Source organism: Neobacillus drentensis, from assembly GCF_021560175.1.
GTDB classification, from domain to species: Bacteria; Bacillota; Bacilli; order Bacillales; family Cytobacillaceae; genus Neobacillus; species Neobacillus drentensis_A.
In genome coordinates, this window is the sequence record NZ_CP091110.1 from 2,973,470 (window position 1) to 3,088,812 (window position 115,343).

A 115,343-nucleotide genomic window follows, 5' to 3' on the forward strand; every position below is an offset into this window, starting at 1 on the left:
CGATTGAGAACTTTGGCCTGTCATCCGTTTATAAAGAAAGGCTATTTTCTTCGTGAAATTACCGGTATCCCAATATTCAGCTGCTTCCGCGTTTACTTTTATCAAGACAACGTTAGGATCATCGTAAGAAGTTTGCATAATTTTCTCATATGCTTTGCTCCACAATTCCTTCTTCTTGTCTAAATCCTCAACGATTTCAGCTCGTCCACGGACGGAAACATAGGATTTACCTGCATAAGCCACATTAACCTCTTGATCATCTAAAATTTCTTCATATTTATCAGTCTCTTTTTTTGTAAAAAACCATAAGTCACCATCAAACTCTACTTCTTGTGTTTTCATAGGACGAGAAACAAGCCCTTCCTCCGATATGGTGGTCAGCATGGCCGTGTCTATGTCTTTGATTAATTCTCTTAACGTTTCCTTTTCTTCTTGTTTGATCATGTTCCATCACCTCATACATGTTTTAGAAGTATATTACCCTTTACATCAACTTTTATTCAGGTATGGAGAATGGTTAGACTAACTTCACGGAACAAAGTGTCCGCCCTAATCGGGTAGAAATAGGTCGCCATAGCAGGAATGTTAGAACACTTAGAAAGATTAACCTAAGGTTAAAATTAAAGTTTATTATGTTTACAAGGTTTGGACTTATTTGGTTACCAATCATGTTTTATTTATAGGACTAACTATTGACTCTCTTATAAAAAATAAGGTAAATGGAATAATATAATTGGGAAATTATTTAAAACAGCTGGAGGATTAACATTTTGAATAATAAAAAGGCAATTAGTTCAGCAGAGATTGGAACACTTTGGCTTACTTATCGTCAGAAAACCCTTATTTTGAGAATACTGGAATATTTTAAAAAAAATGCGGATGATGAGGAAGCTAAGAATATTTTGGGAGGCTTGTGGCAACAGTTAAATTATTATGTTTTACAAATTGAAGATCTATTTCAACAACAAGGAATTGCTTTTCCTGTAGGGTTTAAAAAAGAAGACGTTAATTTGGATGCCCCCAAATTATTCGACAATGGATTTGATATTATGTTTGTCCGCGTTTTAAAACAATTAAGCATGGGCTTGTACACGATAAGTATGAATATGTCCTACAATGATGATGTTACGAAGATTTACAAGGGACTTACTAGTGTTACTCAAGATATTTATACTTTATCTACTCAATATTTGCTTCAAAAAGGCATTCTTGCTCTTCCTCCAAAAGTTACGATGCCGAAATCAACTGAGTTTATAGAAAGCATAAACTACAGGAGTGGGTTTAACCCATTTAGTGATAAAAGGGTTTTAAATGATATTGAAATAGGATTTCTCCATCATGGAATTGAGACAAATAATATTGGATTGCAACTAATAATGGGTTTTGCCCAATGTGCACAGAACAAAGAGGTTAAAGAATATTTTTTAAAAGGTAAAGAACTTGCGAAAAAACAAATAAAAGAAATGACAGATACTCTATTAGAAAGCGATGTTCAATTCTCTGCTACTTCTGGAAGCACTGTAACTACTTCAACAATCCCACCATTTTCTGATAAACTCATGATGTCTTGTATATACTATCTCGATGGTTTTGGCATGGTGGGAACTAGCATTGGATTATTTTTCACATTAAGAAATGATATTGCCATGAAATCAGCATTAATAGGAAAAGATATTTATTTATATGGAAGAGAAGGAGTTGAGATTATGATTAAAAACGGATGGCTTGAGGAACCGCCTCAAATGGAGAATCGAAATAAATTAATGTAGAAGGAAAATTGAGTCAAATAACCTTAGTGTTATTCATTTAATACTAAACTGCAATGTGGAGGGATTTACTTTGAATACTTCACGTAATAGCTTAATATCATCCTTAATTACTTGATGAGGTTTTATTTTATTAAGATAAGAGATCTCAATAAAGATGATTTTTTTGGGGTGTTAAAATTCAACAAAATGGACCAATCAAATCACTGATTAGTCCATTTTGTTTTTTTATTTTGTTAAGTTGTAAACCATGCAAGTTTTATAGCGGTTTTGATATATCGGCTTAAGGACTACTAATTTTGAAGACCTTTATTTTCTAGACAAACTAACATCCCTATTTTTGCGGTTTTTGACCTCATCCATTTTTTTGTAAAAGCTTTCTTCCAAATCAATTTCAAAGTAATTGGCAAATTTAATCATATAGGCTAAGCAATCAGCAAATTCCTTCCCTAAGTCTTCCTTTGCATTTTCTTTCGCTAAATCAAAAGCTTCACTATCCTTCATTCCATTTAAAATATGGCTATGGGTGAAATTAAAAGCTTTTCTAAGTTCTTCAGCGACTTCAGCTACCTCAGTGGTTAAGAGCATATAGTTGTTCAAGAGGGAAGCCCGTGTTTTCTCATAACTTTCATTAGAAATTTCCCAGTTCATTTCTTCATGATATTTTTTTAAAAATGTCTGCATTTCCTTCATTGTGACACCTCTATGTAATGATAATTTAAAAGTATATAGTAAGAAACAAGGTAACAAAGAGTTCTAGCTTATTATAAAGGAAAGCTGCATAAATCCCTAAACAAATACATTTTGTTCAGTGAATAGCACCTGATAATCACGAATTCTTGTGGTGGGGATTCAGTCTTTAGCGCATTATATCGGAATTTCTATGATTTTGTAAAACGATTATTATTTACTATAATTCCTAAATTTGGAATAATGGAAAAGTATCACTTTATCAAAGGGGGAATTTCATGTTTCGTAGGAAAACGATGATCACGGTCCTAGCAACAGGTATGCTTTTATCATCAGGGGTGGTGTATGCTCAGACAAATAGTGCCCCACATGCACAAGCATCCACAGCTTTTGACAACAAGGTTATCAAAAAAATCAGTGCAGAGAATATGTACAATACGATTAAGTATCTATCATCAGTGCCTAGGGAAGCGGGTACCGAGGGAGAGGTTCGCGGGGTTGAGTACATAGAGGGCCAGTTTAAGAGCTTGGGACTAGAAACGAGAAGAATACCGTTTCCGATCTATGATTATAAGACAAAAAAACAACAGGCTATTGTTGACGGAGTAGATTTAAATGGGCGTGCCTTTAGCGGCAGTGGGAGCGGGAATGTAACGGCAGAGCTCGTTAATGTTGGAAAAGCATTAGCTGGCACGGTTCCGGATGAAGTGAAAGGGAAAATTGCCTTGGTTGTGCGGGGAGATATAACATTCGCTGAAAAAGTGCAGAATGTAGCTGCTAAAGGGGCAGTTGGGATACTGACGTATAACAACAGTCCTAATGGTAATAACTTTGGCCAAGCTAATGGGGAAATTCCCGCCGTGGCTATTACCCAAGCACAAGGGCAAGAATTGGTAGAAAAATTAAAGAACGGTCCTGTTACAGCCACCTTAGATGTCGATATCCAAACGATAGAGAAAACATCCTATGTGGTTGAGGCTAAATTAAAGCCTAACAAGAACAAGGATACAGGCGAGATTGTCACAATCGGTGCGCACCATGACTCCGTTCCTAATGGACCAGGAGCAAATGACGATGCTTCCGGAGTTTCCGCCGTATTGGAGTTGGCACGAATTTTTGTCAATACTCCAATCGATACAGAAGTCCGCTTCCTGACATTCGGTTCTGAAGAAAGAGGGATGAAGGGATCATCCTATTATGTATCACAGCTTCCACAGAGTGATACCGACCGCATGGTTGCCCACTTCCAAATGGATATGATTGGCGGGGCAGAGGCAGGAGAAGATCATCCATTAGGTGGACTAATTATGTACACCATTGACGGTCATAAAAATCTTGTTACAGACTTAGGAGCGTCGGCCTCATCGAGAATGTATGATGTGGCAGTGCCGTATGGACAGTTAGGAAGAAGTGACCATCAGCCATTCCACGACGTGGGCATACCTTCTGCTTTATTTATTCATTCACCTGTTGAACCTCAGTATCACAAGCCAACAGATACGCTAGAACATATCAGTAAAGAAAAACTGCAGCAAGTTGCTTCAATTGTTGGAGCATCAGCCTATCAAATTGTACGTCCCGATACACCGGCTCTTAATCGTGCACATGTAAGTCCAGCTTCAGTGGACTACGATTTCGAAAACCGTCCAGTAGATTAATAAGAAAATCAGATAATCAGTAAAAACGCTAGAATCTTTACTTTGAATCTAGCGTTTTTACTATAGGCGTAGCCCAACCACTAACGAAAGATTTTATGAATAAGGTGAGGGATTAGTAAAAGGGTGCTACACCTATTGAAGGTGTACACCTTTTTTAATTTTAGACTTATGGAAGTGACCTCATAGTGGGGGGATATCCGAACACTTGTGATAATTTCATTTATTAAATTTATCTATGTATAAATATTACCATTATAAATAGTCTCAAAATATTTGACACGGAGGAATAAAAATATGTATAATAAATAAGTTACCTTTTGGGATTTTTCAACAAAGCCAACCTCACCAAACGTGTATGTTTTTGCTCACTTAATCTATTATCCTGTATTAATCCTCTATGGATAGTTATCAATGGGCTCCTTTTCCATCCATTAATCTTATTTAAAACCATTTTCGGTACATACTGAAAATCCATATCCCCGGTTATATATATATCCTTACAAATTAGGTATTGGAAAACCTTAAAAAATCTTGGATATCCTCAGCTTTTAGGTTGAGGTGTATTTTTCTTTGTTTATATTGTGTAAACAATCTTCTTTACCCTCCTATATGATAGTACTGCCTGATCATGCACAGGGAAATCAAAATCAGGAACTAATAGTGAAGCAACATTTGGAGCCTACTATTGTTTGACTTAAAAAAGTCTTTATTCTGTGCAGACAAATTTAAAAAATACATTTCCAGCCGGCAAAGGAAGGGAACAGTTCGGCCATTCTGTATTTTCGAGTGGGGCGAACAAATGCAACATGCATATCCCTTTTCCGATCCTCACAATATAAGGAACCAAAAATATCTAAGGTTAGATATATTGTGAGATTGATAATTTAATAGTAAGTGGAATCTTTCGTCAGAAAAAAAGCTGACGATTAATTTGGCCGGTTTCCAGGAAATGATTTTGGAAAAGAGGTTAAGTTAATGAATGTAAAAAAGATTAAAAAAGCTAGAATGGGTACACTCCTCGGTGGAACTTCAGCGATTACTTGGGGAATCGACACGGTGATCATTGGCATCATAATTGCTAGTACACCGTTTAAACAGAATGTGTTACTTGCACCAATTATAGCCGCTTTCATGCATGACTTTTTCTCAGCACTTTGGATATCAATTTTAATGATTGTAAAGGGCGAATTTAAGAATGTATTAAAATTACTGAAAACAAAGAGTGGAGCGATTTTAGTTTTAGGAGGATTGGCTGGCGGTCCTTTGGCCATGACCTCTTATTTTCTTAGTATTCAATATGTAGGAGTAACTTATGCGGCAAGTATTTCTTCTATATTCCCTGGAATAGGTGCTTTGCTTGCTTTCCTTTTTTTGAAGGAAAAAGCGAGAAAGAAAACTTGGGTCGGCGTATTTTTGAGTATAGTCGGCGTGACTATATTAGCATATTCTCCATCGGATGTTACCGTCGATCGTCACTTTTACATTGGAATTTTATTTGCATTAGGTGCAGCCATATTTTGGGGATTAGAGGGAGTGATTAGTGACTGGGGAATGAAAGGAAAAGAGGTCGTTCCACTATATGCGGTTAATATAAGACAGATGACCTCTGCACTCTGCTATGGATTATTAATTGTTCCATTCCTGCATGGACATCATTTCGCATTACAAGTAGCGTCATCCAACATCGTATGGATCATTGTTATTGCAGGTTTATTAGGCACTGCCAACTATTCTTTATACTACACATCCATTCATTTAATCGGTACGGCTAAAGGTCAATCCCTTAATAATACCTATGTTTTTTGGGCGATCGTAACTGAAATGATCTTTATTGGCACCCCAATTAGCTTACAATTTGCTATCGGTGCGCTAATCGTCATTCTTGGTTCCATCCTCGTTACAGGAAACCTAAAAAAAGGACCAGAATGGCCGCTTGCAACCAACGGTGTTGTGAATCATTAATGAGCGGAACAACCGTATCATAAAAAAGTAAATTTTATTTTTCTAGCTGTCACTAATAATTATCCGCAAAAACGGGCATTATACTATTCGAAGGGGAACAAAAAGTGATGATGAAAATCATCAACTATTGAAATGAGGTGTCTGTCGCAGACAAGTTCCGTTTCAATTGATCAGCTTCCTAACATTCTACCGTCATCCGATCATTATACGTTGAAAAACATATAAAGAAACAAGGGGATGGTTAGCTTGAACAAAGATCATTCTTTATCAAAACACTAACATTTTAAAAAATGAGGTGTTTATCAAAGAAAGAGACCTAAGCGAACGAAAATAAGGAGCATTCCCCTTCAAGAAGGCAGGATTCCATGCGGGTCCTGTCTTTCTTCGTATAACAATTGTTGGATAATAGTTGGATTTTATATATAAAAACTAATTTTGAAGAGGAATGCTGCCATCATTCGAGAGCGGCTTTTCTTTTTGTACAAAATGGGCAGGGCAGTCTAGTTGAAAAGCTTCAGAGGAATTTGCATACGAAAAGAGCATAGGAAAAATATATGTCACTTATTTACCGTTTTATGGTAATGTTGTAATAGTTTATATATTTCGGGGTGACAAAGTTATGGGGATTATTTTAACTATATTTTATGGTTTTATTGGTTTAGTTGTTCTATTTCTTATCATTGCATATGCAGTTAGTGTTGGCATTGATAATTCTAAGCAAGTAAAGGCTCTAAGGTCCGAACTTAAGGAAATAAAAAAACAACTTAGTAATTAATGTGATAAACTTTGTACCGAGTGGCTTTGGTAAGGGAAAATTGCTCGGTGAACCTTTAGAAATGGAGGCTTTTCTTCATTTCTCCCATCATATAGGTGATAAGAAAAAGGGTGAAACACCAGCAGAAGGTGTTCGCCCTTTTTCATTTTGTTTGGACTTTTGGAGTGACATTTATAGGTGAAAATTTTTTAGTTTATAGTAGTGCTATTTTGATTGTTTGAAAACTTACTTCCAATTATAGGGAATCAATTAAATTTATAGTTATTACTGTTATAATAGTACTATGAAATCAAATGATAAATGATTTGTTTGTAAGTTTTTACGAATCAACAACACAAATTTTTTAGATACCACTACTAAATGTTCATTTCTAATTTCCTAATGATATCTCTAAAAAATGGAATTTCATGGAAATAATATTGATCTAGAGGGTCAAAATAGTATTGTCGCGTTAAATATCAATTGGAGGAAGTAGTGGTTTCTGCACTAGGTTTTACAAAAGAAATCACAATATTTTAGGAGGAGAATTTACATCATGAGTACGATCAACTTAAAGAAAGAACCTAAAAACAAGTGGCTCAAGTGGAGCAAGCCTGGCATTTTGGTACTTGCCGGATTATTAATAGGAACAACGTTATCTCAACCAATCGCTAAGAATCAAGAGATTGCTAGTTTAAAAGACAAATTAAGTACTTACCAAAGTAAGGTGAGCAGTACTGAAAAGGACCTCACTGAACTTAAAAAGTCGACAAGCGATTGGACATCTTGGTCTAGCGATGAACAACAACTAGCTAAGGACACCGTTCAGATGAAACGCGCTGATGATGCAGCCAAGAAAAAAGCGGAAGTAGAAAAGAAGAAAGCGGAAGTAGAAAAGGAAGCACAAAAGAAAGCACAAGAAGAAACTGCAGCGAATGCGGAAGAAGAAAGAATGGCTCCATATATAGAGAAAATCCAACAAGTTCCTTTTATGGGATGTACGTTAGAAGTTGATTATAAGAATAAAGAGTTGGATTTTACACTACATGACAGAGATATCCTATATATAGAACCTGAACAATTTGGCGGCAAAAAGGATATGGAGGCATGGAAGAAATTTATTGAGGTTTTCGTAGGATATTCATCAAACATCCCAAGTGATTATACAGTTGTGCTCAGTGATTCAAATGGAGGCGGGTTACTAATAGCAAAGGATGGTAAAGTAAAACTTGACCTTTTTTCAGAGTAAGGGGGTGTAAATACCTCTATTTTTTGTTGGTTTACGAACTTGAAAAATAGAAAGAACCAAGGATTTAATTAACGGGTTCACTTTTAGGTGTGTTCTATTCGTTGACTTGATAATTTAGGTAAGAAAAATTAAGGGAATTTGTTGGGAAATCAAGCATTTCAATCACAAATTCAGGAAATTTAAAAAGGCTGCTGCAAAACAAAAGATAACAATATGTAGGAGGATAAGAAAAAGGGTGAACCACCAGTTAAAGGTGTTCACCCTTTTTCTTTATAAGGAGATATCCAACTACTTCTGATAAATTACTTATTAAATTTATATGTATAGATATTTCCATTATAAAAAGTCTCAAAATAACCAAGTATGCTTTCCTTACCATCAAACGAAACGGTAGTGATCGCTTTTGATTTCAGAATGGCCCCTTGGTCAATTTGCAATAGTTTTTTCTGTTCAGTGGTAGGCAAAACGGCCTCCATCTCTAATTCACTGCCAAGTACAGTATAGTCTAAAGATTTCAAGTAATCATAAAAGGAATGATTTAAAGATTCTACATTGATGGCAGGCAGGACTTCCGTAGATACATAGTTATAGCTTATAGCGATGGGAGTACCATTTCCGGTCCGTAATCGAACAAAATGATGAACAAAAATATTTTCTTTTAAATTTAACTTTTTTGAGATGACAGGGATCTCGTTCGATTTTATTAGTTCATAGGTAAGGAGCTTAGATCCTGGTAAAAGCCCAATACTCTTCATATCTTCTGTGAAACTAGATTGACTTTCCAGTGACTTGGTAACATGCGAGGAAGATACAAAGCTGCCTTTTCCAGAAATCCGCGTGATTTGTTTTTTTTCAACAAGCCTATTTAGCGCTTTATTTATGGTCATTCTACTGTAACCAAAGAGTTCAGCTAGCTGTTCTTCCGTTTCAATCTGATCACCAACTTTTAGTTCCCCCGTATTAATCCTATTAATTAAATAATCTTCCACTATTGTATATTTTGGGGTTGTTTTCATCTATTTATGACCCCTTTCTTTGAAAATTTTCTATTACGCAATAATAGTTTATTCCGTCTTGACAGTATTATGAGACTTTAATGGATGGAGAGAGAATAAAATTATATACATATTCACATTTGTATATACATATTGAAGTAATATCCATATAAAGTAAGGAATATTTTCCGATAGCTGAGTCATTAGATGAGGTTTTGAATGAATAATAAGGAGGAGAAATTAATTTTAAAAATATATACATATTCATATTTGTATATACATAATATCTAACAAATCCACTTCCAGTAAGGAAGTTACAACTACCTTTTTCTAACTATTTTGTCATTCATTAAATGAGTCATGAATGATAGGAGGTGTGAATCTTTAAATAAGTATACCAGAAATGGATTTGCTAAGTTAATAGGAGTGATTGGTAATGAAGATGATTGATTATATCTACGATCAGCCCAATAGGCTAAAAAAAATCTTAGACGCCAGAGATGAGACATGTATACCGTTACTAAACTTTATAGAAAAGAATCAAATTAAAAGAGTGTATTTGACGGGATCTGGAACAAGCTATCATGCGGCCTTATTAATGAAAATGTATTTTGATCAATATACAGACTTCGAAACATCGGTTTCGATCCCTACCTTTTTTTCGAGATATGAAATTCTCAGCAAAAATTTTAAGAAGGAAGAGACCATGCTTATCGCTATCTCTCAGTCCGGAACGTCGGTATCCTCCATAAATGCGGTGAAAAAAGGGAATCTAGTGGGGATTCAGACGGTTGCACTAACAGAAGATTTAAACAGTTTCATCACGAATGAAGCAAAATTATCGATTCATTTAAATTGTGGGAAAGAGAAGATTCCGATTGAAACAAGAGGATATACCTCTACTGTACTTACATCCATCCTCATGGCTGTTGAAATCGGCAAACGGATTGGGAATCTATCAGAGCTTGATTATAAAACCATAATGGAATCGTTGGAAAAGGATATTAGTCAACTGCCATCTGCCATTCAACAAATGGAAGAATGGTACAAGCGGAACAAATATGAATTAATGACCATGGAAAAAGGGTCGATCGCAGGCTACGGCCATAATTACGTGACAGCGATGGAAGGTTATTTAAAGATGTACGAAACCTTTCATAAACCGCTTTCTGCACATGAACTTGAAGAGCTGCTTCATGGATACGAAATGGCCTTTGACTCTAAGCAGTATATTTTTTTGATTGCGTCTGAAGGAGAAGAGATCCAATCAATCGAGAATTTCAGGTCTTTCTTAGATCAGCTAACCGAACATCAATTTATCATCACGAATCAAACCATCACTCTTAGAAGTAAAGACTTATATTTAGCTGCCCCTATAAGTAAGGTGTTTAGTCCGATATTATTCATTTTGCCGTTTCAACTAATGGCTGCTAGGAATTGTGAATCAATCGGCTATGATACGTCCATCTATCCACATAAAACAAGAAGCTTTTCCCATGTAAGATAATTTTTATCATCACCTTATGTCAAATCAGATAGACATTCATATTTCTGGAAGGGGGTTTAAAGTGACTAATTTTATCATCGCTACCCATGGTCGTCTAGCAGAAGGATTCTATGAGTCTGTAAAGTTTTTTAACAGTCAGATAGAAAATGTTTACTATATGAATGCCTATGTGGAACATAACGATTTTGAGAAGGACTTTATCGAGAAAGTGAAAGAATTATCAGGGCCTCCACTTATTGTATTGACAGATATTCCAGGTGGCAGCGTGAATAGAATTGCTTCAAAACACATGACTGCATATGGTTATCAAGTGATTAGCGGGATTAATTTATCGATTCTATTAGAATTGGTGTTTAGTCCTGAAACGATAAATGAGGAAATCATTGAGAGGGTTGTTACATCGTCTAGAGAACAATTAGTGTTCATGAACAAATTGATCGAAGAAATGGAAGGGAAGGAGTTTACGAATGATTAGTTTAGTAAGAGTGGATGATCGATTGGTTCATGGAATGGTAGCCGTTTCCTGGACGAGTGCGCTGAAGCCGGATTGTATTTTAGTGGCGAATGATGCAGCTTCAAAGGATGCTTTTATGAGTATGACGATGAAAATGGCGAAACCAGCAGGGGTTAGTTTGATTATTAAAACTATCGAAGAATCCATAGGAATATTGAACAGTGAGAAATACAAGAGTAAGAAGTTTTTTGTTGTGACGGAAAGTGTAGAAGATGCCTATAAAGTCAGTGAACAGGTTAATGGTATTAAAACCGTTAATATTGGGACAGCAGGAATAAAAAAGAAAGAAAAATTAATTTCAACCTTGCCGCAAATCAAAATGTCAATCGAAGATTTCGAGTATGCTAGAAAGCTGCATGAAAAAGGAATTGACGTTTTTGCTCAAGTTACTCCTTCTTTAGAAAGAATGAATTATGAGGGAATCCTTAAAGCATTTCATACTATTTAGCTAATAGGAGGCAAAAGTAATGGTTATTCAAGGAATTTTGATTGCCTTAATTGCTGCAGTTGTTTACATGGAGAGCCGGATAGGCGGGCAGCACATGTTAGATCGGCCCATTATCATTGGTCCGCTGGTTGGTTTGGTGATGGGGGACTTTCAAATGGGTTTAATCATTGGCGGGGAGCTTGAACTTGTTTGGATGGGTTTAGTGGGGATTGGAACATCAACTCCTCCCGATGTGGTGGTGGGCTCTGCCTTAGCGACTGCATTAGCCATTCAAACGGGTGCCGATTATCAAACCACCTTAGCATTAGCAATTCCGATCGCTTTACTCGCTCAATTTGTAGCCATTGGGGTGGCAATTTTGAATACTACCTTTGCCCATTATGCAGATAATCAGATTACAAAGGGCAACTGGAAAGGAATTGCACTCGGAAATTGGTCCGGTTCACTCATGTACTTTTTGTCTAAGTTTTTGATGGTGTTCATTGGATTTATGGTCGGTGGAGATGTGATAAAAGGGATCGTCAATCATATTCCTCAAGTGATTCAAGCGGGTTTAGCACAATCAGGGAATCTGCTCCCTGCTCTTGGGATTGCGATGTTAATGCAGTTAAGTCTTGATAAAAAATACGCTGCCTTTCTATTCCTCGGATTTGCGCTTGTTGCTTTTTTCAATATCTCAACGATTGGAGCGGCCATATTTGGAGCGGTCTGCGCTTATCTTTATTATCAATTTAAGCCAACGGAAGGGGAATTATTTTAATGGAAGAGAACGCTAAGAAGTTAACCAAAAAAGACTTAATGAGTGTTTATCTAAGACATTACCAGCTGCTTGGCTGTTTCAATTATGAGAGGCAAATGTCGACTGGATATGGATGGGCGATGACACCAGTTATTAAAAAATTGTACGGTGATGATGATGAACAGCTAAAAGAAGGGTATCAACGACACTTAGAGTTTTTCAATTGTGCGACATCCACTTCGCCATTTATTCTCGGAATCAGTTGTGCGATGGAGGAACAGTATGCCAATGCCGAAGAAGACGAGTTCGAGGTATCGTCCATTAATTCCGTAAAAGCAGCACTAATGGGGCCGCTTGCCGGAATTGGAGACTCCTTTTTCTGGGGAACATTTCGAGTCATTGGTGTGGGAATCGGTGCACCATTGGCGATTAAAGGAAGTATTTTGGGACCGCTATTGTATTTTTTGATGAATGTCATCCCGAGTGAATTGGTAAGATGGTTTGGATTTAAAATTGGTTACAAGGGCGGCAGCGAATTTTTAGCGAAGATTAGTGCAAATGGAACGCTGCAAAAACTAACAGAAGCCGCCAAGGTTCTAGGCCTGGTTGTGATTGGGGCATTGATTGCTTCCATGGTCGTCATCAAATTACCGACTGCCATAACCATTAATCACGCTAAGATTAATGTTCAAGATACATTAGATTCCATCATGCCTAAATTATTGCCTTTACTCGTTACGTTTGGCTGCTATAGTCTCCTGCAGAAGAGAGTCAGTGGAACCTGGATCATGTTTGGACTGATTATTCTCGGTATTCTTGGTGTTCTTTTAGGCGTTTTAAAGTAAGGGGAGGTTAGGATGAGAAGAGAAGAAATGATTGAGAGATTAAAAGACGGTTTAATTGTTTCTTGCCAAGCGGTTCCGGGTGAGCCTCACTATATGGAGGGAATGACGGTAAAAATGGCCGAATGTGCAGCATGGGGAGGAGCGGTCGGCATACGAGCGAATTCACCGGACGACATCAAAAGAATAAAGGAAACGGTCGATTTACCCATCATCGGTCTTTGGAAAATAGACAGGAATATAAAGGATGTTTATTTAACGCCTGATCTACATGCGGCTAGGGAAATTTGGCACGCTGGTGCTGAGATTATTGCGGTACAGGCAACGAAACATAAGAGAGAGGATGGAAAGTACTCCTATGAAACCATAAAGGAAATCAAAAAAGAAATTCCCGAAGCTCTCATTTTCGCAGATATTTCCACTCCTGAAGATGCTAGGATTGCTGCTGAGTATGGAGCTGATTTTGTCGCTCCTACTTTACAAGGATATACAAAAGCGGGTTACTTCGATCATGTAACGCTCAAGGATACACCTGACTTTATTTTATTGCGAGATATTGTGGATGCAGTAAAAGGTACAGAAACAAAAGTGATTATGGAAGGTAAGGTTTCAACTCCTGAAATCGCCATCCAATGTTTATACATGGGGGCTTATGCGGTTGTTGTTGGGAATGCCATCACTCGTCCTCATATTACAGCAAAGCGATTTGCTAGAATGCTGAAGCGATACCATGACTAATTATTTAGTCCCCTCATTATTCTTTATTTGTATCTTCGCTAGTTTTATCTATAAGAAGGTTATCACTAAAAAATATTTGTCGTTATTGATGGAATATAAACGTTATAAAAAAGAAGAAGAATATATGGAATTGTTGTCTTCTTTACCTATAAAACTATATTTTTCTTCAAAAACGATCATGGTATTAAAATTTAACTATTATTTAGATACAAACCAATACGATCAAATAAAAGAGACCATCGCAATAGTAAGGAAATCGAAAATCAAAATGATCGATTTGGTTAGTATCTGCCTGTCCGTATATGCTTATTATTTAGACCACGGGCACAAAAAGGATGCATTAGAAACCTACCATTTCTTAATTAGTCATATCGATGAAGAATCGAATCAAGAATTATACGGTGAATTGAATGAACTAAAAACAATTTATATTGATCATGACAGGAACTATATAAGTGTACTGGAGAAAAAGATTGAAAAAACAAAGGTCTTACCCGATGTTGTCATCCTTTACTTTAGATTAGCAAAGCTTTATGAGTTTATTGGAGATTTGGATCAGTCGAAACTATTACTCCAAAAAGCAAAAGGTTTTTCTCAATCACAAGGACAAATGAAACAATTGGATAGATTAATAGGAATTTAAATAGCGATTGACAGACCAACAGGTATTTGACCTAATAGGCGAGGAGAATAATATGAATAAACAAACATGGGATATGTATGATTATATTGTAGAATCAAAGGATGCAGTAAGAAGAATGGTAGACCATAAAGATGAGATTCTGAAAGAAGCAACTGAATACTTTTTCTCAAAGCAAATAAATAGAATCTATTTAGTAGGATCAGGAACTAGTTATCATGCTGGGTTAGCGTCCAGAAGTATAATGGAGAAAGTGTTAGGTATTTCAGTCATCGCTCAATATCCGATGGATTTTAAAGATCAAAAATTTTTACCAGATTCGAATACGTTGGTCATTGGTATTTCTCATGCAGGAAGATCTACATCTACCATCCTAGCTTTGGATAAGGCCAAGGAAAAAGGATATGCAACTATTGCTGCATCTGCTGAGAAACATACACCCATTATCGATCATGCAGAACGTTTCTTAGAAATTTCAGTCGGACCTGAATATGCAGCGCCAAAAACAAAAGGATATATTGGAACTGTAGCTACATTGGTATTATTGGCTCTAAACATTGGCTTAAAATCAAAGAAAATCACTGCGTTAGAGTATGAGAGCCATGTGTCCGATTTGCTTGACACAACAGATCATATCCCTGATATTGCTAGAAAAAGTGTTGATTGGTATAACGATAATAAAGAGGAATTACTTACATCTAGAAGAATCATCATGGTGGGTTATGAGCAGTGCAAGTCTGCTTTAATGGAAGGAACATTAAAAGTACTGGAAGCCGTTAGATACAGTGTAACGGGATATGAATTAGAGGAATTCATGCATGGTGTTTATCATTCGATTGATCAAGATACTTTCATGTTCTATCTTGGTTCAGAAGGTCAGTATTACAATCGAATGATGAATATGAGAAACTATTTTGAAAAGGAACGAGGAAATAAAAACTTTGTTATCACCTCTGATAAAGGTCTTGAAAAAGATCCTCATAATTTAATCTTTGATTTTAAAAATCATCCGTATTTTGCTTCTTTAGAATATGTTGTACCATTACAAGTCCTTGCCAGAAAGCTTTCTTCCGATTTAGGGATTGATTGCAATCTCTCTTCTGATCCTGGTTTCCATAAAAAAATGGGGAGTTATACGTATTAAATCATAAAACACGCAGCGCCTCCTGAATGTATCAATGAAGGAGGTGCTTTTTCATATGACTTTCTCTAAATGACTATCCCATTCCTTCATCACAAAATCATTTGGCCAGGATCATTAGTTTAATTTGAGCCTCATGTTATAATAGATGGGAATTTTATAAGATCTAAAGTCTTCAAAGGGAGTGTTGATGTTGACAATAAAAACGATTTCGCCAAAAGAGCTGGAAGAGCGACTGAAAGAAAATGCCCAAACTTACATACTGGATGTCCGCGCAGAGGAAAAATACAATGACTTTCACATTGAAGCGGCTAAGATCAAAAATTTTAATATTCCAAAAACAACGATCTTTGAGCTTGAGGAAAAAAGTAATGAAGAAGTCGCATCATTACCTAAAAACCATGAAATCATCGTAACCTGTACAACAGGAAACTCTGCCAAAAAATGTGCCACCATCTTGTCCAGAAAAAACTATAATGTTGCATTGCTAGAAGGCGGAATTACTGCCTGGAAAGAGTATCTGCAATCACAAAAAAGAAATTAATATGGGTTTTGGTGTGTAACTAGAAAAGTCTTTAATTTAATTAAAAAAACGCTTGAATCAAAATAATGATTCAAGCGTTTTTACGATAGGCATAAATGCAACTGCCCATCAGCAGCCTTTTCTTTATGGCTTCAAAATGACTTTGATACATTCGTCTTCATGATCATTGAAGATTTTATATGCTTCGCTTGCTTGATCAAGCGGTACACGGTGGGTGATAATTTCTGTAGGATCGATTTGACCGGATGTAATCATATCGAACAAGGTCTGCATGTAATGTATGACAGGGGCTTGTCCCATTTTTATCTGGATGTTTCTTTCAAATAAATTTCCCAGAGGAAATTGATTATACTTAGAGCCATATACTCCTGTCAACTGTATGGTGCCAAATTTGCGGACAGCCTCCATGCCAATTCTGATCGCACTTATCGTACCGCCGGAAAGCTTTATTTTTTGTTCGACTGTTTCTCTTGGTGTTTTTTCTCCATCCATTCCAACACAGTCAATGACCACGTCAGCTCCGCCTCTTGTCAGTTCAGCGATATAGGCTCCTGTTTCATCGTAGTCATCAAAATTAATGATTTCAACATTGTTCATCTTTTTTGCATGGTTTAGACGGTATGGAACATTATCGACTGCAATGACTCGTGAAGCGCCTTTCATCCAGGCAAACTTTTGTGCCATTAACCCCACTGGACCGCAGCCAAGCACGACCACTGTATCACCGGATTTAACACCTGCATTCTCGACACTCCAATAGGCAGTCGGGAGAACATCAGATAAGAACAGCACGGCTTCATCTGGCACTTCGGCAGATTCCGGGATCACAAAAGGCATGAAATTGCCATAAGGCACGCGCAGCAATTCGGCTTGCCCGCCTGGATGCCCCCCGTATCTTTCTGTAAACCCGAAATAACCGCCTGTATCAATATGGGGATTTCCATTGGAATGATCACATTGACTTTCCATATGATTTTGGCAGTAATGGCAGTGTCCGCAAGAAATATTGAATGGCAGTACCACGCGGTCACCTTTCTTCACTCTTGTTACTTCCGGTCCGACTTCTTCCACAATCCCCATTGGCTCGTGTCCAATGACATAATCTTTTGATGCCGGAAGAGCACCACTGTAAATATGAAGGTCGGAACCGCAGATAGCCGTTGAGGTAATTCTGACAATTATATCCTCATTCTTTTGAAGGGCAGGATCTGCTACTTCTTTTACTTGAATATCTTTTGCACCTTGAAACGTTACAGCTTTCATACTTTCCCTCCTCGTGAATAAATGCATCCCATTGGTATATACCCATTACGGGTTCTCACTATTACAGGTGCAAAAGGTAAATTCTTTGTAAAGAAAGAGGAAAGATGACCTGTAGTTGTTAAAAGAGAGATTGTCTGCAGTGGTGTAGAATAAAAAGAGCTTTAAGGAGGCGGTCTATAAAGATTAGTAGTGACCATATCAAGTTCGACCAATTACAATGAAAAACCCCAGGCTTGGCCTAGGGAACGAAGAGTATATGTTTATAACTATTTGTTAACTTGGAAGTTAATGGTCCACTGTCCTTTTTGATTTGAAATGGCATCTGTACTAAGTGCCGCACTTGAAGTGGCAGGTATATATTTCGGCATATTCACCTTGACCGCTCCTTGATATTTCTGGCTGCTTATTTTTTGATGTTCGGCATCAATCCCTTGAAGACGATTATCCGCAATGGAAATTTCCAGGTTTTTTAACAGCTCTTTCCCGCCTTCATCCATTAAATTTCCTGTTTTAGATTCTACGGTATAATACAGAATCATCTCTTGACCATAGTTTGTGATCGCATAGTTCGTAATCGTAAGTTTGATTCCTCCATTTTCCGCGGAACCGACTGTTTTGTCCGGTGCAGCCAACGCACTTATGGAAGAAGTCCATGCTCCCCCAACGAGAAAACAAAGTAATAAGACAAACCTGCCCAAACGATTCGTCATTTTCGAGAAAGTCTTCATTCAATCACCATCCTGAGATTAGTTAAATTTATTTCAACTATAGAATGTCTCTACATTTGGTAAATATTCCTCATCCACCATTGAAAAAAATCTTAATTCAATTTAAATGATTTTTTGCATAATTAAGGAATCCTTTACTCAATATAGAAAAAAGAGTGAGGACCAATAAAGCAGGGTTCTCCCCGGATGGGAAAATTAAGAGCATCCAAAAATTGAGGCAATCACTCTGAACTTATACACATAAGGAGGGTCTTTTTTTGATTCGTTATTTAAAAGCAATATTCGCAGCTTTATTGGCGGTAGTATTAATTGTTGGCTGTCAGCAGAAACCTGCAAAAAAACAGGACACTGCCAAAAAACAAACGACCAGTTCCAAAAAGGATACCGGTTTCCCACTTTGGGGGTATGACTTACAACAATCTCGGCATGTCCCTTATAACAAGATTACAAAAGACAATGTGAAGGATTTGGGGATTGTCTGGCAGGCAGATTTGGCAAATTGGGATAAGAAGATTCCGAATGCTTCGGAGGATTTTCCAGTAGTGAAAGATGGTGTCATGTATGTCACGACCTCCATGAACCGAGTGTTTGCCATGGATGCCTCAAATGGGAAGAAAATTTGGCAATGGACGCCGCCAAAGGATGTACTTGACCATCTTGACCATGCGGATCTAAGCCTTTTAGAAGTTGTTGCCAGCCGGGGTGTGGCTGTTGCGGAAGGCAATGTGTTTGTCCTTATTGCGGATAATCGCTTAGCCAAACTTAACGCGAAAGACGGAAAATTGATTAAAATGATCAACCTTTGGGATACAGTCCCAGGAGTCAAGCTTGAAAACCGATATTATGAAACAATGGCGCCAATGTACTATAAAGGAAATGTCTATGTGGGAAGCAGCGGCGGTGATAATGGTGTTCGCGGCTTCGTGATGGCTTATAAAGCAAGTGACTTAACGCCAGCCTGGGATGGACCATTCTGGACAGTCCCTGAGAAGGGGGAAGGTTGGGTGAAGGGGAAATATACAGGAGGCGGAGCCGTCTGGGGACAGATTGCTTTTGACCCGGATTCTGATGTGATGTATTTTGGCACGGGTAACCCTGCTCCTGACTTTTTCAAGAAAGCTCGCCCAGGTAAAAACCCTTATACAGACTCGGTCGTTGCTCTTGAAAGTAAAACAGGCAAATTGATTTGGGCAAATTCGGAAATGGATGAGGAGGACGAATGGGATTATGATGCGACCTCAACTCCGATGATCCTGAATGCTACGGTCAAAAACAAAAAGCAAAAAATCGTTGTACACGGCGGAAAGAACGGAAAATGGTTTGCGTGGGATGCCAAAACAGGCGATACCATCTATAATGGCGTTCCATTTGTTAAAATCCAGCACACCACACAGCCGACGGATCCAAATAAACCAGCGATGCAATGGCCGGGAGCGGAAGGCGGACAAAACTATGCTCCGGAAACCTATGATCCTACTACCAATTATGTATTGATTCCTGGTATTAATAAGCCGTCTTTAGAGGTTGCAGCGAAAGATGAAAAACAAGTCGAGGCAAAAAATGGTTTATTTCCAGGAACGGCGATAACCTTGGGGCCAAAAGGTGAAGACATATCCGGTACTATCACCGCCATTGATGTGAATACTGGCAAGCACGCCTATCAGCTTAAGACGAAACAACCAATGCGCGGAGGTTTTACAAGTACAACTACAGGACTTGCTTTTTACGGCGAATTGGATGGAACGGTAAATGCCCTTGATATTAAAACTGGAAAGGTCTTATGGAACATGAAAACTGGCGGAGCTCAGATTATGATGGCTCCGGCGATTTATATGGATGGCGGCAAACAATACGTTACGTTTGTTACTGGAACAAAGGTTGTAACCTACGGACTGGGCGGGGATAAGTCTGTAACTCCTGCAAAAGATCCAGGGGGCGCAGATCCAGCAGGTCAAGGGAAATCTGATAACGCCAATCATGGCAGCCACGGGAATAAAGAAAAAGATAAGAAGCAGCCGGCTGCTATGAATGCTGAAGTACTTTACAAAAAGAGCTGTATGTCCTGTCATGGTGGAAATCTTGAGGGAGGTGCAGGTCCTGACCTTAGACATGTTGGAGTATCCATGACTGAAGAGGAGATATTAAATCAAATCATTAACGGAGGAGGACGTATGCCTGGAGGTCTTGTTGATAAGGATCAGGCTGAAGTATTAGCAAAGTGGCTGTCTCAGAAGAAGTAATGAATAGAACCAAGACAACCTGAGTTTACGGATAACGGGTTTACTTTAGAGATACAAACATTGTAAAACGCACTTGAATTCATGATATAATTCACAGTGCGTTTTTTTATTGAATGAAATTTAAATGCTTAACGTTTCCAAATTCACCTAGTAAATCACAGGGTATGAAATAATTTTTGGAGGGTGTGTGAATTTTTTGTGATTTAGTACGTGGATTATAATCGAATAACCAGTGATTTTTAAAATAAGCGGAAATTTTCCGTTTAATTCCAGAACTGAGCATGTTTCGGGGAAAATAAGCGGAGGTTTTCCGGTTATGCAAAGAAAAATCCTCTATTTTTACGTTTTTTGCATAAATAGGCGGAATTCCTCCGTCTATTTAAGCAATTTTTAGTGCTATTTCCTAAATAAGCGAAATATCTCCGCTTATTTAGCAACTAGTTTTAGCATCTAATGAACTGGTACAACTTACAGGGCAGTTTCGCGAAAAAAGAAAATTTTTAAAATGGCTTAGAGATATTTGCATCTCTAAGCTTTTATAATTTGGAGATAAATATCAGGCAATATAAAGGGAAGGTCTAAATAAACATAATAGTAATGAAAAAAATAGGCGCCCAGGATCAGAGCTGCAGTTCTTGTCACCATTTTAGTTTTAGAAAAGGTGGGATTGTTAGATGGTTTGGACTATTTTTATCTTCCTATTGATTGTGTTTATTGTAGGACCTGTTGCCTTGCTTGTGTGGTTACATATTTTAGCAAAGAAACCACAGCATTCGATTATCAGAGCACATCCTTATTTGGGATGGATGCGCTATTTGTTAGAAAAGATTGGACCGGAATTCAGACAATATTGGTTTGATGATGACAACAACGGCAAACCATTTTCACGGACAGATTTTTTAGGGGTTGTTTTTTCTGCCAAATATCGAAGTGACCTTGTAAGCTTTGGTTCGAAACGTGATTTTGAAAAGCCTGGGTATTATCTTGCAAATGGGTTGTTTCCCTTATTAAATGAAGAGTTAAGAGTTGATAACCAAGAAAAAGTCCACTCCATGAAATATAAAATTGATCATGAAGGATTGTTTACGCGTCACGAACAGCTGGAAAAGGACCAAACAACACGTTGGCTTTACCATGAGGAAGACACGATAGTCGTTGGCAGTGATCGGAAAAGTCCATGGAAACTTCGAGGGCCATTTGGTGCCTCTGCTACATCTTATGGAGCAGTCGGCGAAAACTATATCCTTTCAACAGGTCAAGGGAGCCGTATGGCAGGCGGATCATGGCTGAATACAGGGGAGGGCGGGGTGGCACCTGAGCATTTAGAAAGCGGTGTCGATGTGGTCGCGCAAATTGGCCCTGGTTTATTTGGTTTTCGCGATGATGAGGGGAATTTTTCGCTTAATGAATTTAAGTGTAAAGCCCAGGAACCGAATATAAAAGCATTTGAGCTTAAATTCGGGCAAGGAGCAAAAATCCGCGGCGGACATCTGGAGGGGTCGAAGGTTACAACGAAGGTAGCTACTATTCGTAAGGTTTCAGTGGGGCAGACCATCAATTCACCCAATCGCTTTCCATTTTTGCATGATGCACTTGAAACGCTGCAGTTTATCAAATTGCTGCAAGAGGAAGGGGGAAAACCTGTCGGAATCAAAATCGTCGTTGGATATCCTTCCGGTTTAGATGAATTTTTCGAGGCTATGAATCATCTTCAGATTTATCCGGACTTTATTACGGTTGATGGCGGGGAAGGTGGAACAGGCGCCACATACAAATCAATGGCAGATACCATGGGGCTTCCTTTATATCCTGCTTTAATTGCCGTTGTTGATAAAGCCTATCAGTTTGGTGTACGAAAAAAGCTGAAAATTTTTGCTTCAGGAAAGTTAATTTCAGCCGATAAAATCGCCATTGCCCTTGCGATTGGTGCAGATGCCGTGAACTCGGCGCGAGGATTTATGATCGCGAACGGCTGTATTATGGCTCTTCAATGCCATACGGGTAAATGTCCTACGGGCGTAACGACCACTGATCCAAATTATCAAGAAGCACTTGTGCCAGAGGAGAAGAAATGGCGAGTCATGAACTATATCATGAATGTACGTTCTGGTTTGTTTGCCTTAGCAGCGGCTTGTGGCATCGAAAGCCCCCGTAAATTCACACGTGAACACATTGTATTTAAAGATGATGATGGAAAAATAATCAGGTTATCAGAACTGTTTCCAATTCCTGATTCTTCGGCAGAATGACTCAAAAGAACTTTATAGTTTAATAGAAAATGAACGGGAACACATTGAGGATTTGTCAAAAAATGTGTCTATTTTCAGTTATATCAAGGATTCAAACGAATTCTTTTTTTGCGTAGACCAGAGTGCACTGGTCTTTTTTTCTTGTGCCTTAAAAGTACTATATCAAATTTGTGCCTTAAATTGTTTCTGGTAATCAATTGATGCATGTTTTGGCAGTATGTTTATTTACACCTTTGAATCATTACTCAAAGAGAAAGTGCATAGATGCTAATATTTATACAAATTTATGAAACCTTGCTTATTGTTCTAACGGGGCAGCATTCCTGTAATGAAAGAAATTGGAGTTTGAACAAAAAAATAACCTCTTGGTAGAATGAGAGAGTCCTGACGCTGGCCAGCACAAAGGACAAATCTCTCAAAAACCAGGAGGCTTTAAAATGAATTATAACCAGAATAAGAAGATATCTCAAATAACTTCTCAAACTCTTATTATAGGAGTTGATATTGCGAAGTTCAAGCATGTGGCACGTGCCCAGGACTATCGGGGATTAGAGTTTGGCTCACCTTGTTATTTTGAAAATGAACATGAAGGATTTGAGCATTTTCTTCAGTGGATTTTCGACATTAAAAAAGAACAAAATATGGATAATGTGATAGTTGGCATGGAGCCAACAGGCCACTATTGGCTCAACTTGGCACATATTTTAAAAGAAAAAGGGATTAAGTTTGTCGCAGTAAACCCCTTGCACGTCAAGAAAAGCAAGGAGTTGGATGATAACTCACCTACCAAGAATGATGTGAAAGATGCCAAAGTCATAGCTCAGTTGGTCAAGGACGGAAGATACGCCGAACCTACGATACCGCAAGGTGTTTATGCGGAACTCCGTGTGGCAAAGAAAATACGCGATCTTTTAACCGAAGACCTTCAAACAGTCCAAGGACAAGTACACAACTGGATTGACCGGTACTTTCCTGAATTCCTAAAAGTGTTTAAGAAGTGGGAAGGCAAGGCAGCGTTACAATTCTTAAAGCTTTATGCCTTTCCCCACGAGATAGCTGAATTCACCGAAGAAGAACTGCTCGTCCATTTAAGACTCTCGGTAACTCGGAGCGTAGGACTAAACAAGATCCGGGAGTTAAAACAGGCAGCAAGTAAGTCCATCGGACTTCGACAAGGTGCTGAAATGGCCAGACTGGAGTTAAAAACCATTCTAGCTAAGTATGAATTAATCCAGTTACAATTCGAAGAATTAGATGCAAAAATAGACGGTCTACTTGATGAAATACCAGGTGTTCAACAAATGTTAGCGATAAAAGGTGTGGGCAGGGATACAATTGCCGGCTTCTTCGCGGAAGTGGGGATTTAGACGAATACAATCATCCCCGGCAAATTATCAAGCTGGCCGGCTTAAGCTTAAAAGAAAATACATCTGGTAAGCACAAAGGAAAAACAACCATCACAAAAAGAGGGCGGAAGAAACTGAGGGCCCTGTTATTCAGGGTTTGTATGATTCTCGTTGCCAAGAATTCCGCATTTAAGGCATTGCATGCGTACTATACTCAACGTCAGGATAATCCATTAAAGAAGATGCAGTCCTTGATCGCTTTGTGTAATAAACTGATTCGTATCTTCTTTAGCATTGGTAAAAAGCAATTTGAATTTAGTGAAGAAAAGATGTTAAAAGACATCCCTCATATGGCAGTAACAGAGAAGACGGAAATGGCGGCCTAATTTTGGTTTAGTTTAGAAAAATAGTCGTTCTATTTTTATAGATTTGGAGACATATGAAGCACGGATTAGTCGGCAAAGCAACTAAATTACGGGCTTGGACCCTGTGGGGCAGCATGGCTGACATCCACCTCATGGAAAGGTTGGACGAAGGAATTTGAGAGCGAAGACTCTGTGAGGCATGGGAGGGTTGACCTCCATGAGTAAATGTGGACATCTACCAGTGCGGTTATATTTTTACTCATCCACCATTTTCTGTAAGGAACTGGTTAGTGGGTTATAGCTCTTTTTTCTTACTCTGTCCAAAAATATCCTTTCGAGTGAAGATCCTCCAGCTATAAAAGCATTTACCGATAGGTAAACAACCATGAAATTCTAAGAAAACATGAGTAAATCGGTGTTTTCGCTTCTTTTATTGAGGGAGTTTAATTGAAGAGAGAGGGGAAAATTCACTCCCTTTTAATTCATATTTGACACAAAAAGCGAATTAATTATTTATTGTTCAAGTTACGGTCTATTTCTTTTAACGTGATATCGGTTTTTAAGGCAATTTCTTTGGCAGAGACTATTTCAGTCTCTGTCTTTTTTGTGGTCTGAAACCAGCTAAATCTGAAGTCTGATATAAAAATCAAGCTCTAGCACGATTATTAAGGCTTTAGAAAAAAGGTAATATGAAATCAAGATAACAACAAATACCCTGCTGGGGTATCACGAAATTTTGTGGTAATACGCAAAAAGAGTGCGGTTTTATCATGTTCAAACTAAGTAAAATGTAGCACAAGTGTAGTCAATAATAAATAACCACATTTTGGAGGTAGAAAATGACTTTTGTTCAGGATGTATCAAAAGTTTATTCATTGGAGTCGGGAGATTTGGTCGTATTAAAGAATAACAACATTCGTATCCAGAGGAGGAATATAAAATGAAAAGGATAGTAGTACGTATCGTTGTTTATGTATTGATTTTCGCCGTGTCTGTGGGAGGGATCGGGTTATATGGCTTTAATCGGCATCAAAAAGATTTTTACTTAAACGTCCGCCATGAGCCGGTTCCTTCGCTACAAGGAGTGAAAGTCCCTCAGTATGACCCCCATAAACCTACTGTGGCAGTTGTGATGGCGGATTCATCAATACCAACTGAAGATTTCGATTTTCTCATTCCATACACACTGTTTTCTATGACGGATGCCTACAATGTATATGCTGTTGCACCGGACAAAAACATCAAGTCTTTATCAGGAGGTTTGGATGTGGTCCCACATTACTCTTATAAAGAATTAGATCAATTATTAGGTAAAAGTCCTGATATTGTCGTGGTCCCTTACATGCCAATCGTTGATGAAATAAAATATCAACCAACTCGTGAATGGATTCAGAAGCACTCTAATGAAAAAACCACTTTTTTAAGTATTTGTGGTGGTTCAGAGAATCTTGCTGATGCAAGCTTATTAAAAGGAAAATCAGCCGCCTCACACTGGCAAGCGATCCCAGGGTTGAAAAAACAGTATCCTGACACACATTGGGTAGAAGACGTAAGGTATGTTCAAGAGGGTAATACTTTAACCACTGCTGGTCAAAGCGCAGGTATCGATGGTGTGCTGCATTTGATAGCTCAACAGTTAGGAGAACCTATGGCAGCAAAAATTTCGAAAGAAATCAATTATCCTTCTTACCACTTCGTTCAAAATCCAAAGGTGGACCACCCTTTTTACGTGGATATAAAATTTGCAACATATTGGTTAAATCTTGGATTCCATTGGAATAAGAAACAGATGGGTGTACTTCTGTATAAAGGTATGGACGAATTAGCTTTATCTTCTATATTTGATTCTTATGGAGACACCGGAACGACACAGGTATCAACCATTTCAAATTCAGATGCTCCTATTGCCACTAAACATCAACTTAATATCGTGGCTCGACATCAAATTTCGAATGCACCAAAATTAGATAAAATGATTATCCCTGGTGGCAATGCTAAATCACTAGCCGAAGCAGATATAAAACTTTGGAGTGAAAAGGGTAATGCTAAAGAAACACTTTTGATTCATAGTGCTTCACCAAACAGATTTGTATTTGAAGCACCATTAGAAGACCTAGCTAAACAAGAAGACCTTGTGACTGCCAAGCATGCGGTGAAACGATTTGAATATCGTGCGAATGGTATCCATCTTGAGGGAAAACCATTTCCTCTTGAAACTTACGGCAATGTACTTCTAACCGGTTTACTAGCTTTGTTGGTAGCTTTCTGTATTGACAGACGATTCATTATGAAGAAAACAATTTTCAAATAGTATAAACAAGCCAGTTAATCACTACCGCCTTCGGGCGGTTTTTTCCATTCTACCATTAACGTCCGTTAGCTATCATTATGGTGAATTAACGAACCAGGGAGACCTGAAATTCAGTCAACTCCGCTATCCTGCCCGTTAGCCACCCACGAATGAGTGCGTTTCATCAAGTTATAAGTGGCTTTTCATAATTTCACAAGAAAGATTGTGAAATATTGTACTTAAAGTAACGGGGTGCTTTTGTTCAGGATAATGTAATCGCTACGGCGGTCATTTTTTCTTGTTGAACTAAACCAGCTAATAGTTTGTCAATATTTTTCAATAAAAACTTAAAATATCTCATGCTATACTAAAAATGTGCATGCCAAATAACCTTCCGTTAGACTAATTTTGGAAGGTTTTGTTTTATTTAGTTAGATATAGGTACTAAGCTATATCTTGGAAAGTCGTTTTATTTTTTAGTAGGGCAAATATCCAATGTAAGAGCTTATTTACACAAGCAATAACAGCTACCTTAAAAGGTTTTCCTTCTTCACGTTTCTTATCATAGAACTCTCGTAATTTCTTATTGCGAGGAATGATCTCATCGCTTGTTTTGCTTTTACGACAGTCACGAATCGCACAACGAACCGCCATATAAAGGGCGTGACGAAGCCTGCTAGACCCTCTTTTTGTGATTCGATTCTTGGTGGCTGAAAACTTACCAGATTCAAATACACTAGGGTCAACTCCAGCGAAAGCTACCAGCTTTTTAGGATCAGTAAATCGATCTATCTCTCCAATTTCTGAAATGATCGTTGCCGCGATCTTTTCTCCGATACCAGGGATAGATTTGATAATATTATATTCTTCAACTTCTTTAGCGAGGGCATCTATCTTGGACTCTAACTTAGATAGGTGCTCTTTGTATTGAAGAATGATATTGATATACATACCTAGACTTAAAATATGGCTCTGATAAACGGTCTTTTCAAACGGATTTCGATTTGCGGCTGCCTTGAGCTGAGTAGCTTTTTCTTTAGCCCATCGATAGGAACGACTTTTACATAACTCAGCGATTTTGTCGGCTATTGTTTCTTCACTCGCCTCTAAAATATCTTCAGATGAGGGAAACTCTGAAAGAGTTAGTAGTGATACTATCGAATATAAGTCACCAAAAACACCTCTGTATTCAGGGAAGACCTGTTCTAGAATCGCTTGAAATTGTAGCTTTGTTTGAATCAATACTCCAGTAATATTTTCGTGTTGTCTTGTAAGATTCCGAAGGTTTAAAAGCTGCACACCACGCTTCTTGTACGGTTCTAAATCCTCCTTATAAAACAGCTCGCAGAGATGGTAAGCATCTATCGCATCTGTCTTTACTTTCCGAAGACTTGAACTTTTAGCCTTATAAGAAATCAATGGATTAATGATTATCAATAAATACCCTCGGTCCTCCAAGTATTGAACAACAGAGGAATGATAGTGTCCTGTCGCTTCTAGAATAATAGGTGGTTTCTTACCAGTTTCTCTCTTAACCACCTCCAGAAACTCAACAAGTAAATCAAGACCTTCTATAGTATGAGAAATCTTAAAACTCTTACGGTATGGTTTGCCTTTATCTAAAAATGCCTGAACTTGACTTTCCCCTTTTGAAACATCCAGACCAATGACTGGATTCATTTCTAAATCCTCCTCCTAAACTAGTAATTTGCCAGTAACCCCTAATCCTCCATGCAGTATCACAGCTTCGCTTGTTATACGAGATCTAAGTCCCAACCAGCCTCAATCATGTTTCTACAAGTAGGGGGCGAACCGTTTAGCTGACGGGGTCAAAGCCCCACGGGCAGTTACGTTCTACCCTGGCTACTGATATAATAAGACCAAAATAAATAAGGTCAACCAGAAATATTTAGCATTCTGGTTAACCTTATAATACGAACTGGGCAGTTTAGTTGAATAAGGATTTTCTAAAAAATAAAATGCCCGACCGATTTGGAAGGGCATTTCTTGTTATTTTTGTTTTGCAATTTCTGTTCTATTAGGTGCAAGTGGAGGCTGTTCTAACCATTGATTTTTTACCATAATATTGAACCAATTTTTTATAACCATAAGATTTTGTAAAATAGTAGCCTCAAAAGTGGTAACAAGGTCTGTTCGCATGGCTGATGCAAGACCTGCCCCATGATAGGTTTGTGCATTTTGAAACAAAAATCCCATGTGATACATTAATAACTTATCAGAAAATGGAGAGTCAGTTGAAATTGTCACTTCAGTTTCCAATGATTTTGGAACTGGTAAGTTATCAGCTTGAAGTATTTTTGCTAATGCTTTTATTTGTGCATCAGCAGTTTTCTCGGATTCAGTTAAAAATCTTCTTACTTCTTTGGATTCCGCCACCTGGCTGAATGCAATAGAAAGAGTTTTAGCAATAACACTTTTTTTCAGGTTAAAAGAAATAGAAATGATTTCTGTAGCAGCAAGAGTTCTACCCTTTCCCAAAAAACCGTCTTTGAAATCCTTGCTTGAAATATATTGAGGGTGTTCATATGCATAAAATAATGGGTCTCTCTGAAAAAGTCCTTTATCAAGCAATAATTCTATCGTTTGGTGGTAAAACTTTTTCGCATCGTTATCACATGAGTCGTAAAAATCTCTTAGGTCTTTTCTAACAGAAGTGCTAAATGCAGTGATATGCCCAAATAATCCATGTAAAGTCATTACATGTAAATAATTTAGGCAGAATGCATCTGAAAACAATCTCTGTTTGCCTAAATACAAGTCGGATTCATTAAATCCAATTGGAACAGGAAACCCCTCATTCTCAAAAAAAGCGATAATTTGTCTCTTTTGTTTCTCGAATGTCTTGAGAGCATCATTAAAAACCGCTTTTATTGCTTCATCTTCAATAATTGAGTACATATATTTATTTACTGCATCTATCGCTGTTCCGCTTACATACTCACCCCATAAAGAACCAACTTCAGAAGATGTTAATTTTAATTTTTCCGTTTCCATATTTTCACCTCTCTTGTATTATTTCCAGATATATATGATTTTATGGTTTTTAAAGTAAGAAGATAATTTTCTTATGAATTAACGAAGAATACGATACTCTGAAAAAGTTATTGCTGATATTAGTTGTATGGAGAAATTAGATTGTGAAGAAGTGTACTTAAAGTAAAGGGTGCTTTAGCAAATAAGCAATAAAAATGTAGAGCCTTAAAATATGCAAGTTTTTATGCACTACTTGCGAATTTTGGCTCATTTTACATTCATAATACATACTGCCGTTTATGGCATTTTTTAATGGCCCAATACATTAAATCCTATTTGTGATTCTAAACCTGAAAATAGTTAATTTTTCCAAAAATATCCCTTGAAACTTACTTGTAAAAAATAGACAATATAGTAGTAATTTGTTTTACCGTTTATTGTAAAATTCGCTAGTAATCTATGTTGAAAGGGTAGGGTTATGGAAACAGCAAAAAGAATTGGTACAGAAAATGAACAAACACGTCCCCCGCGTCAGAAGAAATTAATTTTTCTGGGGATCCTTGTTCTTATACTCATTTTGGTTATGGTAAGTTTAGCAATAATAGAATTTAATAAAAGGGATGTAAAGAAGTTAGTCTTTATTCATCCAACAGAAAAAACATTTATAAAAACAAAAACAGTGTCGGCACGTGTGGTACAAAGTGATACGGAAACGATTTATGTAAATGCATCAAAAGGATCTATAAAGGAGATTTTTGTAAAAGAAGGGGAAAGGGTCGCTAAAGGACAACAGCTCTTTTCTTATGAAGGCTCAGCATTAAAGGCAGAACTTGGACAAGCTGAAGTAAATAAACAATTAGCAGAAACGAGTGCTCAACAGCTGAAAGAGCAAATCGCATCGTTAGAAACGGATATACTGGAAGCTGAGTCTACTACTATACCTGTTACAAGTGACCCAACCAATCTAACTGATGTGGGGGATTCAGGTTCTATCGCTGATCAATCCATCCTGTCACTCAATGCGGAACTAAATACAGTAAAAGCTGACGCTCATGCCGCAGAATTAAAGGTAGAAAAATATACGTTGGAGGCTGAAAAGCTCAAAGCCGAGCTCGATTCATTAATTGTCTCTAGCAACACTGCAGGTGTGATCGTTAACTTGAACAAAAATGTAGGGCAAGGTTTCCAAGCAAAAGATAATCAGCAATTAGCGATCATGAAAATCGCATCGAATGCACCGGTTAAAATAGAAGGAAAGCTAACCGAAGCAGAAAAGGCTAAAATTACTCAGGGCCAACCGATAACAGTAACTTCTAATGTCGTTGCCAACAAGAAGTGGAGTGGGAAAATAACGGAGGTAAGTGATTATCCTACTTATAAAGGACCGGTTAAAAAGGAAAAAGATTTACAAAATGAACCGGTTCCGTCCTATTCTTTTGAAGCAAGTCTTGATTCACAAAAAGGACTATATCCTGGCTACTCTACCTCACTGGACGTAGTTGTGCAGTCAAAACCATTTCTAGCAGTTCCTGAAACGAGTATCATAGGGATTGGAAAATCGACGTATGTAATGGTACAAAAGAAAGGAATTCTACAGAAACAAAAGGTAGAAACTGGTCAAAAAAGAGGTCAATGGGTTGCGATCCTTAAGGGGTTAAAAGGAGAAGACAAAGTAGGAGTCAATCCTTCTTGGATTGTTCACCTTGGTACACTTATTCACTTAAATTAAGCAATCATTTGAACCATTACGAAATTAATCATACAGCACATGGGTAACTTACGATTCCCCATAATCTTTTCGATTGTAATTGAGTGGACACGAAAAGATAAAGGGCAAAAATTATCTATTGCCGCTTAAACTGTTTGAAATGCTGGCTTCTCTTTTACGAGAGGCCAAGCATTTTTTTTTGTTGGTTGAACGTATCTCCCGGATCACTCCACAGAAATATAGGACCAAATCCGTAATTTAAAAAATGACCTAGAACTTTTTCTAAAGAGCGAGGATGATTACAAAATACACGATTTGATGATTAAACGAAATGGCGAAGGATTCATTTCAACCAATTTTATCGACATTTCCCAACAAAAATCGGCTATAATAAATACTAATAAGAGAGGTGGTGAGGAATAATGGAAAAAACGCTTAATTTGATTTTGACTGAACAAAAAAGACAGGGAGATTTATTGCATCAATTAATTAATGCAGTTGCAGCATTAAATGTAAAAATTACTGAAATGGATGGAAAGGTTTCTGAATTGAGCGGGAAAATTACCGAATTGGACGGAAAAATCACTCAAACAAATGAAAAAATTACCTCAATTGAAAAAAAACTAGATTCCGTCTCAGAGGAAGTTAAAGAAATAAAGGTAACAATGGCAACAAAACATGACCTCGAATACTATGATCAAATGATTTCAGTGCATTCTAGGGAAATTTATAAACTAAAAAATCACTAAATCTCTCCAATAGATTCCTCAATATACTAAATTCAATCTAACCTTCTTAAATGCTCTTGTTGTCTAAATGAGATTCTGACTGCTGATGAAAATCTCTATGCTCCGAAAAGGCTTTAAAGTTTAATAGAAAATGAACGGGATCACATTGATCATTTGTTTAAAAATTAGGCCAGTTCAGTATATCAAGGATTCTAACGAATTCCTATTTTTCTGTAGACCAGAGTGCACTCGGTCTTTTTTTTGTGCATATCCTTTGTAAAGCTTTTAAAAGAGTAGAAAATGGCACTATTAAAATTTAAATTCTTTTGTCCAATCAAAATAAACCTCTACCACATGTTATAAAGTAAAAACTAAAAAAGAGGGAAGCCATGCTTGCAAATAAAATAATTTCAACAGGTTTACAATATTTAGGAACTCCTTATGTGTTTAACGCTCCATCCTATCAAACAGATTCATTTGATTGCAGTTCATTTATAAAGTGTATTTTTGAAATGAATGGAATTATTCTCCCTAGAAACTCTCGCCAGCAATTTGAAGTAGGGGTTCCGATTTCTTTTGATCAAATCAAGAAAGGAGATCTATTATTTTTTACGACCAGTGAGAGAAAAAATAGGAAAAGGCTATCAAGAATTGGACATGTAGCCATTTATATTGGACAAGATCAAATGCTTCATACCTATAGACAAGGTAAAAAAGTGATGATTTCAGTATTAAACTCGTATTGGAAGGAATCATTTATTGGAGCGAAAAGGGTAGTATAGGTAGTGCCAAAAATGTTTAATTTGGCAGATATGGTATTGAACCGGACTCATACCTGCCAATTTTTGTTTTAGCGCTTATTAGTATAATAATCGATATTTTCTTCAATTCTTCTTTTTAATTCCTCAAATGTGAATAGTCTTTCTCCATTTACAATTCTTGTTTTAGTAACCCTATAAATCTAACTTTTACGATAGAACGAACAAATAACTGTTTCATCTGATTGAAAAGGGGTAGATACAGTATTGGACTTTTGATGGTATGTAGGTAACGAACCAAATCCATGTGCAAAGGAGGTGTCGACCATGGAAAAATATGAATACCTAAATGCATGGGCGAATATTAGTGAATTAATATATTATGCTACACACGAAGAGTAACAGGTCGGAAAAAGTACCGAAATAATTCGGGCTAAAACATAAATAACATAACGTTTTATCAAGCATTTCCAACACCAAATCAAGATACTTAAAAAAACTGCTGCTAAACACAAGATTTTATTTTAAGAACCATAGGTAGAGGATAAGAAAAAGGGTGAACCACCAGTTGAAGGTGTTCGCCCTTTTTCTTTATCTTTGGACTTTAAGAGTGACCTCTTATAGGGAGCTATCCGAATACTTTTAATAAATTCACTTATTAAATTTATATGTATAGGTATTACCATTATAAAAAGTCTCAAAATATCCAAGAATGCTTTCCTTACCATCAAGAGAAACAGTAGTAATGGCTTTTGATTTCAGAAGGGCCCCTTGGTCGATTTGCAATAGTTTTTTCTGTTCAGGGGTAGGCAAAACGGCCTCCATCTCTAATTCACTGCCAAGAACGGAATATCCTAAAGATTTCAAGTAATCATAAAAGGAGTGATTTAAAGCGTCTACATTTATCGCAGGCAGGACTTCTGTAGATACATAGTTATAGCTTATAGCAATTGGATTACCATTACCTGTTCGTAATCGAACAAAATAATGAACAAAAACATTGTCTTTTAAATCTATTTTTTTGGAAATCACAGGTATTTCGTTAGATTTTATAAGTTTATAAGAAAGGAGCTTTGATCCAGGTAAAAGCCCAATACTCCTCATATCTTCTGAGAAACTTGATTGATTTTCCAGAGACTTTGTAACATGTGAAGACGATACAAAGCTGCCTTTTCCAGAAATACGAGTAATATATTTTTTTTCTACAAGTTTATTTAGAGCTTTATTTATGGTCATTCTACTGTAACCAAAGAGTTCAGCTAGCTGTTCTTCCGTTTCAATCTGGTCACCAACTTTAAGTTCCCCCGAATTAATCCTATTAATTAAATAATCTTCCACTATTGTATATTTTGGGGTATTTTTCATGTCTTTATGACCCCTTTCCATTTATTCTTGAAAATTTTCTATCATGCAATAATAGTTTATTCCGTATTGACAGTATTATGAGACTTTAATGGATGGAGAGAGAATAAAATTATATACATATCTATATTTGTATATACATCGTAGTACAAATTATAAAAGGTTAATTTCAGAATGCTGAGCCATCAGATGAGGGGTTGAATCAATAATAAGGAGGAGACATTAATTTTAAAAATCTATACATATTCATATTTGTATATACATAGTATTATAACAAATGCATTTCAAGGAAAGGAATAAGCAACATTTCCTTCTGAATATTTAGTTAGTGGTAGGAGGTGTGAATCTTTAACAAGTTTAGCAGAAATGGCTTTGTTAAGTCTAATAGGAGTGATTAGGAATGAAGATGATTGATTATATCTACGATCAGCCCAGCAGGCTAAAAAAAATCTTAGCGTCCAGAGATGATACTTGTATACCATTACTTAACTATATCGAAAAGAATCAAATTAAAAGAGTTTATTTGACGGGATCGGGAACAAGCTATCATGCGGCCTTATTAATGAAAATGTATTTTGATCAATATACAGACTTTGAAACATCCGTTTCGATCCCTACATTTTTTTCAAGATATGAAATTCTCAGTAAAAATTATAAAAAAGAAGAAACCATGCTGATTGCTATTTCCCAGTCGGGAACGTCGATATCCTCCATAAATGCAGTGAAAAAAGGGAATCAATTGGGAATTCAGACCGTTGCCCTAACCGAAGATTTAAACAGTCTCATCACGAATGAAGCGGGGCTAACAATTCATTTAAATTGCGGGAAAGAGAAGATTCCAATTGAAACAAGAGGATATACTGCTACTGTATTTACTGCCATCCTCTTGGCTGTTGAAATTGGCAAGCAAACTGGTAATCTATCAGAGCTTGATTATACAGCAATAATGGAAACATTGGAAAAGGATATAGGTCAACTGCCAACTGCCATAGAGCACATTGAAGAATGGTACCTGAAAAACAAATATGAACTAATCTCCATGGAAAAAGGGGCGATCGCAGGTTATGGCTATCATTATGTGACTGCGATGGAAGGTTATTTAAAGATGTACGAAACCTTTCATAAACCACTTTCTGCCCACGAACTTGAAGAATTGCTTCATGGATATGAGATGGCCTTTGACTCTAAGCAATATATTTTTATGATTGCATCTGAGGGAGAAGAGCTCCATTCAATCGATAAGTTCCGGTCTTTTTTAGATCAGTTAACAGAGCATCAATTTGTCATCACCAATCAAACGATCAATCTTAGAAGTAAAGACTTATCCTTAGCTGCCCCTGTAAGCAAGGTGTTTAGTCCTATTCTTTTCATTTTGCCGTTTCAACTAATGGCTGCCAGGAATTGCGAATCCATAGGGTATGACACGTCAATCTATCCACATAAAATCAGAAGCTTCTCTCACGTAAGATAATTTTTATTAACACGTTATGTCTATACAACAGCCATTCATACTTCTGGAAGGGGGTTTATCGTGTCTTATCAATTTTTAATCGCTACCCATGGTCGTCTAGCAGAAGGATTCTATGAGTCTGTAAAGTTTTTTAACAGTCAGATAGAAAATGTTCACTATATGAATGCCTATGTGGAGCATAACGATTTTGAGAAGGACTTTATCGAGAAAGTGAAAGAACTATCCGGATCTCCACTCATTGTCTTGACAGATATTCCAGGTGGAAGCGTCAATAGAATTGCTTCAAAACACTTGGCTGGATTCGGCTATAAAGTGATTAGCGGGATTAATTTATCGATTCTTTTGGAATTGGTGTTTAGTCCTGAAACGATGAATGAGGAAACCATTGAGAGGCTTGTAACATCGTCAAGAGAACAATTAGTATTCATGAACAAATTAATGGAAGAAATGGAAGGGAAGGAGTTTACGGATGATTAGTTTAGTTAGAGTGGATGATCGCTTGGTCCACGGAATGGTAGCAGTTTCCTGGACTAGTGCATTGAAGCCGGATTGTATTTTAGTGGCGAATGATGCGGCTTCAAAGGATGCATTTATGAGTATGACAATGAAAATGGCGAAACCAGCTGGGGTTAGTTTGATTATTAAAACTATCGAAGAATCCATAAGCATACTAAATAGTGAAAAATACAAAAGTAAAAAGTTTTTTGTTGTGACGGAAAGTGTAGAAGATGCTTATAAAGTCAGTGAACAGGTTGATGGTATTAAAACGGTTAATATTGGGACAGCAGGATTAAAAAAGAAAGAAAAATTAATTTCAACCTTGCCGCAAATCAAAATGACAATCGAAGATTTTGAGTATGCTAGAAAGCTGCATGAAAAAGGAATTGACGTTTTTGCTCAAGTTACTCCTTCTTTAGAAAGAATGAATTATGAGGGAATCCTTAAAGCATTTCAAACTATTTAGCTAAGAGGAGGCAAAAGTAATGGTGATTCAAGGAATTTTGATTGCCTTAATTGCTGCAGTTGTTTACATGGAAAGCCGAATAGGCGGGCAGCACATGTTAGATCGGCCTATAATCATTGGTCCGCTGGTTGGTTTGGTGATGGGGGACTTTCAAACGGGTTTAATCATTGGTGGTGAGCTGGAACTAGTTTGGATGGGACTGGTGGGTATTGGAACATCAACTCCTCCCGATGTGGTGGTTGGCTCTGCTTTAGCCACTGCATTAGCGATTCAAACGGGCGCCGATTATCAAACCACTTTAGCCTTAGCAATTCCGATCGCGTTACTTGCTCAATTTGTAGCCATTGGGGTGGCAATTTTGAATACTACCTTTGCCCATTATGCAGATAATCAGATTGCAAAGGGCAACTGGAAAGGAATCGCCATTGGAAATTGGTCAGGTTCACTCATGTACTTCTTGTCTAAGTTCTTGATGGTGTTTATTGGATTTATGGTCGGAGGAGATGTCATTAAAGGGATCGTCAATCATATTCCTCAAGTGATTCAAGCTGGTTTAGCACAATCAGGGAATCTGCTTCCTGCTCTCGGGATTGCGATGTTAATGCAGTTAAGTCTTGATAAAAAATACGCTGCCTTCCTATTCCTCGGGTTTGCGCTTGTAGCTTTTTTCAATATATCAACGATTGGAGCGGCCATATTCGGTGCGATCTGCGCTTATCTATATTATCAATTTAAGCCAAGGGAAGGGGAATTATTCTAATGGAAAATAACTCAAAGAAGTTAACCAAAAAAGACTTAATGAGTGTTTACGTAAGACATTACCAGCTTCTCGGTTGTTTTAATTATGAGAGACAGATGTCGACTGGATATGGATGGGCCATGACACCTGTGATTAAAAAATTGTACGGTGATGATGATGAACAGCTAAAAGAAGGGTATCAACGGCACTTAGAGTTTTTCAATTGTGCGACATCTACTTCGCCCTTTATTCTCGGAATCAGTTGTGCGATGGAGGAACAGTATGCGAATGCCGAAGAAGAAGAGTTCGAGGTATCTTCCATTAATTCCGTAAAAGCGGCGCTTATGGGGCCGCTTGCCGGGATTGGGGACTCCTTTTTCTGGGGCACGTTTCGAGTCATTGGTGTGGGAATCGGTGCGCCATTGGCGATTAAAGGAAGTATTTTGGGACCGCTCTTGTATTTTTTGATGAATGTCATACCGAGTGAATTGGTAAGATGGTTTGGATTTAGAATTGGCTACAAGGGAGGCAGCGAATTTTTAGCGAAGATTAGTGAAAATGGGACGTTGCAAAAATTAACAGAAGCCGCCAAGGTTCTTGGTCTGGTTGTGATTGGAGCATTGATTGCTTCCATGGTCGTCATCAAATTACCTACGGCCATTAGCATTAATCACGCAAAGATTAATGTTCAAGAAACCTTAGATTCCATCATGCCTAAATTATTGCCTTTACTCATTACGTTTGGCTGCTATAGTCTCCTGCAAAAGAGAGTCAGTGGAACCTGGATCATGTTTGGGCTGATTATACTCGGTATTCTTGGTGTTGTAATAGGCGTTTTAAAGTAAGGGGAGGTAAGGATGAGAAGAGAAGAAATTATAGACGGATTGAAAGACGGTTTAATTGTTTCTTGCCAAGCGGTTCCAGGTGAACCTCACTATATGGATGGAATGACGGTGAAAATGGCCGAATGTGCAGCATGGGGTGGAGCAGTCGGTATAAGAGCGAATTCACCGGACGACATAAAAAGAATAAAAGAAACGGTCGATTTACCGATCATCGGTCTTTGGAAAATAGATAGGAATATAAAGGATGTTTATTTAACGCCTGATCTTAATGCTGCTAGGGAAATTTGGAATGCTGGTGCGGAGATTATTGCGGTGCAGGCAACGAAACATAAGAGAGATGATGGAATGTACTCCTATGAAACGATAAAGGAAATAAAAAAAGAAATTCCTGAAGCGTTAATTTTCGCCGATATTTCAACTCCTGAAGATGCAAGGATTGCTGCTGGGTATGGAGCTGAATTTGTAGCCCCTACCTTACAAGGATATACAAAGGCTGGTTACTTTGATCAAGTAACAATTAAGGACGAACCTGACTTTATTTTATTGCGAGATGTTGTGGATGCCGTAAAAGGTACAGGAACAATGGTGATTATGGAAGGGAAGGTTTCCACTCCTGAAATCGCCGTACAATGTTTATACATGGGGGCCTATGCTGTTGTGGTTGGGAATGCCATCACTCGTCCTCATATTACAGCAAAGCGATTTGCTAGAATGCTGAAGCGATACCATGACTAATTATTTAGTACCTTCATTATTCTTTATTTGTATTTTCGCTAGTTTTATCTATAAGAAGGGTATAACCAAAAAATATTTGTCGTTATTGATGGAATATAAACGTTCTAAAAAAGAAGAAGCATATATGGAATTGTTGTCTTCTGTACCTATGAAACTATATTTTTCAACAAAAACAATCATGGTTTTAAAAATAAAATATTATTTAGATACAAACCAATACGATCAAATAAAAGAGATTACCGAACAATTAAGGAAATCAAATATCAAAATGAAGGATTTAGTTAGTATCCTGCTGTCCGTATATGCTTATTATTTAGACTTCGGGCACAAAAATGATGCATTAGAAATCTACCATTTCTTAATTCATCATATCGATGAAGAAACGAATCAAGAATTAGCCCGTGAATTGAATGAATTAAAAACGATTTATATTGATCATGACAAGAACTATATAAGTGTACTAGAGAAAAAGATTGAAAAAACAAAGGCCTTACCAGACGTGGTCATACTGTACTTTAGACTTGCCAAGCTATATGAATTTAGTGGAGATGTGGATCAGTCGAAAAAATTCCTTCAAAGAGCAAAGGATTTTTCTAATTCACAAGGACAAATGAAACAATTAGAAAGATTAATAGGAACTTGAAAATCGCTTGACAGAACAACAGGGATTTAAACTATTAGGCGAGGAGAATAATATGAATAAACAAACATGGGATATGTATGATTATATTGTAGAATCAAAAGATGCAGTAAGAAGAATGGTAGATCATAAAGATGAGATTCTGAAAGAAGCAACTGAATACTTTTTCTCAAAGCAAATAAATCGAATCTATTTAGTAGGATCAGGAACTAGTTATCATGCTGGGTTAGCGTCTAGAAGTGTGATGGAGAAGGTTTTAGGGATTCCAGTCATGGCTCACTATCCGATGGATTTTAAAGATCAAGAATTTTTACCAGATTCGAATACGTTGGTCATTGGTATTTCTCATGCAGGAAGATCTACATCTACCATCCTAGCTTTGGATAAGGCCAAGGAAAAAGGATATGCAACCATTGCTGCATCTGCGGAGAAAAATACACCCATTATGGATCATGCAGAACGTTTCTTAGAAATTTCAGTAGGACCTGAATATGCAGCGCCAAAAACAAAAGGATATATTGGAACTGTAGCAACACTGGTATTATTGGCTCTAAACATAGGCTTAAAATCAAAGAAAGTCACTGCGTTAGAGTATGAGAGCTATGTATCCGATTTGCTTGACACAACCGATAATATCCCGGCTATTGCTGGAAAAAGTGTTGATTGGTATAACCATAATAAAGAGGAATTACTTAAATCTAGAAGAATCATCATTGTGGGGTATGAGCAGTGCAAGTCTGCTTTAATGGAAGGAACATTAAAAGTACTGGAAGCCGTTAGATATAGTGTAACGGGATATGAATTAGAGGAATTCATGCATGGTGTTTATCATTCGATTGATCAAGATACCTTCATGTTCTATCTTGGTTCAGAAGGTCAGTACTATAATAGAATGATGAATATGAGAAACTATTTTGAAAGGGAAAGAGGAAATAAGAACTTTGTTATTACCTCTGAAAAAGGGCTTGAAAAGGATCCTCATAATTTAATCTTTGAATTTAAAAATCATCCGTATTTTGCTTCTTTAGAGTTTGTTGTACCATTGCAAGTCCTTGCCAGAAAGCTTTCTTTAGATTTAGGAATTGATTGTAATCTCTCTTCAGATCCTGGTTTCCATAGAAAAATGGGGAGTTATACTTATTAAATTATCATGTAATAACTACGTTTATTGATAACTAGATAAAACGCACCTTTCCGGTGATGTATATAGCAAAAGCCGTATTTTGATTTTTTTAATCAAAGCTACGGCTTTTTTTCAATATATTTGCTACATGAAAGGAAAGAATACTGAAAAAATGATGATGAGACATCCAATGAATCATGCGATTATATCGAATATTTAGTTTTTCCGAATCAATTTCTCATATAAAAGAGAACAATATTACTGTCACAGAGGTAGCTAGTGTACGCTACTTCTAATGATTGAATCACCTAAATTATGGGGATGTCCGATAACAAATTTTGTCTTGGCTGAGAAACATTTATGTTTCGAAGGTCAGTTAAATATTTAGTAGCCATTTTCCTCTTATTAGATTTAATATTATTATATAGTTGTCCTGCACTCACAGCAGCCGGGACAAACGCTAGGCCTTCATTGATAATTTCTAATGCTTTGCCTCCATCATTAAATGCAAGAAATATTGCCAATGAGGTATTTAGTAAACCAGAACTTAAGGTAATAATATCTGCTCTCAATTCTTTTAATGACCATTCGATATTTTCTGTTATATCCTTGAAACTCAAATCAGTTAATTTCTTGTCAGAAATTGAAGAAAGCTGCTGCAATGAAAAGTGGAAAGCTTTTAGGTTTTTTTGGAAATCCTCCTGGTTCCTTAAATCTATAATTTTCCCAATCGGGATATCCTCTAAATCAACTGGTAATACAAGAGAAAGGTATTTTTTCAAATGATGTAATTCTTCTAAGTCTTGATTATATGTCCATAAATCATCAAAAAAACTTATTATCTCATCTTCATGTCTAATGTCAGTTATTATTGACATATCATGCCTATCACCAATATTATGTGCTAAAACTCCCATGTATGTGGTTGCGAGTTGGGAAGGTATTAATATGCCGTTTTGAGAGGGTTGAGAAAATCCCCAATCTTTGCAAAATTGTGCAAATTCATGGCTGAACTTTGTTTCGAATAATTCATAATTTTGATTATGACTTTGCCTCCATAGATTAACAACATCTATTTCTCCTAAATTTTTTATGATTTTCTTAGGGTTTTTGAGATATTGTGAAAGAGATTCGATTACTTTTCTTGTGGTTCTTATTGCCTCAAAACTCTCTGGAGGATGTTTTTTTAATAAATTAGTTTCATCATGTACTAATTTATAGTCCTCACTTAAAATATATTCAGCCTCATATGGAACTATTGTACTGATTTCATCCATATACAACAATGCAAATTTTAACCAAGTTTCATCCTGAATTTCAAATCCAGGATAATATAGTGTTTTTTTCAACTATATTCCCCCCTCAAGGTTTCAACAATCACTTATCTACTATTATCTTAGTTTTTAGCAAAAAAGGAAACAATTTCATTGTTAGCCAAAATTAATCCTTTCTTATTACATATTAAGGGGTATTTTTTGAGGCTAAAAAACAATATATAAAACGTAAATCATATATTTTTTAAAACGAAATACTAAAAGCGGCATGTCCTTGAACTTCATCCACCTAAATGGTAAGAGGCATATTTTTTAAAAATCTTTATAAATTGGCCTTGGTTTTAAATCTTAATTCAACAAAATAATAAACGAATATTTTATAGAAGGATTTTAACTGGCTATTAGCAATTTTAATATCAATACATTAGTAAGTTTTACCTATAAAATATGTAAGAATAAGAGGACTAATGTGGTTTATGTGGAACATATAAACATAGATAAGAAGTAGAGTGGTTTTTACATATGTACTCGTCAACGAATGAAGACTGGACTACAGGCGTAATCAAAAAGGATGAAAAGAATTCAATCCAGAATTGGAGGAATCAAAAGGTGCAGGAAAAATCAATGACCGGAATTTTAAGAAATCTAGACTTTAGGGATTCATTGATCATTGACAAATACAATTCTGATCTTGAAACATGGAGAAGTAATAAGTTAGACCATTTAAAAAGTGAAAACAGTGAAGATGCGATGACATGGAATGTATTTCGGAGTCTTAAACAAATTAATCCGAATATATGGCTTCCCAGTTTATATAAAAACTCCTTCCATCAAGAATGTGGATACTCATCGGAATCAGTGGAAATCATCTTATGGAAAAGGATCCTACCGCTTGCTCGTCTTGTAAAAGAAGGTCCAACAGAAGTAGATATTATTATTGAAACCAATGAGTTTGTATGGTTGATTGAAGCTAAATATAAAAGCGATATTAGTAAAAATACTACTCATGATACATCTCGAAATCAGGTCATACGTAATATTGATGTCGGCTTAGACTATGCAAAAGGGAAAGACTTATATTTTTCGTTGTTGATATTGGATGAAAAACATTCACCTGCAGGTTATTCAATCACGAATAAATACCGCCAATCAATAGTTCATGTGGAGAAAGAGCTTCCCTATAGGTTAGACGGTTGTAAAAATTTAAAAGGGATCAGTATTATTACTTGGACGGATGTTCTAAATGTTTTAAATGAAACAAACAAATTAGCAGAAAACGAATTTGAAAGATTTATAGCAAAACAAGCTGAAGAATGGTTAAGGAGTAAGATTGAAAAGCCTGCTATTCTAAAAAACAGCGCTATTTTTGATGAAACAGAAACGTACAGATATTCTCTGACAAGAGTATGGGATTCTTCAAAAGAAAAAGTAGTGTTTATTTGTTTAAATCCAAGTACCGCAGACGCAGAATACAATGACCCGACATTAAATCGGTGCATTGACTTTGCTAAAAGATGGCACAACAGTAAATATGGTTTATTAGAAATGGTAAATCTATTTTCATTTCGTTCTACTGATTTTAGTAATTTAAAAAGTGTGGATGACCCTATCGGAAGAAAAACGAATAATTACATTCTTAATGCAGTAAAGAGTGCGAGTCTAGTGGTGGTTGCATGGGGTGAGAATGGTTCTTTCAAAAATCGGGATAAGGAAGTACTGAAGCTGCTTTCAAGTGAAAAAAAGTCAATCCATTGTTTGGAAGTATTGAAGTGCAAGCAACCAAAACATCCTTTATTTGCCAAAGGTGATTTAAATCCAATTATTTTCCTACAATAATTGATGGTGACGGAAAGAGACATTCCCAAACGTGGTTTTCTCCATGTTTGGGAGTGATTTTTTGTTGGAACGAAAGATCAACATACCAGTATTGATAATTCATATTAATGTAAATACATTTCTTGAAGGTATTGTTTTTTTTGTGTATAAAATTACTATGGGTTACATAAATAAAGTATTTTACTGTAATAAATCAGTAAAATGATTACAGCCAGAAGAATGTACCACTTCTGCCATCTTTTTTCCAGCGATTGCCACGAGATTCACCACTTGTAGCCAACGTGTTTACCAATGGAGTAAATTTCAGAAAACTGCATTTACAACATTAGGGTTCTAGAAAGATAAAAAAAGCCTAATTCCTCCTTATTTTTAACGAGAAATTAGACTTATGATCTTCCACAAAAGCACTCGTTACTTTAAGTAGACTATTTCACAATCTACTCTCGGCATATTAATTTCTTAAGAACTTGATAACGCAGGCTTAATATTCTTTGCTATAATAAAACATAGATAAATGTGGTAAAACTGAGGTGAATTAAAATGTATTGGACTCCACTTTTTGAAAATGATGTGCCAGTAGCACGCTTCTGCTCTTAATGGAGTGAAGGTGACTACATCTCTCCGTTAGGGGCATTCTCGACCTAAACAAAAAACGGAGGGTAAAAAAAGTGAAAAACACCATATTAGGTTCTTTATATTTAATTTTAGCTTCAAGTATTTGGGGCGGTATGTACGTTGTTGTTAAAGTTGTAGTATCGGTCATACCTCCACTGGAACTTGTCTGGATGCGTTATTTAGTTGCGATTGTCGCACTTCTCGTAATCGGCTTTGTAACGCGACAAAAATGGCGGATTAATAAGCGGGATTTCTTACTTATTATCGCCATCGGAGTCATTGGCAACGCCATTTCAATTGTTACACAGGAAACTGGCACAATGCTATCCTCAGCACAAATGGGAGCCATCATAACTTCTTCAACACCAGCATTTATGGTTATTTTTGCTCGCTTAATCCTTAAAGAACTGTTGACTTTAAATAAGGGAATCTCCGTTAGTTTAGCGACAATTGGGGTTATTCTCATTGTTGGAGTCGGTCATGTAAATTTATCCAGTCAACTTGGTGGTATTTCACTACTTATTGCTGCTTTAACTTGGGCACTCATGTCTGTACTTGTAAAGCGTGTGCCGAGTGATTATTCACAAATTGTGGTAACGACCTATTCCATCTTGGTAGCATTAATCGTGTTGACCCCATTTGTTTTGCCACAGTTATATGAAATTAACATCTCGCAACTGACTCACCCCACCATTTGGGGAGGCATTTTGTATTTGGGTATTATTTCGACAGCATGTGGATTTCTACTTTGGAATCGTGGATTACAAATGCTTAATGCCTCAAGTGGAGGGCTATTTTTCTTCTTCCAACCTGTGGTTGGGGCATTACTGGGATGGCTTATTCTAGGGGAGAACATAGGCGTAACCTTTTGGATAGGTTCCACACTAATTCTTACTGGTGTTTTATTTGTTATCAAAGAGAAAAAGTAGCTTTTAAGAACCCCTTCAAAAATAGTTGAAGGGGTTCGGCTTGTGTAACAAACACTAGTTATTATGAAGTAATTAAACTGCACGTTAATTTAAGTGAATGTTTTCACAACCTCCAATCTATATTTCAATATAAATAACCTGTCTAGAGTGGTATACTGTCTGTCATTCAGTGGTACATTTTTATCATTAAGTGGTAAAAACTATGTCTAGGATGGTAAATTTCATTTGCTTTAATCAAGTAAAGGAATAAAGTGAGGTTGGGGAGGAATAATCCTGCTTTTTTCCGGAAGGAAACAGCAGGATTTTCTCTATACTGGACACTCAAATGAAGGGAGAATGTAATCCTATGGATGCAAATTTCATGGAAAGTTTAGATTTAACGATTGATGGTAACCGCCTTTGGAACCAATTAATGGCCCTTGGAAAGATAGGAGAAGGAGACAATGGCGGGGTCACTCGGACATCGTTTGACCAAAAGGATATCGAAGCACGGAAATGGTTTCTGAAACTACTGCAACAAGCGGATTTATCCCCTTATATGGACGCAGCCGGGAATATCTTCGGGCAAATAATCGGCAAAAATCCCGAATTACCTGCCATTTTGATTGGTTCTCACCTTGATACCGTAAATTCTGGCGGGCGTTTCGATGGCGCCATGGGTGTTCTAATGGGTGTAGAGGTACTATGTACGCTGAAAGAAAAAGGATTTCAACCTGAAAGAACGATAAAGGTTGTATCCTTAACAGATGAGGAAGGGGCTCGTTTTGACTATGCTTTTGTAGGCAGTACCGCTTTGGTCGGGACAGAAGGCGCAGACAAATTAAAGGAAAATTTAGCTGCCGCAACAGATAGAAATGGAGTCACCTATCTGGAGGCCATGAGGCAAGCCAGTCGAGAAGGAGAATATTTTAATAGGATTAATCCAGACCTTTTAGAACAAGCTCAGTTAAGTAATAAGGACGTAAAAGCTTATATTGAAATACATATTGAGCAGGGCAAAGTGTTAGAAAAGGAAGATTTAGCTGTTGGAATCGTGACGGGGATTTCTGGTGGAGAATGGGCGGAAGTAACCATCGCGGGTGAAGCAGGGCATGCAGGAACGACCTGGATGAACGAGAGAAAAGATGCTTTAACAGCTGCTGCCGAATGTATACTAGCGATAGAGAAAATCGCACAGGACAGCAGCGGAAGTGTCGCGACAGTTGGAAAATTGGAAGTAAAACCTGGAAGTAGCAATGTCATTCCAGGAAGAGTGGATTTTACACTTGATGTTCGCGATATAGCTAATGAACGGCGTGAAAAGACGGATACTCAAATCTATCAATCCATTCGGACCATTGCTGCAAACCGCGGTCTAGGGTGTGAAATTAGACCGGTTCAATCCCTATCTTCAGTGATGAGTTCACCAACCGTGATGAAGGCAGTAAAAGATTCACTTCAAGAATTACAGTATCCTGTTTATCAATTACCAAGCGGAGCTGCACATGATGCGATGGTGTTAGGAGAACTCACCGATATTGGAATGATTTTTGTAAGGAGCAAGAATGGCATCAGTCATCATCCAGACGAGTGGAGTTCTTTTGAAGATGTTGCCCTTGGGTGCGAGGTACTATACAGGTCAACGTTAAAACTTTTATAAGTGATACACTTACTTAGAGAGGTTCTGTAGTTCATTTTAGTTACGGTATTTCATAAAACACGCAGCGCCTCCTGAAACCATGAATGTATCAATTTAAGGAGGTGCTTTTTCATATGACTTACTCCAAATTGATATCCCATTCCTTACATGTCATCACAAAACCAATTAGGCAGGATCATTATTTTGATTTGAGCCACATGCTATAATAAATGGGAAACTTCTTAGAACTAAAACCTTCAAAAGGAGAGTTAATTTTGACAATAAAAACGATTACGCCAAAAGAACTTGAAGAGAGACTGAAAGGAAATGACCAAACTTACATACTTGATGTCCGCGCAGAGGAAAAATACCATGATTATCACATTGAAGCGCCTAGGAGCAAAAACGTTAATATTCCAAAAAAAACGATCTTTGAACTTGAGAAAAACAGAGAAGAAGAAGTCGCATCATTACCTAAAAACCATGAAATCGTCGTAACCTGTACAACAGGAAACTCTGCCAAAAAATGCGCCGCAATCTTGTCTGAAAAAAACTATAATGTCACATTGCTAGAAGGCGGGATTACTGCCTGGAAAGAGTATTTACAATCACAAAAAAGTAACTAATAAGAGAAATAACTAAATCCTGAAATGTCAGGCTTCCTTTAAGGTGTCTGACATTTTTTTGCCGCAAAACCAATCCAAATAAAGTAATTTGATTTTACGCCTATATGTTTCGACCTAAATAATTTCACACTTTTCGCTGCCAATCATCATATCCAAAATAGGATTCTATTTTTTCTAGAAGCCACTTGCAGTAAATCATTGATTCAACCAATCATACTCCAGTATATCGCCATTAAACTCAAAACAAATCGCTTTAGCTTGAATGAGTCCTCTTTTGTGCTGTTCATTCAGTCTCTCCTCATAATACTGAAAATATTTCTCTTTTAAGATTCCAGAGTAGTAAGCAATCGGGTTTTTTACAGCCTTTGTTAATTTAAGTTTTCGAATTAACTGCTTGAAGGATTGGATGGCAAGGTTAACCATTAGATCCGTTTCATGATGTAGTTCATAGCCATAGGCAGTGATCTGGGCCATACGCCAATATTCTTCGATCACCTTTGCCTCTGGAAAGAAGCATTTAACGATTTCAACGAAAGCTTGTGGAACACGATTGCTCACATAAGTGTGATCCAAATGAATCGGTACTTCTTTACGTTTATTTATCTTTTGTTCTTTTTCAGTTTTTAAAAGATTACTAGTTTCTTTAGGGCGGTTCATGGTTTCTTGCTTGGGTGGTTCATTAGAAGGATAACGATTAAATACATAAAGATTGCTGGACTGAGAGCCGTTCTTTCTTTCGGTTTCATAGACCGTGAAAATCCCCATGTTTTTGCCTTTCAGAATCATCCGTTTGAAAGTCGAACGGGAAAGGATGTTTTCTTTACATTCTTGGTTAATAGCTTTTAAAATTGTTCCAATTTTGGCATTACAAACACCAGGGATTTTGGCAGAGAACCGGACTAATTTTTTTAAGCCAATTAATTCACCCTTTGAAAAATCCTTCTTGTGATCAAGCAGCCACATTTCCATATGGCGGTTGAACTCCTTTAAACTTTCGAATTGCGAAAACGTATCAAATCCCTCAATAGTGCCAGATTTTAAATTCATCCGATTAGCCACCTCTTCACATAATCTAGGCCAGCTAACGTGTTAACCCCACATTTCCGGCATTTCTAAGATACCGGTTTTGGCTAAGCTATTCGAATCTCAAAAATTCTAATTTGGGGCCACTTTTTGCATGAAAAGCGTGTTTTTGCCACCAAATTTGCAAATTTGGAGCCGTTTTTTGCCATTTTGGCTTATTTTTGTATCAATTTTAGTTTTTAGGATATAATTCGATTCACCTTGTAAAGGCAGCCGAAATTCTTTTGTCAAAAAAAATTCACATAATCATGAAAAACCTACTGTCCTACTTATTTTTTTAACAATAAATAAACAATGGAAGTACTATCAATAGAAGGGCAGTGGTTGAAGATGGCAAAGTATCGAATCGTGCATATTGATTTTTGGAAGAATCCGATTGTTTTAGAAGAAATGACCCCGGAAGACAAGTATTTTCACCTGTATCTACTTACCAATCCGAAAACAACTCAGATTGGAATCTATAAAATTACGAAAAAAGAAATGGCATTTGATTTGGGCTATTCGATTGAAAGTGTGGAGGCCTTAATGGAACGTTTCATCGAACATCACAAATTGATTCGTTACAATCCTGAAACAAGAGAACTCGCCTTAAAAAACTGGGCGAAAGATAACCTGTATAAAGGTGGAAAACCCATAATGGATTGTATTTATTCTGAATTAAAAAAGGTCGAAGATCGCTCACTTATTGAATATGTGGCCGAATCTATTCTTAAAAAGGAATTTCGCAGCGTCTATGAATCATTTTGTGAACAAGAAGAAGAGTTATTCGACCATGAAGGTAACGACCAAAATGAAGTGATTTCCTATTTAAACAGTGAAGATGAAGAACTAGACGATACGTTCACGGAGCCTTTTACGATTCGAGAGGAAAAAGAAAAAGAAAAAGAAAAAGAAAAAGAAAAACAACAACAACAAGCTCTTTATCCATACATAGAGGATAATCCAGAAGAAGAGAATGATCAAAAACTTGAAGATGTGAAGGAAATCATTGAATTCTGGGACTACAACGGATTTGGATTTTCGAACATAAATGCGAAACAGCAGCTGTTAGCATGGTTAGAAGATTCTAGCTTCTTGCAACCAAAAGATGTGATTCTAAAAGCAATGAATATAGCATGTGCCAATAATAAGCGCAGACTGAGCTATGTCGTTGGGATTCTGAAAAACTGGGAAAATGAATCGTTACTGACCATAGAGGAAATTGATTCCTATCAGGAGAACCAAAAGCCTGTAACCAAGCGCAAACCGTTTCCAACCGGAAGACACATCCCACGAGAATTTGAACTCGATCTAACGGCGGGTGAAGACGAATGAGTATGGTGGAAAAGGTATTCTTAGGCAGCTTATTGAAAGCGGACTATTTACTTCAGGATACGGTGGTAGTACCTGAACAGCTGGAAAGTACACGTCATAAAGACTTAATGCGAAAAATGGTCGAGTTAAATCGGGCCGGTAAGAGTGTGGATCTGATCTCGTTAACCACCTTACCTGATCTTGATTCATACGGTGGAATATCTTATCTTTCAGAGCTGTTATCGTTTGCGGACCTTGGAAAATTTGAAGGAATGGAAAAGCTCATTCTGGAACAATGGAAGGAGCGGGAAAAGCGAAATATTTTGACAGTTGCAGCCATGAATGATTGGGAGATTGCAAGAATTGTTACAGAATTAGATAACATTAATCAACTGAAGATGGTGGATCACACGCCTATCCAACAGGCATTGTCCACGATCTATGAGGCACCATGGGAGGATCAAGTAATACAGAACAGTGTCACTACGGGCATCAAAAAGCTCGACAAAGTGACGGGCGGATTTCAGAATGGGGAAGTTACGATTCTAGCCGCAAGACCTTCAATGGGAAAAACCGATGTGATGCTGCATTTCGCCAAAATGACGGGCTGGGCAGGGTGTCTGCCCCTCGTATTTTCCTTAGAGATGCCTGAACGGCTGATCACAAGCCGATTAATGGCGTCAACAGGTGGCTTTAACCGTGCAAGAATGCGGGATCCGAAGAATTTGCTTGATCAAAGTCAAAAGGATAAATGGTCGGATGTGATCGGTGATCTCGATGCAACCCAAATACAAATTTTTGATGGAGCAGGACAATCGATTGCCGAAATAAGAGCGAAAACCCGAAAAATGATCAATCAATTTCCAAACAGGAAACCAATTTTGTTTATTGATTACTTAACATTAATCCAAACTTGTCAAATTTACGGAGGGAATTCTCATTTACAGGTCTCGGAAATATCGAAATCCCTAAAAACGATGGCCAAGGATTTTAATTGCCCCGTCATTTGTTTGTCACAGCTAAATCGATCAGTCGAATCAAGAGCGGATAAACGACCCATGATGTCTGACATTCGGGAATCGGGCAGTGTGGAACAAGATGCGGATGTCATTTTGTTCTTATTTCGTGAGTCGTATTATGACAAGGAAACGAACAATCATTCCCTTGAAATCATTATCTCCAAAAACCGAAATGGTCCGGTTGGAAGCATCAACGTGAATTATAACCAGAATACAGGCAAGATTGAGGATCAAAAGGAAACGAGTGTTACCGTTGCTTAGCATTTTATTGTCCCTTAAGTACGAAAAATACGGATGCCCCAAATATCGAAAATGAGGTGGCAGCAGATGTTGGTGAAAGATCTTTATCTAGATAGTTTACTTTATGAACAATCATCATTGGCCCATTACCTTCACCATTTACTAGCAGAAAAGAAGATTACCTTAGAGGATAACCTATCCCAATTTGACTTAGAACAAGCGGATCATCTGAAGGTTGCAGAAATGATTGAAAACAATGTCTTAGGTTTTCATAAAGTTTGCATTTACTCCCTGAAGATGAACCAGAAGGATTTTGTCTTTATTTTTGCGAAGAACCCTGAAGAGGCAATCCAGTTCTATAGGAAGACCTTTCAACAAAAGCCTATGAACTGTCACGAATCTTGCCTGGATTTTGAGTTTATTAGAGGGAATGATACGGTTTCGTTTCGTGAAATGAGGAAGGAAATCGAGAATTTTCCAGCTATTGCAGGGTATTTTAAGAGGTGAGCTAAATTTGAGTCATACTGTTGTGGTTCAAGTGTTTTAATTTTAACACTGTATATTATTTTATAACTGGTCGAAATGAAATAATTGAATTATAATTACAACTTTGAAGGACAAGAAGATGGAGGGAAAACGAATGAAATTTCCTAATGATGGTGATGGAGAGGCTTTACAAAGTCTTTATAAAGATGGAATAAATTTTAAAAAACAACAAACAGTCGAATTTTTTGTGGCTGTGCCTGATCAAACAACAGGTGAAAAATTATCGCAAGTATTAAAAGGAGAAGGGTTTAATTGTTTTTTAGATCAAGACGACGAAACGGACGAGTGGGCATGTTGTTGCTCTAAAAGAATGCTTTTGAATTATAATGAATTAATCAACATACAGAAGAAATTAGATAGCTTAAGTAAACCATATGGTGGTTATTCTGACGGTTGGGGCATTTTTGTCGACTAAAAGGGTTGAGTTAAATGCTATTGTAATATTTAAAAGAGAAAATCTAAGAAATAATAAACTAAAACCTACAATATAGTACCAAGCATTATCCTGAAAAAAGGATGGTGCTTGGTATTTTTTTTAGACGAGTTTAGATTATTAATTCCCATGAAAGAACAGATTTGCTAGTAAACGAAGGTGGATATTCAAATGATTAGATTTCAATTACCCTAGTAAAACCATCAAAGGAGACACAATGAACCTTCGAGTCCTGAACTTATAAGAACTGACCATGGAAAGCTTTTTTGAAGGCATTTCATATTTAATTTTAAGGGAAAACTAGGTTGTTAGTTAAGAAAAATAGCGAAAAAAGGTGAGAAATGTCAAATTATGATATATTTGTGAATTTAATAGAGGAATAAGAAAAATAATTTATTGAGTCATTAATCTATATTATTTTCTAAATAATGATCGATTTAATTTACTTATTAATGAAATTTGTTATTTGAAATAGGTTTATTTTGCACCTAATACTAAAATTTTAGAACAATTACTAGTAAAAAATTCAAAAAAACATAATATTATACTAGTAATATTATTCTTGTCAATGGTACAAAGGTAAAGAAAGTCTAAACAGAAAATTATAGAAAAATCTTTATAAAAGAATCTAAAAATTTTATTTTAAAAGAATAATATCTAACTGTTATAATGTTCACGAGGTGATTGGTTTGGCAATTATTACATATGACATGATAGCTGTTATTAATGGAAGCGGATACAATCAATTTGGTAAGGAGGTTCTGATAACACAAATGAACTTTTGCTTACTTGAAGCAATTTTCGAAGAGCAATAAAGCGGTATATGCTTGAAAATGTACTCGAAGAACAAATCTATTTTCCACACTTACTTGCACATCTATAAGAAGGCAGCTTAGAAAATGGAGTGAATGTGGTATTAACCATCAATGATGGTTCTCATCGATTAAAGGCATTGCTCTAATTACAAGAAATTCTGCTCAAGTTTATCAATAGTGAAAAGGAAATCGAAATAAAAAGGGGATATAGGCTCCTCTACCTATTTGAAAATACGAGTATTTTGCTTAAAATCTTTGAAGGATTTACTTTGGAGGAAACAGACCAATTATATATTAGGAAAAAAAGTGTCATTTTCGAAGCGGATTGCCTGTGACTCTAGAAATCAATTCAATCAGATTACCAATCATGTGCTCATCTGAATGAGATTTGAAGGCTGCAGGAGTGGAAATGGAGAAAAAAGCCATTGTCAGGTCATATAATAAGAACCTATTATCATTAACACAACTTCGTCAGATCGTTGACATCTTTATGTTTGGAAAAGTCATACACAGTACAGCAGAGATAATCTTAAAACTCCCTTGATAAACCAATGAATATATGGATATTATCAATATATGGTTTGACGAATTATTTTAAATTTGCCCTACAGGAAGAATTGGTAACTATCATGAATCCATGCTAGCAAGCTATCCATAATTGGTCAGTGACGCTTTACATCTAAATAATGGTGAACAAAATTGTTCCTATGAAAAGAGAGTTGCGGTACTTATTGGAAGAATGAAAAAGTTAAAGAGGGTTGAATTTGGTAGAAATAATGAGATATGGAATCAATTTCTGTAACGATTAAGGGAAAAGAGAAGTATTTTTATTTAACTAATAATAAGAAGACGATTTGACAGCTAGTGAAATGACTCCAAAAGAAAGGGAGGTGAGGAAAATGTGACCAGTAAATAAACAAACCCTCGGGATAGATAGTCCTGGCAGACGTATCCCAAGGGCAAGTGTAAGTTGGGTATACCAACTTTATTTGAGTATACCCTTTTTTGAGATAAAAACCAATAATAAAATCCGAGAGAAGGGTAAAGGACATGGAAATTAGAAAAAATTACTTGATAAATGAAAAAACAGGATTACTTATGGGGGAGTATTATACAAACGGAACTCTATATACTAGGGTAATAGAAGATATGGAGAACTTTTTAGTGGCAATGTCTCCTGTTCACCTGATAGATAAGTCATTACTACAGTACGGATCAAGTCTTATTGGTGCTCTAAGTAGCTCTAAAGAGGTACTAGGTGAAATGTATATGTACCCGATTAAAGTAAGTTCCTCATTAGATATCTGGTTATTTCCCAGCAAATCATATAAAAAGTCAAATTGTATATGGTTCGTTCTCAATCATATTGAAGATACATTACCACAAAGTGTCCAACAAACAGAGGTATTTTTACGCTTTGGACATCAAATTACAATTAAAATGAAGGAAAGTGCGTTTCGAACTAAACGTCGAAATGCTGAAAAGTTACGGGAACGTATTTCAAATAATATTAATAACTCTTCCTTTGTTAAAAAAAAGGAGATAAACGGGTATTTAATCAAAGAGGAAAAAGATCAATATAAATTTTCAATAAATGAAGATTAATATAAATAATTTTCATATATTTTTAGTTATTGATTTATATACCTCTTAAGGGATGTTGAGTAATTCTCGACATTCTTTTTTTATCAATATTTATATAATATTATCTGAAAATAGAATACGAGGGTCTTGCTGCCTGGCTGCTAATACAAATGCCTATCAAAGCATTCTCGAGGAAGTAGTTAAAATTGAACTTGAGAATTAACTGATAAATAATAATTTGAAGGTGCTTGATTCCGCAATTGCCTGTGGATGGGTTATGATAAAAAAGATATAAGTTTTGTCTTTTTATTGAATGTAGGTGTTATTAATATTCGAAAAAATGCCAGTGATATAAAAATGTTTTAAAGATAAAATCCACAGTATAAGGCATTTATTAATAATCAGGAAGGGAGAAAGGTGCGATTTAGAGGATGTGGGGTAAGAATTATTAGTTGGACAGAAGGGGGCGAACAATTCTAGCAACTAGCTGAAGTAAGAAGGCAACTAAATATTTGATGGTTTTGATAATTAAGAAATAAATTTTTATGAGTTAATCATTTTTTCTACAAATGAATGAATTTTTTTAGGAGTGGGTGCTTATGTATCATTTTCGGATGCGTGGAGTAATCAAAGATAGGAGTAGTCAACACATTTTTGAAGTCTTATATAATAACGGTAGACTTTCAGGGGATGTAACACTAATACAAGCTCTAAAATCACGAACCAGTGATATTACAGATGCGAGGAAGGTAATACTATCGATGAGTGAAATATGTAATTATGGTCAGATTTGGGGAAATTATCCTAATATTCATTATTCATAACAAAATAATTACAGTGAATCTTTGGTCTTTTTAATAATCAATATTAACATTGAATAAATTTGGGCATGGGTATGACTTTGTTACAGCATGATCCAATTGTAAAACTTGAATACAGACCTTTATTAAAACTTCGAACAATTTAAATGATATCTAAATATTAGCCTGTGGAACCTATAAGGGTCAATGTTTTTATCAAGTAAATTAATGTATTCAAAAAGCTGTAAAAAGTTTTAGTTTTTGTATTTCTTTTGGAGCAATATAAATAATTAGAAAAAAATGGAACAGAAATCGGATTTTATATTTTTTATCGAAAAGATATAACGAGAAAAAACATTTCAAAGGGGGGAAGTATTGTGGCACAAGCAATAGCCAAAAAAGGTGCAAAATGGGTTGAACAAGTCCCAAGTCATATCAAACACTGGTTTGAACAACTAGGGAATGATTACACTTTGGAAGATGTAATAAATGTTTGTGATGTAATTATTAAACTCTATGATAATGGTATTGAATCCAAAAACATGTGGAATGGAAAAGCTGTTCCAGAATTAATGATGAGTACAGTCACTTTTAGAAACAAATATAAAAGATATGTGTAATTCTGAAGCAAGTATAAAAGAAAAAACACCCACAAATAAAACTATAGGATGGAAAAATGAATATAGAAAAGATCATTAATGACATTAATCATATGAATGTTAATATACACAACGGTAGACCAGCATTAAAAAAACCTCTGTTATTATTACTTATAATATCTAAGTTCGAAGAAGGATCTTTTGCTGAAAACAGGATTAATTTTATCGATGTTGAAAAAGAATTAAGCGAATTAATAGACAACTATGGAGGTAGACCAAGTAAGGGTGGTACAAAAGCATATCAACCCTTTCAATATTTAAACAGTTCCCCTTTTTGGAATATTCATTTACCTAATGGGGTGACGATGACGCATTCTAAGGATCTTCCTATAAAAGTAATTAGAGATCAAGATACATTTGTAATCCTTGACGAGGAACTTTTTAATAATCTAAAACATTCAAGTAAGGCACGTGCAATATTAGCAAACTTTATTTTACAAAAGTGGTGGCCGGAGACCGTTCAAGAGGAATTGAGAAATATTTTAAGTCTCCCATTAGATAATTTAGTAAAATTGCAAAAGAATCGAAATAAGGAATTTTCAAGTTTAGTTTTAGCAAATTTTAGATATAAATGTGCATTTTGTGGTTTTTCATCAGGCTTTAATAATTATTCATTTGGCGTTGACGGCGCACATATAAAATGGTTTTCTCAAAATGGTCCAGATACAATTGAAAATGGCTTATCCCTTTGTAAATTCCACCATTGGGCATTTGATAGAGGTGTAATGGGAGTAAACCCCAAAACACTAGAACTTAAGGTATCTAAAAAATTTATTGGTAGAGATAATTTTAGTATAAAGTTTGTTGAAGAATTAAACGGGAAGTCTCTGGAACCATTTAAGGAAATTGAGCCCAATTCCATTTATTTAGAATGGCACAATGACTTTATTTTTATTGGATAAGACTAAAAATAAGAAACATTCAAACATGTTGATACTAAAGTACTAAAGACGTCTACCGAACTGGTGGACGTTTTTATATGTTCGCTTTATATAAATAATACATATATTTGCCACTATTAAAGGATTTATGGAATTATCTGTTTAATTATGGTATTTGAATACTATTTCGATTAAAATATTAATATAGGAAATAAGTATTGTATTCAAATTAAAATATATTGGTCAGAGTGCGACTTTATAATATTCGGTTTTTACAGTGTAATACCACAGTATTAAGGAGTGTTGAAATTTGGCAGTGATGTTCCCAAAGAGTCCAGTGATTAATTATGAATGTGAAAGGTTTGTTTATGAGTATTTAAAAAAGAATTTATCTAATAAATTTAATTGTTATTACAATTATTATGTTAAAGAAAGAGAAACAGATTTCTGTATTCTGGTACCAGACTTTGGATTCGTAATAATTGAGGTAAAAGGTTGGGACGGGACTGATATTTTATCAATACATGATAATACCGAGATTAAATATAGAAAAGCCAATAATGAAGTTGAAACAGACTATTCGCCTTTAAAACAATGCAGAAAATATTGCCAAAATCTCTCTGAGATGATTAAAGAAAAGAAAAATATGAATGTCTTCGTTTCTCCAGTTGTTTGTTATCCTTATATGGCAGAAGAGATGTTTTATCAGAAGTCTATGGATTTAATATCACCTAGAGAAATAACTCTATTAAAAGAAGATTTTGAAGAACCTTCGCGTTTCTTAGATATATTAATGAATAAGATTTCACATATAAAAAGAGAAAAAACAGTAAAAGTGAATGAGCAAGTATTTACAGTTCTGAGAAGTATTTTTGAATCAAAGGAAGAAATAAAAGCTGATTCTAATTTAACGATTCCTAAAAATGAAAAACCAAAAAACAATTATTATTCCAAACTAATCTTTATTCCGAAAAAACATGAAATATCTAAGGTCCATGAAACAATAAACCTTGCACTTAATTTATGGAAATCAGGAGTGAAGGTCATAGTCCTTTCTGAACAAACAGGGATAAATAACATTTTATTTAAACAGATGGAATTTGATCCTACATTTAAATACCTAGATAATTATCCATCTTTTGAATTATTTAATAAAGAGAAAGCTCAATTAATGAATAGAATATTTCATTTTGAAATATATGAAGCTGTAATTAATGAGCAAGTAGACTACTTTGAAGTCATTGATGGGAAAATAGAAGATGATAAAGGCCAGAAAACATTAAAATTTTTCCATGAGAAGTCTAATTTTAATCTTGATCAATATTTAGTGGAGCATGCGAATTTTAAACGTCATATCTTAGTCTCTGCTGGTGCAGGAACTGGTAAGACACATTCTATGATATCAAGAATAAGTTATTTAATTTATAAAAATCAATTAAGTCCAGAATCGCTTACGGATTCTATCTACATGATTACATTTACAAATGAAGCTGCAAATAATATGAAAAAGCGATTGAGTGAATACTTTAATAATTTATTTATCTTAACCGAAAATACCTATTATTTATCTATGATGGAAATGGTTACAAAGATGAACATTTCAACGATTCATTCTTTAGTTAAAAAAATTATTCAACATTACTCTGTTCATTTAGGGGTTGGGACAGCCATTTCGATTCAATCAGGGGTCTATGAGCGTAGGGAAGAGATTGTTAGAGAACTAAACCTATTAGTTGAATCGAATGATAAATACTTAAGTTGTGCATATCCATTTGAAAAATATGAATTAGTAAGATCGGTTGAAAATCTATTAGACAAATTTGAAAAGAAGAATGTAGATTTATCGCAAAAATATTATTTTGGATCTGTGACTGGTAATAAGGATTTATTTGAATTACTTTTGAAAACAGCTAAGAATGTTCAGTTAAAGACAATAGGAGAAGATATTGAAAAAAATATCGTGCAACTATCGAATTTGATGATCTATTTAAAAAAGATATTATCAACTTTAGAAAATGAAAATGATATTTCAAATCCAATTAAATATTTGTTTATAGATGAGTTTCAAGATACAGATGATTTACAAATAGATACCATTAAACGTTTTCAGAAACTGTTCGGATTTCAATTATTTGTGGTTGGAGATATTAAACAATGTATCTATCGATTTAGAGGAGCTGAAGATAATGCATTTAACCTCCTCTTAGATGGGATGCAAAACTGGGAAAAGGAATTTTCCTTAACAAAAAATTATAGAACCTATAATGAACTTCTATTAGACTTCGACAAACATTTTACAGCCCTCGGGAAAAATGATTATCTAAAATATGATAAAGCTCTAGAAGGAGTAAAAATTAGCGGAAGTTCTTTAAAACTAATGAATAAGGTATCATTTCATGACGAATATGAATTTGAAAAAAAATTAATAGAAAAATTGAAGATTCTAGAAAAAAGCCTGAGTGAAAAGGAATCCATTGCCATCTTAACAAGAACAAATTATGAAATTGAACAAATAAGACAAATTTGTAAGAAATATAACATTGAAGTAGATACAGACATGGCGGATAACCTATATGAGCTTGAATCCTCCATTGATCTTTACAAGCTTGTTTTAGCCCTTCAATTTAACAATAGTCCAAAACATTTATACAATCTTTCTTTATCAAATTTTTCTAGGAAAATTAGTAATCGAGTTATTTATGCCAACCGCAAAAGTCCAAATTATATAACACATTTATTTATGGATAACAAAATTATTCCAAAGTGGAATGATTATGTTACAGACTTGAAAAATGTTCCAGTCATACGATTGATTAAAAAAATGATATCTGATATTAAGCCATGGAACCAATATGTACACACTTTAGGGATAACGGATCCACATGAAGTTTTACAGAAGAAAAAGCATTATAAGAAAAACATGGATCTTTTATTAGAGACCATTATTAAACGTACAAATGATGAATATATGACGATCAATAAAATAAGAGATTTTTTATATATCATGATATTCGCTAAACAACATGAGGACGAACGGTCAATTGAAAAGGATAATAATAAAAAATTATTATGTACAACCGTTCATAAATCAAAGGGCCTAGAATACACACATGTTATTCTTCCTTTCTGTGAATTTGAATTAGAGTCAATCAATAAAAATGAAATGATTATAAATAAAAATGATATAGGGTTACAAATGAAAATTGGTGAAACATCGATTTATAATGACATCTTTAAAAATGAGAGAGATAAGGAAAAAACATCCAAGGTACAAGAAGAAACAAGAATACTATATGTTGCTATGACACGGGCAGAAAATACATTTACATGGTTTAAATCACTAGAAAACAACAATCGTAATGTAAAAGAATCATGGAGCAAATTGCTGGAAAGAGGAGAAAAAAATGAAGCAGTTAGCTTACAAGAATCCATTTGAATTACAGACTTTATCATTCTGGAATGAGCTAAAAAAATATCCTCATTTATGTGTCTCTCAAACACTTGTTGAAGGTTTAAAAGCTTATTATGGTAGAGAGTCTTTTTCACTTTTATGCACCATCGATCTTTTTTTAAAGCAATTTTATAGTGAGTGGCATGGAGACAATGAACTAAAGCTATTTCAAACGATTCACTTGTCAAATGCGATAAAAAAAATAAAGAATAACAAATTACAAAGCTCCTTTAAACATAATCAAAATGATATTTTAAAATCCATTCGATTTATTATTGAATGTGGAATTAAACCTGAAGATATCCAAAATAAAACTCATTTATCTGAAGAGCAATTGTGCTTAATTGATTTATATCAGGAACTATATGATATAGATTGTTTTAAATCGCTATTTCATCAATCAGAACGTGGAAGTGATGGATTATTAACTTGCGCAAAAGAAATCATGATAAAAGAATTGGAAAGAAATTTAGATCTTCACCCAAAACCTAGCGCTAGTGATGATGACCGGATTCATGAAATTAAGATGGCCATAGAATTAACCAAAAAATCCAACAAAAATGAAGAAAACAGTTCACTTCAACATGTTTTGAATCTACTTGAAAACCTTGGTAGTGAAGACGGGGCTTTCTCCTTTGATAAGGTCGTCATACATGGCGTACATCAATTCACACCTTTAATTTATAAATTTATACATAGACTCAATGAAATAGGAGTCGAAGTCATTTTTCTCTTTAACTATTGTGAGGAATTTAGTTCCATTTATAATACTTGGGATAAAGTCTATAGATGGACAAAAAGAGATACAGAGCAGCATGGTTCACTTTTTAGTATTATACCAAGACAACTCGGTGAAAATATGGGTTCAATTTTTGAAGGAAGAGTAAAAGATATTCAAAAAACGAATGAGTTCCTTTATAAGTTTGATAATCTAACTTCCTTTACTGATTATGTTTCTCCCATTTATGAAGATGCCAAAGAGAAATCAAATCAATCAGGCTCAACAAAGAAAATCGATATTATTAAAAATATGATAGAACAATTTTATGCAGTTGATGGGAGTGAGATTAATAGCTTACTAAAAGTATATTTTCCTGAACATTTTGGAGACCGTCATTTCTTATCATATCCTATTGGGCAATTTATTTTAGGAATTTACAATATGTGGGACAGTAAGAATAAACAAATTAAAATAGATGAACGGAATCTTAAAGAGTGTCTAGCATTAAACATTTGGAAATTTAGAGATGGATTAACACCTTTACAAATGTTCTATGACATGTCGTTATATTTTAAAGGCGCTCAGACTTTTACAGAATATATGAATCGGTTGGATAAAATTAGAAAAACGGTTTCCTTATCAAATAAAGACCAAATAAGAAGATTATCCTTCTTTAGCTATACAAAGGATGATGTGGAAAGCTTTATTCAGGTAATAGAATATATAAATAATTTTGCCACCCAATTGTTTAAGGATGGGCAAGATGATTTACGATCTCACTATAAAGAATTAATAGAATACATTTCAACCAACATCAATTCGGCTGAGATTAGTAAAAAAGAGCAATTGTTTATAGACGAAATTAAAAATAGATTAGAAACCATTGAGATAGAAGATATTGTTGCAGATATTGAAGATATTAGAAATACTCTACATTTTTATTTAACAGCTAGCGATAATAAGGATCAAGAAGCGGAATGGATTGTAAGGGACTTTGAACAAATTGATGGAGGAGTGCTTTTAGCAAAAGCAAAAGATGAAAAAAAACGAGGCAAACCTAATGCTGTGTACCACTTTGCAGGATTGTCAGATGAGAACCTTTTAAATAAAACGAAAAAATCTTTGCCGTTTCCTATCACAATAGAAATGATTGACGGAATGAATGAAATTTCTTCATTGATTGCCTTATGTAAAAAGGAATATATTCATTTTTTAAGATTTTCATTTTTCTATGGCACTTATTTTTTATCAGCATTAAACCCAATAAGTTTAAGTTATATTGAGGAACTGGAAGAAGAAAAAGCGGAGCCTTATTCTATTTTTAAAATATTAAATTTACCCGTACAGGATTGGCTGCAGGTAGACACGTTTGATGATACAGAACCTTTGTTACCATATAATGACCGGAGTACTGTTCCACTTGATATAAATTTAGATGATTCAATGAAACGCTCAGCCAATGCATGTTATTTAAGACTTTTATTTAATCATTGTCTTGACCCTTTTCCTTTTTTCAATGATGAATTTAATTTATTTTATGTTTCACAATTATTAGCAACATATACCATTATCGAGAAATACCGAGCTAATGATATTCCAATGCTAAAAACTTTGAATCAATTTAAAAATCTTTTTCCGTTTATGTCCTCCCTAGATTTTAAACAAATAGAGAAAATGGTTATTAGAGATCAAAATTCTCCACTTGAGCCTAAATATGTAGATACTAAACTAGAGTTTAAATATTTTTCGTGGAAAACAGATCAAGGAGAGAATCTTTTTCGAAATATTACGTTTGTACCAAGGGAAAATACAAAGCCTTATAAAAACTTCGTTAAAAATTTGGATAGGTTTATCAATGATGATAACATACCCTTCTTACCAGATGGACATAATTGGAAAATATGTGATGTTTGTAATCAAAAATATGTATGTGGTTACAGCCTCAAGGTTAAGGAGAACTAATAATGGGAAGAGACTTACTTACATTAGCAATCTCCCAATATAATAATCATGAATATATCCTGATATGTTACGATCAACTGAAAATTCGCCTATTATCAATTGAACTTCATAGAAATGAAATTGAATCAAATGGAGACATTTATTTTGATTTAGGTTCGGTTACAGAGGTAGAAGATTTAAGAGAAGTAGATATTTCCTATCCAGTTGGAGAAAAAAAATTAAAAAGTAGATTCACTCGAGAGCAGCTAAAGAAGTTTTTTGAAAGAGAAAAGGTAAATATTGAGGCATTTAAATTAAATAAAAATATCGAAAAATATGCCATTATTAAAATATCATTAGTAGAAGATTTTTATATAAAAGATCATAAATTACGTTTAAAGTTTTGGACAAGTGGGGTCCGCAATGATTATCTAGTCAAGGATGACCGTTGGGTAAATTATTATCAAAATAATTGTACAAATAGTGAATTCCTGAAGAAGCTGAATAACTATAAAAATCTATTTAATCATAAACAAAGATCGGCTTTTGCCATACTGTATAAATTCCAGGATTACGATGCAGTATGGATTGCTGGATTACATTTGCTATAGATGGTGACTTTAAATATGATAAATACACTCTACATTGAGATACGTAACATTAATGTCGTTTTTATGCTAGTCAATCAAAGTGATGAAGCACCACAAGACTTTAAATATACTGGAAAGTTATATGAACATATTGGAAAAGGATTTGGAGATCAAATCGTTGAAGCTGAGGTAGCTTTTGAAATTCTTCATAATAGTGGGGGGACAAATGAGTTAGAAAATACCCTTACTAAATACTATGAGTGTATTTTAGTCGGACGGGAATTTCCGAGCACGTATGAGGATCTTTCATTTCAAAAGCTTATGAATGAAGCGAAAAAGAGGGCACTTTCCAATGCAGAAGAATTGCTAGAAAGTAGTGGTTTAATTAAAAGATTTGAAGATTTATTAAAACGAGTTCGATTCGATACAACAAAATATCCAATTGATCAAATTTATATTCGTGAAACTAAGTATTTTCATTTGATGAAAAATTCAATTCAAAAAATTCTTCCCAATATATCTATAGTTGAGTTCAAAGAAGATACTTTAAGTTTGAATCAATTGGAAGAGGAACCTTATCCGAAAAAAAAACTTTATTTAAAGTATTTAAACTATTTAATACTCATTATGGAATTAGACTCAAATGAGTATAAGGAAAGTTGTTTAATATTTAAAACTAAATTTTCATTGGATGTAAGTATAAACATTGAGATTGTAGAGTCGTGGAGAGAAAAAGGAATGGTAAAGGAAAGATCTGTTAGGCATTTTTCCTTTAATTTACCCCTCTTCTATACCGATGAAGATATTCGACTAACAACCATCTATCAACCTAGGTATGGATATACTTTCGAAATGATTCACGTAGATTCGGGTGAAAAAGAAACTTTTATTGGAGGGGAGTCTTAAATGGGGTTTGAAGATATAGTAAATGGAATGTATGTAAGATGTCCTTTTGATGATGAAAGTGAAGACTTCCCTAGAACTTTTATTATGGGAAAAGTTATAGAAAAGCAAAATGATTTTAATGAAGTAATGGTTAGATTTTATGATCATTATGGACTTAGGGAATATCTTTCTAATATTCCCTCCAGGAAGCTGTTTAGATTAGAGGATGTAACTAGATGTCATTTAATGAAAAACGAAACTGTAAAATTTTACTCAAAAGGTAAGGAGCTAAAAAAAGGGGTTATTTTAGAATCCTTTAAGAAAAAAGAACAACCGTTTTATTACTACTATGTTTTATGTGGCTCACAAGTAGTAAAAGTGTGTGAAACAGAGATCGAGGCATCCTTACAATCTTCAAAATTTGATCCGGTTCAACAGCTTTTGCAATATGAATTTCAAAATCCAAAATGGTATTTAAATCGCAATGTGGTAAGTTCATTTACCAATATTTTAGATAATTCACCAATCGGTTTTGAAACATTAGTAGGAGCACGTGCTTATTTATTTCCACACCAAATTGATACGATTATGAGGGCTTCAAGACAATCACCATGTAGATTAATGTTAGCAGATGAGGTAGGTCTTGGTAAAACCATTGAAGCACTTATTATTGCCAATACATTAAATAGAACAAAAGAAGATTTTAATACATTAGTCATTGTACCCACTACTTTAATGAATCAATGGAAAAATGAATTTGATATTAAACTTTGGCTAAGAGCTGAAATAAATGATGGAAAAAGTGAAATTACTAGTAACCACGTGATTATTCCATTAGAGGAAATGACAAAACCACAATATAAGAATCTATTAAACCGGGATTGGGATTTGGCGATTATTGATGAGGTCCATAAAGTTATAAAGGATGAAGATATATACGATAAAATCTATTCTTTATCCCAGCGTATTGACAATTTATTAATTTTAACTGCGACACCTATTACTTCAAGAAGAACAGAATATTTAAATTTATTAAAGCTTTTGAAACCTCAAACGTATGGGGACATGAGTTCAGAACAATTTGATGTTCTAGTTGAAAAGAATAATAAGATTAAAGAGCATGTTTGTGAAATTAGAAATATGTTAGAAGAATATTATGAAAGCAATAGTGAAGATCAAGGATTACTAGAGGATATTGCCGATGAACTAGCAGAAATTAAGGACTATTTAGATGATGATTACTTCAATGAAGGGTTTGACTCCATTGATATAGAAAAAGAAGACCGGAGTTTAGTTGTGATTCATCTATTGTTAGGGTATATTGCAGAGTACTATCAAATTGACCGCGATATCATACGTCATCGTCGTGAAGAATTGAAGAATAAGTTCTCAAATAGAAGTCTTCATAAAATATCCTATATGATGCAGGATGCTGACCAAAACTATTATGAATACGAGAGCTACTCTTCATTATTAGATTATCTTAATGAATTGAAAAATGAGGGACTACTTAATATTGAAATAGCAAAGGAACTATTAAGTAGAATGTTCTCTTCACCATATGCGTTAAAGGCTTACTTAAAATCGAATTCAAAGTTAATACCCTCACAAAAGTATGATGAATTACTTTATGTTGTTGATAAATACATTCAAGGAATGGAGAGAGAGATTGAGGACCCACACCTTTATCTTGAAGATCCCGATTTTATTAGAAGTAGAGTAACTAAGCTTTTAGATTATTTGGATCAAGAGGCTTATGACCAAAAAGTGGTTATTTTTACTTCCTATACTGAAACAGCTAAAATGCTCAATCAATTACTTAGTAACTTTCTAGAATCTGATAGTTTAAGCAGATTTTATAAAGGATTACCAGAAGAAGATTTAACGAGGGAAATGAATAAGTTTCAAATGAACAAAGATGTCAAGGTCATGATTTGTGACTATACGGCAGGGGAAGGTAGAAATCTGCAAATGGCAGATCTCATTATTCATTATGATTTGCCAGTCTCACCAAGTGAAATTGAACAACGAATTGGGCGTTTAGATCGTATCGGTAGGGACCAAGATAAAGAAGTAAGTTCCATTGTTTTATATGCTCAAGACTCAATGGAAGAATACTTATTGAGAATATGGAATGAAGCTTTTAATATTTTTGGTGAATCATTAAGTGGGCTAGAAATAGCATTAGCAGATTTTGAAGAGTTAATTAAAGATTTCCTATTAAATTATGAAGAAATCGAATTTGATGTGGTATTGGATGATTTTAAGAATGAGACGAAAGAATTAAAAAAAGTTCTCCGAGAAGAACGCCTATACGATGCCAATCGTCAGCTCAGTCGACGCCTCCAACGTATGATAGAAAAACTAATAGATAATGTAGATGATAATCAAGGAAAAAGTTTATCAAATGCAATGGGTGCATGGGGAATGATGGTAGGATTTAGAAGTGAAAAAGTTATGATGGAACAAAATATACTAGCTAAGTTTTCTGCGCAAACCTTTAGTCATGGCTCTTTTAGAAAAGCATGGTATATTCCATTGGAGACAAGCGAAATTCTAAAGAGATCGAAAAAGCCAAATGAAATCGTTGGAACATTTTCGAGGGAATTAGCTATAAAAAATGAAGCACTTGCCTTTTTTGCACCGGGTGAACCCATTTTCGATTCGATCATGAATCATGCCATCACAAATTACAGAGGCACTTGTTGTGCAATGGAATTAGCAGGAAATTTTGAGTTTAGTGGATTTGTATTTAATTGGAAAACTAGTTTCCAAGATCGATATCTATTAGATTTTGGATTTCCAATAGAGAATATTAAACATTTAAAAGGATTTAATCTAGTTAAGAAAGAATCAGATTTAATTAAACTTTCTGGTGATGAAACGATTACCATTGATGATATTGAAAGCTTAATCCAATCAACTAGTCAATCTAGAATTACACATCTTGGTCAACGAAGTGGGAGATTTAGTAACATGGATCAATTTATTGAATTATATTCACCTAATCGTTGGAGAAAACTTGTTATTCAATCAAGAAATGCAAGCCTTGAAAATGTTAAACAAAAATCGGCTAAAAGAATATCCAATATCAAAAAACAGTTTTCGAAGAATTATAAATTGGAAAATAGAGGACATAACCAATCAAGATCCTTTTATGATAGTGAACAACTGGAGGTAACTGAAGATGAACGTTTATATAAAGCTTTAGTTAAAGGAATATCTAATTGTAGCTATGAACTAGATTCTGTTTTTTATGTTAGGGTGAGAAAGCATGTATGACAACCACAAGGGAATCATCGAGGAAATGTTGTTAGGCAAGATTTCTCCTAAGGAAGCAAGGTTACAAGAACAAGAAAATAAACAAAATACTCCACAAGAAAGTGTCACTTTTAGATTGATATCAATCTATGAAAAATACTTGAAGCAACAAGTCACCTTGAATGATTTCATGGTTATTTTTCGGCATTATTTATTAATTTTAAAATTAAAAATTAAAGTATCTGATAAATTGTTTAATGAGATGTTTAATTATTTACAACATTTTGGACTTAACTATTATAAGTATGACATTGATGTAGAAATTTCATGTAATCCTTCTTTTCCCGAGTGGTTAAATGCAGCTAATGAGATTTTAGATGTATATAAATATAATTCTAATCCACCTCAAACAGCAGTAGGAGATGGGTATTTATATAACATGACTGGATATAAGGAATATACATCAAAGGGGCAAAAATATTTAGTAAATGCTGCAATTAAACAAGAAGAAGGTACAACTATTATAGCCGCATTAAGAACAGGAGGAGGAAAATCCCTTGTTTTCCAAATGCCTGCTTTTTATGATGAAGCTGGTGTAACAATTGTTATTGTCCCAACCGTTTCTTTAACAATCGACCAGCAACAAAATATTAAGTCTAGTTATAATGAAGAAAAATTCGCTGCAAGAGTTATTCATGCAGGTGTTACACTAGAAGAAAGGAAGAAGATAGAAGCAGAATTAAAAGATGGAAAGGTATCTTTGGTCTATACATCTCCTGAAGTAGTAATGAGGCCATGGTTTAAACAGGTTTTATTTGAATTAGCCGTAACTGGGCAATTAAATAGATTTGTCATTGATGAGGCACATATCGTGGATGAATGGGGCGATCTCTTTAGAATTGACTTTCAATTGTTATCTGTTATTAGAAAAAAGTTACTTCAATTAACAAACGGAAGATTAAAAACCCTTCTAGTATCTGCTACTTTATCAGAAGAAACATCTACACTTCTAGGTGAATTATTTTCCGAAAAAGGTCGCTTAATTGAAATTAGGACAGATACACAAAGAGAAGAAATCATGTATTACTATAAATATTGTGATAGCATTCATCAGAGATCCCAAAACTTCGAAGAACTATTAACCAAACTTCCGCGACCCTTTATTGCTTATGTTGGTACAAAGGCGGATGCAGAATATTATACTACTTTAATTAGACAAAATGGTTTTACACGTGTAAGGGAATTTACGGGTGATACCTCATCAGAAAAAAGGGAAGAAATTTTGGGAAAGTGGAAAAATGATGAAATTGACATTGTTGTGGCAACTTCTGCTTTTGGGGTTGGGGTTGATAAAAAAGATATTAGGGCAGTTGTTCATTTATACATGCCACCAAGCATTGATAGGTTCTATCAGGAGGTAGGAAGAGGTGGAAGAGATGGCTATCCGGCCCTTTCTATATCACTTATTAATCACTTGGAGGACTATAAATTAGTAAACAATTTAACGAGTAATAAAGTATTGACTGTTGAGAAAATTATTGAAAAAATAACAGACTTATTTTCTCAGCCTAAATCGATTGAAAGTGGCGATCGAATAGTAGTTAATACGATGATTTCCCCTCGTAATCGTGACGAGCAATATACTGGTCGTACTTTTGCTAATTGGTATGGATATGTTTTATTGTTTTTATACCGTAATGGCTTTATTGATATTTTAGATGTGGAATGGCTTGGAAATGGCGATTATGATTGTGTCATTCAGATCAAAGACTTTTCTATTGTAAATATTAACGATGAATTTGTAGAAAAAATTAGGATTATTAGAGAATCTGAACGTAATAGAATTAATAAGCAAATAGATCTTATAAAAGAAATGTTGAAAGTGTCAAATAAAAGCTGTTATGGTTATCATTTAGAAGAAATATATCCTTATGCGACTAAGGCGTGTCTTTCATGTCCAGCATGTAGGTTAAAAAAAAGAAAATCAACTGTAAGTACTCATCATATTTCTGTTACTGAAGGTCGTTTAATGTTTTTGGAACAACAAAAATTATATCAGATACCATCTAATACACATGTTTTAAACGAGACACTTTTTCAATACGATAAACACTTTAATACAATCTATATCCGTGATCACAAATTTAATGTGATATTGGTTGAAAACCGTAACCAAATTGACTTTGAATATCTTCCGCACGAGAAATTTAATATTTATGAATACGATGAGCTTTTGTCGGGTGATGATATCATTTTAAATGGTACTATTTGTATTGTGTTAAGTGAAAATTCTATAAAAGCAAATAAAATCTACCAATATATACACAATCTAAAAAGTACATTTCCAAGGAATAAACTACTATATATCGCAAAAAAAAATACATTCATTACTAGTGAATCTCGTTATATAAATGAACTGATTCAAGGACCAGTTAATGAAATTATAGGAGATCTTCATGAACATAGAAACTAATTTTAATCTGGAGGCAACTCCAGAAAGAGTTTACTCGCTTTTAAAATTAATCGAAATGAAACCATACACTCAAGACGAACTAAAACAATTAGTGCACCCAATTAGTAAAGATGGTGAATTAAACAAAGTTTTAAAGTATTTACTTGATTGTAAATGGATTTCTAAAAATAAAACCAATCAATATGAACTCCATTTTGAAAAGGAATATCTAGAAACTTTTGATCTATTTCGCAGAAGATTAAATTCAATTTTATTTAACGGAGATAAAACCATTTTTTATATGTATACAGAATGGGTTGTTAGTAATGATGAAAAAATCTTGGGAATTAGAGTAAGTGACTATACAAGAGAAAATCCAAATTTTATTAGAGAAGGGAAAAATAACTTTTATTTGCAATGGAGATTATGGGCAAGTTTTTTAGGTATTGGAAATTTGCATAATAAGATATTTATTCCTAATCCTTCTACTAGAATTAAGGATATTATTGAATATAACATTAATGAACAAAGCACTGACAAAGCTATTCCATTAAATGATTTTTTTAGTTGGTTAATAACCAAATGCCCTGAACTTAATAATTGTTTAGTAGATAACAATATTTCCACTTTTCTTTCTTTAGCGCTTAGAGAACTTCACGATCAAGAAATAATAAAATTAGAGTACCACCAGGACTTTCCTAATATCTGGTATTTAACAAATAGCATGTTTCACGAGGTAGATCGTCAAGTCACGCATATTCGATTGAGGAGTGATCAAAATTGAATTATTTACATTTACTTAGTCGTTTAGATGAAGTTATTGTAAACGATGCGACTTATACATCACCAGCAGAGTTCCTTGCAACTCACCTACCATTTAAAAATTTAAAATATACATCAAGCGGTATTGGTGAAGACATTGAAAAAAGTATATCAGAGGAAGATTTTTTTACGGAACATTTATTAAAACAATCCAATAAACACAATTTTATTGTGGTGCAGGGTGATAGTGGGGCAGGTAAATCGCATTTTATAAGATGGTTAATGGAACGATATGATTTAAATAAGGAAAAAGACGATGTAATTGTCTCAATAAAGCGCCATCAAAATACGTTAAAATCAGCAATAGCTCAAATATTACAATCTGATGTATTTAGCGAAATAAAAAATAAAGAAATATCACAAAAACTTTCAAATGCTAAAGAATTATTAGATGATTCAGAGTTGCTCTATTCTATTAAAAATAATTTTTTGACAAAGTTAGAATCAAAAGAGGATTTTGTTAATTGTATAATTAGTAAAAGAGAGTCGAATAAATTAATTGAATTTATAAAATGTAATTATGCAGTTGAGAATCTATTTGCAGCACCCGGTGGACCATTTGATCGAATCTATCAAAAGATTTCATCTAATTCAAAAGATAAGCTTCAAACAGAATTTGATGCAAGATTTACACCTGAGGACTTTAATATTTCATTAGATTTTAGAGAAGAAATTGAAGATTATGAAGATATAACAAGAAGCGCTCGAGATTTTGCTAAAGATATTTATAAAAAGGAAGACTTTAGAGTTAGAGTATCGAAATATTTAAACTCCTATGTGGACTCTGTAATTCAACTTTGTCTTCAAATGAATGGTGAAGATTTTAGACAAGTAATCTATGATCTTAGAAAGTACTTGAAGAGTATAAATAAAACACTTACCTTATTTATTGAGGATGTTACCTCATTTACGGGGATTGATCAATCTTTAATTGAAGCATTAAATGTATCGGATCATAATAACGATGAAATTTGTAGATTATTTACAGTGCTAGGAACAACGAAATCTTATTATAATTCATTTTTTCCTGATAATTTAAAACAGAGGGTAACGGGTAGGGTATTTATAGAGTTAGAATCCATTTTTGGATCTAAAAATGATGTGGTCATAATGGCAGCTAGATATTTAAATGCCATAAATACAAGCAAGGACGAATTGCAGCATTGGCATTTAACAGGTGCTAACTTTAAAGATTTACCAATATCAAAAATGTATGAAAAACATAATTGGAGTGCATTTAAAGATCCAGAGTTAGGTGATATCTACCTATTTCCGTTCAATAAAAGAGCCATAATACAGCTTTATGAAACCTTAAATGAAAAAACACCCCGTGTCTTTCTAAAACAGGTTATTAAACATGTATATGAAAGATTTATTAACAACCCTACAGATTTTCCAGGTAAATGGCAGGAATTTAAAAACTATTATGATGTACCTCAATGGGCTGAGGAATTGCATAAAACATTAATTGAAAATCAACTTCCAGATAAATCAGACGAATTATCCTGTGTCCTGAGAGTATGGGGAGACCGTACCGCTTTTCGTACTACAGAGAATGGCGAAATACGGTTAGGTGATTTACCGAAAGAAGTTTTCGATGCTTTTTCTTTACCGTTTGTTAAGGGGAAAGAAACAGATAGCAGTAATGTTACAAATGGAGGCGGAGAAATTGCTCTATCGAAGATTACAAACCCTCCTCCGACTAAAAAACCTGAACCGAAAACTTCAACTAATAAACAGAGTGAAGCAAATAAAAAGTATGAAAAAGAAAAACAAGTATTGCGTGATTGGTTTCAAGAGGACAAACCACTATCCAATCATAGAGAATTAAGAGGGGAAATCTCTAGTTTCCTTCATTCTTTTATCCAATGGGAAAAGTATGGAGTGTCAAGCTACTTAGCCACCAACTTTTTTGGCAGTTCTTTTAACCGAATAGGGATTGAAGGACAACCGGTTGAAATCAATCGTTCTGGTTTAGTTTTAAAAAGAACAAATATTGACTTTCAGTTCTTAGATGCACTTCTTACTTTTAAATATCAGGGGAACAGTACTTGGAATTTTCCAAATTCAACAGATTATTTATTACTGATATCTAAATGGATTTCGTTAAACATTAAAACTATTGTTGATTTAATAACTAAGCATGATAAAGAAGTACAGTGGGATATGCTAAAATGGGCAGTATATAATCAATATTTAATTTGTGTACTAAATGGACAAATTACTGGTGAAGAAACTGCAGAGGAAATCTATTTACATGTTATGAACGCTCAAAAATTAATAAGGGAAAATGAACATTCTCGGAACTGGGAACGTTTAATCGGCCCTATCAAAGATCATGACATTATTAACAATAGCGATTTCTTGATAAAAAATACTAACCTGTTATTGGGAGAAGCGAGTTTTGATACGAATAAAGTATTTATTGCAGCTCACAATGTATTAAATGAGATTAAAAGTCTAATAAAAATAAAATGGAAATTATCAGATATACCTGATGTAAAAGAATCAAATTCACTAATTTATATTTCATATAGTTTAATGAAAAATATTCATTCATTGATACAGAAACTTGTGGAACTAGAATTAGCCGAGCTGCAAAATTATACAAAAAAAATAACTAACTTTGTGACTAAAGAAGAAGTACTTCAATCTATCTATAAAATTAGGTCCTTCCTAGAAAATACATTGCGCGGAAAAGCACAGGAGTTTTACTCTGTCGAGGATTATAAAATAGCATTAGAAAGTGATGAGGAAATAAATAAATTTTCTTCCGAAATTGTAGGGATCATGGAGACAATTGGCACAATAGAGGATACCAATTTGGAGAGTTTAATAAAAATATCAAGACTTTCCTTAGTGACCCTAACAAGGTTTTATACTTTATTGCAGGAAATAGACAATAAACTTGAACAACTGAAAAATAAATATGAGAATTCAATTAAACAAAATGAGAAAGAAATAATTGAATATGAAGAGAACCTAAATGAATTAAAGCGTAATGTAAGAAATGTAAAGAAATCATTAAACTTATTAGGAGTTAGTGATATTCATGTTGTTAAAGAAAATAGATAATACCGTAGATATAATAACACGAAGCCTAGATTTGGCAGAAATGAAAAATAATAATAATAAAGTTAAAAATTTATCAAAGTTTTTTTCAGAAATTAACCAGCTACAAAAAGATATAAGCTCGCTTCAGAAAGAATTTTCTAAAAGAGGCCTCATAGTTTCAATTGATCTAAACATAAAATTATTTAATATCAAAATCAAGAACCTAACGGATTTGATTGATCATGGAACTATTCCAACTGAGCGTGAATTTATTGATATTAAAAATAGTCTTGTGAATTCTAAATATAAATTTACTGAGAATTGGAAGGAGATGGTAAGGGAGAGGATTAAACCAGTTATTAATTTATTAACTATCGTAAAAGATTTATTTTGGAATGATAACCAAGCGATTTTTATTATAAAGAAATTGAATAATTTATATTCAGTTCAACCTTCCACTAAATCTTTTGATGAGTTAGAGGATCTAATCAGCCAGGGAACAGGAATCATTACAAATTTACATTTAAATGATACGATAATTGAATTTTTGCAAAAAGTGTTTGATAACAAAGCTACAGTATCTGATTTATCACCTCAAGTATTAGTGTGGTTAGAAGAGAATGACTTAAAGGATTCTTTAAAGCTTAGTTTTTCATAATATAAGGATAAAAGGGAGATACAGTTCTCCCTTTTATCCTTATATGTTTCTTTCCCCCATAAATTACCGAAAGTTGACTGTATTGCCTGTTCGATTTGGAAGAGTACATAATTATCCTACAGTTGATTAAAAACAACTAAATCTTCTATACTTAGAAAGCTAGACAATGAGAAACGGATTGTTGATCTAACCTGATCGATCGACAATCCAATAGCAGCTAGAACATGAGAAGGTTTACTAGAACTGCATGCTGATCCAGTAGAAACCGCAATAATTGGAGATAGTTTTTTCACTAATATCTCATTATTAACACCTTTAAATTGTACGCTAATTATTCCAGGGATTTTATTCGTAACATCATTGTTAAAAACAATATGGGTATTGAATTTCTCTTTTAAGATGTCAGTTAAATAGTTTTCCAATTCTATTAATTGATTTCTATTTTTAACTGCATGTATGTTTGCTAACTCTGCAGCTTTACCAAATCCAACAATATTATGGACAGCAAGGGTACCACTTCTTATTCCAAGTTCCTGCCCTCCACCATGTAATAGGGGGGTGATTTTAGTCAGAATATCGTATTGATCCTTTCTTATAAATGAACCACCAATACCTTTTGGACCATGAAATTTATGACCGGAGAAAGATAAGAATGTCAAACCTGGATAATTAGATAAATCCACTTCAATCTTACCTATAACTTGTGTAGCATCTGAATGTAAAAAAACATTTTCCTCTAAACACAAGTTTGAAATAGACTTCATATCATTTAAAGAACCTAATTCATTATTACCCCATATTACAGAAACAAGAATAGTAGTTCCTTTCATTTCTTTCTTCAAATCTTCAATATTAATTCTTCCAAAATGGTCGACATCAAGATAAGTAACTTCGAAACCTTTTGTTTCTAAATATCTACAAGTTTCCAAGACAGAGGGGTGCTCTACTTTTGTTGTTATGATGTGATTACCTTGGTCAGAATAATAATCTGCTACACCCTTAATAATCATATTATTACTTTCAGTAGAACCACTTGTAAATATTACTTCCGAACTAGAACAGCCAAGTAAAGAAGCAAGATTGTTCCTTGCTTCTTTTACTGCATTTTTGGCATTTTCAGCAACTGAATAATATTTACTTGATGGGTTACCAAATTCCTCCATAAGATAGGGGAGCATTGCATCTTTTACTTCCGGATGAACCTGAGTCGTGGCACTATTATCTAAATAAAGCATCGATTTCACCTAGTTTTCCATTTTTATTAGGTTTACCAGTAGTTTTTCATAATTACCAGCATGTTTGTATTCATTTTCCAGTAAGACAATTCCTCTTTCTAAATGAGCATTAAATAGATCTGGGAAATATTCTTCATCAGAAATATTTCGCTTTGCATGTTGTCGAATAAGTGCCTTATAAATATAATCATTTTCTCCAGTCATTGCATTTCGGTGTATATCTACTCCTGATTTACTTTCCACCAGCTCAGGAGTAGAGGAGTCTTTTAATGATAGAGCAACGGCTATTCTTGATAAGATGTTCCAAGTTAAGCCGGTAGCTGCCTGAAGACTAACTAACTTTTCACCAGTTACTTTTGAGGTTTTTAAACGAAAATTCATTTTACCAACTCCATTTGTTTAAAAGGAAAATACCGATCTAAAATGTGAGTTTCTTGTTTCTCTACATTAAAGTCCAACATATATTCCTTTGCAACAACTTTTTCTATGAGTGTATAGTGCTGTTGATCAATTTCTGAATCTGTTGAAAGAATAATTGCTTGTCTACCACTATTTGGTATGAATTCTGATAACACTGCAGCTTTATGTGTTTTATCTAATCGTCCAAGTAATGTATCGAAGATAAAAGGAACTTTTCTACCAGAGCACTTAAAGATTGCCCAAATAATAGATATCAGTAAAATTTCTTTTTCTCCTGCTGATAGGGTAGATTTCTCAATTTTTTCTTTGTGTGAATCAAACAAAATTACATCGTATGACTCTGGATCAATATAAATTGATGAAACATAGTTATGCTTTCTGAAAATCCTTTTTAGCATTGTTGTAGCTTCAAACTGAACTTGTTGGAGCTTCTTTTTCAATTGGATTTCTCTAAATCGTCTACTTAAAGTAATGATTTTTTGTGACTCAAGGAATGAACTCTTCGTTTTATCATTATCTTTAAGAGAAGATTGAATCTTATTTATAGCACTTATGATGGATTCGACGTCATTCTTCCATTCTTGAAGTTGTCCTTCGTGTTCTTGTATTTCTTGGTCTAATTTAATGATGGTTTGTTGAATATTCTCCATTTGATGAATCATATCGCTAAATTCGTTGGTACTATCATTGATGGTAAGCTTTTCCCGTAGTTCCTGTTGGTGAATAAGTTTAGATCTGTTCTCTTCAATAATACTTAAACATTCATCTTTAGCATTACTTGAAACCTTAAGAAAAGCATTTTCAATTAAACTACTTTCTGAGAAAGAGGCACCATGAATTTGGTCAATAGTGACTTCAGGTTTAACCAAGTTTAATAATTTTTCTTTTAATAAATTGCCTATATTCGGCTCATACGTACCTAATACAGAGCTGAGTATATCAGTCATGTTGTCGTCATTGAGTTTTAGATTAAGCTGTTTAGATAGTTGCATGGATTCTTCATTTTGAATCTGTTCTCTAGTTTCAGTGAGTAGGTTTTTAGATAAATATAAAGGAAGAAGATTGGAAACAAATTCTTTAATATTCTCCATATTTTGTTTTCTGTGTGCTTCAATTAGATTCATTTCTCTAATTATGTTTTCGCGTTCAGACTTAACTAGACCGCCATAATTTTCAAAGTCATATTTTAACCTTTGGTAATCATCATTCAGTTTTTCTCTTGTTAAAGCAAGCTCTTTTTCCTTTTCGATTGCTGCTCCAATTTTTGCCCTAAGATCTTTTTCACTTTGATTTAACGTGTAAAGTTCTTTCTCTAAAGATTCCATTTTCTCGAAGTCCAGTGATTGATTTGAGTAGTTTTCCAGATCATCTTCAAGTTTTTCGAATAAATCAAGGTTAAATACGACCCTGGATAAATTGTTTAAATACTCAGAAAGGAGGTCTTTATTAACAATCCTTGCAATCTCTTCACCATCAAACAGGCATAGGTCTAATAGCTGAGGAGGCATAACTTCTTTTAATTTAGATTGGAATAGATCTTTTTCCTGATCTGTTAGATGTTTACCATTGGCTATTAATTCAAAAGACTCTTTTAAACTCTGATTTGTAAATTTCCAGTAACGATATAATATATAGTCAATTTTCTCAAAATCATCAACTAATGAAAATTCGAGTTTTATTCTAAAATTATTTTCACCGAGTCTCTTTGCACCATGATTAAGCATGCTTTGGACTCTTTTGTAGTATTCAGCATTCTCTGTCTTAAATCCATATCCGTATGAACCGAATAACCCAAGTTTTATAGCGTTTAATAATGTGGTTTTTCCAGCCCCGTTTTCTCCGCCGATTAAAATAACATTTTTACCGTTCTCTGGACGGAAATCAAAGGAATTACTCCCTCTATATGCACCAATATTGGTTAATTGGATTTCATTTATAATCATTCTAAAACCTCATTTTCTACTATTTATAAATGTAGATAGTCTTGCTTTAAAGCTTTACCAATTTCGTCCATTAGTCCTCTTCTGACTTTGTAACCAGAGTAGTCTTTTTCAATTGAAATTAATTTTTTGATAACTTTAATATCTACCTTAAATTGGTCAGCAAGTAAATCAAGGTCGGAAATTTGTTCCTTATCGAAGAGGGGACGGTCGTCCATTTCCCAATCTAAAGAGTAACCCATAATTTCGTTAAAGAGGCCAGGAATCTGATCTTCCCAGTCACCGTTTTTAAACCAGATTTTCCGTATCGCTTTTAATTCTTCCATACTAATCAACTCATAATGTGGATCTTCAGGATGCTTAAGATCTCTTTGGACTTCTAAAAGCTTTATTAGTATTTCCTTACGAGCTTCCATTGTATAAGGTCCTAAACCAAGTTGAGCATATTTTTTTATGACCTGACCTTCTAGCGTTTTCTCATCATATGAAACTAATATTTTGTGATCTTCAGGAGAACTTAAATCAATATTATTTCTTGTAATATAATCATTTAATTCTTCTTTTGGAACTTTAGTAAACTCATCAAAATCAATAAGTTGTTTAGCCCTACTTGCTTTTTTCGGAATAAGTACTTTTTTTACTCCATCAATTTCTTCAATTTTAACTTCTTTATAATAGACCTGGCCGTGCTTTCTATATTTCATTCTCTTAGTGCGGTCATCACGGATGGTCGTTAGCCAATTTCTAAAATCTAAGAGTGGTTTCATCCAGTCATGTCCACTAGCAATAAATCCTGTTAATGCTTTATCTTCATTAACAACTGTACATACCCAACAGCCAAATCGACTATTACCACATGAACCGGCACTTTCTTTTATATTTTTATCAATGACTAAAGGACATTCACCACTGTTTGAATCTTGGTAAAGTCTATGAAGCTCCTTGTTGTCATCTCCCCAAGGAGAATCATGATTTAATAGATAGTCCCAAACATCATCAAGTGTAAAGTTCCGAATTGGTGCATACACATAAGCATTTGATAGGGTAGAGTGCCTCATAAATGTTTTTCCATCAACTGAGTGTGAACGAATAACATTTCCGCGTGTCTGACTTTCATCTTCACGAACTCCCAATACCATGATTACTTCACCGAAAGAAGACACTTTATCCATTATAAATTGATTTGCAGGATCGATTTTAAGTCTATCAGTGCACCATCTAAATTGCTGATTAGGGGTAGGATAACCTTTACCGATAATATTTACCCAAAAAGAGTTTGCATAGACCGGTTTAACTTTATGTGTTTCAATTGGAAGATCCCTTTTTAATGCTTCATCTTGTATTCTTCTAAGTGTTTGATTAATAGAATTAATGATTAACGGTGTTTCAACTAATGTATCAGAAGAAATTACATATACTTTTTTATGTAATTCTTCTTTTGGCATATCATTTAAAGCCTCAAAAACTAATTGAACAACTACAGTAGAATCTTTACCACCACTATAGCCAACCACCCAAGGACGATCATCTTCTTTATATGCCTTTTTTATATTTTCTTTTGCTTCATCAACAAAAGGCATTTGACCTGATATTGCGTTACTAATAATGCCGAAATTCATAATTAAACTACTCCTTGGAAAAATTTATTCTCTAACGTTTGTTCACTTTCAGTGATCGGAAGATTGATTAATTGCTTGATTTTTATCGCAGTTAACTGAATAGTGTAGGATGTTTTTTGAATCCTTCCATTTTGATTAAAGGCTCTACCTAGCCAGTCATCCGTGTTGCTTCTGTGCCAGTCAATTTTTGACAGACTATTAATATATGAAATCCAGTCATTCTCATTGTAAAGAAGAAGGTAGTGACCTACGAGTCCAATTGCCTCCAAGAAAACTCCGTGTCCAACAATAAAATGTGTTCTTAAATCACGTGGATTTAACTCCTTTTTAAAAACCAAATTCCATTCTACAATAGAATCACATAAAACAGACCAAAATTGCCTTAAAAACTTTTCCTCAACATCAGTGATGGATTCACCTTTACTTTTACCTAATAATTTAAGATTTGTATTATAAATATGGTTTAAAGCTAGTATTTTTGGTGAGTTTTTTGATAGTGAGACTCGTTCTTTATCAGTGTAACGACTTAATAAAGGAGTAGTTGATATAATATCTTTTGTTACCATTGATATTTGGTCACGGTGGTCATATAAAATGCCAATAGAAGATGTTGTGTTAACAGCATGTCGATTTAAATCTGAGAAAATTTGCTGTGATTTCTTAAGTCCTTCATCATGAAAGAAAACTACCGATATGGTTTCATTTCCAAGTTCAGGAGATATTTTTAAAGCTTCTTCTATTGCTGCACGTCGATGTTGCCCGTCATTTATTAGAAATCTGGCATCTAATGCTATAATTAACTGTCCTAAATCCTTAGATGAAGGCTCAGAATTAAAAGGAATAAACTCTACTTCTCCATCAACAGAAGCAGTTATGGAAGAGAATACATAATCATTTTGATTTTCTACAATATAATTTGTCATCTCAGGTATTCTTGCTTTATTTAATATTCTTTGAGCTCGGTGTTCAGGTGGAATCTCTTCCTCGTCAAAAAGAAAGATTCTTGGAATAATACGTAAGGGACACATTGCCACAAAATATGATTTTCCAGCTTGTACCCCTCTAATAGCAGGGAAATTGTAACTAAACGTAGCGTCCATAACCATCCTCCATTTTACGTACGTAATTTATAAAATAATTATAAACCGGAGACCGAAATTACACAAGAAATAAGACGAACCTTTATTCGGTTTTTGGGATATTGTAGATTTATTTTATTTAAACTATGGTAAAATAAGTATATAAAAGAAATAAATGAGAACATCGAAGGGGATAATCAATGGAACAAACATATAAATGTCTAATATCAGAATTAGCTCGATTAAAACAATCATCTAAAGAGGCTGTTGAAAATATCGAGGATTTTAATAATTTTAAAAAATACATGCATGTAGAGAGACCATATGAGAAGGAACTAAAGGTAATACTTGAAGAAATTAAAACGCAAGAGAAGCCTCATTTAGTCCTTGTTTGTGGGAGTGTTGGGGACGGTAAATCACATCTTATATCCTATTTGCGTGCTGAGCATCAAGAGCTGTTCTCAAATATAAAAATACATAATGATGCTACAGAAAGCTTTTCACCAAACGAAACATCAATTGATACTTTGAGAAAACAACTAGTAAATTTTAGTGATAACGCCCTTATTTCAAATACAATTATAGAAGGCCAGCATTTAGTAATTGCAATTAACCTCGGAACGTTAAGCAATTTTTTAAATTCTAAATATCAAAATGAATTTACAAAACTGAAGAAATTTGTTCATGAGCACAAAATTATTGATGAAGAGCAATCTGATTACGAAAATAACTATAGTCTTCCATTTCGCTTTATCAATTTGAGTGACTATCATCTTTATGAATTAACTTCAGAAGGTGTCCAATCCTCTTTACAGGAAAAATTGCTAAAAAAGATAAGTGAAAATAATGAAAATAATCCTTTCTTTCGCACATATTCTTCACATTGTCAAAGTAATTGTCCTGTGAGCGATACTTGTCCTGTAAAGAAAAATTACGAGTTGTTATTTAATCAAAGAGTGCGAAGCGTAATCATTAAACAATTAGCGGAACTAAATATTAAATATAAAGTCATAATATCCACTCGAACTTATTTTGATTTTATTTATCATATCCTCGTCGATGATCAGTTGGATTTGATTAGTAACTCAAATAAGATTACAGAGATAATAGGTGAATTTAAACAGGCTGACTTTCTCAGTGCCTTATTACCAAATAGATTTTATGATTATAGTGAAAAAACAGAGCTATTTAGGGAAATAAAAAAGTTTGAGCCTGGCACGAATCGTTCAGACAAATTAGATCAATTAATCATTACTTTTTTTAATACAGATAATTTAATGGAGATTTTTAAAGATTATCTCTCGCAAGAAATAATTGAAGAATTTAATCTAAAACAAATGCTCAATACTGGAATATCACTCGAATTAAAAAAACAACTTTTTACAACTCTAATCCGCACAAATAAATTTATTCCTTTGAACGAGGAAAATGAAATTATGAATGAAGATACAGTATATGAAAAATTTGTTAAATACCTATTCTCTTGGAACATCAATGATATAAGAAATATTCGTCATCTCTATCAGGATGTAATAAAAAGTATCTATCTTTGGAATGGTTTTGCTGAAAAAGGAAGCATAAACATTTTCTTAGGAAAGAATCAAGTGAAATTTCGGATTAGTGAAACGCTTAATCTAATTTCCCATTTCAATGTAAAAGAAATAAAAAGTGAGGACAAGTTGGAGCGGTTCTTAACCAATATGACTATGGAATTTGAAATAGAAAATAAGGATGTCTTTCATTCCTTAAATATTGATTATCATTTATTTAATTTAATTCAGAAGATTAAAGATGGTTATAGCCCAAACAGTCAAGATAAAAATAATTTTGTAAGCTTTGTCGACTTTATCCAAAAGGTAATTAAGGATGGATCACAAAAGAAATCAATTCAGATTAGAAATAAGGTTGGGAAAAAAATTAAAGAATATAAACTATCAGTTGATCAATTTGGATACTATGAGTTTAAGGAGAATTCATGATGAGGGCAGAATTAAACAGGGCTTCTTTAGAGGATGAATTTAAGGTAAGTGATGATGTAAGTAAAAAAGTAAGGTTCACCCATTCATCGGGAAGCAGCAAAAATAGTAGAATTCGCTTCTTACCTTATTCAGCTAGTAAGAATACTATTGATGACTTTCATTCCGTTATTGGAAATTTTTCTAGGTATATTAGTCAAAAGAAATATGAGTCATTTGATAAAGAGGCATTTTTAAATAACATAAAAAACAAAGTAGAATCAACTAAAAAATATCAATTAGAAAAGATAATAAATGAAATGTTTTTTGATGATAATGGTCAATTGGTTTTATCCCATCCCGTTTTTTTTAACTTTCTATCTAAAGGAGGATCCAATGAGTCAAAGGTTGCCAATTTTTTAGGGAGTGTTCTAAGTACTAAAAAGGTTCAATTAGCTGTGAAAGAAGTTTATGAGAAAAAGCCAGATAACGTATTGCTAGCTCTATTATTTGACTCACTGCCAAAATTAAAAGATCAAATAGAAATAAACGAAGACTATTACTGCATGTTCCCGGAAATAAGACAATGTTTTGAAGAGGATTTTTTGTTTTTATTAGAAAGAGAAGATTTATTAATTATTCATTTTTCTCAGTTTGTTACGTTTTATTATTTCTTCTATGTTACTCAGTTTATTGTTAAAGTTGACAAAATGTTTGAATTTAACGAGGAAGGGATACTTCCTATTTACTTTAACGTTGATTGGGAATCCCGCTCAAGTACTAGGGATAGTTATAAAATGGGATGGAAAATGATCTCTTCGAAGATTCCCAAATTGTTTGCTCATATTAATTGTTTAGTCATGTTAAATCATATTAACAATGAAAAGTATGAAAATCTCACTTATAAACGTTTTATAGATCTTGTCTTTGAAATGAACGAGGAAGAAAAGAAAGATTTACAGCACCAAATTCTCCAATTAAACAGAGATTATCAAAGCTATTTAGGGGATGTAGATTGGAGCAGGAAAAATAATGTCCCCTTTATTAGTGGAGAACAGGAAATATTCACCAGTGTTCGAGAGCTTCAGCATAGTATTGCTTATCAATTCCAGACAACTGGTCGCAAAAAACCATCGACTATGTATTATGAAGGTTATGAAGAATTAGCAAAGAATTACTATTTAAAACGGAGCGGGTCGTTAGGTTATACTCTGAATCTCACTCAACAGGACATTGTTTTCTTAACTAAGTTATGTATTAAGAAAAACCAAAAAATTTCATTAAATGTTCTTTTTAAGGAATTAGAGAAACGCGGGGTGTTCTTTGACCGCGACTCAAAGAAGCAAGTTACTCTTTTATATTCAAGGTTAAACTTACTTGAGAAAAAATCAGATAGTGGTGATGCACAATATGTCAAATACATTTTATAAATTTATCGCTCTTCAAATTATTAACTATTTCCGGGAGGTTACAATTCAACCGGGTGATAAATACCATGTACAGTTTGAAAAATTGGAAGAGGTATCAACTTTAATTGAAACTATAAAAATCGAAGCTAATAACTTAGATATATATAATGACTTTATATGGCCAAACCCATTGGGAAAACGGTACGAGAGCTTTATTCTGACATTTGGGGAAAAAGAAATCCTTATTGCGGGAACCGATGGGGGAGTTACTGAGGACTTTTTAATCAAGCTCAGAAACACAGTAGGAACAACCGAATCTAACTTTGAAAACAAAGCAATCCTTTTTGTACACCATACAACACTTGATAGTATCGTTGGTGGATCTGTAGGTCTGCAAAACAATGGGATGCCATTATCATTTCAAGCAGTTAGAAACCATATAAGCGATACTCTCGAAAATTCAGATTTAAACGATGAAACAAAAACGGTATTAAGTTACGTTTTAGAGAAAAAGGAAGTAAAGGATCTGACTGAAGCGAATAAATCTTTTTTTGAATTTGAAGATATCCTATCAGCAATAAATGAAAATATTAAACCTGACGATTATCCGTCTCTCGGGCTTTTTTATGATTCAGAGTTATCAACAATTCATGACAAAGTGATCCGGGAGAAAAGATTAAACAATAATCATGAATTTTTCAGTATGATAGAAGACGCATTTAGTTATGGTGATCCTGAGTCAGATTTAGACAAGCATTTTGATGAAGCTGGTGTCAAAGAAATATTAGACAATGATTGGAAAACACTTGGATATCAGTTTATTAAAAACTCAAACGAAAATGTTATAGATGTTTCTCCTCCCTCTTACATAGAGGAAAATATTAAAGAAACAAATGAGGGTCTTATATATTGGGACCGTCCCGAAGGTGAAACCAAAACAAAGGCTCGAAAACGTCATATCATTATCTTTAACCCTTATAATGAGGATCAAATCACATTTGAATTAAGGTTTGATAAATTTCTTAAAAAGGAATTTTTGAAAAATTTAGTTGGCCAAGCTGCTACCGTCTCAAAAAAACGAATCATGTTTACCCACACCTTCGAAACAGGGAAACTAAATTTTCTGAGATTTAGATATAAACAAGATAATGCCACTTTTGATTTTAAAGTTGTAATTATACCATTATCCGAGTCATATTTTACAGGAATTAAGACAAACTTTGAGGTCGAACCAAAGAGGAAAGAAAGTGCAATAAAAATATTAACATCGGGGAAAGAGATTGTATTTCAAGAAAAACAGGATTTTAATACAGTTAAAATTGATTTAGAGCAACAATCAAGAATCGCTGTATCAAAAGAGGATACTGTAATTGTAAATGAAGCAGACGAATATATCCAAAATCAAGGTGGTGAAGTTCAAATACTCTTAAATTTAGAAGACTTGGAGTTGTCTTTAAAATTTGTTTCAGAGTCACCCAAATTACAATATATTGATGGCATGACCATTTATAAACTAAAAAGAGAAAAAGAGCAAAGTTTTACTTTTAAGGATGAAAATAGAGTCGTTCAAGGAACTCAAGAATCAATGATTAAAGATGAACAATTCTTAGAAAATCTAATGTTAGAATCTTTTTTTGTTGAGAATGGATCACTTGCATTAGACTATGATGGGCATCATGTAACTTTTCGGGAAATTCAAGTACCAGAAAATCTTTATCAGGTTTATAAAGAGTATGTAGATTACTTTCGAGCGAAAGGTATTTTACCAAGCTTAGCATTCTGGGATAATGAGCTATTAATTCTAGCTAAGCGATATATAGATGAGTTTGTTAGTTGTATTGAAGATATTGAAGATGGTGCAACACTTTCAAAACACCAAAAAGAGATCGTATATCTGGGTTCAGTAACTAGAGATGAAGAATATCCTGTTTTAATGTATTCTCCTCTTCATCCGATAAATGTTGCTTATCAGTATTCTTTTATTAAGATTGTAGGTAACGAGGAAATCCCTAGGGAGATTTTAGAAAGATTAGATTCTAAAAATCTAAACCCGTACGTCTTTTTTAACAGTGAAATATTCAAACCGATCGATCAAATACATTCACCGGAATGGACTTTGTATCATCATTATAAGAATGCTAGATATAATTTATCAGACAGCTTTGTTTCCAAATTAGTTGCTGACAAGCTTTTGGAATTCACAAAACATTACAGTTATCTATTCGAACTTAATAATAGAGCTCCAATTAAGCTAAACTTGGTTAACTTAGGTGATTCAAAAGAAGTATTACAAGGTATTTTTGGTTACTATTTGGCTCAAGTAAAAAAAGGCGTTAAATTAGAAGAACTCTTACCTATTGATTTAATGATTTATGGGGACGTAGAAGCAATTAATGCATTTGAGGAGCTCTCATTTTATTCAAGGTACGAGGAAATTGAATCAACTTTTGGTCTTAGTTTAAATACTGATAAATTTAGTAAGGATGAGTTGTTAAATGCCTTTCGTCAAAAAGTTCACTTTTATAAACAAAGTTCGAGTTCTGAGCTGTTTGAATACGCCCATATAACTTTCTATGAGATGGATCAAATGGTTGATGAAACATTGGACCAAATGAGCAAAATTGATACTGGTTTGTCGTTAGGAGGACTCTTTTCATCCATAACATCTTCATTTATTGGTGATTCTTATCGGACTGGGTTTGGGACTAAATATATAAATCAAACAACGGATTTAATAAAGTTTTCTAAGTTGTATAATAGTTTAACCTTAGCCTCAGGGAGACAAAACCCTTATGAATTCGGAAAAACCATTGTCACTGCTTTTTCAAGTAAAGGCTTTAATAAATTAAATAAAATATACGAATCATCTTACTGGGTAACCTTTGTGGAACCTAAATTTGATTTGAGTTTTGTGACAGATACGGCTGATAAGGAAGATTTATTAGTACTGCATTATAGCGATCAATATACACCTTCAAAAAGCTACGATAGTATAACGGTAACTCAAAAAACTGACCAGTTTAAGATGATCATTGAGGAGTTTCTTAATAAGCATTTAGCTAGTGTTGATCCTGATAGCACAAAAAGGATTGTAAATTTGTTCAATAGTTTAAATGGTGAATGGCTACTTCGAATGATTGGTTCTAATTCACAGCTACCAAGAGAAAAAATGAGTATCCTATCAGCTGTGAAATTTAGTCTTTCATTTTTCGCTCATCCCGACATTGTATGGATTCCATTATCACTTGAAGAAATACTTCGGGTATCTGGATCTGTTGGTCTTTCCCAAAAAGATAGTCTATTTTCATCAAAGAACTTAGGCATAACCGGCTCTCAAAGTGATGATCTGTTATTAGTAGGGATAGAAACAAGTCAAGATCAAGTTAAAGTACATTACTATCCAATTGAAGTCAAGATTGGGAAAAACAAATCAAATGTTATCGAGAAAGCCAAAAATCAAGTAAAAGCAACTAGTGATATAATTATTGATAAATTAACTGCTGAAAATTTTACAAGTACTGTCTATAAAGACTTTTTGATTAACCTGGCAATTGTGAATGCTAAAAAAATGAAATTATATAACATATGGCCTGAACATAATTGGGATGCAGTTCTTAATGAGAGGGTATTGGGAGATTTACTGAACAATAACTATTTTATTGAAGATTCATTAATACCATTTATAGGTTCAGGTGGGATTATCTCTTTTGGTGAGAAGAATTACTTTAGAAGCGTGGAACTAAGTAACGAGGGGATTTTGAATCTATCATTACCAGAGAAAGACGGTTATGAATTCTTAGTAATAGAACAAAATGATTTATTCAGTAGAATTCAAAATTCAAATGGAGACCTTTCAAAGGGAAAATTGCTTTGGAATTTATATAAGCAGGAACTTGAAGGTGCTCAACAGCCTATCAGCGATGAAGATGATGAAGATACAGATACAGCTACAGTTAATCCAGTTCCAACTGTCCCACAGGATGGTGATAAACATTCAATTGATCAAGTTATCGCTGATGAACCAATGAAAATTCAGTTTGGACAATCACTTGAAAATGGTCAAAAATTATTCTGGTACCCAACTACAACAAGCAAAATAATGCATACGAATACTGGTATAATTGGAACAATGGGTACAGGTAAAACCCAGTTTACAAAGTCATTTATTAAACAACTCCACGATGAGAGTGTTCATAATGTGAATGGAACACCAATCGGTTTTTTAATTTTTGACTATAAGGGAGATTATATAAAAGACGACTTCGTTAGAGCAACCAATGCAAAGGTCTACGATCCATATCATTTGCCATTTAATCCATTGGCTCTATACCAAGGAAAAACCTTTAAGCCACTTCTTCCTTTGCATACAGCTAGTACCATCAAAGAAACGATTTCGACTGCATTCGGTTTAGGTGTAAAGCAGAAACAGTTCTTAAATGATCTAATTCTTGAAGCGTATGAATCAAAAGGAATTCAAAAAGCAAATAAAAATACATGGGATATGACCCCACCGACACTTCATGATGTCTACAGAAAATTCACTGAAAATGAAGATGCAAAGGAAGATAGTTTGTATGCTGCATTAAAACAAATTGTTGATTTTGAGCTATTTTCACCATATAGCGAAGAGACCATGCCTTTATTCGATTTAATTGAAGGAATCGCTGTAATAAATCTTGCAGGATATGACCCTAGTGTTCAGAATTTATTGGTTGGAATTACTCTAGACAGTTTTTATTCGCAGATGCTTACCAAAGGGCACAGTGCTATTAATGAAGATTTTCGAGAATTAACAAAAATGATCTTAGTGGATGAAGCGGATAATTTCTTGAGTAAAGATTTTGCTTCACTAAAAAAAATTATGAAAGAGGGCCGTGAATTTGGTGTTGGAACAATTTTATCTACACAATTTATGAGCCATTTTGCCACTGCGGATAATGATTATTCACAATACATTCTGACTTGGGTTGTTCACAATGTTTCTGAATTGAAGAAAAAGGAAGTTCAAAGTATTTTCAATACAGAATCACAACAAGAAAATGAACAACTAACAAACAGGATTCGAGCATTAAAGAAACACCAAAGTCTTGTAACTGCTGTTTCCAATAATAAATATGACGTAATGGAAGACAAAGCTTTTTGGCAACTTTTGGCTGAAAGAAAATAATTTAAGAATTTTTCAAAAAAAGTAAGAGGGTAAGTGGACCTCTTACTTTTTTGAATATTTACTCAAAGTCAAGTAAATTCCTCCGTTCGATGCATAATGTTACTGATTCCCATTAATGACAGGAAGTTGGTGGAGTTTAAGGCTTGTTAATTATAAGGAAACTTTAAGATACTACTATCTCCACAATAGATGGGGGTCCAAAATGGAAATACCTAGTTAAGAATCTTTTTTTGCTCCTGTTCCATTTGTATCAGTAACAATAGAGTAACAGTTATTCAAATGTACTTGTGATTTTTGCGTATTTCATTTCAATCGGATATTGGCAGAAAAATGAGGTGGAGACGGTAGTATTGATGTCAAAGGTTGATAAATATAGGCGACAATAGGCCCGTAAATAAAGGTTTTTCAGAAGACCATGGTCGGTTGGGACAACTGCCCGGACTGATTGCTGTTCTAATTTTTAATCTATGGAAACACGTCAAAGGGCAAAAATACCTAGGGGGTGGTTACCTGATTTGATAACAGTAGGTTGAGTGAGTGATTTGTTGACAAAATTTTAGGAGGATACTTCATGGATAATGAAAAAAATACAGAGCTAAGTCAGAATGTAAATAACGACGAGCTTCAAGAGCATATGAATAATACCTTTGGTATCGAATTTTTCGTTAATGAGTTGTTGCCTGCAGATTTAGAAAATCAAGGATATTGGAGAATGGCCTTAGACCAGGTTAAGTATGTGGAACCATTACTTCAACTTGCACCACAACTTTTAGTAGATAAAATATATAAAGGTGCAGTTGAGAAGGCCTTTAAAGCAGCGACAGAAAACTCTTATAAATGCCTTTTAAATCCATCAATGCATCTGGCGACAATAAAAGGGACAACAGATGTGTTTATTGGAACTGGCCTCGATAATGCTACAAACAAGGTGAAAGGACAAGCACGGTGGTTAAAAAATGATGCGTTTTTATCTATCTCTAATACAGCGCAGGTTGTCTCTAATGCATTTAATGCTTTATCAACTGTGACTGGACAGTATTTTATGGCACAAGTCAATGAGAATCTTTTAGATATCAAAGGTGGAATTGATGATATAAAACAGTATATTGATGCTGTTAATCAAAGTGAACTAGAGACAGCACTTCAAGAGTTATATGAGATTATTGAACATATACGCTTCATAATGAATGACTCAGAAAGAGTCCGTACAACACTTATTCAAATTAATGGTATACGAACAGTTGCTAAAAAAAACATCAATTTATACAAAAAGCAGATTGAAAAAATAATAGAGCGAGAATCAGAATCTTTTAAATCTGACAAGGAAACAGTGATAACAAATAACATAAAAGAACTGAGAAATAATATGGTTCAATATCATTACGCTGTTTATCTATGTAACTTAGCTCAGATACTTATAATAAACTTAAACAATATTATAGATGTTGAAGAATTGAGCCTCTACCGTAACGAGATTAGCGATATAGTAAATCAGTATAAAGGCTTATTTGATAAAGCAACTAAATGGACTAAGCATTATATTGATGAAACAAACTCACTTAACAAGGTAAGTAAGAAACAGAAAGTTCTTACGTTTGGAAGTGGAATTTTAGGTGATGTTCTTGGCCGTAAAATTGGTAATTACGAATTAGCTGGACAAACAAAAGCACAGGTCAATGATTGGTTTGACTATAAAAGGAACAAGAAAAAAGAAGCCCATATTCTTAGTAATAAAGAGTTTCAAAGGCAAATGAATGATTTGGTATTGATTGATTCTTCTATTTCCGTAATGGATAGATATATTGATATGACTCTTAAAAAAGCAGAAATTGTTTCTATTGAGGGTGAATGCTATATCAAATATATTGAAGAGGAATAAAGCTATACATATAAAAAATTTAGGCAGTCATTATCCGGCTTATATTTGCTACTATTAAATTCGACAGGAGGCAATGTATCTGCGATCACCACTCAAGTCATTTGGAGTGTTGTTCACTACTACTATTAAAAGACTTAAAAAAAATTATCATTGAGATTAATTCTTGAAAGAATTGATGAAAAAGACTTCCAAAAGTTTATTGAGATATACCAAAAAAGGAGTCAAATTTAATATCATTTTCAACAGAATTTTTTTGGGAAATGGCTAGTTTAGGGATGGATTCAGGATACCATGGAAAAAACAATGAGATGGAGGTACGTAAGATCCAATCAAAACATTTTTATATGCTTTCACTGTTCGGTCTACAAGGTGGAACAGTTTATAGTGAGTATATCGCTGCTTCAAACAGAATATTTAAAAAGGCTTATAGGTTAGGTAGAGAGAGTCAAATGTAGCTGTAGAAGACTCGGTGTAATATTATTTCGTGAAAATAATAAAGGAGCGATTAATCTTGGCAGCAGATTATATATAGTGCATTTTATAAGGGACATAAAATTGTATAAAATGGTGACTTTGTATTTCTTGTTGATGGAAAAGTGCAAGATAAAAAATCAAGCACCCATATTATTTTAAACGGTGAAGCGACATTAAAAGGTAGTTTAAAACTGAGGAATGGGACAACCGCCAAAGTAGAGTTAAAATATTCTACTACTTTCGCAATCTATAATGTTGTAATGCTCTATATAGACGGTGTTTATGTTGATGGAGTTAAAGGAATTTAATTATCTAAAAATATGAATAATAGACAAATACAGTTGTAACGCTCTAAAAGACTTCGATACGATTTAAGGATAAAACGCACAATTTCATCCTTTCAAGAAATGTGACCATCATAATGATGGTCTATTTATATTTTTAACCAACTGTATATAAACGCAAATTCCATAAATGACAATAAATTACCAATGAATGAACATTAGCCATGCCTTACAATTATCATAAGGTGTGTTAAATGTTTGTATCACCCATGTTATTATACAAATTAGACAAAGGAACTGTAATTTTTTAAACGAGGAGGAATTTTAAAATTAGTGATTTCTTAGCTGTCCTATGTATATTCCTTGTGATTATTATTATTGTGATTATTATACGACTTCCTTTGGCACTCATAACCTATTTGGTAGAGCGTTTGTTTTTCCGAAATCCAAAACCTTTTATCGATCATTTGTTTGACACAGATTATCCAAAGCCAAAAGAAATAAAACAAATTAAACCAGTTACAGCCAGGAAAAAGAAATCCTCTTCTTATAAAGTTAGTAAGTCGTTGGGTAAAGGGCTTGTCAAAATGATTAGACGTTCAATTAGGGAACATGACAGAATGTATAATCCATCCCGTAAATATAGAAAAAATCGATATTATAGATAACTTAAATTTCGGCTTATGTCGCAACCACATAAGCCTTCCTTGGCGAAAGTTGATGGGGAAATGACAAAAAAAACCGTTATTTGTAGTTTCAGAGAATGATAAATTTAATTTTATCGTACTAATCCGTTGCCTGGTGAAATACAGGAACCTAACTAGAGCTGGGTTTCTCCGGTTACCTTCATTTGAGAAATGGAAAAGTATTTGATTATTAATGGGTGAAATTAGATGAAAATAATTAGCGAAAAAAATTTTAAAAGACTTATTGTAAGTGAGAGACTTAAAGCAGGTTATTGGGAAATTTAATATGATGCAATACTCGCAGGGTTTGTTTTAAAGTAAGGAAAGAAATATAAGGCTTTAAACTACTATAAGAAACTGATTACCGAAACAGAAAAACTTGCAGAATGCTTTACATAGCAATTACCTTTGTTCGCTTTCTTGACGTAATAATACTATTAAAATAAACTTATATTATTCCACATTTTTTGTTAGTATTCAGTTGTCTAACAATTTTTTTGGACAAAACTGAAGTTTTCGGAGGGATCCCTTTGTTAGAATTATCGCTTAAACAGCCGGAAAAGCTTCGTATGGTTGCGCATGCTTTATCATCAGAGGTAAGATTGAAAATCATTGATTTATTAAATAAAGGGAATGTGAATATCAATCAACTGTCAGAAAAGTTAGATATCCCTGTTTCAACCGCAGCTTCCCATATAAAGGTTCTTGAAGAAGCCGGGTTGATCCTAACTCAACTTCGTCCGGCCAGCAGAGGTGCGATGAAAGTATGTACCCGCAATTTTGATGATATTCATATCAGTATAAATGATCCCAAAAGTATAAATACTTATAAAATGTACGAGCTTGAAATGCCGATTGGGCAATATACCGACTTCCATGTTTCACCAACATGCGGTATTGCTAGTCAAGAGGGAATTATCATACCGGAAGATGAACCGGTTCATTTCTATAATCCTGTTCGATCAAATGCACAGCTTATTTGGACGAGAAAAGGATACTTTGAATATAAGTTTCCTTTAGTTATTCCACCTGGAGCAAAAGTACAATTAGTTGAGATATCCACAGAGATCTGTTCGGAGGCTCCGAATTATGACCATAATTGGCCATCTGACATTACTGTCTGGTTAAATGGGGTAGAAATTGGGACTTGGACAAGTCCTGGTGATTTTGGGGACCGACCTGGAAAATTGAATCCTAAGGCTTGGGGAGAAACTACTCGCACCCAATATGGGACACTAAAGACGTGGAAAGTGTCGGAGGACAAGGTAACAATTGACGACATTTACCTATCCGATATAACAGTCCAACATTTAGGTATATTAGAGCGTGATTATATATCTTTTCGAATTGGTATTAAAGAAGACGCCGTTCACAAAGGCGGTATAAACCTTTTTGGCAGTAAATTTGGTGATCATCCTCAGGATATTAAATTAAAGATATCGTTCTATTAACATCATCCACACATTTGAGAAGTCTTCTTGTTACAAGAAGGCTTTTTATTATTACAAAAATCATGTAATTAAACAAAAAAATATTGACACTTTACCTATGTAAGCGTATTCTTTAAATTAAATTTACAGAAAATTTGTAATAAAACAAAATTTTTAATAAATAATTTTATCAGGTAAAGGAGAAGTTATGACATTTCGACAAGAATACCCCCGTCCGCAATTCATGAGAAAAGACTGGCTTAATTTAAATGGTGAATGGGATTTTGAATTTGATGATGAGAATATTGGATTAGAAGAAAAATGGTTTGCTAAAAAAAGAGAATTCAAGCAAAAAATTAATGTTCCATTTGCTTATCAAACGAAGCTTAGCGGAATTCATGATACGGCATTTCATGATTGGGTTTGGTATCGCAAAGAATTCGACCTACCTGAATCCATGCTTGGTAAACGAATCATCTTGCATTTTGGTGCCGTAGATTACCGGTCAATGGTTTTCGTTAATGGAAGTTTAGTTGGTACTCATGAGGGCGGGCACACTGCTTTTTTCTTCGATATTACAACCTATTTAAGAGAAGGAAAACAATCAGTTGTGCTCAGAGTTGAAGATCCTTCAAGAGACGAAACCATTCCGCGTGGCAAACAGTATTGGAATGAAAAATCCGCAGCGATTTGGTATACGCGGACCACGGGAATATGGCAAACAGTATGGTTAGAAGCTGTGGATAAAACACATATAAATAAAGTCAGATTCACACCTGACATTGACAATGGAGATATCAAAATTGAACTAGAGGTATCCGGTGAATATTTAAATAAAGATCTTGAAATTGACATCACTTTTAAAGAAGAACCTATTGTAAAAGAAACCATTAAAATTTATGAGAGTTTTGCAAAAAGATCGATCAATCTCTATAATCGAAAAATATTCAGAACGGGGTTCCATCATGCAGGGTGGAACTGGACACCGGAAACGCCCAATTTATTCGATGTTACGATTAGATTGAAAGAAGAGGAATCAGTACTCGATGAAATCACTTCCTATTTTGGGATGAGGAAAATCCATACGGAAAATGGCATGGTCTTTCTAAATAACAGGCCCTATTATCAAAAGCTTGTTCTGGACCAGGGTTACTGGCCGGACGGTTTATTGACGGCACCAAGCGATCACGACTTAAAGAAAGATATCGAATTAGCAAAAGAAATGGGGTTTAATGGGTCCAGGAAGCACCAAAAGGTCGAGGATCCAAGATTTCTATATTGGGCAGATACATTAGGGTTTTTAGTATGGGGAGAATGTGCTGCTTCTCCTTCCTTTAGTGAGGATGCTGTGGCACGACTCACGAAAGAATGGATTGAAATCATTGAGCGAGACTATAACCACCCATGTATCGTAACCTGGGTCCCTATGAATGAAAGCTGGGGAGTTCCTTCTATAAGTACAAATGACCAGCAAAAGCACCATTCACTGGCGATGTATTATTTAATCCATTCATTGGATTCTACTAGATTAGTCATTTCAAATGACGGATGGGAATTAACAAAAACGGACATTTGCGCGATCCATAACTATAATCATGGCCATAAGGACAAAAGTGAAAAATACAATGGGTTTCTTCGTTCGATCTCAACGGTTGAACAGTTACTTCAGTCAAGACCAGCGGGAAGAAGAATCTATTCAAAAGGATTCGAACATGGTGGTGAACCCATTCTCTTAACAGAGTTTGGCGGGATTGGTTATAAAGTCGGAGAAGAAAATGGCTGGGGTTATACGACTGTGACCAACGAGGAAGAGTACCTGGCAGATTATGAAAGGGTGTTGAAAGCAGTATATGAATCAACCTCACTGCATGGCTATTGTTACACACAGCTAACAGATGTCGAACAGGAGATTAATGGAATTTTGACATATGATCGCAAGCCAAAGTGTGATTTGCGTGAGATTAAACGCATAAATGACATGTGGCATATCACACGGCGGTAACTTGCATTATGTATACAAAAACTGATCACGTAAATCTCACACATTTTATGGCGCTATTAAGAGGTAATTTAGGGATCCTTGAACACCTTTTCTCTGATATAGTAAAAAATACAGAAAATTTAAAAATTTAGTTGAAAACGCTATCACTTCCTGATATTCTAAAATTATCCAAGTAAACATTTAACGTAATTGTAAGTTTTTTTAGTAAATTATTTACTAGAAAGGTAAAAGAGATGGCAACCATTAAGGATATAGCGAAATTATCAAAGGTATCAGTTGCAACGGTTTCAAGAGTGTTAAATGGTGATGAAACAATCACTGTTCAGGACCAAACCCGCGAGCGAATCTATCAGGCCTCGAAAGAACTGGGATATAAGACCATCCAAGAACGCCGTAATCAACAACAAACTTCTAGGAGTAAAAAGAATCCTGCAATAGGTGTTGTCCTTTTTCTTTCAAATGAAGAGGAGCTGAGTGATCCTTATTTTTTATCGATACGTCAGGGAATTGAGGAAGAACTTATAAGGCAAGGGATTAGTACAACCACTATGATCCGTTCATATGATAAGGTCGATCATCAGAAAGTTCATGAACTGGATGGGATGATTATTGTTGGAAGAATAAATGAGGAGGCTTTTAAAAAAATAAGCGGTCATATTAAAAACATCGTTTATATCAATCATTCTCCTGATGAGGATATGTACGATTCCGTTGTTGTCGATTTTCAAAAAGCAACAGAAAAAGCCTTACAGCATTTGCTTAAAGCTGGTTATAAACGGATCGGTTATATTGGGGGTGTCGAAAGGGAGCATCTAAAAGAGAGAACAATCATCGGGGAGGATCAACGCCTTACGACCTATGAGAAGGTGATGAAATCAGAAGGACTCTATGAACCATCCTATGTTTTCATCGGTGAATATACGATGATCCAAGGATATGAATTGATGAAGAAAGCTGTCAAACAGAACGATGTTCCAGAAGCATTTTTTATTGCGAGCGATCCTATGGCAATTGGTGCTTTACGGGCCCTTCAGGAATTAAGAATTTCCGTTCCGTCCGATATAGCTATCGTCAGCTTTGATGATATCGAAATGGCAGAATTTTGTAGTACGCCTTTAACAACAGTAAAGGTTCATACAAAAGAGATGGGACAAACTGGGGTTAAATTATTATTAGATCGAATCAATGGCAGAAAACTTCCGTTGAAAGTAACAGTTCCTACAGAATTAGTGATTAGACAAAGCTGTGGAACCAATCAGTAGAATGAAGGACCACTTTAAGGAGGTGATTTGGGGGAAGTGACCGTATGTTTTATAAGGTTTAATATCCCTATTGTGACGGCCATCACATGTGATAGGGACATTAAACCAGGACTCAAGGACTAAGTAAATGAGTCTCTATAATTATATAGCAGTCTCATTCTACTAGCAACTTTATGAATGCAGCTTAAGTATTTGATGACTACCCTTAAGTATGAAAGCACATTCGAAATCTTGAGACGCTTTACGAGAATTGCAGGGTGGGAAATTGAGTATTAGGTAGAAAGATCTACAACCTATCCAGTAGGACAGGCTGTGATTGGATTAGCCTGGAAGATGCAAAGTAGTAAGTCAAAAGGTCATAGACTAGTAGAAAGATAGATAACTAACACAGTAGTAACATGGTTCTATGACTTAAATCGAGCTGCAATAGGAAGAGCTTAGTGTCGATCATACGATTGGAGCTCGTTGGTAAAATCACCATACTTATTCGAGATAACGAAATTGGAATAAAAAGATGAAACTTCGAAGGGATACATAGAGGTATCCAAGGCGCACAATCTATTGATTTTTAAGAATAATCATTCTCAAAAAATAGGAGGTATTTATATGAAAAGAAAATCAAATGTTCTCCTCAAGATTGTTCCAGTATTGTTTGCCGGCATGCTGGCCCTTTCCGGGTGTAGCGGCAGTGGGGAAAAAGCATCCTCAAGTAGTAGCGGTTCTGGTAAGATCGTAAACCTTACGATGTCTGCCTGGGGAAATCCAGCGGAGTTGAAGGTATATCAAAAAGGAATTGATTCCTATACAAAAGAGCATCCAAACGTAAAAATCAAATTAATTCCAGTGCCTACCGATGGTTATGAGCAAAAAATATTGACTCAGCTGCAAGGTGGAGATGCTCCAGACGTATTTTATGTAGGTGACGCGACAATGGCAAAGCTTGCGCAAAACGGATCTGTCGCGGAGTTAGGTGAATATATGCAGACCGGCGACAGTTACGCTAAGCCAGATGAATATGCTGCCGGGTTATGGGGCGCAGCCAAGCAGGATGGTAAATATTATGGTGTACCGGTAGACTGTAACCCGTTGTTACTTTACTACAACAAAAAGATGTTCAAGGATTTAGGAATTAAAACGCCTCAAGAATATTTTGACGAAGGTCAATGGAATTGGAAAGCTTTTGATGAAGTGACGAAGAAGTTAAAAGACGGTGGTAAAAAAGGCTTTATCGCCGAAAAATGGCTGATGGATACTTGGATTTGGTCAAACGGCGGACGTGCCTATGATGAAAAAGGTAATTATGTTTTAGATCAGAATCAAAAGGCACGTGAGGCAATCCAATTTATCAGTGACTTAACAAAAAAAGGACAAATTATGTATGCTGGTTCTCTTCCTAAGGGACAAGGTCTAGATGCCATGTTCATGTCAAATCAAGTAGGTATGGTGGCCGCTGGCCGCTGGTTAACTCCAATGTTCAGTGAAAATAAAAGTCTTGATTTCGATTACATTTACTGGCCAACTAACACAGGCAACAAAATGGAGCCCGTTCAAATTGGTGTAGCCTTTATGGCCGCAAATAAAAAGTCTAAACATGTAAAAGAAGCTATGAATTTCGCAACCTACTATGTTTCCAAAGAAGGACAGAAGGCTCGCTTAGAGGGAAATGGTAACGCAATACCATCAGTTAGCGGGATTGACGAGATCGTCACAAGTGATAAAACAGTCGAACATACACAATACTTAATGGATGGCCGTGAAAAAGGCTTTGTGAACGGTGCTCCTCTTATGTTCAAAGGACAAATTCCTGGATTGAATAAAGAAGTAGAAGATCAATATGACCTACTGCTTTTAGGTAAACAGAGTGTAGATAAGACGATTAAGAATATTACCGAGAAAACCAAGCAGTTGACAAGCGAATATCAAGCCGGAAACTAATTTTACGAGAGTAAAAGGGAGGGAATGATCACGTTCTATCCCTTCCCTTTCTCTATTCAAATCGATAAATGACAGACGCTTAATTTAGAAGCTTTGGGCTTAGCGGTCTGATTTTCATAAATTGAAGTGGAGGGTGAGTTCCATGCATAAGCGTCAAAGGGCGTTAGCAGGATATTTGTTTATTGCACCGCAATTGATTGGCCTGCTTGCTTTCTCATTATTCCCAGTTGCTTACGCACTTGTGTTAAGTTTCTTGAAATGGGACGGTTTTGGTGCTAAAACCTTTGTAGGTTTCGCCAACTATTCAAAGCAGTTCCATAATCCTGATTTTTGGATGGCAATGAAAAATACAGTGTATTACATGATATTAGTTATTCCCGTTGGAATTGTCATTTCTCTGCTCCTTGCCGTGGCCTTAAACAATGTGAAAGGCAAAGAGATCTATCGTGTGTTTTATTTCATGCCTGTTGTTACAAGTTCTGTTTCCATCGGAGTCATTTGGATGTGGATTTTAAACGGTGACTTTGGAATTTTGAATATACTGCTTTCCCATATAGGGATTGAAGGCCCAAAGTGGCTGACGGATACGCATTGGGTTATTCCAGCTATAGCCATCCTTAGTATATGGTGGGGACTTGGCAATAACATGGTTATCTTTCTTGCAGGATTGCAAGGAATTTCAAGAAGTTATTATGAAGCTGCCGAAATAGACGGAGCAAACAGTTTTCAGAAGTTTTGGCACATTACCCTGCCACTTCTTTCACCAACAACGTTTTTTATTGCCATCATGGCCATCATCGGCTCCTTCCAAGTATTTGATCAGGCCTTTGTTATGACAAACGGCGGCCCAGCGAAAGCGAGTTACACACTCGTTTATCATATCTATCAAAAAGGGTTTATTGACTTCAAAATGGGAGATAGCTCTGCTACAGCCATGATCTTGTTTGTGATCATCTTATTCTTCACACTTATTCAATTCAAAATGTCGAAAAGGTGGGTTCACTATGGCGAATAATGTTGTCACAAGTGTAGGAAAGAACGCCATACCAGTTATTGAAACAAAGGTGAAGAAAAAGGTTAAACCGTCTCAAATCTTTCTTCATATTATTTTAACGATTGGCGCAATCATAATGATTTTTCCATTCCTATGGACAGTAAGCAGTTCCTTAAAAGATATTTCACATATCTTCCTGGTGCCGCCGGCCTGGCTCCCGAATCCCGTTAAGTGGTCAAATTATATTGATTCTTTGACTGCGATGCCATTCGGTTTAGCCTACTGGAACAGCTTCTATATTACAACAGTTGTTGTATTGGCTACATTACTGACAGCTTCTATGGCCGCCTATGCCTTTGCGAAAATTGAGTTTAAAGGCGCAAATTTTTTGTTCATTCTTTTCTTAGCAACTATGATGATTCCGAAGCAAGTAACGATGATTCCTTTATATATCATAATGGGGAAAATCGGATGGTTAGATTCCCACCTGTCCCTGATTGTACCGGGTGCTTTATTTAACGCATTTGCCGTATTTTTATTAAGGCAATTTATCATGGGAATTCCAAAAGAATTGGAAGAAGCAGCGATTATTGACGGTGCCGGCTACTTTAGAATCTATTGGAGCATTATTTTGCCGCTTATTCGTCCATCCCTTGCGGCAGTAGGAATTTTTGTCTTCTTAGGTTCATGGAATAACTTTCTGGATGCCTTAATCTTCTTAAACACACCTGAGAAATTTACTGTACCGTTGCTGCTAAACACGTTCAAAGGTCTATATGTCGCTGACTGGGCACTGATGATGGCAGGAACCACCATTTCTGTTATTCCTGTATTGATCATTTATATTGTTGCTCAAAAGCAAATTATTGAAGGTGTCACAATTACAGGTATTAAATAAGAAATTAAAAACTAGTGGTGAGTTATATGAACTTTATGAACAGTAAGGCATATTCCGTATTCGAGACGGCTTCGAATCTACTTCTGATCAATTTGCTTTGGCTTTTAATGTGTTTGCCTATTGTTACGATTTTTCCAGCAACTGCCGCCATGTTTGCGGTTATTAGGCAATCGGTTTTGTATAAGGATTCCAGTGTGATTAGACCTTTTTTCCGGTTTTTTAAGGAAAATTTCAAACAAAGTTTTCTGCTAGGGATTATATGGCTGCTTATTGCTTTTTTATTATATTTTGACTATAAGTTTATGAACCATTTTAGTTCGGTCCGTAATATATTGCTGCCGATTCTATTCTTTTTTGGGATCCTATACTCTTTTTCAACCGTCTTTTTGTTTTCTGTCATGGTCCACTACAAAGCAAATTGGCGTACAGTCATTAAAAATGCGATGTTCATTTCAATTAGTCATTTTCCGAGTACCCTTTTGGGTCTGTTGATTCTTGTTGGGACAGCCATCCTTGTAATGGCATTGCCTATTACTGGCGCCATTATTTTTAGCATCAGTACGTATGGATTATTTTCCCTTTGCAATCGTAGTTTTCGGAAAATAGAACGGCTTAAGGGGGTGGAATCTGTCAAGGAACCATATGATGTCGAGTTTTTAGAAATATAAACTTTATTTTAGGGAGGATTAGGAAATGGAGAAAATTACTTTTATTGGGGCAGGCAGTACTGTTTTTGCGAAAAACGTTTTGGGAGATTGTATGATGGTTCCGGCCCTTGATGGCTTTGAATTTGCTTTATATGATATTGATGAAAAGCGGTTAAGAGAATCAGAGGCTATGCTGACGAATCTAAGGAATCGTTACAATAAATCTATTAGCATTAAAGCCTATTTAAACCGGAGCGAAGCATTAACAGGGGCTAAATACGTCATCAATGCCATCCAAGTGGGCGGATATAGGCCAAGTACAGTCATTGATTTCGAAATTCCTAAAAAATATGGCCTTCGACAGACCATTGCTGATACGATTGGGATCGGAGGTATTTTTAGAGCTTTACGTACAATCCCGGTACTATTCGACTTTGCGAAGGATATTGAAGAGGTATGCCCGGACGCTTGGCTCTTAAATTATACGAATCCGATGGCTTCATTAACAGGGGCCATGCTTCGATATACAAATGTAAAAACAGTAGGATTATGTCATAGTGTTCAAGTTTGTACAAGAGACTTGTTTAAGACATTAGAGATGGACCCTGAAGGCGTGGAAGAGAAAATAGCTGGAATTAACCATATGGCTTGGCTGCTGGAAGTGAAAAAGAATGGGAAGGATCTATACCCTGAAATTAAACAGCGAGCATTAGAAAAGCAAAAGTCTAAACATCATGATATGGTCCGTTTTGAACTTATGGATAAATTCGGCTATTATGTAACAGAATCTTCTGAACACAATGCTGAATACCATCCTTACTTTATTAAAAATAACTATCCAGAACTAATTGAAAAGTTTAATATACCGCTTGATGAATACCCAAGGCGTTGTGAAAATCAAATTAAAGGCTGGGAAGAAATGCGCGAATCTCTTACCACTGACTCCAATCTTTCACACGTACGTTCATCAGAATATGGTTCAAGAATTATTGAAGCGATGGAAACAAATATTGCCTTTAAGTTTGGCGGTAATGTTTTGAACACAGGCGGACTAATTAGTAATCTCCCTCGAAAGGCGGTTGTAGAGGTTCCGTGTATAGCGGACCGAAGCGGCATCATCCCTTGTTATATAGGGGAATTACCTGAGCAGCTGGCAGCTTTGAACCGAACAAATATTAATACACAATTGCTGACCATTGAAGCTGCAGTAACAAGGAAAAAAGAGTACATTTACCAAGCAGCAATGCTCGATCCACATACTGCTTCAGAGTTATCATTAGATGATATTGTCTCCTTATGCGACGATTTAATAGAGGCCCATGGCGAATGGCTGCCTGTCTATCAAGATAAAAAACAGTTTATCGCGACGAATTAAGGTTAAAAATCGTTTACGGTCTTAGGACTCTCAATTGTATAATTGAGAGTCTTTTGTGACTTGGAGGCATATTGGGCTCAAAGATATTCGGAGTTAGAGAAGGTTTATCGCTATTGGACGGATAAGCATAAAATAAATAGTTTAAGGAGTTGTCCAATTTGTTGGAAAATCATAAATTACCTTTATTTATTATTACTGGTGCGAGTGGGACGGGCAAAAGTACAGTGGTTCCATACCTTCGAGAAATGTTGAATCATTTTGATGTGTTTGATATAGATGACATAGCGGAAGAGGTTGGTGATTGGCAAAAACTTAAAAATGTCTGGTTAAAAGTTGCAAGTAATATCGCTAAAAGCCATCGAATGACCATTCTTTGTGGAACGATTATGCCTTGGGATGTCGAAAAATGCGATACTTATCAAGATTTTAGTCATATTTATTATCTAAACCTTCATTGTGATGATGCTATCCGTAAAAAACGGTTATCTAAAAGAGGTTGGTCAGAGGAACTTATTGAGGAACACAAAATTTTTGCAAAATGGCTGCTGGAAAATGCGGAAAAAGCATACTCTCCACCTATGCCTATCGTCGAATCAAATAGTAATGTGGAAGAAGTTGCACTGAATATTAAAAATTGGGTGATGAATGTTTTAGATAACTAAATTTTCTCTTGATACAAAAGAAAGTTTAGTAAATTTTTAGCTAATTCATACATTAGAAAACAGATTACTTGAGTCCATTAAAGTATAGTATATCCAGAATGGAATATTGAAATTTCAAGGAGAGAACTGGAATGTTAAAAGTTGATCAACCTGGAAAGATTATCATTCTTAACGGAACTCCAAGATCTGGGAAATCCAGCATTGCTACAGTCATTCAGAATACGTTCGATGGGGTGTGGATGAACGTAGGGGTCGATCGATTCATGATGATGACCCCTGAAAAATATCAGCCTGGGATCGGTTTGCGGCCTGGCGGTGAACGCCCTGACCTCGAACCTCTTGTTCCTATTATGTACCGTGCTATGTATGAGACGATTGCAATTTATAGTAGATTAGGGTTAAACGTTGTAGTAGATGTTGGTCACCATGAGGGGTATTCTGTCCCGTTGGAAATTCTACCAACTTGTGCTCGGATACTAAATGGACTTCCAGTTTTGTTTGTTGGCGTCCGTTGTCCAATTGAAATTGTCATGGAACGACGGCTTAAAACTGGGTATGTTGGATACACCACTGAAGGAAATGTACCAAAGCCCGTCCGTTTATGGCAGCAGCTCGTCCACGTACCTGGTATCTATGACTTGGAGGTCGATACATCTGTGCTCACTTCCGAGGAGTGTGCTATATTGATTCGCCAGCGACTCGAAGATGGTTCACCCCCGACAGCTTTCCAAAACATTGAAAGAAGGGAGATTAACTGAGTCTTTCAAATAGTAACTTGAAAATGACGTTCAAACGATTCTTTGAAAAAGCATGGTAAAAAGAGATTCTGCACGATTGATAGCAGCAAGAGCCTTAATTTTGGCAGTGTTTACTCTCAACGTAGACTCGATGCCATTTTTCATTAGAAGAATAAAGAAAGGGAACACCTTATACAGGGATTACAGATTTCCATTTTTAAAGTAAAATAATTTTTTTCGTTAAGGGAAACAGCCCAAAGGAAAGGGGGGATGAAATTGTAATTATTTACCCCCATATATTTTTTATATCAACCCATACTTTTTAAAACTATTATAGATGCCATTTTCATCATGAGAATCGGTTATATCATCAGCTACTTTCTTAACCGCTTCATAAGCATTTCCCATCGCAATGCCATGCTGTACAAACTCGAGCATTTCCAAATCGTTCAAACTGTCACCGTAGGCAAAGGTATGTTCTTTGCTTATGTTAAAATGCTCATATGGTGAAAGAGGTTAAAGGTGTTATATTTTCATAGAATTCATTAAAAGATTTTTCGTATTTTTCCATATCTATAGGTACTGAACTCCTGCTTCTAACCTAATCGAGCCCCCTCTTGTTAGTACATTTTATGTAATAAATAGAGTTTAGACTTGCGAACCGAAAAATCAGAGGGATTAAACCAGAAGGCATAGGCAAAGGTTTATTATAGATAAAAAGGGGGAGTTATGTTGACAATTATAAAAAATATGGGACGTCTTTGTCCGACGGATACAAATGGATATATATTAAATGATACAAGTATAAATAAGATTCAACCGGAGTTTTTTGAGGTAATTAAAATAGTTATAGAAAAGTATCAAAAAAATTTAGGAGCGGACTTACATAGCATATATATCAGGGGCTCAGTTCCTCGTGGTTTGGGCATAAAGGGCGTTTCAGACTTAGATACAATAGCTATTACAAATAAGAATACGATTGAGTTAGATTTGAAGTGGGTAGACAAGACTGAACGAGATTTAAATGAAAAATTCAAATGTATAAATGGAGTGGAATTCAGTTTCTTTCACATTGAAGAAATTTTAGAAACCACTACTTTTTCAATCATACCGTTTATGATTAAGACTCATAGTGTGTGCGTACTTGGGGAAGATTTAAAGGTTTATTTACCTAATTATAGGGCGGATAGAGCACTTGGTAACCACCACCTTGTAAATCTAAAGAATCAAGTTGAGCAAGCAAAGAAAGACCTTGATGGTAATATGGATATGGAGGATATTTTGGATTGTTGCAGCTGGATTATGAAAATTATCGTTAGGGCAGGACTAGCACTAGTGATAGAAGAAGAAAATCGATATACAAGAGATTTGTATCCAGCTTATAAGATATTTTCCCGATATTATCCAGATAAGGAATCTATGATGAAACAAGCACTTACATGTGCCATTAATCCTGTAGGAAATGCTAATGAAATAATAGATATATTGGATAAAGCGGGAAATTGGTTGATAAGCGAGACTGAAAAGTGGTTAGAAGTTTATAATCCTAAAAAGATTAGTAATTTGGAAATATAGAATGAGGGACACAACTCTAAAAATCCTGATTGTAAAAGATTGTAATTTGGGAGATTCAAGGTGGGCCAATAGAAGAAACAACCAGATTAATAAGTAAAGAGGAGGAGGCGGAGTATAAAAAAGAATACTATGAAAAAGCCCCTCTAATTAAAAATAAAAGCCATCATACTGATGGCTCAGACTGACGACAGATACGAAGAAAATCGAGTTTACCGGCAGTTTTCTTAAAAATTTTAATTTAGAAATTTACAAGAGTGGATTTCAGCAAGCAGTCTAATTAGAATAGCAGTTCATGGTGAATTTAGCACATTTAGTAATTAGAAAATTGTTTTGAATCTACAAGTATTTCTAAAGCTATAATTCTTATTTGTTCACGATTTATCTGTGTATTTCTACAAGCATTTAATCTCTCTGTGCTCCCCTATAGCTTCCAATAAGATTTTGATAACCAGGAAGATGGCTTGAAATTAAAGCGCCAAAACCTTCAACATCATTGCGCCAATCACGTTGTAATTCGCACGCTATGCTGAACCAATTCAAAAGCTGCACCACACCATGTGCCATACGTGTTAATGCCGCATCCGCTACTTGTTTACTGAATGTACCAGAAGCATCTGTAGCTACAAATACTTCATAACCAGCGTTTACAGCGGAAAGGGCAGGAAATGCAACGCAAACATCTGTTACTACGCCCGCAATGATCAGTTGTTTCTTTCCAGTTTTTTCGATTGCTTTGACAAAATCTTCATTATCCCATGCGTTAATTTGTCCAGGACGAGCGATCTTGGGCGCATGAGGAAAAATTTCAACTAATTCTTGCATGATTGGCCCGTTAGGCCCGTTTTCAAAGCTTGTTGTTAAAATAACGGGTAAATCAAAAAACTTAGCAGTGTTAGCAAGAGCCATCACATTGTTCTTGAATTCATCCACACCATAGTCACGCACAAGACCGGAGATAAGGCCGGTTTGATGATCAACTAAAAGAACGGCAGCATCATCTTTATTAAGACGATAATAGAAATCAGATATTTTATTATCCTCCCTTTAATGAAATATAAGTAATCGAAGAAGTTTCTTAGATTGGAAAATGGATGTTTAACTTCCTCGTTTGTTCCAATGTAATTGAAAGGATTACTGGAATTCGTATTCTAAAAAATCAAAATGGGTTAGTAGTATTTTAATAAAAATGATTAATTGAAAATGCTTAGACTTTTTCAATTAATCTAGAGCTGGAGTGTGATCGATCCAATGAATAAAATGCTCTAAATATTGTTGAAGATAACGTTTTGTTGGTTCGTCTGTAAGGAGTTTCTGATCAAAATCAATCTTTTTATGTACGTGGGAAATCAACACTTTTTGAAATGGAAGAACATGAACCTGCATCGCCTCTAGTACTTGTTTGATTTGCAATTGAGCAAAGGCCGTACCTAATCCCCCAGGAGTTGCACCAATTAAACCAACCGGTTTTCTGCTAAGAACAGCGGATTTTTGAGGTCTTGATGCCCAGTCCAATGCATTCTTTAATACGCCTGGAATCCCAGAATTGTACTCTGGACTTACAATAATGATACCATCAACGTCCTGAATAGCAGATTTAAATGATGTCACTGTTTCTGGTACACTTATTTCTAGGTCTTCGTTGAACAAAGGCAACTCATTAATCTCGATCCAACGAAATTGATGGGAATCATTCATTTCTGTTAATGATTGAGCAATGATTCGATTATAAGAATTTTTTCGTAAACTACCACAAATAAGGCCGATGGTCTTGGTCATACATTCCCTCCTCGTTTAAAATCTTTTTCATATTACCATAATGTTCCAAAATAGAAGAAGGGACATTATGCCTAATTTTCAGATTCTTTAATTCAATGAAGAGTTTATTACAAAGAATCTGGGATGTAAGGATTTCTCTTTGGTTTTCCTATTACTCGGCTCGTGTTTTGCAAGCTATGGAAAATAGTCCATGTTCATTTTATTTTTTCTTTCAATTACCATATATTTCTTTCATACTAGTAACTATAAAGGAATGGAGGAAGTGCAGAAATGGAAGAAAAGAAAGTGACGTGGTTAGAACTCTTTTATGATTTGTTATTTGTGGCGGCGGTTGCGGCTGCGACTCATGTTTTACTTCATGTTGAAGATGGTCATATCCATGCAGAATATTTAGTGAAGTTTGTATTAATTTTTATTCCTATCTGGTGGGCTTGGGTAGGGCAGACCATATTTATTAACCGGTTTGGAAAAGATTTATTTCATCAACGTATCTTTTTAATTCTGCAAATGTTTTTTGTACTAATTATGACATCAAGTTTATCAGTTGATTTTGATCCTTATTACCTTTCTTTTTTAATTGGGTATATTGGCTTAAGAGCAGTAACTGCTATCCAATATCTTATTGTCCAGCGTATAGAAACGGGAGTTCGAAAACTAGCAGCCCTCTTTTTGGGAAGGTATTTCTGGATTGGAATCGTTATTTCATTATTGTCTGTCTTGTTTGATTCATGGGTTCGGTATGCTGTGTTGTATACGGGAATCTTTATTGATATCATTGTCCCCGTGCTTGGACGAAAATGCTTAGAAAAGGTTCCCACAAATACGGCTCACTTATTAGAACGTTTTGGTTTATTTACCATTATTCTCTTTGGGGAAGCACTTATTAGTACACTTGCGGTCATAAAGCCTACACAAGGAAATTGGGATTCAATAGGCTTTGCGATCATTTCATTTATCTTAATCATATCGATGTGGTGGCAATATTTCGATAACATGGAGAAGAAACTCGACAAGTCTTTACAAACATCCGGCCAAATCATTATTTATGGTCATCTTATTATTCTAATGTCTTTAAGCATGATTGCAGCATCTATCAGACTATTGTTTTTACATGAGGTCCATTACTCCTTTATCTTATTTTTTGTTTTTGGAACTGTATTGCTCTATTTCTTGTCAACGACCTTTGTTTTCCATCAATATAGATATGTGCACCACCGCTTGAAAATTTATCATTTAGGGCTATTTTTAGGAATTTTAGCCGTCTTTTTTATAATTAATTTGATTATTGTCGTACCAAATATTTTGATAATAGCTGAATTAACCTTGTTTTTTATTATCTATACTAAACTAACCATATCTACTAAAAAGCAACCGTGACTAATGAGATTAATCTGAGTGGTTAATATTGATTTTATTACTTTACGGCTTCTTGGAAGTTTTCCAGATAGAAATGGAATCAAACGGCATCATGACAGATGCCATCATACGGGTGAAAAGGGTCTAAAGTTGGCCCCTTATTTTTTTGATGGCTAGAGAGAGGGAAAATCTTTGAGCATCCCATTCAGGGGTAGCTGAGTATACAGAGGATCTTTTAAATGATTTAGGAATAAGAAAGGGTTGGAAAAATAAATTTACTTTTAAAATATAAATTTTTGAAAGAGAAACGTATGTTCCTATTTATGGTTATAAATGATATACTTAAATGGCAATAGAATAGGATTTTTCAAGGGTGGTCTGCACGCTCCCAACCAGAAAGGGGGTGATGCTGAATGTCAGTTTTTGAATCATTAATGTTTGCGATTGGTTTTGCGGGCTTAATCGTAACCATTCTGTCATTTAGATCAAAAAAATAATCCACCCTTGAGTTTAGAGGCTCTGGTGGATTATTTACTCTTTAGCTGATCCCCTTTGAGGGAACCGTCTATTGCTGACCGGACATGTAGCAGCATGTCCGGTCTTTTTTTACTTTATTCAATATATAGTTTTATTATAACTTATATCATAACGATCTCCAAATCTTTAGACAGTAAAATGAACGAAATTAACAACTAGGGGGCAGTTTTTATGAAAACTATAATGATTACCGGTTCTTCTTCTGGGATCGGGAAAGCGACGGCTAAATATTTTGCGGAAAGAAACTGGAATGTTGTTGCAACCATGCGATCACCTGAGAAAGAAAAGGAATTAACGGAACTGAAAAATGTTCTTGTTACAAGGCTTGATGTTGAGAATAAAGATACCATTCACGAGTCGATCGATCAAGGAATTAGACAGTTTGGAAAGATTGATGTACTGCTCAATAATGCCGGAAATGGATCCAGGGGAATCTTTGAAGCAGCATCGGAAGAGAGGATTCGATCATTATTTGAAGTAAATTTATTTGGAGTAATGAACGTGACAAAAGCCATCCTGCCTCATTTCAGAAAAAATAAGGGCGGTACCATTATGAATATGTCTTCTATGGGAGGAAAGATTACTTTCCCAAGTATGTCTCTATATCATGCGTCCAAATTTGCTGTAGAAGGTTTTTCCGAAGCTATTTATTTCGAGTTAAAATCACAAAATATTAAGGTGAAATTGATTGAACCGGGTGCGGTCGATTCTGATTTTGGCAGAAGACCATCAGACAATTACTTTGATGTTTCTCTAACGGATTATAAAGAATACATTGATTGTTTGAATTTAACATCTCTAAAGGGAGAGGGAAATTCAAAAATGATCTCAACTGAAAAAGTGGCAAAAATTATTTTTCAATCAGCTTCTGATGATTCATCCCAGCTTAGATATATTGTCGGTGAAGATGCAAAAGCATTAATCAATTTGAAAGAAAAGGCAGGAGACGAAGCGTATTTAAACCAGATAAGTCAATTGATGTTGTCATAAGTTCAATAGATTTAAAGCAATTATGTTCACATCGATTCTTACCATCTATGAAATATAAATAGTAAGGCTACAAACTCCACTTGACAATAGAAGTTTGTAGCTTTTTTATATCTCATTGGATGTGCAATCTCAAAGGTGAAACTACTATTAATTTTTATTTAATTGTAAACAACAGTTCGTTATGACACACAATATCAGATCCTATAAATATCTTCCAATATCTCATATGCGAATTGTATACTATTTTTATAAATACCTAATTTTGATGGGAGTTGCAATGATTTGTTACGAGGCGAAAAGGCTGTTATTATTGGCGGAGGAATTTCTGGAAAATTGACAGCACGTGTACTGTCTGATTTTTTCCAAAAGGTCATTATTTTAGAACGTGATTCAAAACCAAATGGGCCCTTTCCGAGAAAAGGTGCACCACAAGGTGAGCATATCCATGCACTTCTATTTTCCGGTGCGAATGGTCTCGAAGAGCTGTTTCCTGGTATTACAGAGAAGTTTAACGCAAGTGGAGCTGTTAAAATCAATTCCACCCAAGACATTGCATGGTTTCATCATGGGGTTTGGAAACTTCGCTATGAAGGAGACTATACAACCATTCTTCAAACACGCCCGCATCTGGAATGGCATATTGAACAATATATAAAAAGTATCCCAAACGTAACCATTCAATATAGCCAAAACGTTCAAAACTTTTTATATACTGAAGAAGAAAATCGAATTACTGGGGTTCAAATAAGTAATGGCGATGACTCTATTAAAACGATAAATGCTTACCTGATTGTAGATGCAAGCGGAGTAAACAGTCTATCCTCAAGATGGCTAAACAAACGAGAAGTACATATTCCGGAAGACACAGTTAAAATCGACTTAAGTTATTTTACAAAAACCATTCAACTCCCTGATAACGGAAACAGGGACTGGTCTATTAAACTTGTGTATCCAAACCCTCCCTTTGAAAAAATCGGCGGAGGAATTTCAAAGGTAGAGGGCAATCGTTATTTAGTCACGTTTATGGGATATCATAACGAAATAAATGAAAAAGAAGTACTGAAAAATGACGACAGCTTTGTAGAAATAGCTAAAAAATTGCCGAAAATGGACATTTATCATGAACTAAGGGATGCTACTGTTTTATCCAGTACTTCCACCTTCCGAGTACCCAAAATCACTTGGAGAAGATTTGATAAGGTGAATAAGTTCCCAAGCGGTCTTTTGACGATAGGGGATACGATATGCCGAATCGACCCTTTTTTTGGTCAAGGGATGAGTATTGCAGTCCTAGAAGCGTTAGCATTAAAAAAATTACTTGCGAAAGAACAGCTCACAAATCAAAAAATGATTGAAACCTTTCATCAACAGGCAATGAAAATCATTTCACCAATATGGAATATGGTATTAACAGAAGATTTTCGTTATCCAGATACAATAGGAAGAAGGCCTGCGGGTCTATCTATTCAGCAATGGTATGCGAAAAAGATTTTTCATTTATCATCGGAAAATAAAACGATCTATAATTCTTTTATTAAGGTCATGCACCTTCTTCGCCCAACTGCCACCCTGATGCACCCAAGAATTCTAAAAAGTGTGTTGAAAGGGACATTTACAAATCATCGTTAGTTTATATTCTCAAGTCAACTATAAAGGACTCGGTATTAGATCATTTACCGGGTCTTTTCTACGTTAATAAAAGATCATCTTATCTTAAATTTGCTCAACTTTGCTTACTGTAAAGGTATTTAATGACACACCCAGGTAAAAAACTGTTGTTTATTAGCTAAGAGTTTGGGATGGAAGGATTTAGAAGATGTAGATTGGGTATTACACAATAATAAGATAGACCGCTTAATGAATGATTACTTTAAAAAATGGATATATCAACGAACTAAGGCATTGCGGGAGTTAGATAATGAATATTGGAAACGCATACAAATTCTTTATTATCTGGCTCTGACATCAAGAACTCACCATCCCGCCAATTGGAGTCTACATCTTATGACTGTTAAAACAAGAAAGGGGAGTAAAAGCATTGAAACAGAAAAAAAAGTGCGTGGCCATGTTACTGGCAGGTGGACAGGGCAGCCGACTTAGTTTACTGACGAAGGATAAAGCAAAACCGGCTGTTGCCTATGGGGGGAAATATCGAATTATTGATTTTCCTTTAAGCAACTGTGCAAACTCAGGAATTGATACAGTAGGCGTATTAACTCAGTACTTGCCCCTCGTTTTGCATTCCTATATCGGAATCGGAAGTGCGTGGGATTTAGATCGAATGCATGGCGGGGTAACCGTATTGCCTCCTTATTCGGAAACTTCCGGTCTTAGGTGGTATAGAGGTACGGCAAACGCGATTTATCAGAATTTAAATTATTTAACACAATACAATCCAGAATACGTGATCATTCTGTCCGGTGACCACATTTATAAAATGGATTATACGAAAATGCTTGATTACCATATTGAAAAGGATGCAGATGTGTCTATTTCTGTCATTGAAGTGCCTTGGGAAGAAGCAAGCCGGTTTGGAATTATGAATACAAATAAGGAGTTAGAGGTCATTGAGTTCGAGGAAAAACCGAAATCTCCCAAAAGTAATTTAGCTTCCATGGGGATCTACATCTTTAAATGGCCAGTTTTAAAAAATTTTTTAGAAATGGATGATAAAAATCCTGAATCAACTAATGATTTCGGCAAGGATATTATTCCACTTTTGCTGGAAGAAAATAAAAAGGTGGTCGCCTACCCATTCAAAGGCTACTGGAAAGACGTCGGAACAGTGAGCAGCTTATGGGAAGCCAATATGGATTTATTAGATGAAGAGACAGAACTCGATCTTTATGATCGAGAATGGAGAATATACTCTGCCAATCCAAACCGGCCGCCCCAATATATTGCCCCGTCAGCAGAAATAGAAGAGTCATTGATTAATGAAGGCTGTAAGGTGGAAGGGAACATCCATCATTCCGTCTTATTCCAGGGAGTAACCGCAGAAGAAGGGTGTCAGATTCGCGATTCTGTTATTATGCCTGATGCCCGAATTGGTAAGAATGCCGTAATAGAGAGAGCCATTATCGCCCCAGGGATGGAAGTGGAAGATCATGCTGTCATTCGTCCCACAAGGCAGGATGGTGTGATCCTGTTTGCAGGTGAAGAATCGTGAGATAACTAAAAAAAGAAGAAAGGGTGATACATTTGTCTTGTTCAATGCTGGGAATTATCAATGCAACCACTGAGTTTGACACGTTTCAAACTTTAACTGCTCACCGTACGTTAGCCTCTCTTCCGTTTGCAGGACGCTATCGATTGATTGATTTTATGTTATCCAATATGGTGAATTCAGGAATTACAAATGTAGCTATTTTTACAGGACAAGAGGTTCGGTCCCTGATGGATCACTTGGAATCAGGTAAGCAATGGGACTTAGGCAGAAAACGTGATGGGCTGTTTGTGTTTTCACCTGAAGGCAATTCGGAGATTGAGAGATTTGGATCTTTTGCACATTTTGCCAATAATATGACGTATTTCAAGCGTAGTAAGCAACAGTATGTAGTGGTTGCCAATTGCCATACCGTCGGACCGATTGACTTTTGTCAGATTTTAGATAGTCATCTAGAAACAAGAGCGGATATCACAGAGGTCGTTCATCATGGCGAATCATTACAAGCCTATATTTTGAGCAAGGATTTATTGCTTTCTTTGTTTGAACAATACAAGGATCAGCAATATTACAGTCTTTTTGATGTCGTGCATGATAGACGCCATACACTTCAAATCAATAGGTATGATTGGACAGGTTATATTACCAACATTGATTGCCTTCACAGCTATTATCAATCTAGCTTAGATCTCCTGCAGCCAACCATATGGGAACAGGTTTTTACAAACCACGACCCCATTCTTACAAAGGTTAAAGATGAGCCGCCAACAAAGTATAGAAAGGGTTCAAAGGTTAGGAATTCCATTATCGCAAACGGGTGCATTATTGAAGGGGAAGTAGAGAATAGCGTTATATTCCGTGCTGTTAAAATCGGAAAAGGGACGGTTATCCGTAACTCGATTATCATGCAGAAATGTCAAATTGAAGAAAATTGTGTACTGGATGGAATTATTTTAGATAAGGATGCCATTGTGGGAAATGGAATCCAAATGACAGGTACAACCGAAGCTCCTCTTGTAGTTGAAAAAGGTAC

The 115,343-nt window shown here is 35.1% G+C and carries 88 protein-coding genes and 1 pseudogene (2 of these 89 running past the window's edge); 70 read left to right on the forward strand and 19 right to left on the reverse strand.

The window, feature by feature from the left end:
* On the reverse strand, positions 1 to 444 hold the 5' portion of the coding sequence (locus tag L1999_RS13910) for a pyridoxamine 5'-phosphate oxidase family protein (protein WP_235744083.1). It extends 36 nt beyond the left edge of the window; only the first 444 of its 480 coding nucleotides appear in the window; the start codon lies at positions 442 to 444; its stop codon lies off the left edge, out of view.
* 326 nt (positions 445 to 770) lie between these two features.
* On the opposite strand from L1999_RS13910, the gene L1999_RS13915 reads away from it, so the two are divergent.
* Complete coding sequence (locus L1999_RS13915) at positions 771 to 1,769, forward strand: DUF3231 family protein (RefSeq protein ID WP_235744084.1); 999 nt, start codon at positions 771 to 773, stop codon at positions 1,767 to 1,769.
* Positions 1,770 to 2,075: 306 nt separating this feature from the next.
* Here the strand turns inward: L1999_RS13915 and L1999_RS13920 are convergent, their stop codons facing one another.
* Positions 2,076 to 2,459 (reverse strand): MazG nucleotide pyrophosphohydrolase domain-containing protein, encoded by a 384-nt coding sequence (locus tag L1999_RS13920; protein ID WP_235744085.1) that lies wholly within the window; start codon positions 2,457 to 2,459, stop codon positions 2,076 to 2,078.
* 275 nt (positions 2,460 to 2,734) lie between these two features.
* Here L1999_RS13920 and L1999_RS13925 point away from each other — a divergent pair, with 275 nt between their 5' ends.
* The 4 genes from L1999_RS13925 to L1999_RS13940 all read left to right on the forward strand — a co-directional run bounded on the left by L1999_RS13925 (position 2,735) and on the right by L1999_RS13940 (position 8,079).
* Positions 2,735 to 4,114, forward strand: a complete 1,380-nt coding sequence (locus L1999_RS13925; RefSeq protein ID WP_235744086.1) for a M28 family peptidase — start codon at positions 2,735 to 2,737, stop codon at positions 4,112 to 4,114.
* A gap of 975 nt (positions 4,115 to 5,089) precedes the next feature.
* Positions 5,090 to 6,076 (forward strand): DMT family transporter, encoded by a 987-nt coding sequence (locus L1999_RS13930; RefSeq protein ID WP_235744087.1) that lies wholly within the window; start codon positions 5,090 to 5,092, stop codon positions 6,074 to 6,076.
* Between the two features lie 619 nt (positions 6,077 to 6,695).
* On the forward strand, positions 6,696 to 6,851 hold the full coding sequence (locus tag L1999_RS13935; protein ID WP_235744088.1) for a hypothetical protein: 156 nt from the start codon (positions 6,696 to 6,698) through the stop codon (positions 6,849 to 6,851).
* Between the two features lie 535 nt (positions 6,852 to 7,386).
* Positions 7,387 to 8,079, forward strand: a complete 693-nt coding sequence (locus L1999_RS13940; RefSeq protein WP_235744089.1) for a hypothetical protein — start codon at positions 7,387 to 7,389, stop codon at positions 8,077 to 8,079.
* 302 nt (positions 8,080 to 8,381) lie between these two features.
* On the opposite strand, the gene L1999_RS13945 is transcribed toward L1999_RS13940, so the two are convergent.
* Entirely contained in the window at positions 8,382 to 9,095 is a 714-nt protein-coding gene (locus L1999_RS13945; RefSeq protein WP_235744090.1) for a GntR family transcriptional regulator, read from the reverse strand.
* A 415-nt stretch (positions 9,096 to 9,510) separates the two neighbouring features.
* On the opposite strand from L1999_RS13945, the gene L1999_RS13950 reads away from it, so the two are divergent.
* The 9 genes from L1999_RS13950 (at position 9,511) to L1999_RS13990 (ending at position 16,187) form a co-directional block, all read left to right on the forward strand.
* The gene (locus tag L1999_RS13950) at positions 9,511 to 10,581 is read left to right on the forward strand and encodes an SIS domain-containing protein (RefSeq protein ID WP_235744091.1); all 1,071 of its coding nucleotides are present in this window, start codon (positions 9,511 to 9,513) and stop codon (positions 10,579 to 10,581) included.
* 61 nt (positions 10,582 to 10,642) lie between these two features.
* Positions 10,643 to 11,056, forward strand: a complete 414-nt coding sequence (locus L1999_RS13955; protein ID WP_235744092.1) for a PTS sugar transporter subunit IIA — start codon at positions 10,643 to 10,645, stop codon at positions 11,054 to 11,056.
* Positions 11,049 to 11,543 (forward strand): PTS sugar transporter subunit IIB, encoded by a 495-nt coding sequence (locus tag L1999_RS13960; protein WP_235744093.1) that lies wholly within the window; start codon positions 11,049 to 11,051, stop codon positions 11,541 to 11,543. The genes L1999_RS13955 and L1999_RS13960 overlap by 8 nt, the downstream gene beginning before the upstream one ends.
* 19 nt (positions 11,544 to 11,562) lie before the next feature.
* Positions 11,563 to 12,303, forward strand: a complete 741-nt coding sequence (locus L1999_RS13965) for a PTS mannose/fructose/sorbose/N-acetylgalactosamine transporter subunit IIC (RefSeq protein ID WP_235744094.1) — start codon at positions 11,563 to 11,565, stop codon at positions 12,301 to 12,303.
* On the forward strand, positions 12,303 to 13,127 hold the full coding sequence (locus L1999_RS13970; protein ID WP_235744095.1) for a PTS system mannose/fructose/sorbose family transporter subunit IID: 825 nt from the start codon (positions 12,303 to 12,305) through the stop codon (positions 13,125 to 13,127). Before L1999_RS13965 ends, L1999_RS13970 begins: the two co-directional genes overlap by 1 nt.
* A gap of 12 nt (positions 13,128 to 13,139) precedes the next feature.
* Positions 13,140 to 13,862 (forward strand): N-acetylmannosamine-6-phosphate 2-epimerase, encoded by a 723-nt coding sequence (locus tag L1999_RS13975; RefSeq protein ID WP_235744096.1) that lies wholly within the window; start codon positions 13,140 to 13,142, stop codon positions 13,860 to 13,862.
* On the forward strand, positions 13,855 to 14,505 hold the full coding sequence (locus L1999_RS13980) for a hypothetical protein (protein WP_235744097.1): 651 nt from the start codon (positions 13,855 to 13,857) through the stop codon (positions 14,503 to 14,505). The genes L1999_RS13975 and L1999_RS13980 overlap by 8 nt, the downstream gene beginning before the upstream one ends.
* A 52-nt stretch (positions 14,506 to 14,557) precedes the next feature.
* A complete protein-coding gene (locus L1999_RS13985) occupies positions 14,558 to 15,646 on the forward strand; it encodes an SIS domain-containing protein (protein WP_235744098.1) in 1,089 nt (362 codons plus the stop codon).
* A gap of 187 nt (positions 15,647 to 15,833) precedes the next feature.
* Positions 15,834 to 16,187 (forward strand): rhodanese-like domain-containing protein, encoded by a 354-nt coding sequence (locus L1999_RS13990; RefSeq protein ID WP_235744099.1) that lies wholly within the window; start codon positions 15,834 to 15,836, stop codon positions 16,185 to 16,187.
* 123 nt (positions 16,188 to 16,310) lie between these two features.
* On the opposite strand, the gene L1999_RS13995 is transcribed toward L1999_RS13990, so the two are convergent.
* Both L1999_RS13995 and L1999_RS14000 read right to left on the reverse strand, forming a co-directional pair.
* Positions 16,311 to 17,450 carry a zinc-dependent alcohol dehydrogenase gene (locus L1999_RS13995; RefSeq protein ID WP_235744100.1) on the reverse strand — a complete coding sequence of 380 codons (1,140 nt, stop codon included), beginning with the start codon at positions 17,448 to 17,450 and terminating at the stop codon, positions 16,311 to 16,313.
* Between the two features lie 266 nt (positions 17,451 to 17,716).
* Complete coding sequence (locus L1999_RS14000; RefSeq protein ID WP_235744101.1) at positions 17,717 to 18,178, reverse strand: hypothetical protein; 462 nt, start codon at positions 18,176 to 18,178, stop codon at positions 17,717 to 17,719.
* Positions 18,179 to 18,435: 257 nt separating this feature from the next.
* On the opposite strand from L1999_RS14000, the gene L1999_RS14005 reads away from it, so the two are divergent.
* The 4 genes and pseudogenes from L1999_RS14005 to L1999_RS14020 all read left to right on the forward strand — a co-directional run bounded on the left by L1999_RS14005 (position 18,436) and on the right by L1999_RS14020 (position 26,689).
* The gene (locus tag L1999_RS14005; protein ID WP_235744102.1) at positions 18,436 to 20,418 is read left to right on the forward strand and encodes an outer membrane protein assembly factor BamB family protein; all 1,983 of its coding nucleotides are present in this window, start codon (positions 18,436 to 18,438) and stop codon (positions 20,416 to 20,418) included.
* Between the two features lie 674 nt (positions 20,419 to 21,092).
* Positions 21,093 to 22,667 (forward strand): FMN-binding glutamate synthase family protein, encoded by a 1,575-nt coding sequence (locus L1999_RS14010; protein ID WP_235744103.1) that lies wholly within the window; start codon positions 21,093 to 21,095, stop codon positions 22,665 to 22,667.
* Positions 22,668 to 23,104: 437 nt separating this feature from the next.
* Positions 23,105 to 24,399 (forward strand): annotated as a pseudogene (locus L1999_RS14015) (IS110 family transposase).
* 919 nt (positions 24,400 to 25,318) lie between these two features.
* On the forward strand, positions 25,319 to 26,689 hold the full coding sequence (locus tag L1999_RS14020; protein ID WP_235744104.1) for a DJ-1/PfpI family protein: 1,371 nt from the start codon (positions 25,319 to 25,321) through the stop codon (positions 26,687 to 26,689).
* Between the two features lie 423 nt (positions 26,690 to 27,112).
* On the opposite strand, the gene L1999_RS14025 is transcribed toward L1999_RS14020, so the two are convergent.
* Together L1999_RS14025 and L1999_RS14030 are read right to left on the reverse strand one after the other, a co-directional pair.
* The gene (locus L1999_RS14025) at positions 27,113 to 28,348 is read right to left on the reverse strand and encodes an IS110 family RNA-guided transposase (protein WP_235744105.1); all 1,236 of its coding nucleotides are present in this window, start codon (positions 28,346 to 28,348) and stop codon (positions 27,113 to 27,115) included.
* 330 nt (positions 28,349 to 28,678) lie between these two features.
* Positions 28,679 to 29,683, reverse strand: a complete 1,005-nt coding sequence (locus L1999_RS14030; RefSeq protein WP_235744106.1) for a DUF3231 family protein — start codon at positions 29,681 to 29,683, stop codon at positions 28,679 to 28,681.
* A gap of 457 nt (positions 29,684 to 30,140) precedes the next feature.
* Here L1999_RS14030 and L1999_RS14035 point away from each other — a divergent pair, with 457 nt between their 5' ends.
* From L1999_RS14035 to L1999_RS14045, 3 genes are all read left to right on the forward strand, one after another.
* Positions 30,141 to 31,391, forward strand: coding sequence for an efflux RND transporter periplasmic adaptor subunit (locus tag L1999_RS14035; protein WP_235744107.1), 1,251 nt, complete (start codon positions 30,141 to 30,143; stop codon positions 31,389 to 31,391).
* A gap of 401 nt (positions 31,392 to 31,792) precedes the next feature.
* Positions 31,793 to 32,119 (forward strand): hypothetical protein, encoded by a 327-nt coding sequence (locus L1999_RS14040; RefSeq protein WP_235744108.1) that lies wholly within the window; start codon positions 31,793 to 31,795, stop codon positions 32,117 to 32,119.
* A gap of 368 nt (positions 32,120 to 32,487) precedes the next feature.
* Entirely contained in the window at positions 32,488 to 32,880 is a 393-nt protein-coding gene (locus L1999_RS14045) for a C40 family peptidase (protein ID WP_235744109.1), read from the forward strand.
* A gap of 68 nt (positions 32,881 to 32,948) precedes the next feature.
* On the opposite strand, the gene L1999_RS29870 is transcribed toward L1999_RS14045, so the two are convergent.
* Both L1999_RS29870 and L1999_RS14050 read right to left on the reverse strand, forming a co-directional pair.
* Entirely contained in the window at positions 32,949 to 33,059 is a 111-nt protein-coding gene (locus L1999_RS29870) for a hypothetical protein (RefSeq protein WP_430540035.1), read from the reverse strand.
* Between the two features lie 448 nt (positions 33,060 to 33,507).
* Positions 33,508 to 34,221 (reverse strand): GntR family transcriptional regulator, encoded by a 714-nt coding sequence (locus L1999_RS14050; protein WP_235744110.1) that lies wholly within the window; start codon positions 34,219 to 34,221, stop codon positions 33,508 to 33,510.
* 397 nt (positions 34,222 to 34,618) lie between these two features.
* Between L1999_RS14050 and L1999_RS14055 the strand changes: the two genes are divergently transcribed.
* The 8 genes from L1999_RS14055 to L1999_RS14090 are packed head-to-tail and all read left to right on the forward strand — an operon-like array spanning position 34,619 to position 40,756.
* On the forward strand, positions 34,619 to 35,689 hold the full coding sequence (locus L1999_RS14055; RefSeq protein WP_235744111.1) for an SIS domain-containing protein: 1,071 nt from the start codon (positions 34,619 to 34,621) through the stop codon (positions 35,687 to 35,689).
* Between the two features lie 60 nt (positions 35,690 to 35,749).
* Entirely contained in the window at positions 35,750 to 36,166 is a 417-nt protein-coding gene (locus L1999_RS14060; RefSeq protein ID WP_235744112.1) for a PTS sugar transporter subunit IIA, read from the forward strand.
* A complete protein-coding gene (locus L1999_RS14065; protein WP_235744113.1) occupies positions 36,159 to 36,653 on the forward strand; it encodes a PTS sugar transporter subunit IIB in 495 nt (164 codons plus the stop codon). The genes L1999_RS14060 and L1999_RS14065 overlap by 8 nt, the downstream gene beginning before the upstream one ends.
* 19 nt (positions 36,654 to 36,672) lie before the next feature.
* Positions 36,673 to 37,413, forward strand: a complete 741-nt coding sequence (locus tag L1999_RS14070) for a PTS mannose/fructose/sorbose/N-acetylgalactosamine transporter subunit IIC (RefSeq protein WP_235744114.1) — start codon at positions 36,673 to 36,675, stop codon at positions 37,411 to 37,413.
* Complete coding sequence (locus L1999_RS14075) at positions 37,413 to 38,237, forward strand: PTS system mannose/fructose/sorbose family transporter subunit IID (protein ID WP_235744115.1); 825 nt, start codon at positions 37,413 to 37,415, stop codon at positions 38,235 to 38,237. Before L1999_RS14070 ends, L1999_RS14075 begins: the two co-directional genes overlap by 1 nt.
* Positions 38,238 to 38,249: 12 nt before the next feature.
* Positions 38,250 to 38,972 (forward strand): N-acetylmannosamine-6-phosphate 2-epimerase, encoded by a 723-nt coding sequence (locus L1999_RS14080; protein ID WP_235744116.1) that lies wholly within the window; start codon positions 38,250 to 38,252, stop codon positions 38,970 to 38,972.
* Positions 38,965 to 39,615: a tetratricopeptide repeat protein gene (locus L1999_RS14085; protein WP_235744117.1), complete on the forward strand. Its 651-nt coding sequence runs from the start codon at positions 38,965 to 38,967 to the stop codon at positions 39,613 to 39,615. The genes L1999_RS14080 and L1999_RS14085 overlap by 8 nt, the downstream gene beginning before the upstream one ends.
* 52 nt (positions 39,616 to 39,667) lie before the next feature.
* Complete coding sequence (locus L1999_RS14090) at positions 39,668 to 40,756, forward strand: SIS domain-containing protein (RefSeq protein ID WP_235744118.1); 1,089 nt, start codon at positions 39,668 to 39,670, stop codon at positions 40,754 to 40,756.
* Between the two features lie 287 nt (positions 40,757 to 41,043).
* On the opposite strand, the gene L1999_RS14095 is transcribed toward L1999_RS14090, so the two are convergent.
* Entirely contained in the window at positions 41,044 to 42,084 is a 1,041-nt protein-coding gene (locus tag L1999_RS14095) for a hypothetical protein (RefSeq protein ID WP_235744119.1), read from the reverse strand.
* Positions 42,085 to 42,618: 534 nt separating this feature from the next.
* Here L1999_RS14095 and L1999_RS14100 point away from each other — a divergent pair.
* The 4 genes from L1999_RS14100 (at position 42,619) to L1999_RS14115 (ending at position 47,633) form a co-directional block, all read left to right on the forward strand.
* Positions 42,619 to 43,845: a DUF1643 domain-containing protein gene (locus tag L1999_RS14100; RefSeq protein ID WP_235744120.1), complete on the forward strand. Its 1,227-nt coding sequence runs from the start codon at positions 42,619 to 42,621 to the stop codon at positions 43,843 to 43,845.
* Between the two features lie 668 nt (positions 43,846 to 44,513).
* On the forward strand, positions 44,514 to 45,389 hold the full coding sequence (locus L1999_RS14105) for a DMT family transporter (protein ID WP_235744121.1): 876 nt from the start codon (positions 44,514 to 44,516) through the stop codon (positions 45,387 to 45,389).
* Positions 45,390 to 45,750: 361 nt separating this feature from the next.
* A complete protein-coding gene (locus L1999_RS14110) occupies positions 45,751 to 47,028 on the forward strand; it encodes a M20 family metallo-hydrolase (protein WP_235744122.1) in 1,278 nt (425 codons plus the stop codon).
* 254 nt (positions 47,029 to 47,282) lie between these two features.
* Complete coding sequence (locus L1999_RS14115) at positions 47,283 to 47,633, forward strand: rhodanese-like domain-containing protein (RefSeq protein ID WP_235744123.1); 351 nt, start codon at positions 47,283 to 47,285, stop codon at positions 47,631 to 47,633.
* 195 nt (positions 47,634 to 47,828) lie between these two features.
* Here the strand turns inward: L1999_RS14115 and L1999_RS14120 are convergent, their stop codons facing one another.
* Positions 47,829 to 48,680, reverse strand: coding sequence for a hypothetical protein (locus L1999_RS14120; protein WP_235744124.1), 852 nt, complete (start codon positions 48,678 to 48,680; stop codon positions 47,829 to 47,831).
* 366 nt (positions 48,681 to 49,046) lie between these two features.
* On the opposite strand from L1999_RS14120, the gene L1999_RS14125 reads away from it, so the two are divergent.
* From L1999_RS14125 to L1999_RS14200, 16 genes are all read left to right on the forward strand, one after another.
* Positions 49,047 to 50,030: a DnaD domain protein gene (locus L1999_RS14125; protein ID WP_235744347.1), complete on the forward strand. Its 984-nt coding sequence runs from the start codon at positions 49,047 to 49,049 to the stop codon at positions 50,028 to 50,030.
* Positions 50,027 to 51,289: a DnaB-like helicase C-terminal domain-containing protein gene (locus tag L1999_RS14130; protein ID WP_235744125.1), complete on the forward strand. Its 1,263-nt coding sequence runs from the start codon at positions 50,027 to 50,029 to the stop codon at positions 51,287 to 51,289. Before L1999_RS14125 ends, L1999_RS14130 begins: the two co-directional genes overlap by 4 nt.
* Before the next feature lie 66 nt (positions 51,290 to 51,355).
* Entirely contained in the window at positions 51,356 to 51,775 is a 420-nt protein-coding gene (locus L1999_RS14135; RefSeq protein ID WP_235744126.1) for a hypothetical protein, read from the forward strand.
* A 133-nt stretch (positions 51,776 to 51,908) separates the two neighbouring features.
* Positions 51,909 to 52,229, forward strand: coding sequence for a ribonuclease E inhibitor RraB (locus L1999_RS14140; RefSeq protein WP_235744127.1), 321 nt, complete (start codon positions 51,909 to 51,911; stop codon positions 52,227 to 52,229).
* 1,883 nt (positions 52,230 to 54,112) lie between these two features.
* Positions 54,113 to 54,667, forward strand: a complete 555-nt coding sequence (locus L1999_RS14145) for a competence protein ComK (protein ID WP_235744128.1) — start codon at positions 54,113 to 54,115, stop codon at positions 54,665 to 54,667.
* 1,156 nt (positions 54,668 to 55,823) lie between these two features.
* Positions 55,824 to 56,066: a hypothetical protein gene (locus L1999_RS14150; RefSeq protein WP_235744129.1), complete on the forward strand. Its 243-nt coding sequence runs from the start codon at positions 55,824 to 55,826 to the stop codon at positions 56,064 to 56,066.
* A gap of 56 nt (positions 56,067 to 56,122) precedes the next feature.
* A complete protein-coding gene (locus tag L1999_RS14155; protein WP_235744130.1) occupies positions 56,123 to 57,007 on the forward strand; it encodes a phosphorothioated DNA-binding restriction endonuclease in 885 nt (294 codons plus the stop codon).
* 298 nt (positions 57,008 to 57,305) lie between these two features.
* Complete coding sequence (locus tag L1999_RS14160) at positions 57,306 to 60,422, forward strand: UvrD-helicase domain-containing protein (RefSeq protein WP_235744348.1); 3,117 nt, start codon at positions 57,306 to 57,308, stop codon at positions 60,420 to 60,422.
* Positions 60,391 to 63,120: a hypothetical protein gene (locus tag L1999_RS14165; RefSeq protein WP_235744131.1), complete on the forward strand. Its 2,730-nt coding sequence runs from the start codon at positions 60,391 to 60,393 to the stop codon at positions 63,118 to 63,120. The genes L1999_RS14160 and L1999_RS14165 overlap by 32 nt, the downstream gene beginning before the upstream one ends.
* A gap of 2 nt (positions 63,121 to 63,122) precedes the next feature.
* Positions 63,123 to 63,710, forward strand: a complete 588-nt coding sequence (locus tag L1999_RS14170; RefSeq protein WP_235744132.1) for a hypothetical protein — start codon at positions 63,123 to 63,125, stop codon at positions 63,708 to 63,710.
* A 15-nt stretch (positions 63,711 to 63,725) separates the two neighbouring features.
* Complete coding sequence (locus tag L1999_RS14175; RefSeq protein WP_235744133.1) at positions 63,726 to 64,595, forward strand: hypothetical protein; 870 nt, start codon at positions 63,726 to 63,728, stop codon at positions 64,593 to 64,595.
* Entirely contained in the window at positions 64,596 to 67,856 is a 3,261-nt protein-coding gene (locus tag L1999_RS14180) for an SNF2-related protein (RefSeq protein ID WP_235744134.1), read from the forward strand.
* Positions 67,849 to 70,308, forward strand: coding sequence for a helicase-related protein (locus tag L1999_RS14185; RefSeq protein ID WP_235744135.1), 2,460 nt, complete (start codon positions 67,849 to 67,851; stop codon positions 70,306 to 70,308). Before L1999_RS14180 ends, L1999_RS14185 begins: the two co-directional genes overlap by 8 nt.
* On the forward strand, positions 70,292 to 71,071 hold the full coding sequence (locus L1999_RS14190) for a hypothetical protein (protein WP_235744136.1): 780 nt from the start codon (positions 70,292 to 70,294) through the stop codon (positions 71,069 to 71,071). Before L1999_RS14185 ends, L1999_RS14190 begins: the two co-directional genes overlap by 17 nt.
* Positions 71,068 to 74,184 carry a hypothetical protein gene (locus tag L1999_RS14195; protein ID WP_235744137.1) on the forward strand — a complete coding sequence of 1,039 codons (3,117 nt, stop codon included), beginning with the start codon at positions 71,068 to 71,070 and terminating at the stop codon, positions 74,182 to 74,184. The genes L1999_RS14190 and L1999_RS14195 overlap by 4 nt, the downstream gene beginning before the upstream one ends.
* Positions 74,162 to 74,821 carry a hypothetical protein gene (locus L1999_RS14200; RefSeq protein WP_235744138.1) on the forward strand — a complete coding sequence of 220 codons (660 nt, stop codon included), beginning with the start codon at positions 74,162 to 74,164 and terminating at the stop codon, positions 74,819 to 74,821. The genes L1999_RS14195 and L1999_RS14200 overlap by 23 nt, the downstream gene beginning before the upstream one ends.
* 116 nt (positions 74,822 to 74,937) lie before the next feature.
* Here L1999_RS14200 and L1999_RS14205 read toward each other — a convergent pair whose 3' ends face one another.
* Genes L1999_RS14205 through dndB form a run of 5 tightly spaced genes read right to left on the reverse strand, consistent with a single transcriptional unit; the run spans position 74,938 to position 81,135 of the window.
* Positions 74,938 to 76,056, reverse strand: a complete 1,119-nt coding sequence (locus L1999_RS14205; protein WP_235744139.1) for a cysteine desulfurase family protein — start codon at positions 76,054 to 76,056, stop codon at positions 74,938 to 74,940.
* 9 nt (positions 76,057 to 76,065) lie between these two features.
* Entirely contained in the window at positions 76,066 to 76,437 is a 372-nt protein-coding gene (gene dndE / locus L1999_RS14210) for a DNA sulfur modification protein DndE (RefSeq protein ID WP_235744140.1), read from the reverse strand.
* On the reverse strand, positions 76,434 to 78,419 hold the full coding sequence (gene dndD / locus L1999_RS14215; protein WP_235744141.1) for a DNA sulfur modification protein DndD: 1,986 nt from the start codon (positions 78,417 to 78,419) through the stop codon (positions 76,434 to 76,436). Before dndD ends, dndE begins: the two co-directional genes overlap by 4 nt.
* Before the next feature lie 23 nt (positions 78,420 to 78,442).
* Positions 78,443 to 80,035, reverse strand: coding sequence for a DNA phosphorothioation system sulfurtransferase DndC (gene dndC / locus L1999_RS14220; protein ID WP_235744142.1), 1,593 nt, complete (start codon positions 80,033 to 80,035; stop codon positions 78,443 to 78,445).
* A gap of 2 nt (positions 80,036 to 80,037) precedes the next feature.
* Positions 80,038 to 81,135, reverse strand: coding sequence for a DNA sulfur modification protein DndB (dndB, locus tag L1999_RS14225; RefSeq protein WP_235744143.1), 1,098 nt, complete (start codon positions 81,133 to 81,135; stop codon positions 80,038 to 80,040).
* A gap of 179 nt (positions 81,136 to 81,314) precedes the next feature.
* On the opposite strand from dndB, the gene dptF reads away from it, so the two are divergent.
* From dptF to L1999_RS14300, 15 genes are all read left to right on the forward strand, one after another.
* The gene (gene dptF / locus L1999_RS14230) at positions 81,315 to 83,093 is read left to right on the forward strand and encodes a DNA phosphorothioation-dependent restriction protein DptF (protein ID WP_235744144.1); all 1,779 of its coding nucleotides are present in this window, start codon (positions 81,315 to 81,317) and stop codon (positions 83,091 to 83,093) included.
* Positions 83,093 to 84,499 (forward strand): DNA phosphorothioation-dependent restriction protein DptG, encoded by a 1,407-nt coding sequence (gene dptG / locus L1999_RS14235; protein WP_235744145.1) that lies wholly within the window; start codon positions 83,093 to 83,095, stop codon positions 84,497 to 84,499. The genes dptF and dptG overlap by 1 nt, the downstream gene beginning before the upstream one ends.
* Positions 84,480 to 89,645 carry a DNA phosphorothioation-dependent restriction protein DptH gene (gene dptH, locus L1999_RS14240; protein ID WP_235744146.1) on the forward strand — a complete coding sequence of 1,722 codons (5,166 nt, stop codon included), beginning with the start codon at positions 84,480 to 84,482 and terminating at the stop codon, positions 89,643 to 89,645. Before dptG ends, dptH begins: the two co-directional genes overlap by 20 nt.
* Before the next feature lie 571 nt (positions 89,646 to 90,216).
* Positions 90,217 to 91,524, forward strand: coding sequence for a hypothetical protein (locus L1999_RS14245; protein WP_235744147.1), 1,308 nt, complete (start codon positions 90,217 to 90,219; stop codon positions 91,522 to 91,524).
* Between the two features lie 596 nt (positions 91,525 to 92,120).
* Complete coding sequence (locus L1999_RS14250) at positions 92,121 to 92,306, forward strand: hypothetical protein (RefSeq protein WP_235744148.1); 186 nt, start codon at positions 92,121 to 92,123, stop codon at positions 92,304 to 92,306.
* Between the two features lie 1,192 nt (positions 92,307 to 93,498).
* Entirely contained in the window at positions 93,499 to 94,419 is a 921-nt protein-coding gene (locus tag L1999_RS14255) for an ArsR/SmtB family transcription factor (RefSeq protein ID WP_235744149.1), read from the forward strand.
* A gap of 187 nt (positions 94,420 to 94,606) precedes the next feature.
* On the forward strand, positions 94,607 to 96,400 hold the full coding sequence (locus L1999_RS14260; RefSeq protein WP_235744150.1) for a glycoside hydrolase family 2 protein: 1,794 nt from the start codon (positions 94,607 to 94,609) through the stop codon (positions 96,398 to 96,400).
* Positions 96,401 to 96,633: 233 nt separating this feature from the next.
* Complete coding sequence (locus L1999_RS14265) at positions 96,634 to 97,662, forward strand: LacI family DNA-binding transcriptional regulator (protein WP_235744151.1); 1,029 nt, start codon at positions 96,634 to 96,636, stop codon at positions 97,660 to 97,662.
* A 606-nt stretch (positions 97,663 to 98,268) separates the two neighbouring features.
* Positions 98,269 to 99,597, forward strand: coding sequence for an ABC transporter substrate-binding protein (locus L1999_RS14270; protein WP_235744152.1), 1,329 nt, complete (start codon positions 98,269 to 98,271; stop codon positions 99,595 to 99,597).
* Positions 99,598 to 99,739: 142 nt separating this feature from the next.
* Complete coding sequence (locus L1999_RS14275) at positions 99,740 to 100,612, forward strand: carbohydrate ABC transporter permease (protein WP_235744153.1); 873 nt, start codon at positions 99,740 to 99,742, stop codon at positions 100,610 to 100,612.
* Positions 100,602 to 101,489 (forward strand): carbohydrate ABC transporter permease, encoded by an 888-nt coding sequence (locus L1999_RS14280; protein ID WP_235744154.1) that lies wholly within the window; start codon positions 100,602 to 100,604, stop codon positions 101,487 to 101,489. Before L1999_RS14275 ends, L1999_RS14280 begins: the two co-directional genes overlap by 11 nt.
* 26 nt (positions 101,490 to 101,515) lie before the next feature.
* Positions 101,516 to 102,157 carry a YesL family protein gene (locus L1999_RS14285; RefSeq protein WP_235744155.1) on the forward strand — a complete coding sequence of 214 codons (642 nt, stop codon included), beginning with the start codon at positions 101,516 to 101,518 and terminating at the stop codon, positions 102,155 to 102,157.
* Positions 102,158 to 102,182: 25 nt separating this feature from the next.
* A complete protein-coding gene (locus tag L1999_RS14290; RefSeq protein ID WP_235744156.1) occupies positions 102,183 to 103,511 on the forward strand; it encodes an alpha-glucosidase/alpha-galactosidase in 1,329 nt (442 codons plus the stop codon).
* Positions 103,512 to 103,669: 158 nt separating this feature from the next.
* Entirely contained in the window at positions 103,670 to 104,173 is a 504-nt protein-coding gene (locus tag L1999_RS14295; RefSeq protein ID WP_235744157.1) for an AAA family ATPase, read from the forward strand.
* A 131-nt stretch (positions 104,174 to 104,304) separates the two neighbouring features.
* Positions 104,305 to 104,931 (forward strand): chloramphenicol phosphotransferase CPT family protein, encoded by a 627-nt coding sequence (locus L1999_RS14300; RefSeq protein WP_235744158.1) that lies wholly within the window; start codon positions 104,305 to 104,307, stop codon positions 104,929 to 104,931.
* A gap of 282 nt (positions 104,932 to 105,213) precedes the next feature.
* Here the strand turns inward: L1999_RS14300 and L1999_RS14305 are convergent, their stop codons facing one another.
* Positions 105,214 to 105,399 carry an HAD family hydrolase gene (locus L1999_RS14305; protein WP_275677698.1) on the reverse strand — a complete coding sequence of 62 codons (186 nt, stop codon included), beginning with the start codon at positions 105,397 to 105,399 and terminating at the stop codon, positions 105,214 to 105,216.
* A 240-nt stretch (positions 105,400 to 105,639) separates the two neighbouring features.
* On the opposite strand from L1999_RS14305, the gene L1999_RS14310 reads away from it, so the two are divergent.
* Positions 105,640 to 106,485, forward strand: coding sequence for a nucleotidyltransferase (locus tag L1999_RS14310; protein WP_345790897.1), 846 nt, complete (start codon positions 105,640 to 105,642; stop codon positions 106,483 to 106,485).
* Positions 106,486 to 106,887: 402 nt separating this feature from the next.
* Here L1999_RS14310 and ycaC read toward each other — a convergent pair whose 3' ends face one another.
* Complete coding sequence (gene ycaC, locus L1999_RS14315) at positions 106,888 to 107,514, reverse strand: isochorismate family cysteine hydrolase YcaC (RefSeq protein ID WP_235744350.1); 627 nt, start codon at positions 107,512 to 107,514, stop codon at positions 106,888 to 106,890.
* Positions 107,515 to 107,703: 189 nt separating this feature from the next.
* Positions 107,704 to 108,261, reverse strand: a complete 558-nt coding sequence (locus L1999_RS14320) for an NADPH-dependent FMN reductase (RefSeq protein ID WP_235744160.1) — start codon at positions 108,259 to 108,261, stop codon at positions 107,704 to 107,706.
* Between the two features lie 270 nt (positions 108,262 to 108,531).
* Between L1999_RS14320 and L1999_RS14325 the strand changes: the two genes are divergently transcribed.
* From L1999_RS14325 to L1999_RS14350, 5 genes are all read left to right on the forward strand, one after another.
* Positions 108,532 to 109,638, forward strand: coding sequence for a low temperature requirement protein A (locus L1999_RS14325; protein WP_235744161.1), 1,107 nt, complete (start codon positions 108,532 to 108,534; stop codon positions 109,636 to 109,638).
* A gap of 687 nt (positions 109,639 to 110,325) precedes the next feature.
* Entirely contained in the window at positions 110,326 to 111,144 is an 819-nt protein-coding gene (locus L1999_RS14330) for an SDR family oxidoreductase (protein ID WP_235744162.1), read from the forward strand.
* Positions 111,145 to 111,426: 282 nt separating this feature from the next.
* The gene (locus L1999_RS14335) at positions 111,427 to 112,773 is read left to right on the forward strand and encodes an FAD-dependent oxidoreductase (RefSeq protein ID WP_235744163.1); all 1,347 of its coding nucleotides are present in this window, start codon (positions 111,427 to 111,429) and stop codon (positions 112,771 to 112,773) included.
* A gap of 436 nt (positions 112,774 to 113,209) precedes the next feature.
* A complete protein-coding gene (locus L1999_RS14345) occupies positions 113,210 to 114,313 on the forward strand; it encodes a glucose-1-phosphate adenylyltransferase (RefSeq protein ID WP_430540036.1) in 1,104 nt (367 codons plus the stop codon).
* 32 nt (positions 114,314 to 114,345) lie between these two features.
* Positions 114,346 to 115,343 carry the 5' portion of a GlgC family sugar phosphate nucleotidyltransferase gene (locus L1999_RS14350; protein ID WP_235744165.1) on the forward strand. It continues 28 nt past the right edge of the window, so only the first 998 of its 1,026 coding nucleotides appear in the window; it begins with the start codon at positions 114,346 to 114,348; its stop codon lies off the right edge, out of view.

Bases quoted from the DNA above. Each gene is read 5' to 3' on its own strand.
- L1999_RS14310 (WP_345790897.1), top strand. From the start codon at position 105,640: ATGTTGACAATTATAAAAAATATGGGACGTCTTTGTCCGACGGATACA.
- L1999_RS13985 (WP_235744098.1), top strand. From the start codon at position 14,558: ATGAATAAACAAACATGGGATATGTATGATTATATTGTAGAATCAAAG.
- L1999_RS14080 (WP_235744116.1), top strand. From the start codon at position 38,250: ATGAGAAGAGAAGAAATTATAGACGGATTGAAAGACGGTTTAATTGTT.
- L1999_RS13920 (WP_235744085.1), bottom strand. From the start codon at position 2,459: ATGAAGGAAATGCAGACATTTTTAAAAAAATATCATGAAGAAATGAAC.
- L1999_RS14110 (WP_235744122.1), top strand. From the start codon at position 45,751: ATGGAAAGTTTAGATTTAACGATTGATGGTAACCGCCTTTGGAACCAA.
- dndD (WP_235744141.1), bottom strand. From the start codon at position 78,419: ATGATTATAAATGAAATCCAATTAACCAATATTGGTGCATATAGAGGG.
- L1999_RS14245 (WP_235744147.1), top strand. From the start codon at position 90,217: ATGGATAATGAAAAAAATACAGAGCTAAGTCAGAATGTAAATAACGAC.
- L1999_RS14085 (WP_235744117.1), top strand. From the start codon at position 38,965: ATGACTAATTATTTAGTACCTTCATTATTCTTTATTTGTATTTTCGCT.
- dndC (WP_235744142.1), bottom strand. From the start codon at position 80,035: ATGAATTTCGGCATTATTAGTAACGCAATATCAGGTCAAATGCCTTTT.
- L1999_RS14170 (WP_235744132.1), top strand. From the start codon at position 63,123: ATGGGAAGAGACTTACTTACATTAGCAATCTCCCAATATAATAATCAT.
- L1999_RS14065 (WP_235744113.1), top strand. From the start codon at position 36,159: ATGATTAGTTTAGTTAGAGTGGATGATCGCTTGGTCCACGGAATGGTA.
- L1999_RS14300 (WP_235744158.1), top strand. From the start codon at position 104,305: ATGTTAAAAGTTGATCAACCTGGAAAGATTATCATTCTTAACGGAACT.
- L1999_RS14275 (WP_235744153.1), top strand. From the start codon at position 99,740: ATGCATAAGCGTCAAAGGGCGTTAGCAGGATATTTGTTTATTGCACCG.
- L1999_RS14130 (WP_235744125.1), top strand. From the start codon at position 50,027: ATGAGTATGGTGGAAAAGGTATTCTTAGGCAGCTTATTGAAAGCGGAC.
- L1999_RS13970 (WP_235744095.1), top strand. From the start codon at position 12,303: ATGGAAGAGAACGCTAAGAAGTTAACCAAAAAAGACTTAATGAGTGTT.
- L1999_RS14270 (WP_235744152.1), top strand. From the start codon at position 98,269: ATGAAAAGAAAATCAAATGTTCTCCTCAAGATTGTTCCAGTATTGTTT.
- L1999_RS13945 (WP_235744090.1), bottom strand. From the start codon at position 9,095: ATGAAAACAACCCCAAAATATACAATAGTGGAAGATTATTTAATTAAT.
- dptG (WP_235744145.1), top strand. From the start codon at position 83,093: ATGAGGGCAGAATTAAACAGGGCTTCTTTAGAGGATGAATTTAAGGTA.
- L1999_RS13980 (WP_235744097.1), top strand. From the start codon at position 13,855: ATGACTAATTATTTAGTCCCCTCATTATTCTTTATTTGTATCTTCGCT.
- L1999_RS14050 (WP_235744110.1), bottom strand. From the start codon at position 34,221: ATGAAAAATACCCCAAAATATACAATAGTGGAAGATTATTTAATTAAT.
- L1999_RS14175 (WP_235744133.1), top strand. From the start codon at position 63,726: ATGATAAATACACTCTACATTGAGATACGTAACATTAATGTCGTTTTT.
- L1999_RS14180 (WP_235744134.1), top strand. From the start codon at position 64,596: ATGGGGTTTGAAGATATAGTAAATGGAATGTATGTAAGATGTCCTTTT.
- L1999_RS14035 (WP_235744107.1), top strand. From the start codon at position 30,141: ATGGAAACAGCAAAAAGAATTGGTACAGAAAATGAACAAACACGTCCC.
- L1999_RS14330 (WP_235744162.1), top strand. From the start codon at position 110,326: ATGAAAACTATAATGATTACCGGTTCTTCTTCTGGGATCGGGAAAGCG.
- L1999_RS14280 (WP_235744154.1), top strand. From the start codon at position 100,602: ATGGCGAATAATGTTGTCACAAGTGTAGGAAAGAACGCCATACCAGTT.
- L1999_RS14345 (WP_430540036.1), top strand. From the start codon at position 113,210: ATGTTACTGGCAGGTGGACAGGGCAGCCGACTTAGTTTACTGACGAAG.
- L1999_RS14200 (WP_235744138.1), top strand. From the start codon at position 74,162: ATGTTGTTAAAGAAAATAGATAATACCGTAGATATAATAACACGAAGC.
- L1999_RS13935 (WP_235744088.1), top strand. From the start codon at position 6,696: ATGGGGATTATTTTAACTATATTTTATGGTTTTATTGGTTTAGTTGTT.
- L1999_RS14000 (WP_235744101.1), bottom strand. From the start codon at position 18,178: ATGAAGACTTTCTCGAAAATGACGAATCGTTTGGGCAGGTTTGTCTTA.
- dptF (WP_235744144.1), top strand. From the start codon at position 81,315: ATGGAACAAACATATAAATGTCTAATATCAGAATTAGCTCGATTAAAA.
- L1999_RS14075 (WP_235744115.1), top strand. From the start codon at position 37,413: ATGGAAAATAACTCAAAGAAGTTAACCAAAAAAGACTTAATGAGTGTT.
- L1999_RS14145 (WP_235744128.1), top strand. From the start codon at position 54,113: ATGGAAATTAGAAAAAATTACTTGATAAATGAAAAAACAGGATTACTT.
- L1999_RS14205 (WP_235744139.1), bottom strand. From the start codon at position 76,056: ATGCTTTATTTAGATAATAGTGCCACGACTCAGGTTCATCCGGAAGTA.
- L1999_RS13995 (WP_235744100.1), bottom strand. From the start codon at position 17,450: ATGAAAGCTGTAACGTTTCAAGGTGCAAAAGATATTCAAGTAAAAGAA.
- dptH (WP_235744146.1), top strand. From the start codon at position 84,480: ATGTCAAATACATTTTATAAATTTATCGCTCTTCAAATTATTAACTAT.
- L1999_RS14055 (WP_235744111.1), top strand. From the start codon at position 34,619: ATGAAGATGATTGATTATATCTACGATCAGCCCAGCAGGCTAAAAAAA.
- L1999_RS14045 (WP_235744109.1), top strand. From the start codon at position 32,488: ATGCTTGCAAATAAAATAATTTCAACAGGTTTACAATATTTAGGAACT.
- L1999_RS14155 (WP_235744130.1), top strand. From the start codon at position 56,123: ATGAATATAGAAAAGATCATTAATGACATTAATCATATGAATGTTAAT.
- L1999_RS13960 (WP_235744093.1), top strand. From the start codon at position 11,049: ATGATTAGTTTAGTAAGAGTGGATGATCGATTGGTTCATGGAATGGTA.
- L1999_RS14190 (WP_235744136.1), top strand. From the start codon at position 70,292: ATGAACATAGAAACTAATTTTAATCTGGAGGCAACTCCAGAAAGAGTT.
- L1999_RS13925 (WP_235744086.1), top strand. From the start codon at position 2,735: ATGTTTCGTAGGAAAACGATGATCACGGTCCTAGCAACAGGTATGCTT.
- L1999_RS13940 (WP_235744089.1), top strand. From the start codon at position 7,387: ATGAGTACGATCAACTTAAAGAAAGAACCTAAAAACAAGTGGCTCAAG.
- L1999_RS14265 (WP_235744151.1), top strand. From the start codon at position 96,634: ATGGCAACCATTAAGGATATAGCGAAATTATCAAAGGTATCAGTTGCA.
- L1999_RS14040 (WP_235744108.1), top strand. From the start codon at position 31,793: ATGGAAAAAACGCTTAATTTGATTTTGACTGAACAAAAAAGACAGGGA.
- L1999_RS14140 (WP_235744127.1), top strand. From the start codon at position 51,909: ATGAAATTTCCTAATGATGGTGATGGAGAGGCTTTACAAAGTCTTTAT.
- L1999_RS14290 (WP_235744156.1), top strand. From the start codon at position 102,183: ATGGAGAAAATTACTTTTATTGGGGCAGGCAGTACTGTTTTTGCGAAA.
- L1999_RS14090 (WP_235744118.1), top strand. From the start codon at position 39,668: ATGAATAAACAAACATGGGATATGTATGATTATATTGTAGAATCAAAA.
- L1999_RS14030 (WP_235744106.1), bottom strand. From the start codon at position 29,683: ATGGAAACGGAAAAATTAAAATTAACATCTTCTGAAGTTGGTTCTTTA.
- L1999_RS14125 (WP_235744347.1), top strand. From the start codon at position 49,047: ATGGCAAAGTATCGAATCGTGCATATTGATTTTTGGAAGAATCCGATT.
- dndB (WP_235744143.1), bottom strand. From the start codon at position 81,135: ATGGACGCTACGTTTAGTTACAATTTCCCTGCTATTAGAGGGGTACAA.
- L1999_RS14185 (WP_235744135.1), top strand. From the start codon at position 67,849: ATGTATGACAACCACAAGGGAATCATCGAGGAAATGTTGTTAGGCAAG.
- L1999_RS14320 (WP_235744160.1), bottom strand. From the start codon at position 108,261: ATGACCAAGACCATCGGCCTTATTTGTGGTAGTTTACGAAAAAATTCT.
- L1999_RS14020 (WP_235744104.1), top strand. From the start codon at position 25,319: ATGAAAAGGATAGTAGTACGTATCGTTGTTTATGTATTGATTTTCGCC.
- L1999_RS13965 (WP_235744094.1), top strand. From the start codon at position 11,563: ATGGTTATTCAAGGAATTTTGATTGCCTTAATTGCTGCAGTTGTTTAC.
- L1999_RS13930 (WP_235744087.1), top strand. From the start codon at position 5,090: ATGAATGTAAAAAAGATTAAAAAAGCTAGAATGGGTACACTCCTCGGT.
- L1999_RS14135 (WP_235744126.1), top strand. From the start codon at position 51,356: ATGTTGGTGAAAGATCTTTATCTAGATAGTTTACTTTATGAACAATCA.
- L1999_RS14160 (WP_235744348.1), top strand. From the start codon at position 57,306: ATGTTCCCAAAGAGTCCAGTGATTAATTATGAATGTGAAAGGTTTGTT.
- L1999_RS13975 (WP_235744096.1), top strand. From the start codon at position 13,140: ATGAGAAGAGAAGAAATGATTGAGAGATTAAAAGACGGTTTAATTGTT.
- L1999_RS13990 (WP_235744099.1), top strand. From the start codon at position 15,834: ATGTTGACAATAAAAACGATTTCGCCAAAAGAGCTGGAAGAGCGACTG.
- L1999_RS14285 (WP_235744155.1), top strand. From the start codon at position 101,516: ATGAACTTTATGAACAGTAAGGCATATTCCGTATTCGAGACGGCTTCG.
- L1999_RS14010 (WP_235744103.1), top strand. From the start codon at position 21,093: ATGGTTTGGACTATTTTTATCTTCCTATTGATTGTGTTTATTGTAGGA.
- L1999_RS14260 (WP_235744150.1), top strand. From the start codon at position 94,607: ATGACATTTCGACAAGAATACCCCCGTCCGCAATTCATGAGAAAAGAC.
- L1999_RS14070 (WP_235744114.1), top strand. From the start codon at position 36,673: ATGGTGATTCAAGGAATTTTGATTGCCTTAATTGCTGCAGTTGTTTAC.
- L1999_RS14120 (WP_235744124.1), bottom strand. From the start codon at position 48,680: ATGAATTTAAAATCTGGCACTATTGAGGGATTTGATACGTTTTCGCAA.
- L1999_RS14325 (WP_235744161.1), top strand. From the start codon at position 108,532: ATGGAAGAAAAGAAAGTGACGTGGTTAGAACTCTTTTATGATTTGTTA.
- L1999_RS14025 (WP_235744105.1), bottom strand. From the start codon at position 28,348: ATGAATCCAGTCATTGGTCTGGATGTTTCAAAAGGGGAAAGTCAAGTT.
- L1999_RS13950 (WP_235744091.1), top strand. From the start codon at position 9,511: ATGAAGATGATTGATTATATCTACGATCAGCCCAATAGGCTAAAAAAA.
- L1999_RS14165 (WP_235744131.1), top strand. From the start codon at position 60,391: ATGAAGCAGTTAGCTTACAAGAATCCATTTGAATTACAGACTTTATCA.
- dndE (WP_235744140.1), bottom strand. From the start codon at position 76,437: ATGAATTTTCGTTTAAAAACCTCAAAAGTAACTGGTGAAAAGTTAGTT.